This is a genomic window from Sphingomonas sp., from assembly GCF_045810705.1.
Taxonomy (GTDB): domain Bacteria; phylum Pseudomonadota; class Alphaproteobacteria; order Sphingomonadales; family Sphingomonadaceae; genus Sphingomicrobium.
The window spans coordinates 53,048-165,421 of the sequence record NZ_JBJMVI010000020.1 but is presented as its reverse complement, the minus strand read 5'-3'; the positions used below and the strand labels follow the sequence as shown (position 1 = coordinate 165,421).

Annotated in this window: 107 protein-coding genes and 3 tRNA genes (2 of these 110 only partly in view); 61 read left to right on the top strand and 49 right to left on the bottom strand. The window is 65.6% G+C overall.

The genetic code is table 11. The features are described 5' to 3' along the window. The 4 genes from ACJ8FR_RS12725 to ACJ8FR_RS12710 form a co-directional block, all read right to left on the bottom strand. Positions 1-290 carry the 5' portion of a hypothetical protein gene (locus ACJ8FR_RS12725; RefSeq protein WP_407829007.1) on the bottom strand. It extends 37 nt beyond the left edge of the window, so only the first 290 of its 327 coding nucleotides appear in the window; the start codon lies at positions 288-290; its stop codon lies off the left edge, out of view. 386 nt (positions 291-676) lie between these two features. After that, positions 677-1,654 (bottom strand): hypothetical protein, encoded by a 978-nt coding sequence (locus ACJ8FR_RS12720; RefSeq protein ID WP_407829006.1) that lies wholly within the window; start codon positions 1,652-1,654, stop codon positions 677-679. Continuing rightward, positions 1,655-2,233, bottom strand: a complete 579-nt coding sequence (locus tag ACJ8FR_RS12715; protein WP_407829005.1) for a DUF6932 family protein — start codon at positions 2,231-2,233, stop codon at positions 1,655-1,657. 182 nt (positions 2,234-2,415) lie between these two features. Continuing rightward, on the bottom strand, positions 2,416-2,907 hold the full coding sequence (locus ACJ8FR_RS12710) for a hypothetical protein (protein WP_407829004.1): 492 nt from the start codon (positions 2,905-2,907) through the stop codon (positions 2,416-2,418). A 150-nt stretch (positions 2,908-3,057) separates the two neighbouring features. On the opposite strand from ACJ8FR_RS12710, the gene ACJ8FR_RS12705 reads away from it, so the two are divergent. Further along, complete coding sequence (locus tag ACJ8FR_RS12705; protein ID WP_407829003.1) at positions 3,058-3,729, top strand: CPBP family intramembrane glutamic endopeptidase; 672 nt, start codon at positions 3,058-3,060, stop codon at positions 3,727-3,729. Positions 3,730-3,874: 145 nt separating this feature from the next. Here the strand turns inward: ACJ8FR_RS12705 and parE are convergent, their stop codons facing one another. Beyond that, the gene (parE, locus tag ACJ8FR_RS12700) at positions 3,875-5,869 is read right to left on the bottom strand and encodes a DNA topoisomerase IV subunit B (RefSeq protein ID WP_407829002.1); all 1,995 of its coding nucleotides are present in this window, start codon (positions 5,867-5,869) and stop codon (positions 3,875-3,877) included. A 312-nt stretch (positions 5,870-6,181) separates the two neighbouring features. On the opposite strand from parE, the gene ACJ8FR_RS12695 reads away from it, so the two are divergent. Both ACJ8FR_RS12695 and ACJ8FR_RS12690 read left to right on the top strand, forming a co-directional pair. Beyond that, positions 6,182-6,565 carry a type II toxin-antitoxin system death-on-curing family toxin gene (locus ACJ8FR_RS12695; protein WP_407829001.1) on the top strand — a complete coding sequence of 128 codons (384 nt, stop codon included), beginning with the start codon at positions 6,182-6,184 and terminating at the stop codon, positions 6,563-6,565. 109 nt (positions 6,566-6,674) lie between these two features. Beyond that, complete coding sequence (locus tag ACJ8FR_RS12690) at positions 6,675-7,196, top strand: Hsp20 family protein (RefSeq protein ID WP_407829000.1); 522 nt, start codon at positions 6,675-6,677, stop codon at positions 7,194-7,196. Between the two features lie 63 nt (positions 7,197-7,259). Here the strand turns inward: ACJ8FR_RS12690 and ACJ8FR_RS12685 are convergent, their stop codons facing one another. Then, entirely contained in the window at positions 7,260-8,165 is a 906-nt protein-coding gene (locus ACJ8FR_RS12685; RefSeq protein WP_407828999.1) for a diiron oxygenase, read from the bottom strand. 199 nt (positions 8,166-8,364) lie between these two features. Between ACJ8FR_RS12685 and ACJ8FR_RS12680 the strand changes: the two genes are divergently transcribed. Next, positions 8,365-9,321: an AraC family transcriptional regulator gene (locus tag ACJ8FR_RS12680; protein WP_407828998.1), complete on the top strand. Its 957-nt coding sequence runs from the start codon at positions 8,365-8,367 to the stop codon at positions 9,319-9,321. 6 nt (positions 9,322-9,327) lie between these two features. On the opposite strand, the gene ACJ8FR_RS12675 is transcribed toward ACJ8FR_RS12680, so the two are convergent. Continuing rightward, entirely contained in the window at positions 9,328-10,359 is a 1,032-nt protein-coding gene (locus ACJ8FR_RS12675) for a phytanoyl-CoA dioxygenase family protein (protein WP_407828997.1), read from the bottom strand. Between the two features lie 15 nt (positions 10,360-10,374). Further along, a complete protein-coding gene (locus ACJ8FR_RS12670) occupies positions 10,375-11,010 on the bottom strand; it encodes a GcrA family cell cycle regulator (RefSeq protein ID WP_407828996.1) in 636 nt (211 codons plus the stop codon). Positions 11,011-11,069: 59 nt separating this feature from the next. Here ACJ8FR_RS12670 and ACJ8FR_RS12665 point away from each other — a divergent pair, with 59 nt between their 5' ends. From ACJ8FR_RS12665 to ACJ8FR_RS12655, 3 genes are all read left to right on the top strand, one after another. Beyond that, positions 11,070-11,912, top strand: a complete 843-nt coding sequence (locus tag ACJ8FR_RS12665) for an ABC transporter permease (protein WP_407828995.1) — start codon at positions 11,070-11,072, stop codon at positions 11,910-11,912. 120 nt (positions 11,913-12,032) lie between these two features. Then, entirely contained in the window at positions 12,033-12,494 is a 462-nt protein-coding gene (locus tag ACJ8FR_RS12660) for a hypothetical protein (protein ID WP_407828994.1), read from the top strand. Between the two features lie 136 nt (positions 12,495-12,630). Beyond that, positions 12,631-13,821, top strand: coding sequence for an aspartate aminotransferase family protein (locus tag ACJ8FR_RS12655; RefSeq protein ID WP_407828993.1), 1,191 nt, complete (start codon positions 12,631-12,633; stop codon positions 13,819-13,821). 27 nt (positions 13,822-13,848) lie between these two features. Here ACJ8FR_RS12655 and ACJ8FR_RS12650 read toward each other — a convergent pair whose 3' ends face one another. Then, positions 13,849-14,373 (bottom strand): lysostaphin resistance A-like protein, encoded by a 525-nt coding sequence (locus tag ACJ8FR_RS12650; protein ID WP_407828992.1) that lies wholly within the window; start codon positions 14,371-14,373, stop codon positions 13,849-13,851. A gap of 119 nt (positions 14,374-14,492) precedes the next feature. On the opposite strand from ACJ8FR_RS12650, the gene ACJ8FR_RS12645 reads away from it, so the two are divergent. From ACJ8FR_RS12645 to queE, 6 genes are all read left to right on the top strand, one after another. Continuing rightward, entirely contained in the window at positions 14,493-14,783 is a 291-nt protein-coding gene (locus ACJ8FR_RS12645) for a hypothetical protein (RefSeq protein WP_407828991.1), read from the top strand. Between the two features lie 69 nt (positions 14,784-14,852). After that, entirely contained in the window at positions 14,853-15,755 is a 903-nt protein-coding gene (locus ACJ8FR_RS12640) for an Hsp33 family molecular chaperone HslO (protein WP_407828990.1), read from the top strand. Positions 15,756-15,815: 60 nt separating this feature from the next. Beyond that, positions 15,816-16,220: a DUF3617 domain-containing protein gene (locus tag ACJ8FR_RS12635; RefSeq protein ID WP_407828989.1), complete on the top strand. Its 405-nt coding sequence runs from the start codon at positions 15,816-15,818 to the stop codon at positions 16,218-16,220. Positions 16,221-16,371: 151 nt separating this feature from the next. Then, positions 16,372-16,722 (top strand): DUF3147 family protein, encoded by a 351-nt coding sequence (locus tag ACJ8FR_RS12630; RefSeq protein WP_407828988.1) that lies wholly within the window; start codon positions 16,372-16,374, stop codon positions 16,720-16,722. Then, entirely contained in the window at positions 16,719-17,396 is a 678-nt protein-coding gene (gene queC, locus ACJ8FR_RS12625) for a 7-cyano-7-deazaguanine synthase QueC (RefSeq protein WP_407828987.1), read from the top strand. Before ACJ8FR_RS12630 ends, queC begins: the two co-directional genes overlap by 4 nt. After that, a complete protein-coding gene (queE, locus tag ACJ8FR_RS12620; protein WP_407828986.1) occupies positions 17,393-18,025 on the top strand; it encodes a 7-carboxy-7-deazaguanine synthase in 633 nt (210 codons plus the stop codon). Before queC ends, queE begins: the two co-directional genes overlap by 4 nt. 3 nt (positions 18,026-18,028) lie before the next feature. Here queE and ACJ8FR_RS12615 read toward each other — a convergent pair whose 3' ends face one another. The 3 genes from ACJ8FR_RS12615 to lipB all read right to left on the bottom strand — a co-directional run bounded on the left by ACJ8FR_RS12615 (position 18,029) and on the right by lipB (position 19,444). After that, a complete protein-coding gene (locus ACJ8FR_RS12615; RefSeq protein WP_407828985.1) occupies positions 18,029-18,364 on the bottom strand; it encodes a hypothetical protein in 336 nt (111 codons plus the stop codon). 94 nt (positions 18,365-18,458) lie between these two features. Further along, the gene (locus ACJ8FR_RS12610; RefSeq protein ID WP_407828984.1) at positions 18,459-18,695 is read right to left on the bottom strand and encodes a hypothetical protein; all 237 of its coding nucleotides are present in this window, start codon (positions 18,693-18,695) and stop codon (positions 18,459-18,461) included. Positions 18,696-18,778: 83 nt separating this feature from the next. After that, positions 18,779-19,444, bottom strand: coding sequence for a lipoyl(octanoyl) transferase LipB (gene lipB / locus ACJ8FR_RS12605; RefSeq protein ID WP_407828983.1), 666 nt, complete (start codon positions 19,442-19,444; stop codon positions 18,779-18,781). Between the two features lie 93 nt (positions 19,445-19,537). Here lipB and ACJ8FR_RS12600 point away from each other — a divergent pair, with 93 nt between their 5' ends. Then, positions 19,538-20,347 (top strand): hypothetical protein, encoded by an 810-nt coding sequence (locus ACJ8FR_RS12600; RefSeq protein ID WP_407828982.1) that lies wholly within the window; start codon positions 19,538-19,540, stop codon positions 20,345-20,347. Here the strand turns inward: ACJ8FR_RS12600 and ACJ8FR_RS12595 are convergent. Beyond that, positions 20,317-20,907: a GNAT family N-acetyltransferase gene (locus tag ACJ8FR_RS12595; protein WP_407828981.1), complete on the bottom strand. Its 591-nt coding sequence runs from the start codon at positions 20,905-20,907 to the stop codon at positions 20,317-20,319. The genes ACJ8FR_RS12600 and ACJ8FR_RS12595 overlap by 31 nt on opposite strands. Continuing rightward, positions 20,904-21,746, bottom strand: a complete 843-nt coding sequence (hemF, locus tag ACJ8FR_RS12590; protein ID WP_407828980.1) for an oxygen-dependent coproporphyrinogen oxidase — start codon at positions 21,744-21,746, stop codon at positions 20,904-20,906. The genes ACJ8FR_RS12595 and hemF overlap by 4 nt, the downstream gene beginning before the upstream one ends. A 135-nt stretch (positions 21,747-21,881) precedes the next feature. Between hemF and ACJ8FR_RS12585 the strand changes: the two genes are divergently transcribed. Continuing rightward, positions 21,882-22,310 carry a hypothetical protein gene (locus tag ACJ8FR_RS12585; protein ID WP_407828979.1) on the top strand — a complete coding sequence of 143 codons (429 nt, stop codon included), beginning with the start codon at positions 21,882-21,884 and terminating at the stop codon, positions 22,308-22,310. Here the strand turns inward: ACJ8FR_RS12585 and ACJ8FR_RS12580 are convergent. The 7 genes from ACJ8FR_RS12580 to map all read right to left on the bottom strand — a co-directional run bounded on the left by ACJ8FR_RS12580 (position 22,304) and on the right by map (position 30,475). Continuing rightward, entirely contained in the window at positions 22,304-22,531 is a 228-nt protein-coding gene (locus ACJ8FR_RS12580) for a helix-turn-helix domain-containing protein (RefSeq protein ID WP_407828978.1), read from the bottom strand. The genes ACJ8FR_RS12585 and ACJ8FR_RS12580 overlap by 7 nt on opposite strands. 12 nt (positions 22,532-22,543) lie before the next feature. After that, the gene (locus ACJ8FR_RS12575) at positions 22,544-22,882 is read right to left on the bottom strand and encodes a P-II family nitrogen regulator (protein ID WP_407828977.1); all 339 of its coding nucleotides are present in this window, start codon (positions 22,880-22,882) and stop codon (positions 22,544-22,546) included. Positions 22,883-22,965: 83 nt separating this feature from the next. After that, positions 22,966-23,376, bottom strand: a complete 411-nt coding sequence (locus ACJ8FR_RS12570; RefSeq protein ID WP_407828976.1) for an acyl-CoA thioesterase — start codon at positions 23,374-23,376, stop codon at positions 22,966-22,968. A gap of 75 nt (positions 23,377-23,451) precedes the next feature. Then, complete coding sequence (locus tag ACJ8FR_RS12565) at positions 23,452-27,048, bottom strand: M1 family aminopeptidase (protein ID WP_407828975.1); 3,597 nt, start codon at positions 27,046-27,048, stop codon at positions 23,452-23,454. Positions 27,049-27,059: 11 nt separating this feature from the next. Continuing rightward, positions 27,060-27,935, bottom strand: coding sequence for an ABC transporter ATP-binding protein (locus tag ACJ8FR_RS12560; RefSeq protein WP_407828974.1), 876 nt, complete (start codon positions 27,933-27,935; stop codon positions 27,060-27,062). 126 nt (positions 27,936-28,061) lie between these two features. Then, on the bottom strand, positions 28,062-29,570 hold the full coding sequence (locus tag ACJ8FR_RS12555) for an aspartyl protease family protein (protein WP_407828973.1): 1,509 nt from the start codon (positions 29,568-29,570) through the stop codon (positions 28,062-28,064). Between the two features lie 77 nt (positions 29,571-29,647). Further along, positions 29,648-30,475 (bottom strand): type I methionyl aminopeptidase, encoded by an 828-nt coding sequence (gene map / locus ACJ8FR_RS12550; RefSeq protein ID WP_407828972.1) that lies wholly within the window; start codon positions 30,473-30,475, stop codon positions 29,648-29,650. Positions 30,476-30,524: 49 nt separating this feature from the next. On the opposite strand from map, the gene ACJ8FR_RS12545 reads away from it, so the two are divergent. Continuing rightward, positions 30,525-31,289 carry a competence/damage-inducible protein A gene (locus ACJ8FR_RS12545; protein ID WP_407828971.1) on the top strand — a complete coding sequence of 255 codons (765 nt, stop codon included), beginning with the start codon at positions 30,525-30,527 and terminating at the stop codon, positions 31,287-31,289. Here the strand turns inward: ACJ8FR_RS12545 and ACJ8FR_RS12540 are convergent. Next, complete coding sequence (locus ACJ8FR_RS12540) at positions 31,286-33,253, bottom strand: TIR domain-containing protein (RefSeq protein WP_407828970.1); 1,968 nt, start codon at positions 33,251-33,253, stop codon at positions 31,286-31,288. The two genes, ACJ8FR_RS12545 and ACJ8FR_RS12540, sit on opposite strands and share 4 nt — an antisense overlap. Before the next feature lie 123 nt (positions 33,254-33,376). Here ACJ8FR_RS12540 and moaA point away from each other — a divergent pair, with 123 nt between their 5' ends. The 5 genes from moaA (at position 33,377) to ACJ8FR_RS12515 (ending at position 38,920) form a co-directional block, all read left to right on the top strand. After that, a complete protein-coding gene (gene moaA / locus ACJ8FR_RS12535) occupies positions 33,377-34,366 on the top strand; it encodes a GTP 3',8-cyclase MoaA (protein WP_407828969.1) in 990 nt (329 codons plus the stop codon). A gap of 113 nt (positions 34,367-34,479) precedes the next feature. After that, positions 34,480-36,555, top strand: coding sequence for a M13-type metalloendopeptidase (locus ACJ8FR_RS12530; RefSeq protein ID WP_407828968.1), 2,076 nt, complete (start codon positions 34,480-34,482; stop codon positions 36,553-36,555). Positions 36,556-36,633: 78 nt separating this feature from the next. Then, positions 36,634-36,707, top strand: a tRNA-Gly gene (locus ACJ8FR_RS12525). A gap of 13 nt (positions 36,708-36,720) precedes the next feature. Beyond that, entirely contained in the window at positions 36,721-37,713 is a 993-nt protein-coding gene (locus ACJ8FR_RS12520) for a class I SAM-dependent methyltransferase (RefSeq protein ID WP_407828967.1), read from the top strand. Between the two features lie 130 nt (positions 37,714-37,843). Continuing rightward, positions 37,844-38,920 carry an EpsG family protein gene (locus ACJ8FR_RS12515; protein WP_407828966.1) on the top strand — a complete coding sequence of 359 codons (1,077 nt, stop codon included), beginning with the start codon at positions 37,844-37,846 and terminating at the stop codon, positions 38,918-38,920. A 54-nt stretch (positions 38,921-38,974) separates the two neighbouring features. Here the strand turns inward: ACJ8FR_RS12515 and ACJ8FR_RS12510 are convergent, their stop codons facing one another. After that, the gene (locus ACJ8FR_RS12510) at positions 38,975-40,102 is read right to left on the bottom strand and encodes a glycosyltransferase family 4 protein (protein ID WP_407828965.1); all 1,128 of its coding nucleotides are present in this window, start codon (positions 40,100-40,102) and stop codon (positions 38,975-38,977) included. Between the two features lie 63 nt (positions 40,103-40,165). Between ACJ8FR_RS12510 and ACJ8FR_RS12505 the strand changes: the two genes are divergently transcribed. Both ACJ8FR_RS12505 and ACJ8FR_RS12500 read left to right on the top strand, forming a co-directional pair. Further along, positions 40,166-41,572 carry a hypothetical protein gene (locus ACJ8FR_RS12505; RefSeq protein ID WP_407828964.1) on the top strand — a complete coding sequence of 469 codons (1,407 nt, stop codon included), beginning with the start codon at positions 40,166-40,168 and terminating at the stop codon, positions 41,570-41,572. Positions 41,573-41,665: 93 nt separating this feature from the next. Next, positions 41,666-43,033 (top strand): oligosaccharide flippase family protein, encoded by a 1,368-nt coding sequence (locus ACJ8FR_RS12500; protein WP_407828963.1) that lies wholly within the window; start codon positions 41,666-41,668, stop codon positions 43,031-43,033. Positions 43,034-43,101: 68 nt separating this feature from the next. Here ACJ8FR_RS12500 and ACJ8FR_RS12495 read toward each other — a convergent pair whose 3' ends face one another. Continuing rightward, positions 43,102-43,974, bottom strand: coding sequence for a hypothetical protein (locus ACJ8FR_RS12495; protein WP_407828962.1), 873 nt, complete (start codon positions 43,972-43,974; stop codon positions 43,102-43,104). Positions 43,975-44,056: 82 nt separating this feature from the next. Continuing rightward, positions 44,057-44,875 carry a class I SAM-dependent methyltransferase gene (locus ACJ8FR_RS12490; RefSeq protein ID WP_407828961.1) on the bottom strand — a complete coding sequence of 273 codons (819 nt, stop codon included), beginning with the start codon at positions 44,873-44,875 and terminating at the stop codon, positions 44,057-44,059. A 218-nt stretch (positions 44,876-45,093) separates the two neighbouring features. Between ACJ8FR_RS12490 and asnB the strand changes: the two genes are divergently transcribed. From asnB to ACJ8FR_RS12475, 3 genes are all read left to right on the top strand, one after another. Then, complete coding sequence (asnB, locus tag ACJ8FR_RS12485) at positions 45,094-47,121, top strand: asparagine synthase (glutamine-hydrolyzing) (protein ID WP_407828960.1); 2,028 nt, start codon at positions 45,094-45,096, stop codon at positions 47,119-47,121. A 172-nt stretch (positions 47,122-47,293) separates the two neighbouring features. Beyond that, positions 47,294-47,671, top strand: coding sequence for a hypothetical protein (locus tag ACJ8FR_RS12480; protein ID WP_407828959.1), 378 nt, complete (start codon positions 47,294-47,296; stop codon positions 47,669-47,671). Between the two features lie 45 nt (positions 47,672-47,716). Further along, on the top strand, positions 47,717-48,121 hold the full coding sequence (locus ACJ8FR_RS12475; protein ID WP_407828958.1) for a hypothetical protein: 405 nt from the start codon (positions 47,717-47,719) through the stop codon (positions 48,119-48,121). 21 nt (positions 48,122-48,142) lie between these two features. Here ACJ8FR_RS12475 and surE read toward each other — a convergent pair whose 3' ends face one another. Beyond that, positions 48,143-48,934, bottom strand: coding sequence for a 5'/3'-nucleotidase SurE (gene surE / locus ACJ8FR_RS12470; protein WP_407828957.1), 792 nt, complete (start codon positions 48,932-48,934; stop codon positions 48,143-48,145). A gap of 395 nt (positions 48,935-49,329) precedes the next feature. Here surE and dksA point away from each other — a divergent pair, with 395 nt between their 5' ends. Next, positions 49,330-49,695, top strand: coding sequence for an RNA polymerase-binding protein DksA (gene dksA, locus ACJ8FR_RS12465; RefSeq protein ID WP_407829119.1), 366 nt, complete (start codon positions 49,330-49,332; stop codon positions 49,693-49,695). Positions 49,696-49,765: 70 nt separating this feature from the next. Here the strand turns inward: dksA and ACJ8FR_RS12460 are convergent, their stop codons facing one another. Beyond that, positions 49,766-49,930 carry a YdcH family protein gene (locus ACJ8FR_RS12460; protein ID WP_407828956.1) on the bottom strand — a complete coding sequence of 55 codons (165 nt, stop codon included), beginning with the start codon at positions 49,928-49,930 and terminating at the stop codon, positions 49,766-49,768. A 160-nt stretch (positions 49,931-50,090) separates the two neighbouring features. Between ACJ8FR_RS12460 and ACJ8FR_RS12455 the strand changes: the two genes are divergently transcribed. The 4 genes from ACJ8FR_RS12455 (at position 50,091) to ACJ8FR_RS12440 (ending at position 52,459) form a co-directional block, all read left to right on the top strand. Beyond that, the gene (locus tag ACJ8FR_RS12455; protein WP_407828955.1) at positions 50,091-50,288 is read left to right on the top strand and encodes a YdcH family protein; all 198 of its coding nucleotides are present in this window, start codon (positions 50,091-50,093) and stop codon (positions 50,286-50,288) included. A 79-nt stretch (positions 50,289-50,367) separates the two neighbouring features. After that, positions 50,368-50,877: a DUF1465 family protein gene (locus ACJ8FR_RS12450; RefSeq protein ID WP_407828954.1), complete on the top strand. Its 510-nt coding sequence runs from the start codon at positions 50,368-50,370 to the stop codon at positions 50,875-50,877. Positions 50,878-50,888: 11 nt separating this feature from the next. After that, entirely contained in the window at positions 50,889-52,031 is a 1,143-nt protein-coding gene (locus ACJ8FR_RS12445) for an iron-containing alcohol dehydrogenase (protein WP_407828953.1), read from the top strand. Continuing rightward, positions 52,028-52,459: an acyl-CoA thioesterase gene (locus ACJ8FR_RS12440; protein ID WP_407828952.1), complete on the top strand. Its 432-nt coding sequence runs from the start codon at positions 52,028-52,030 to the stop codon at positions 52,457-52,459. Before ACJ8FR_RS12445 ends, ACJ8FR_RS12440 begins: the two co-directional genes overlap by 4 nt. Here the strand turns inward: ACJ8FR_RS12440 and ACJ8FR_RS12435 are convergent. Together ACJ8FR_RS12435 and ACJ8FR_RS12430 are read right to left on the bottom strand one after the other, a co-directional pair. After that, entirely contained in the window at positions 52,452-53,414 is a 963-nt protein-coding gene (locus ACJ8FR_RS12435) for an NAD(P)H-dependent flavin oxidoreductase (RefSeq protein WP_407828951.1), read from the bottom strand. The genes ACJ8FR_RS12440 and ACJ8FR_RS12435 overlap by 8 nt on opposite strands. Then, a complete protein-coding gene (locus tag ACJ8FR_RS12430) occupies positions 53,411-54,412 on the bottom strand; it encodes an SDR family NAD(P)-dependent oxidoreductase (RefSeq protein ID WP_407828950.1) in 1,002 nt (333 codons plus the stop codon). The genes ACJ8FR_RS12435 and ACJ8FR_RS12430 overlap by 4 nt, the downstream gene beginning before the upstream one ends. Before the next feature lie 53 nt (positions 54,413-54,465). Between ACJ8FR_RS12430 and ACJ8FR_RS12425 the strand changes: the two genes are divergently transcribed. The 4 genes from ACJ8FR_RS12425 to ACJ8FR_RS12410 are packed head-to-tail and all read left to right on the top strand — an operon-like array spanning position 54,466 to position 60,696. Continuing rightward, positions 54,466-58,002 carry a hydantoinase B/oxoprolinase family protein gene (locus ACJ8FR_RS12425; RefSeq protein WP_407828949.1) on the top strand — a complete coding sequence of 1,179 codons (3,537 nt, stop codon included), beginning with the start codon at positions 54,466-54,468 and terminating at the stop codon, positions 58,000-58,002. Then, a complete protein-coding gene (locus ACJ8FR_RS12420; RefSeq protein WP_407828948.1) occupies positions 57,999-58,751 on the top strand; it encodes a DUF969 domain-containing protein in 753 nt (250 codons plus the stop codon). Before ACJ8FR_RS12425 ends, ACJ8FR_RS12420 begins: the two co-directional genes overlap by 4 nt. Continuing rightward, positions 58,748-59,704 (top strand): DUF979 domain-containing protein, encoded by a 957-nt coding sequence (locus tag ACJ8FR_RS12415; RefSeq protein ID WP_407828947.1) that lies wholly within the window; start codon positions 58,748-58,750, stop codon positions 59,702-59,704. Before ACJ8FR_RS12420 ends, ACJ8FR_RS12415 begins: the two co-directional genes overlap by 4 nt. Then, positions 59,701-60,696 (top strand): DUF2891 domain-containing protein, encoded by a 996-nt coding sequence (locus tag ACJ8FR_RS12410; protein ID WP_407828946.1) that lies wholly within the window; start codon positions 59,701-59,703, stop codon positions 60,694-60,696. Before ACJ8FR_RS12415 ends, ACJ8FR_RS12410 begins: the two co-directional genes overlap by 4 nt. Here the strand turns inward: ACJ8FR_RS12410 and ACJ8FR_RS12405 are convergent. From ACJ8FR_RS12405 to ACJ8FR_RS12390, 4 genes are all read right to left on the bottom strand, one after another. Then, positions 60,693-62,159, bottom strand: coding sequence for an efflux transporter outer membrane subunit (locus ACJ8FR_RS12405; protein ID WP_407828945.1), 1,467 nt, complete (start codon positions 62,157-62,159; stop codon positions 60,693-60,695). The genes ACJ8FR_RS12410 and ACJ8FR_RS12405 overlap by 4 nt on opposite strands. Further along, positions 62,156-65,344 (bottom strand): multidrug efflux RND transporter permease subunit, encoded by a 3,189-nt coding sequence (locus tag ACJ8FR_RS12400; protein ID WP_407828944.1) that lies wholly within the window; start codon positions 65,342-65,344, stop codon positions 62,156-62,158. The genes ACJ8FR_RS12405 and ACJ8FR_RS12400 overlap by 4 nt, the downstream gene beginning before the upstream one ends. A gap of 3 nt (positions 65,345-65,347) precedes the next feature. Further along, positions 65,348-66,553, bottom strand: coding sequence for an efflux RND transporter periplasmic adaptor subunit (locus tag ACJ8FR_RS12395; RefSeq protein WP_407829118.1), 1,206 nt, complete (start codon positions 66,551-66,553; stop codon positions 65,348-65,350). 198 nt (positions 66,554-66,751) lie between these two features. Then, a tRNA-Lys gene (locus tag ACJ8FR_RS12390) sits at positions 66,752-66,827 on the bottom strand. A 148-nt stretch (positions 66,828-66,975) separates the two neighbouring features. Between ACJ8FR_RS12390 and ACJ8FR_RS12385 the strand changes: the two genes are divergently transcribed. Beyond that, positions 66,976-70,038, top strand: coding sequence for a VPS10 domain-containing protein (locus tag ACJ8FR_RS12385; protein WP_407828943.1), 3,063 nt, complete (start codon positions 66,976-66,978; stop codon positions 70,036-70,038). Here ACJ8FR_RS12385 and rodA read toward each other — a convergent pair. Genes rodA through ACJ8FR_RS12360 form a run of 5 tightly spaced genes read right to left on the bottom strand, consistent with a single transcriptional unit; the run spans position 70,028 to position 75,519 of the window. After that, on the bottom strand, positions 70,028-71,155 hold the full coding sequence (rodA, locus tag ACJ8FR_RS12380) for a rod shape-determining protein RodA (protein WP_407828942.1): 1,128 nt from the start codon (positions 71,153-71,155) through the stop codon (positions 70,028-70,030). The genes ACJ8FR_RS12385 and rodA overlap by 11 nt on opposite strands. Continuing rightward, a complete protein-coding gene (gene mrdA / locus ACJ8FR_RS12375) occupies positions 71,152-73,065 on the bottom strand; it encodes a penicillin-binding protein 2 (protein WP_407828941.1) in 1,914 nt (637 codons plus the stop codon). The genes rodA and mrdA overlap by 4 nt, the downstream gene beginning before the upstream one ends. Continuing rightward, on the bottom strand, positions 73,062-73,580 hold the full coding sequence (gene mreD / locus ACJ8FR_RS12370) for a rod shape-determining protein MreD (protein ID WP_407828940.1): 519 nt from the start codon (positions 73,578-73,580) through the stop codon (positions 73,062-73,064). The genes mrdA and mreD overlap by 4 nt, the downstream gene beginning before the upstream one ends. A gap of 2 nt (positions 73,581-73,582) precedes the next feature. Continuing rightward, positions 73,583-74,461 (bottom strand): rod shape-determining protein MreC, encoded by an 879-nt coding sequence (mreC, locus tag ACJ8FR_RS12365; protein WP_407828939.1) that lies wholly within the window; start codon positions 74,459-74,461, stop codon positions 73,583-73,585. A gap of 14 nt (positions 74,462-74,475) precedes the next feature. After that, entirely contained in the window at positions 74,476-75,519 is a 1,044-nt protein-coding gene (locus ACJ8FR_RS12360; protein ID WP_407828938.1) for a rod shape-determining protein, read from the bottom strand. A gap of 150 nt (positions 75,520-75,669) precedes the next feature. Between ACJ8FR_RS12360 and mutL the strand changes: the two genes are divergently transcribed. The 4 genes from mutL to ACJ8FR_RS12340 are packed head-to-tail and all read left to right on the top strand — an operon-like array spanning position 75,670 to position 78,576. After that, complete coding sequence (gene mutL, locus ACJ8FR_RS12355; protein ID WP_407828937.1) at positions 75,670-77,409, top strand: DNA mismatch repair endonuclease MutL; 1,740 nt, start codon at positions 75,670-75,672, stop codon at positions 77,407-77,409. Between the two features lie 11 nt (positions 77,410-77,420). Beyond that, positions 77,421-77,804, top strand: coding sequence for a fluoride efflux transporter CrcB (gene crcB / locus ACJ8FR_RS12350; protein ID WP_407828936.1), 384 nt, complete (start codon positions 77,421-77,423; stop codon positions 77,802-77,804). Then, entirely contained in the window at positions 77,801-78,346 is a 546-nt protein-coding gene (gene ppa / locus ACJ8FR_RS12345) for an inorganic diphosphatase (RefSeq protein WP_407828935.1), read from the top strand. The genes crcB and ppa overlap by 4 nt, the downstream gene beginning before the upstream one ends. Positions 78,347-78,405: 59 nt before the next feature. After that, entirely contained in the window at positions 78,406-78,576 is a 171-nt protein-coding gene (locus ACJ8FR_RS12340) for a hypothetical protein (protein WP_407828934.1), read from the top strand. Here ACJ8FR_RS12340 and ilvC read toward each other — a convergent pair whose 3' ends face one another. Together ilvC and miaA are read right to left on the bottom strand one after the other, a co-directional pair. Next, positions 78,577-79,551 (bottom strand): ketol-acid reductoisomerase, encoded by a 975-nt coding sequence (ilvC, locus tag ACJ8FR_RS12335; protein WP_407828933.1) that lies wholly within the window; start codon positions 79,549-79,551, stop codon positions 78,577-78,579. It lies immediately after the preceding gene. 9 nt (positions 79,552-79,560) lie between these two features. Beyond that, positions 79,561-80,490, bottom strand: a complete 930-nt coding sequence (gene miaA / locus ACJ8FR_RS12330) for a tRNA (adenosine(37)-N6)-dimethylallyltransferase MiaA (RefSeq protein WP_407828932.1) — start codon at positions 80,488-80,490, stop codon at positions 79,561-79,563. Here miaA and serB point away from each other — a divergent pair. Then, positions 80,459-81,367, top strand: coding sequence for a phosphoserine phosphatase SerB (serB, locus tag ACJ8FR_RS12325; RefSeq protein ID WP_407828931.1), 909 nt, complete (start codon positions 80,459-80,461; stop codon positions 81,365-81,367). The genes miaA and serB overlap by 32 nt on opposite strands. Here serB and ACJ8FR_RS12320 read toward each other — a convergent pair whose 3' ends face one another. Further along, on the bottom strand, positions 81,368-82,249 hold the full coding sequence (locus tag ACJ8FR_RS12320; RefSeq protein ID WP_407828930.1) for an SPOR domain-containing protein: 882 nt from the start codon (positions 82,247-82,249) through the stop codon (positions 81,368-81,370). 180 nt (positions 82,250-82,429) lie between these two features. Here ACJ8FR_RS12320 and ACJ8FR_RS12315 point away from each other — a divergent pair, with 180 nt between their 5' ends. The 3 genes from ACJ8FR_RS12315 to ACJ8FR_RS12305 are packed head-to-tail and all read left to right on the top strand — an operon-like array spanning position 82,430 to position 85,173. Beyond that, the gene (locus ACJ8FR_RS12315) at positions 82,430-83,152 is read left to right on the top strand and encodes an AAA family ATPase (RefSeq protein WP_407828929.1); all 723 of its coding nucleotides are present in this window, start codon (positions 82,430-82,432) and stop codon (positions 83,150-83,152) included. A 6-nt stretch (positions 83,153-83,158) separates the two neighbouring features. Further along, entirely contained in the window at positions 83,159-83,830 is a 672-nt protein-coding gene (locus ACJ8FR_RS12310; protein ID WP_407828928.1) for a hypothetical protein, read from the top strand. 5 nt (positions 83,831-83,835) lie between these two features. Then, positions 83,836-85,173 carry a tetratricopeptide repeat protein gene (locus tag ACJ8FR_RS12305; protein WP_407828927.1) on the top strand — a complete coding sequence of 446 codons (1,338 nt, stop codon included), beginning with the start codon at positions 83,836-83,838 and terminating at the stop codon, positions 85,171-85,173. Here ACJ8FR_RS12305 and ACJ8FR_RS12300 read toward each other — a convergent pair. The 5 genes from ACJ8FR_RS12300 to ACJ8FR_RS12280 all read right to left on the bottom strand — a co-directional run bounded on the left by ACJ8FR_RS12300 (position 85,170) and on the right by ACJ8FR_RS12280 (position 88,872). Then, positions 85,170-86,063 (bottom strand): aspartate carbamoyltransferase catalytic subunit, encoded by an 894-nt coding sequence (locus tag ACJ8FR_RS12300; RefSeq protein ID WP_407828926.1) that lies wholly within the window; start codon positions 86,061-86,063, stop codon positions 85,170-85,172. The two genes, ACJ8FR_RS12305 and ACJ8FR_RS12300, sit on opposite strands and share 4 nt — an antisense overlap. Positions 86,064-86,074: 11 nt before the next feature. After that, entirely contained in the window at positions 86,075-86,548 is a 474-nt protein-coding gene (ruvX, locus tag ACJ8FR_RS12295; protein ID WP_407829117.1) for a Holliday junction resolvase RuvX, read from the bottom strand. Next, positions 86,545-87,651 carry a DUF3089 domain-containing protein gene (locus ACJ8FR_RS12290; protein ID WP_407828925.1) on the bottom strand — a complete coding sequence of 369 codons (1,107 nt, stop codon included), beginning with the start codon at positions 87,649-87,651 and terminating at the stop codon, positions 86,545-86,547. The genes ruvX and ACJ8FR_RS12290 overlap by 4 nt, the downstream gene beginning before the upstream one ends. A gap of 84 nt (positions 87,652-87,735) precedes the next feature. After that, positions 87,736-88,458, bottom strand: coding sequence for a Crp/Fnr family transcriptional regulator (locus tag ACJ8FR_RS12285; protein ID WP_407828924.1), 723 nt, complete (start codon positions 88,456-88,458; stop codon positions 87,736-87,738). Positions 88,459-88,632: 174 nt separating this feature from the next. Next, positions 88,633-88,872 (bottom strand): DUF6894 family protein, encoded by a 240-nt coding sequence (locus ACJ8FR_RS12280; RefSeq protein ID WP_407828923.1) that lies wholly within the window; start codon positions 88,870-88,872, stop codon positions 88,633-88,635. Positions 88,873-89,038: 166 nt separating this feature from the next. On the opposite strand from ACJ8FR_RS12280, the gene gatC reads away from it, so the two are divergent. The 14 genes from gatC to recA all read left to right on the top strand — a co-directional run bounded on the left by gatC (position 89,039) and on the right by recA (position 106,631). Next, positions 89,039-89,326 carry an Asp-tRNA(Asn)/Glu-tRNA(Gln) amidotransferase subunit GatC gene (gatC, locus tag ACJ8FR_RS12275; protein WP_407828922.1) on the top strand — a complete coding sequence of 96 codons (288 nt, stop codon included), beginning with the start codon at positions 89,039-89,041 and terminating at the stop codon, positions 89,324-89,326. A 127-nt stretch (positions 89,327-89,453) separates the two neighbouring features. After that, entirely contained in the window at positions 89,454-90,929 is a 1,476-nt protein-coding gene (gene gatA, locus ACJ8FR_RS12270; protein ID WP_407828921.1) for an Asp-tRNA(Asn)/Glu-tRNA(Gln) amidotransferase subunit GatA, read from the top strand. 2 nt (positions 90,930-90,931) lie between these two features. Continuing rightward, on the top strand, positions 90,932-92,413 hold the full coding sequence (gene gatB, locus ACJ8FR_RS12265; protein WP_407828920.1) for an Asp-tRNA(Asn)/Glu-tRNA(Gln) amidotransferase subunit GatB: 1,482 nt from the start codon (positions 90,932-90,934) through the stop codon (positions 92,411-92,413). Positions 92,414-92,520: 107 nt separating this feature from the next. After that, a complete protein-coding gene (locus ACJ8FR_RS12260) occupies positions 92,521-94,143 on the top strand; it encodes an alkaline phosphatase family protein (RefSeq protein WP_407828919.1) in 1,623 nt (540 codons plus the stop codon). A 102-nt stretch (positions 94,144-94,245) separates the two neighbouring features. Next, a complete protein-coding gene (locus ACJ8FR_RS12255; protein WP_407828918.1) occupies positions 94,246-95,022 on the top strand; it encodes a hypothetical protein in 777 nt (258 codons plus the stop codon). Beyond that, positions 95,022-96,245 (top strand): M48 family metallopeptidase, encoded by a 1,224-nt coding sequence (locus tag ACJ8FR_RS12250; protein ID WP_407828917.1) that lies wholly within the window; start codon positions 95,022-95,024, stop codon positions 96,243-96,245. Before ACJ8FR_RS12255 ends, ACJ8FR_RS12250 begins: the two co-directional genes overlap by 1 nt. Before the next feature lie 11 nt (positions 96,246-96,256). Then, positions 96,257-96,886, top strand: coding sequence for a hypothetical protein (locus ACJ8FR_RS12245; RefSeq protein WP_407828916.1), 630 nt, complete (start codon positions 96,257-96,259; stop codon positions 96,884-96,886). Between the two features lie 718 nt (positions 96,887-97,604). Continuing rightward, a tRNA-Leu gene (locus ACJ8FR_RS12240) sits at positions 97,605-97,687 on the top strand. Positions 97,688-97,731: 44 nt separating this feature from the next. Then, entirely contained in the window at positions 97,732-99,345 is a 1,614-nt protein-coding gene (gene tig, locus ACJ8FR_RS12235; protein WP_407829116.1) for a trigger factor, read from the top strand. After that, complete coding sequence (locus tag ACJ8FR_RS12230) at positions 99,342-100,274, top strand: cupin domain-containing protein (RefSeq protein ID WP_407828915.1); 933 nt, start codon at positions 99,342-99,344, stop codon at positions 100,272-100,274. Before tig ends, ACJ8FR_RS12230 begins: the two co-directional genes overlap by 4 nt. Beyond that, positions 100,274-101,245 carry a glycosyltransferase family 2 protein gene (locus tag ACJ8FR_RS12225; RefSeq protein ID WP_407828914.1) on the top strand — a complete coding sequence of 324 codons (972 nt, stop codon included), beginning with the start codon at positions 100,274-100,276 and terminating at the stop codon, positions 101,243-101,245. The genes ACJ8FR_RS12230 and ACJ8FR_RS12225 overlap by 1 nt, the downstream gene beginning before the upstream one ends. A 146-nt stretch (positions 101,246-101,391) precedes the next feature. Beyond that, positions 101,392-104,436, top strand: coding sequence for a TonB-dependent receptor domain-containing protein (locus ACJ8FR_RS12220; protein WP_407828913.1), 3,045 nt, complete (start codon positions 101,392-101,394; stop codon positions 104,434-104,436). Positions 104,437-104,564: 128 nt separating this feature from the next. Beyond that, positions 104,565-105,227 (top strand): ATP-dependent Clp protease proteolytic subunit, encoded by a 663-nt coding sequence (locus ACJ8FR_RS12215; RefSeq protein WP_407828912.1) that lies wholly within the window; start codon positions 104,565-104,567, stop codon positions 105,225-105,227. Positions 105,228-105,521: 294 nt separating this feature from the next. Then, a complete protein-coding gene (gene recA / locus ACJ8FR_RS12210; RefSeq protein ID WP_407828911.1) occupies positions 105,522-106,631 on the top strand; it encodes a recombinase RecA in 1,110 nt (369 codons plus the stop codon). 1 nt (position 106,632) lies between these two features. Here the strand turns inward: recA and ACJ8FR_RS12205 are convergent, their stop codons facing one another. Continuing rightward, positions 106,633-107,904: a multidrug effflux MFS transporter gene (locus ACJ8FR_RS12205; protein ID WP_407828910.1), complete on the bottom strand. Its 1,272-nt coding sequence runs from the start codon at positions 107,902-107,904 to the stop codon at positions 106,633-106,635. 62 nt (positions 107,905-107,966) lie between these two features. Between ACJ8FR_RS12205 and ACJ8FR_RS12200 the strand changes: the two genes are divergently transcribed. Further along, positions 107,967-109,223 carry a M24 family metallopeptidase gene (locus ACJ8FR_RS12200; protein WP_407828909.1) on the top strand — a complete coding sequence of 419 codons (1,257 nt, stop codon included), beginning with the start codon at positions 107,967-107,969 and terminating at the stop codon, positions 109,221-109,223. On the opposite strand, the gene ACJ8FR_RS12195 is transcribed toward ACJ8FR_RS12200, so the two are convergent. Both ACJ8FR_RS12195 and ACJ8FR_RS12190 read right to left on the bottom strand, forming a co-directional pair. Beyond that, the gene (locus ACJ8FR_RS12195; RefSeq protein WP_407828908.1) at positions 109,220-109,876 is read right to left on the bottom strand and encodes a LysE family translocator; all 657 of its coding nucleotides are present in this window, start codon (positions 109,874-109,876) and stop codon (positions 109,220-109,222) included. The two genes, ACJ8FR_RS12200 and ACJ8FR_RS12195, sit on opposite strands and share 4 nt — an antisense overlap. A 4-nt stretch (positions 109,877-109,880) precedes the next feature. Then, the gene (locus ACJ8FR_RS12190) at positions 109,881-111,188 is read right to left on the bottom strand and encodes a dicarboxylate/amino acid:cation symporter (RefSeq protein ID WP_407828907.1); all 1,308 of its coding nucleotides are present in this window, start codon (positions 111,186-111,188) and stop codon (positions 109,881-109,883) included. Positions 111,189-111,276: 88 nt separating this feature from the next. Here ACJ8FR_RS12190 and ACJ8FR_RS12185 point away from each other — a divergent pair, with 88 nt between their 5' ends. Next, a complete protein-coding gene (locus ACJ8FR_RS12185; RefSeq protein WP_407828906.1) occupies positions 111,277-112,254 on the top strand; it encodes an SIS domain-containing protein in 978 nt (325 codons plus the stop codon). Beyond that, a protein-coding gene (locus ACJ8FR_RS12180; RefSeq protein WP_407828905.1) for a 3-deoxy-manno-octulosonate cytidylyltransferase crosses the window boundary here: on the top strand, positions 112,251-112,374 show its start. 674 nt of this gene lie beyond the right edge of the window; only the first 124 of its 798 coding nucleotides appear in the window; the start codon lies at positions 112,251-112,253; the stop codon falls past the right edge of the window. Before ACJ8FR_RS12185 ends, ACJ8FR_RS12180 begins: the two co-directional genes overlap by 4 nt.

Sequence of the window (112,374 nt, the reverse complement as noted above, 5' to 3'; positions counted from 1 at the left end):
TGTTCGCGAATGTTCGTAGTGACGGCGCGGGTTTGCTGCGCACGAATGTTCACAATGTTCACGGTCCTACGCGTGCGCACGCGAGGGATCCGCCCGAAACGCAGCAAACGCAGCGATCCCACACGTGTGCGCGCGCGAGGCTGCTCGGCCAGCGCCTCGGTGAAGGCGTATTGCTTTTCGACCGTCCAGCCGTCGTTGGTGGCGGAGGGGCACGGGTTCGAAGGGGATGAGTGGCTGATTTCCTGCGTCTCAGTCCCCCGGACTGGCTTGCTCGTAAGTGGTTCGTCCATATGGTTCTCCTCGAACCATATTGGATCACAGATAAGGGGGTGTAGGAAAGGTTTTTGAACCAGGACAGCGCACGTAATAAAATGAGTGCGCTGCTACTGCTGAATTGCCACCCTCACACAGCTAAGAGCCGAAAGCGCCCAAACCCCCAGGATTACCAATGCAAGTCCCCAGCGCAGCCAAGGCGGGTAGTAGGCGTCCTCACATTCCTTCGAACAAAAGACGTTGCGGGAATGATAGACAGGGAAGTCAGTGAAAAATGGGCCTTTCCCGCAATTCACGCAGTAGTGTTTGTAGCGATGGCAGCCTGTGAATTTAGGCCGGGTATCTCTAACTCTGATATTCTTGGTTCGCTTCAGGCTGACCTCTCCAACTCCCTGTATTGGCCTTATGCCTTGGGAAGTCTCCGGCTCTCAGGCGAGAGAAGATCAGTTGGGGTGTCCAGTCCTGTGAGAGTGAAACTTTCGCGCTCTGAGCCGTCCGAGCGGACGGCAATCCTCCGCCGCATGAGAGCCGTATATGTCTGCCCTGGTGCAATCTGGTCCCCGTGGAGTCGCGCTAGGTATTGGCTGCTCAGCTGTTGGTCGACCTGACCGCTGATGATCCGACCGGTCGCCTCTTCACGGAAATCAAATCGTCTTTGCACGGGTGAGATACCTAGCAACTCGCCTTTTGTAGCGAAGTCCTCGTCATTGACCACCGTACCATGCAGTCTCTCGCGCGCTCGCGCGACCAGTGAATTGTCGAGCACGATGGATCGACTGCTCTCGATTATCTTTAGTGAAGCCGAGTCGTTGTAAAGATTTTCATAGAATGACTGAACTGTGATGAACATTCGACGATCGATGCTCGCGAGAGCATCATCAAAGGTCTCGGGATCAGGACTGGCTAGTGCCGCGAGCATATTGTCGACCTGGGTGATCGCTTCCTTCACCGGGCTGGGCACGAGAGAAGTTTGTCCAGAATCCTTCTCTTCCAACTGAAAACCAAACGATCCATGCACGACGTTTGTTATATTCAGTCGAGCTAAATCGCGTGAAGGCACAGGGCCCGTTCGTGAGAGACCTCCTGTCTCTCTTTCGCCAATCTGTTTTGCGATAAGCTCTTGATAATCATGGAGAGCGTCAGCGGCAAATTCCGCGTCAATGCCGCGGGATCCTTCAACGGGAAAGCCGTCAAAAGCGAGGATGACGACTCCCTGAGTCTCGAGTTCGTCTGTCATAGTCGCGAGTTCAGTACGCACGACCTCCAATCGCTTTGCAATCGAGGCCCGATTAACGATGTCGTTAGGATCAAGCTCATCGAGAAAGTTCTGAAGCGATTGCTCTTCGCTTTGAAGAGAATCCTTGGTGAGTTTCAGGGCCATCTAAGCGCCTCGCCTGCGAAGCTCAGCATCTGCGGCGGCGTCCAAGGCCGCCGGACCCAACGGTATTTGGACAATCCCTTTCCATCGATAGGTCGTCCGCTGGTGCGAAAAGAGACTGAACCAAAACGCGCTCAGCATAGCAACATTCTGACTGAGCCCTCCCAAGTCGATTGGGTACGCGTCACAATGAAAGTGAGCCTTACAGTAGTCCGCATCGAAAAGCGTTGGCAGAAGTGTCGTCGCGACGGGATTCCAATTTGCATCGTTTATCAGATGGGAAGGACGCTTGAAGAGTGTAACGACGTCCACATCTCCAGGAGCGAGTCCCTTGGTTTTTTCCTTGTCCTCAACGAAACTGCCGTCGATCCATTGAAAGCCCTCCTGCAGCCCGGCGCTTCGAAGCTGATCACGGTAGGTGAGTAGTCCCCTAAGAATTTCGTTGCGAGGCGGACTGCTCCCAAACCGAATGATCAAGTCCTCTGGAGTAGTTTTGTAGGGACTTTGGCTCGCAAATGTGCCCGGCTCCGTTCCAATGAATGGAGGCAAAACTCCCCCCAAATCAAACGCCGGAATAGTCATCGGGAAGTTCTAGATCAAACTGTTACATGAGCGCAATCTCTCAGTCGATCTCATCAGGCGCTCGAACAAAGCAGGATGTGAAGACGTCCAAGTCGCCGCTTAGGAAGTATTTGAGGCGCTTCATTCTCACCTACGCATCAATCGCATCCTCATCGACCGCTGCGGCGCTGTTCTGGATGAACTCAAACCTCAGCGCCGGGTCGCGGCCCATTAGACGCTCGACGATATCCCGCGCCGCCTGACGCTCCTCGTACGGCCCCGGCAGAGTCACCTTGAGCATGGACTGTGCGACGCTTCCTCAACAACAGCAGCACAGCCAACCCCGCCGCCGCGACGACATCGTAGGACCCGCAAAATCCCGGCCACCAGACCGGCACGCCGCTGCCCGGAAGCACTCCCAAGCGCAGGAAGTCGAACAGGCCGTGACCGGCGAGGCCGGCGACCACTACCCACAGGCTGGTGCGGAAGCCGATCACCGCCAGCGCCGCGAACACAGCGAAGAACAGGAGCTCGACAGTGAGGCCGGAGCCGCCGCCCATCACCGCGAACAGCACATAATAAGAGCCCACGATGACCAGGACGGTCGCGTAGAAGGCGCGGTCGCGGTCGAAGCCGACGAGGTGGGCGAACAGGCCGACGCCGAGGGCCAGGAACATTCCGATCAGCAGAGCCATGGCGCAGGTGTAGCCACGAAACAGCCGTGGAGCGAGGGTTGCGCTCGGCCTGGTCGATTTGACGAGCCGGGTTCCCGCGTCGGGAGAACTGGCCTAACCATTCGTTGCGGGGGCGGTCCTGTTGTCGCCTGCCGAGCCGGGGGAAAGATGATGAACCGAGCGTCTCCAGCCGGGCGGGCGTGGACCTATGTCGGGCTCGTCATCGCCTTCTTTGGAATCCCCGCGGTCAATCTGGTCTTCAAGCTGGCCGGCTACACCCGCAAGGACGATGGGGCGATCGTCGTGCGCGAGCTCGCCATCCTGGCGCTTGTCGCCGCCTTGCTGTGGATCGTCCGGTCCGGCGAGCGGCTGCCGTGGTCGTCGATCGGGCTTAGGCGGCAGCCGGTCGGATTCGCCATCCTGTGGACCCTGGCGGCGATCGCCGCGTTCGCGGCGGCCTTGTTCCTGTGCCTCGGGCTGCTGCTCCCGGCGCTCGGCCTCACCTACGGCGGGCAAGGGGGGCCGGCGGTCTCGCTCGGAGTGACGACGCTGGTCGTGATGCGCGCCGGCCTCGCCGAGGAAGTGTTCTACCGCGGCTATGCGATCGAACGGCTGGAGGCGCTGAGCGGCAGCCGCGCGGTCGCGGCGATCGTCCCGTTGGTGCTGTTCGCCGGCTTCCATTTCAGCCAGGGGATCGCCGGTGTGCTGATCGCTTTCTTCGTCGGCTCCGCCGCGACCGCGATCTATCTGTGGAAGCGCAATCTGGCGATCCTGATCGCGGCGCACTTCACGGTGGACTTCGTGCCCAACGTGCTGCTGCCGCTGATTGCCGGGAACAGCTGAGCCCGAGCGTGCGGCGAGGAGCCAATCAGGCGTCGACCATGCGATCTTTAGCTTAGTCCCCCGGACTAAGCGTCGACCATGCGATCTTTAGCTTAGTCCCCCGGACTAAGCGTCGATCATGCCATCTTTGGCTTAGTCCCCCGGACTAAGCGTCGATGGCATCCTCATCGACCGCCGCGGCGCTGTTCTGGATAAACTCGAAGCGCAGCGCGGGGTCGCGGCCCATTAGGCGCTCGACGATATCCCGCGCCGGCTGACGCTCCTCATAGGGCCCCGGAAGCGTGACCTTGAGCATGGACCGGCTCGCCGGGTCCATGGTGGTTTCCTTGAGCTGGTTGGGGTTCATCTCGCCGAGGCCCTTGAAGCGGCTGACCTCGACCTTTTTGCCCTTGAACTCGGCCGCTTCGATCTCAGCGCGGTGGGCGTCGTCTCGGGCATAGAGGGTCTTGGCGCCGCTGGTCAGGCGGTAGAGCGGGGGCTGGGCGAGGTAGAGGTGGCCGCGCCGCACCAGCTCGGGCATTTCCTGGAAGAAGAAGGTCATCAGCAGGGTCGCGATGTGCGCGCCGTCGACGTCGGCGTCGGTCATGATGATGATGCGCTCGTAGCGGAGCGCATCCTCGTTCCATTTGTCGCGGGTGCCGCAGCCAAGCGCGAGGTTAAGGTCGGCGATCTCGCTGTTGGCGCGGATCTTCTCTGCAGTGGCCGAGGCGACGTTGAGGATCTTGCCGCGCAAGGGGAGGATGGCCTGGGTCTTGCGGTTGCGCGCCTGCTTGGCCGAGCCGCCGGCGCTGTCGCCCTCGACGATGAACAGCTCGGTGCCTTCGGGGTCGTCGGAGGAGCAGTCGGTGAGCTTGCCGGGGAGGCGGAGCTTGCGGGCGCTCGTCGCGGTCTTGCGCTGGACTTCGCGCTCGGCGCGGCGGCGGAGGCGCTCGTCCATCCGCTCGACGATCGCGCCGAGGAGCGCGCGGCCGCGGTCCATATTGTCGGCGAGATAATGGTCGAAATGGTCGCGCATCGCGGCCTCGACGAAGCGCGCCGCCTCGAGGCTGGTCAGGCGGTCCTTGGTCTGGCTCTGGAAATGGGGGTTGCGGATGAAGATCGAGAGCATCAGCTCGACGCCGTTCATCACGTCGTCGGCGGTGATGTCCTTCGCCTTCTTGTTGCCGACCAGCTCGCCGAAGCCGCGGATGCCCTTGGTCAGCGCGGCGCGGAGGCCCGCTTCGTGGGTGCCGCCATCGGGCGTGGGGATGGTATTGCAGTAATAGCTTTCGCTGCCGTCGGAATAGAGCGGCCAGGCGACCGCCCATTCGGCGCTGCCCTGGGGCTCGCCGGAGGGATCGGGGGGGAAGGGCTGGCGGCCGACGAACGGCACATTGGTGACGGCGGGGCGGTCGCCGAGCTGCTCGGCGAGATGGTCGGCGAGGCCGTTCGCGAACTGGAACACCGCGGTTTCGGGCACGTCGGCGGAGGCGAGCGAGGGATCGCAGCGCCAGCGGATCTCGACCCCGGCGAAGAGATAGGCCTTGGAGCGGGCGAGCTTGTAGATGCGCAGCGGGTCGAACGCCGCGTCGGCGCCGAAAATCTCGGGATCGGGGGTGAAGGCGGTGGTCGTGCCGCGGCGGTTGGGGGCCGCGCCGACGGTCTCGAGCGGCGAGGTGGCGACGCCGCGCGAGAAGGCCTGGCGGTAGAGGGTGCGGTCGCGCGCGACCTCGACGATTGTCTCGGAGGACAAAGCGTTGACCACGCTGACGCCGACGCCGTGGAGGCCGCCCGAGGTCGAGTAGGCCTTGCCCTCGAATTTCCCGCCCGAGTGGAGCGTGGTCATGATGACCTCGAGCGCCGACTTGCCGGGGAAGCGCGGGTGCGGGTCCACGGGGATACCGCGGCCGTTGTCGCTGACGGTCAGGCGGTTGCCCGGTTCGAGCGTGACTTCGATGCGGGTGGCGTGGCCGGCGACCGCTTCATCCATGCTGTTGTCGATGACCTCGGCGGCGAGGTGATGGAGCGCGCGGGCGTCGGTCCCGCCGATATACATGCCGGGGCGGCGGCGGACCGGCTCGAGGCCTTCGAGCACCTCGATCGCGGACGCGTCATAGCTGTCGGGCGCGGATGATGCGGAAGAAGAAAACAGGTCGGCCATTTGCATGCGGTATAGGGCGCGGATTCGAGCCGTGCCAAGCGCGTGCGGCTTGGCAATCCACAGCTTCAATGTTATAACGGCTGTATGAACAAAACGACAAAACTGGTGCCTGTTGGAAATTCCACGGGCGTGATCATTCCGCGGGACATTCTTGCCGCTAGCGGTCTCGTTCAAGGCGAGGAGGTTATAATCACGGCGACGGCCGGCCGGCTCGAGATCGAGACAAGGACCGACGACTTCGATCGGCAAATGGAGATTGCGCGGGATGTGATGAAGCGTCGGTTCAAAGCGCTCCGCGAACTCGCGAAATAGATGAATTGGCGTTGGATCGACGCTTCGTTTGCCGTTGCCGTCCATGATCAACAGCTTGCTACGCACGGTGGCGGAACCGGCATTCGGGACCAAGGCATGCTCGATAGCGCGCTTGCGCGCCCGAAGAATTTGGCCGCTTATGGCGAGCCGGATGTCCCTGCACTTGCCGCCAGCTACGCCTTTGGCATCGCGCGTAATCATCCATTTGTCGACGGAAACAAGCGCACGGCGCTAGTCGTCTGCGAAACGTTCCTCGTTGACAACGGCTATTCGCTGCTCGCGTCCGACGCCGAACTGGCAGTTCTTTTTGAAGCCCTGGCAGGTGGCAAATTAGGCGAAGATGAACTCGCCCAATGGTTTCGAGAGCGCGCTCACCAGTCTTGAAATCGCGCGCGGCGGTTCCAAATTTTTGGCTGCCGGGCGCTCCATGAGGTCCGGTGACGGGGTCGCAGCCTCGGCTGGTCCCCGCCTTGCTCAACAAGAGGAGGAGCAAATGCGTAGTGCTTTCGATTTTGCGCCGTACCGGCGTTCCACCGTCGGCTTCGACCGGCTGTTCGACATGCTCGAAAACAACAGCGTCGGCCAGGCGCAAGAGAATTACCCGCCGTTCGACCTGATCAAGCTCGGCGACAACGATTACCGGATCGAGCTCGCGGTCGCCGGGTTCAAGCCCGACGAGCTCGACATCACCGCCCAGCAGAACGTCCTGGTCGTGACCGGCCGCAAGAAGGACGAGGACGAGCAGAAGGGCAATAATTACGTCTATCGCGGGATCGCGACGCGTTCGTTCGAGCGGCGCTTCGCGCTGGCCGACCATATCCAGGTCCGCGGCGCGGACATGAAGGACGGCCTGCTGTCGATCGAGCTCAAGCGCGAGATCCCCGAGGCGATGAAGCCCAAGAAGATCAACATCGGCGGATCTGAACGCGAGGAGCGCTCGGCGATCGGCGGCGGCAGCGACCAGCCTGCGTCCAGGCAGACGGTCGACGCCCAGGCCGAAGCCCACAACGCCTAAGCATCTGCGACCTCAATGACTGAAAGGCCCCGGAAGCGATTCCGGGGCCTTTCTTCAATGGATTCAGGCGAACAGCGGAGCCGCTTCGGCGATACGCTCGGCCGCGCGCGGCGAAATCGCTTCGAGTGTCGATCTGAACCGTTCGTGGACCATTCCGGAACCGATGTAGGTCCAGCGCGCGGCCTGATGCTGCTGCGCAAGAATTTCGTTCCGGTCCTCGAGCTTGCGCCCGATCGCCAGCTCCAGCGCATCGAGGTTGAAGCCGGCCTGCGCCTTGAGACCCTCGTCGAGAAAGCCGCCGATCTCGAAGAACTCGTCGATCGCTTTGTCGATCTGCTTTTCGGTCCGGCCGACCGCGAGGGAGTCGACGATCAACGTGTCGAGCTTGGCGTGCTGCGCTTCTTCGATCCAATGATTCTTCATCAGGCTTTTGAAGAGCGGATCGAGGTCGGTGTCGTCACGGATCGAGCCGAGATAGTGTTGCTGGGTCATCCACTCGATCATCAGGATGACAAGGCCGACGGCGAGCGGGTCGTGCTTGAGGATTTCGGCACCGATCGCTTCCGACGGACCAATGACCTGACATTCGACCGGGAAGCCGCGGACGAATGCCTGGTGGAAGCGCTTGAACAGCTGGATGTGCTTGGCTTCCTCGCTCGCGAAATTGAGGATCGCGCGAACCTCCCAATCGTCGCCGAGCAGGTGCGGACGTGCGTGATCGACCAGGAACGGCAGGATGAACTCCTCGACCACGCCGAAGATTGTCAGATATTGATGCGCGCTGATCTGGTTGAGGATGCGCTGCTCGAACGGGTTCAAGGTTTCGATCGCCGCGGTGCGGGCGAGGCTCTCGGGCATGAACCGCCTCGAGAAGTCGAGTTCCTGGTCGGTTCGCAGCACGTCGTCCAGCTGCCACTGCGCGCGGATCGACGATGCCAGCGTCGCCTCATAATTGAAGTCGTGATACATTGGTTTAGCTCCCGTGTTGGTTCAGAAATGGTGCAGCCGGACAGGCGGCCCCGTCGCGGCAAGCAGTGCTTCCCCAAGCCCGATTTCGGTTCGCGATTTGATTGGCGGCGTTTAGGTTGGTTGCGGGTTTGCCAAAATGACCGGCGTGCCGGATAAGTTGACCGAAACGCCGGACTGGGCATCCGGGCGGGGACTTCAAATGGACGTTCTCGACGATATCCTGGGTTCGCTCCGCTTAAGCGGCGGTGTGGTCATCGACGGCAAGTTCACCGGCGATTATTGCGTGCGGGCGCAGTTCACGCCGGACCATTGCGCACCCTGGTTCCCGATGCCGGGAACGCTCATCGCTTATCATTACGTCCGCTCCGGGCGGACGATCGCCCAGGTCGACGGGCTCGACCCGGTCTCGGTCGACGCGGGCAGCATCATCATCCTTCCGCGCAACGACCCTCATTTGCTGACCAGCCGCCTCGGCGTGCCGGCCGCCGACGTCGGCGAGATCGGCTGGGTGACGGCCGACGGCGTCCACCGCGTGTCGAGCGGCACTCCGGGCGAGAAGACCGAAGTCTGGTGCGGATTTCTTGGAACGCGCCTCGGCACGCGGCACCCGTTGATGGACGCGCTGCCGGCAATGCTGACGCTGAATGCCGCCAAGCACGAGGCGCAGTGGCTCGACAGCTCGCTGCGCTTCCTCGCGGCCGGCAATGCCTCGCCGGAGATGATTGCACGGCTGTCGGAGCTGTTCCTCGCCCAGGCGATCCGCGACTATGTCGAGAATCTGCCCGACAGCTCGTCAGGCTGGCTGAGGGGCCTCGCCGATCCGGCGACGTCGCGTGCGCTGTCGATCATCCACAACCGCTACGCCGAGGAGATAGACGTCGAGATGCTCGCGCGCGAGGCGGGGGTTTCGCGCACTGTCCTCGGCGAGCGCTTCGCCAGCCTGATCGGCGAGTCGCCGATGCGCTATTGCGCACGCTGGCGGATGCGTATGGCTTCGAACTTGCTGCGCGATGGCCGGCAGACGAGCGGCAGCATCGCTTATGCCGTTGGATTCAATAGCGAGGCCGCTTTCAACCGCGCCTTCAAGCGCGAATATGGCGCCCCCCCGGCGACGTGGCGGAAGCGCGCGGCGGTCGTCGAATTCCAGCCGGCCTGACCCGGTTCAGTTGTCCATCGGCCGCTTGCGGCCGGCCCGCAGCCAAACCTGCTTCTTGAAGCCGAGGCGGTCGAGCCAATCGACGATGTGCGGCAGCCATTGCGCGCGGCGAATCGCGATCGAAGGGATCGAGAGCGCGTCGAGGCCGGTCCACGGCACGAACGGCGTTCGCCGGGCATAGGCCCAAATCTCGGCCCGAGCGTGGGGGCCGGCGGAGCTGCCGCGCGCATGGAAGCCGCAGGTGTCGATAACCACCAGGGTATTGGCGGGCACGGCGAAGCGGTGCGGCGGCGGGAGGTTGAGGGCGGGCAGCTCGTCCGGCGCGACGCGCAGCGAGCCGCGCTGGGAGAGTCGGTCGCTTCCGGCGATGGTGATGCTGCGCGCTTGCTCCCACGCAAGCCGCTCGGGCGTCAGCCGGTGCGAGCCGGCCACGTAGGTCAGCGGGGCCTGATCGTCGGTCACGTCGGTGAGGAACAGCCAAGCCTTCAGCGACGGATGGAACGTATCCGTGTGAAGTTCGAGCTGCGGATCCGAGCCGACACCGGGGCAGTGGGTGAAGATCGCCTGGATGTAATAGAGCGGCTCGCTGCGCGTGCTCGCGACATAGGCAAGGAGCGGGCGCCAGCGCCGGTCGTCAAGCAGCGAGCGAAGCTCGGGCACCGCGCGGCGAAGCTCGGGGCCGATGGCGACGCGGCGGGTGAGCGTGTCGCCTTGCTGTTGCTCGCGCGTCGGGAAGGAGCCTGAGAGCAGCGACTGGCGCAAACGCTCGAACTGGTCCGGAGGAAGGAAATCGCGCAGTTCGACGAAGCCGTCGCGGTCGAACTGCTCACACCATTCACGCGGCACGGCCGCAGCCAGCCGGCGACGTCGCGCCCAGGCCAGCCGATGCGCAAGCTTGAGGCGCGCGACGTGAAGGCCGCGCCGGTTGAGCCGCTCGGAGCCGAGGATGGGATTGTCGGCGAAGCTCTTCGCGCCGGTCGCGAGCGCGATCAGCCACAATGGCGCACGCCACCAGCGGAGCAGCGCGCGGGGGCCCAAGACGCGGCCTCGGTTCTAGCGGACTCTCGGACCGCCGAACGGCATCGGCGGGGGCGGGCGGCGGTCGCGGCGCGGGAGCTGCGCCTGGTAGGCGACGCCGCAATGCTCGACGCAATAAGGAAAGCCCGGGTTCGCCTGCTGGCCGCAGAAGTGGAAGTCGGGCTCGCCGGGATGACCCATCGGCCATTTGCAGATGCGCTCATTGAGATCGAGCAGGCTGGTCTTGTCCGCGACCTCGGGGCTCGGCTTGGCCGGAACCAGCCGTCGCGGCGGGGCCGGCGGGATCGGCGGCTGCTGATCGCCGGGACCCTGGCGGATGAAGCCGCCGGGGCCGATCGAGCGGTACTGCATCTCGGGAGCCGAGCGGTTGACCGGCGCGGGGCGTGGGTCCGGTGAAATATCTTGAGCGGCCCTCGGCGCTTCCGCCTTGGGCAGGGGGCGCGGAGCGGCGGCGGCCGGAGCCGCTTTCTTCGCTTCCTTTTCCTCGCCCGCCTTAACCGGCGAGGGACGCTGCTCGAGCCCGAGGCGGTGGGCCTTGCCGATCACCGCGTTGCGGCTGACTCCGCTAAGCTCTTCGGCGATCTGGCTGGCGGTGGCGCCGTCGTGCCACATCTTCTTCAGGCGCTCGATGCGCTCTTCAGTCCATGACATGTTGTACTTCGCTCCAAAAACTTGCCCGGCCGGTCACCAGCCGATAGGCGCCTCACCCGATGGACAGCCCCGCGGCCCACGACCGAACCGACGATTGGGTGCGCTTCGCACCCGGTAAGCCGGTGTTGAAGGGCGTCAATTGGGGAGGCCTCAAGACCCTCTATATCAAGGAGGTGAGGCGGTTCTTCAAGGTCCAGATGCAGACCGTCTGGGCGCCGGCGATCACGCAGCTGCTGTACCTCGTCATCTTCACCGTGGCCCTCGGCCGTGGCGGACGGACGGTGCTGGGCGTGCCGTTCGCCGATTTCATCGCGCCCGGCCTGATCGTCATGGCGATGATGCAGAACGCGTTCGCCAATGCGAGCTTCTCGCTGCTGGTGGGCAAGATCCAGGGCAATATCATCGATTATCTGATGCCGCCATTGTCGACCGGCGAACTGATCGCCGGGCTGGTCGGAGCGGCCGTGACGCGCGCCTTCCTGGTCGGTTTGGCGCTGTGGCTGGTGATGCTGCTGTGGCCCGGCGTATCGGTCGCGGTGCGCCGGCCGGAGCTGGTGCTGTGGTTCGGACTGATGGGCGCGCTGATGCTGTCGTTCCTCGGGCTCCTGACCTCGATCTGGGCGGAGAAATTCGACCATGCCGCGGCGGTGACCAATTTCGTGGTGATGCCGCTGTCCCTGTTGTCGGGAACATTTTATTCGGTCCACCAGCTGGCGCCGGCATTCCAGAAGGTGAGCCACGCCAACCCGTTCTTCTACGTGATCTCGGGATTTCGCGCGGGGTTCCTCGGGACGAGCGATTCGCCGCTGATGGTCGGCGCGGTCGGGCTGTTCCTGCTCAACGTCGTGCTTTGGATCGTCTGCTACGCGCTGCTCAAGAGTGGGTGGAAGATCAAGAACTAGTTATTTCAATGACATGGGTCGTTTACCAAGTTGAACGCTGAATAACGGACGCGTTCAGACGCGCATCAACCGCGACGGCGCACAACTCACGCATCAACCGCTCAACCAAGGAGAGCCGTTATGCGTAAGATCGTATTTTCCATTGCCGCCGCAGGAGCGGCTTTCGTCGCCGCCAGCCCCGTCGCCGCGCAATATTATCCGCAGCAGCAGCCCGCGCCCTACGGCTACAACAACGGCTATGGCTACAACAACGGCTACGGCGCCAACAATGGCTTCCGGGGAAACTGGGGCCAGGTCCGCGCTCTTCAGGCGCGGATCGACCAGGTCGAGCGCCAGATCAGCCGGCTCGACCGGCGCGACGTTATCGGCGGCCGAAGCGCCGAGCGCCTGTTCAGAGAAGCCAACAAGATCGATCGCCGCTTGCGGGATCGTGCCCGTGGCGGCCTCGATCCGCGCGAGGCCGGCGACATTCAGTTCCGCATCCAGAGGCTCGAGCAGCAGGTGCAGTTCGCGCTCAACGATCGCCGTGGCGGCTATGGCGACCGCGACGACCGATGGGGCCACCGCGACCGCGACGACTAAGTCCGCGTTTAGTGCGCGTAAGGAAAGGCGCTCCGGGAGCAACCCCGGGGCGCCTTTTTTTGCCGGCTTTGCCCTTGCGCGGGCCGCTGGCTATAGGCGCGGCAAGCTGATCATCGCCGCTACAAGGGAGCCAACATTGGCCATCACGCCGCTCATGCCCGTTTACCCGCGTTCGCCGGTGCGCCCGGTGCGCGGCGAAGGAGTCTATCTTTTCGGCGAAGAGGGCGAGCGCTACCTCGATTTCGCGGCGGGCATCGCGGTCAACATCCTCGGCCACGGCCACCCGCACCTGACCAAGGCGATACAGGAGCAGGCGGCGACGCTGATGCACGTGTCGAACCTCTACGGCTCGCCGCAGGGCGAGGCATTTGCCAAGCGGCTGTGCGACCTGACCTTCGCCGACACGGTGTTCTTCACCAACTCGGGCGTCGAGGCGGTCGAATGCGCGATCAAGACCGCGCGCAAATATCATCACGCCAAGGGCAATCCGCACAAGCACGATTTGATCACTTTCTCGAACGCCTTCCACGGGCGGACGATGGCGGCGATCAGCGCGACCGACCAGGTCAAGATGATCGACGGCTTCGCGCCGCTGCTGCCGGGGTTCAAGGTGGTCGAGTTCAACGATCTGGACGCCGCGCTGGCCGCGGTCGACGAGAACACCGCCGGGTTCCTGGTCGAGCCGATCCAGGGCGAGGGCGGCATCCGGCCGGGGACCCACGAATTCCTCGCCGGACTGCGCGCCGCGTGCGACGAGCACGATCTGATGCTGGTGTACGACGAGGTGCAATGCGGGGTCGCGCGGACGGGTCAGCTCTATGCCTATCAGCATTATGGCGTGGTCCCCGACATCATGGCCTCGGCCAAGGGGATCGGCGGCGGCTTCCCGATGGGCGCGTGCCTGGCGAGCGACAAAGCCGCGGCGGGAATGGTGATCGGCACCCATGGGTCGACCTTCGGCGGCGGCCCGCTGGCGATGGCCGCGGGGCAGGCGGTATTCGACATTGTCGCCAACGAGGAGTTCCTCGCCGACGTTAGGCAGAAGGGCGAGCGGCTGCGCTCGGCGCTCGAGCAGATGATCCCCAACCATGACCATCTCTTCGAGAGCGTGCGCGGGGTCGGGCTGATGCTCGGCATCCGGATGAAAACCGACAGCCGGGCGTTCGTGAACTATCTGCGCACCAAAGGCCTGCTGACGGTCGCGGCGGGCGACAATGTCATGCGCGTGCTGCCCCCGCTGGTGATCGAGGAAAGCCACATCCGCGAGTTCGTCGAGACGCTGTCGGCGGCGGCGGGCGAATATGAGGTGCCGGCGGAAGCGGCTTAGCGCGAGCGGCCGTTTCGAATTCGCCAATCACCAGATCGCGTACAGATTGTAGAGCATATGCATGACCGCCGGCGCAAACACGGAGCCGGTGCGCCAGCGGGCGAGCCCAAGGATCAGACCGTCAACGAAAATGATCGCGATCACCCACCAGGAATAGCCGTAATGGAGGAGGCTCCAGCCCAGCGCCGTCACGCCTATCGTCAGCCCGACATTCAGCCGCTCGCGCAGCCACGAAAAAATGATGCCGCGGAAGAGCAGTTCTTCGACCAGCGGACCCAGCACGCATACCGCGAGCACGCGAAGTGCCGAGGCCAGCAGCGGCGCTTGCTGCCACGGGCGAAAGTCCCAAGGGCCCCGCCAGTGGGTCAGGGCGTCGCTCGCAAGCATCCATGCGAGATAGACAGCGATGAAACCGAGGGTCGGAACGAGCGGCGGGGCAGACACTCCGAACCAGCTCAAAGGCCGATTGCTGCGCTTCATGCGGATGCTCAAGATGACGACTCCGGCGGCGGCGAGGCCGGCCTTCATCGCAGCGGACGCGATCGCTTCCATGTAACTCCCCCTCGGTATTGCGGAGTGTCGATGTAACGCATAGGTTACATCAGGGGAGACAGATTCGACCAACCGACGAACGGTTATTTATTCGCCGATACACAAGAAGGAAGACGAGAATGGCCACGGCTGTCACTGCAATCATCGCCAAGGCGCAGCGAAGGATCATCGACCATTTCATGAGTGCCGACGCGGTGTCGCCCGAAAGCGCCGTCGCGTTCGTGCCGAAGCGCCTGGTGGCCGAGCGGCAGTTCGCGCGGTTTCAGCGGGCGGGGGTCGTCCGGACAACCGAGGACGGCCGCTACTGGATCGACATCCCGAGCTACCGCAAATGGGAGAATAGCCGCCGTTTGCGGGTCACGGCCGCCGTGATCATTGCCGTTGCGGCCGCTGCCGCACTGCTTGCCTGACTAGGCGCCCGCGGCGGTGCGGAGCGCAGGTCGGTTGCCGCTCCCTTGAAGCCTCCCTATCTTTCGGCGATGCCCCAGATCGACCTCAAAACGGACGCCGCGCTCGGCGTCGCGATCCCGTCGCGCGATGCGCGGGGGCGGATCGCGCGCCTTGGGCCGGTGGTCGATTCGGTCCTTGCCAATCACGGCTATCCGCCGATCATCGAGCAGCTGCTCGCCGAGGCGCTGACGCTGACCGCCTTGCTCGGCTCGCTGCTCAAGGAGGCCGAGGGGCAGTTGACTCTGCAGGCGCAGACCGAGGGCGGCGCGATCGACCTGATGGTTTGCGATTATCTCGGCGGGGAGCTGCGCGGCTACGTTCGCCACGACGCGGAAAAGCTCGCCGCGTTGCCCTCCGAGCCGACGCTCAAGCAGCTGTTCGGGGACGGCTATCTGGCGATCACGTTCGACCAGCCGGTGGCCAAGGAGCGCTACCAGGGCATCGTTCCGCTCGAGGGCAAGAATTTGGGCGAAGCGGCGCAAAGCTATTTCGCCCAGTCGGAGCAGATCCCGAGCCTGGTCCGGCTCGCGGCCGAGAAACGCGGCGAGCATTGGTTCGCCGGCGGCTTGCTGCTCCAGCATCTGCCCGAGGGCGAGGAGGGCCGGGACCGGCTGCACACCCGGCTAGACCATCCCGACTGGCCGCACGTCGCGATCCTCGGCGGGTCGGTGAAGCCCGACGAGCTGACCGACCCGGAGCTGCCGCTCGACGACCTCATCTGGCGCCTGTTCCACGAAGAGGAAGAAGTGAGGACGCTGCCGGCGACGGCGCTTCGGCGCGGCTGCCGGTGCGATCCCGACTATGTCCGCTCGGTGATCGCGCGCTTTCCGGCCGACGAGCGCGAGGCGATGGTCGGCGACGACGGGCTGATCCGGGTCGATTGCGCCTTCTGCTCGTCGAGCTTCGCGATCGAGCCCCAAGCCCTCAGCTGAGCGGACGCCGGTGCAATTGGATGTTCGGCTGTTAACGGCCGCGTGGTAAGGGCGCGTGAAATGACTCGCGGCCCAACTCTCTTGGTGGCGGCAAGCGCTGCCGCGCTTGCGCTGGCCGCGGCCGGGCAGCCCTCCGCGCTCGCCCAGGTCCAGTCCGGGCTGTGGGAGATCAGCGGCTCGGCCGGCGCGGCGGCGCCGACCCGCCAGTGCATCGCCGACGTGGCGGCGCTGGCACGGTTCGAGCATCGGGCGAAGGCGTGCAGCGCGAAGACGCTGAAGGACGCCGGCAATGCAGCCCAGATCGACTATAGCTGCGGCCCCGCCGGGTTCGGCCACAGCGACGTGACCGTGCTCACCCCACGCTCGCTGAGGATCAGCACGCAAGGAATCTCCGACGGGCTGCCGTTCAATTATGTGCTGCAGGCGCATCGGCTCGGCGATTGCCCATTATCGATGCGCCATTAAGGCGTCGTTTAGCCATGCTCAGCTATTGGGGGTTTGTGCCGGATTTGGCACGCTTTCCTCCCAATCGGGCCTGGGGCCCGATCAACTGGGCCGCTTGTCCTCGGATTGGCGGCCCTTCTTTTGTCGGCGGCTCCGCCTTAAGGGCGCGCGGATGCTTTACCTGGTCATCAAAGCCCTGCTGTCAGGGGCCATCGTCGCGGCCGTCTCCGAGATTGCCCGCCGCTATCCGGGCTGGGGCGGGCTCGTCGCGTCGCTTCCGCTGACCTCGCTGCTGGCGATGCTCTGGCTGTTCCGCGATACGCGGGATGCCGAGCGCGTCGCCGAGCTGTCGATGGGCGCATTCTGGTTCATCTTGCCAAGCTTGCCGATGTTCGCCGTGCTTCCCGCTTTGCTGCGGTCCGGCTTCGGCTTCTGGGCCAGCATGGCGATCGTGATTGTCGGAACCCTGGCGCTCTATGCCGTCTGGTTCTGGGCCGCGCCGCGGATCGGCATCAAGCTGTGAGACAAGCGGTCGTGCTCCTCTCGGGCGGGCTCGACTCGATGGTCTGCGCCGCAATCGCCCGCGAGCAGGGCTATTCCGTCGTGGCGCTGACGATCGATTACATCCAGCGGCACCGGGTCGAGATCGAGGCGGCGCGGCAGATCGCCGGCGCGCTGGCGGATCGGCATATCGTGCTGCCCCTCGACCTGCGTGCGTTCGGCGGGTCGGCGCTGACGGCCGATATCGCGGTTCCGAAGGATGGGGTCGGCGCCAATAATCAGGGGGGCATTCCGGTCACTTATGTGCCGGCGCGCAACACGATCTTCCTCAGCCTCGCGCTGGGCCTCGCCGAAGCAAGCGGCGCGCGCGACCTGTTCATCGGCGTCAATGCGCTCGACTATTCAGGCTATCCGGATTGCCGGCCCGAGTTCATCGCCGAGTTCGAGAAGCTCGCGAACCTCGCAACCAAGGCGGGAGTCGAGGGCGAGCGTTTCGCGATCCACGCCCCGCTGCTGCACATGACCAAGGCCGACATCACGCGCGAGGCACAGCGGCTGGGACTCGACGCATCGCTCAGCCACAGCTGCTACGATCCGCTGCCCGACGGTCGCCACTGCGGCGAATGCGACGCCTGCCGCCTGCGCTCGAAGGGCTTTGCCGAGGCGGGAATCGCGGATCCGACGGTCTACGCGTGAGCTACGCCGTCAAGGAATGCTTCCTGACTCTGCAGGGTGAGGGCGCGCAATCGGGAAGCCGGGCGGTGTTCCTGCGCTTTGCCGGCTGCAATCTGTGGTCGGGGCGCGAGCAGGACCGGGAGAGCGCGCAGTGCCGCTTCTGCGACACGGATTTCGTTGGCACGGACGGGGAAGGCGGGGGCAAGTTCGCCGGCGCCGAGGCGCTCGCGGCGCAGGTCGAGGCTCTGTGGGGCGCGGGCACGGCGCGGCGGCTGGTCGTGATCACCGGCGGTGAGCCGATGCTCCAGCTCGACGAGGCATTGGTCGAAGCGCTGCACCAGCGCGGGTTTTGGGTCGCGGTCGAGACCAACGGCACCTTGCCGGCGGTGGCCGGTCTCGACTGGATCTGCGTCAGCCCCAAGGCCGGGACCGACGTGGTTCAGCGGCACGGTAATGAGCTGAAGCTGGTGTGGCCGCAGGACGGCATCGACCCGTCCGAGCTCGAGCGCTGGAGCTTTGACCATTTCCTGGTGCAGCCGATGGACTGCGACGAGCGCGAGTCGGCCCTCAAGGCGGCGATCAGCCTCGCGATGGATCGGCCGAAGTGGCGCCTCTCGCTCCAGGCGCACAAGGTCGTGGGCCTGCCCTGACCCTTACTGGCTGTTCGCCGTCGTCGTCGAAGGCTCGGGCGCGGGGCTGAGCGTGCCTTCACGCGGCGCCTTCGGCTTGGGCTTGGTCGCGGGGGTCACGCCGTTCGAATCCATTGAGGCGGCAGCATTGCTGTCAGTGAGGTTGCCGAAGTTCATGTCGACGTCGGCGGCCATGTTGGCGGCGTCGCCGGTCACCGCGTCGATCGCGGTCACGTCGTTCGAGACGATGTTCTCGGCGCTGAGGTTCTCGTCGATATTCTGGGTGTTGTCGGACTGGTCGTTGTTGCCGCAGCCGCCGAGCGCGAGCGCGGCGCCGGCAATAAGGAGAATGGCACGCATCGAGGTCACTCCCGGTCAGGCAAAAAAAGAGGCTGCCGGCACGTACCGGCAGCCCCTTCAAAAGCCAACGCCTCCGCGAACGGAGGCGCCACGATTACATCGCGTTGTTGGTCGTTGTAGTCGTCGTGTTGGTCGTCGTCGTCGCGTTCATGCCCGTGGCGTTCATGTCCGTAGCGTTCATGTCCGTCGCGTTCATGTCCGTCGTCGTCGTCGCATTCATGTCCGTCGCCGTGAGATTCTCATCGACGTTCATGGTGTTGTTGGCGTTGTCGTTGCTGCTGCACGCGGCAACCGCCAGGGCCGCACCCGCGACCAGGATAAGAGCACGCATTCAAGACTCCCTATTTATTGCGATCTGCAACGGTTTCCCGTCCCGCAAATCGCGCGGACAATAGTCTGAAGCGCGACCATCCATCAAGACTCTTTACACGGCCGTTCCAACGCATTGAGAAACCGGCCGAAACTGCGCTTCAAGCAGGCATCAACCCCCGCCAGCGGGATTTGTTTCCCAAGCTCGGCGAGGCTTGTGACCCCATATTCGGCGATGCCGCAGGGGACGATACCGGCAAAATGAGAAAGGTCCGGCGCGACGTTGATGGCAAAGCCGTGGAGCGTCACCCAGCGCTTGATGCGGACACCGAGCGCGCCAATTTTCTTCTCGTCGGGACCTTCGCCGACCCAGATGCCAATGCGCCCATCGGCGCGGTGAGCGGAAACACCGATGTCCGCCAGCGTCGCGATCATCCAGCCTTCGAGCGCGTCGACGAAGCGGCGGATGTCGCGCCCGCGCCGTTCGAGGTCGAGCATCACGTAGCCGACGCGCTGTCCGGGCCCGTGATAGGTATAGCGGCCGCCGCGCCCGGCCTCATGGACGGGGAAGTGCAAGGGGTTGGTGAGCTCGGCCGGGTCGGCGCTGGTGCCGGCGGTGAACAAAGGCGGGTGCTCCAGCAGCCAGACGCATTCGGCCATGGTGCCATTGCGGATGGCGGCGGCGCGCTCCTCCATGAAGCGCAGCGCCTCATCATAGGCAACCGGCGCGTCGCTGATCCGCCACTCGATATCCGCGGGCACTTCGTCCACTGATGACAGATGGCGGCGACGCGGCTGCGGGGCAAGCGTTGCGCGATCGCCGCCTGCTCCGCATAACGGGCGTCAAAACGGGGAGGATTCGTGATGAGCAGCCTGTCGATCTCGGCGGCATGGGAGCAGGCGAAGGACATCGTCGCGCGCGAAGGGCGCCTGCTGGCGGCGGTCGCACTGGCGCTGATCGTATTCCCCCAGGTCGTTCTTGCGGTCGTCGGCGTGCCGATCGGCTCCGATGCGACGATGCTGTCCAGGCTGATCTATATCGCCGTCGTGATTCTGGGATTCGTCGCGCAAATCGCGCTCAATCGACTGGCGATCGGCCCCTCGGTGACGGTTGCCGACGCGATCATCGTGGGGTTCAGCCGGGTGGTCTCGCTGTTCGCCGCGATCATTGCGGTGTTCATCGGGTTGATGGTGGTCGCGGTTTTGCTGATGACCGTGATGGGCGCTGCAAAGCTGATCACAATACCGGCCGCGGGGCAGACGCCGCCGCCGCCGCTGATCGCCGTGCTGGTCCTGCTCACCGCGCTCGCGTTCGCGATCTTCCAATTGATTTTCCCGCTCGCGGCGGCGGAAACGGCGAACCCGCTTCGGCTGCTATCGAGGAGCTGGCAATTGGCCCGCGGGCATTATCTGAGGCTCCTCGCTTTCATCCTTATTGTGTTCATGGGGCTGGGCGCGGTGGTGCTGCTCATCCAGCTCGGGGTCGGGAGCGTGGTCCTCCTGCTGCTCGGCCCAGCGAACGCGGGCAGCCTATCGGCGCTGGTGATCGGACTCGTCGCCGGGACGATCCAGGCATGCTTCACCATCGTCACCGCGGTGATGCTGGCGCGGATCTACGTGCAGCTCGCCGGCCGCGGCGGGGCTCAGGCGGGCGTACCCAACAGCGGGATCTGAGGCGCGCAATCCTTCGGCAGGATGCCGAGCAGGCGCGGATCGGGGAAGCGTTCAACCGCACGCTTGAACGGGGTGAACCCGGCGCGGCGGTAGGCGGCGAGCGCCGCGGGGTGATCGAGCGAACAGGTGTGGACATGAACCCGCTCGACGCCCTCGCGCCAGGCGCGGCGCACGGCCTCGGCGAGGAGCCAGCGGCCGTGGCCCTTGCCGGAGAGCTCGGGAACCAGGCCGATGAAGGAGAGTTCGCATTCGTGTGGCTCGCGAAAGTCGAGCTCGAGCATGCCGACCTCGCGCCCGGATTCATCGATCACCGAATCGAGCTCGACCCGAGGGTGCTGGATGATCGCCGCAAGATGCGCATCGTCGATGGTCAAGCGCGAGAACCACAGCCAGGGCGCGCCAATCAGCCGGAACAGTTCGCGATAATGTTCCGGCTGGGGCACTTCGATCCGCTGCAAGGAAAGCGGTGAGGGTGGGACGGTGTGATCCGGCGGCGACCGCATTTCGAGATATGTGACGACCGCTGCAAGCTCGCCGTCGGGAAGCGCTTCGTAGCTCATGTCCACTTCGCGAGCGGCGGCAGGCTCATCAGGATCGCGTCGATGTTGCCGCCGGTCTTGAGGCCGAACAAGGTGCCGCGGTCATAGAGCAGGTTGAACTCGACGTAGCGGCCGCGGAAGGTGAGCAGGCGATCCATGTCCTCATCGCCGTAGGACGTGTCCATACGATTGCGGACGATCTGCGGGAAGATGTCGAGGAACGCCTCGCCGACATCCCGGGCGAAGGCGAAATGCTCGTCGAAATGACCTTCGAGATGGTCGTAGAAGATGCCGCCGGCGCCGCGCGCCACGCCGCGGTGCGGGAGCCAGAAATATTCGTCGGCCCATTTGGAAAAGCGCGGGTAGAAGGTCGGGTCGTGTGCCGCGCAGGCGGCGCGCAGCCGAGCGTGGAACGCCTCCGTGTCGTCCTCATAGGGAATCGCCGGGTTGAGGTCGGCGCCGCCGCCGAACCAGCGCCTGGTCGTGGTCAGGAAGCGCGTGTTCATGTGCACCGCGGGAACGTGCGGGTTGGCCATATGGGCAACGAGGCTGATGCCGGTGGCGAAGAATCGTGGGTCCTCCGCGGCGCCGGGAATGGATTTGGCGAACTCGGGGCTGAACTCCCCGCCGACGGTCGAGACGTTGACGCCGACCTTCTCAAACACCCGGCCGCCCATGTGGCCGCGAACGCCGCCGCCGCCGGACTCGCCGGTGGTGTCGGTACGTTCCCACGGCGTGTAGGTGAAGCTGGCGTCGGACCCGGCCTCGCGCTCGATCGCCTCGAACGTGGCGCAAATCCGGTCGCGCAGGGCTTCGAACCAGTCGCGCGCCGCCTGCTGCTGGTCGTCGAGCTCGATCATCGCGGTCTCTTCGCGGGAGCGGCGGGCGGACGCAAGGCCGCTTATGACAGCATTGTAATCTCTGCATAAATACGCCGTTCACGGCGCGCCGGGCAGTGGTTCACGCGCACAGGGGCAGACCGAAGGATTTCAGGCATGAAGAAGTTGATTGTCGCAATCGCGCTCGGCGCGGCTGTTATTGGCACGCCGGCTGTGGCGCAGGCGCCGGGTGGTGGCGGCTGGCAGCAGCGCGACCAGACCCGGGCCGAGGCGCAGCAGCGCGCCGACACGATGTTCCAGATGCTCGACGCGAACAAGGACGGCAACGTGACCAAGGCCGAGGCCGAGCAGCTTGCAGCATCGCGCGACGAGACTCGTGGCGCCGGCAGATTGCAGCGCATGATCGACCAAGCGTTCGGCACGGCGCAGTCGCTGACCCAGGCACAGTTCGAGGCGCTGGCGCTGACCCGGTTCGACGCGCAGGACCTCAACCATGACGGAACGGTCACCGCAGCCGAGCGCGGGCAAATGCGCGCGCAGCAGCAGGGCCAGATCGTTCCGAACAGCCAGCCGAAGGCTCAGTAAGCGCGCCTTTGCGCGTTCACGAGCATCCGTAGCAGCATGGCGACAGGGCGGGGCACTCCAACCTTGCCCTCGAGCCACAGGCTGACCGCCGAGCGCGACACGCCGATCGCCTGCGCAAGGTCGTTCTGCGTGCGGTAGCCGAGGCTGCGCATTGCCGCGCGCAGCTCGTCTGGCGACAGCGAGGCGAGCATTTCGCGAGACTGAGTCGTCTGGTCAGCCATCAGATGGCGCGCCTAAATCGCATCTGGCCCGCGGTCGCCGGTGCGGATTCGGATCGCCTGCTCGACGTCGAACACGAAGATCTTGCCGTCGCCGATGCGGCCGGTGCGCGCGGCGTTCTCGATCGCCTCGACCACGTTGTCGGCAAGGCTGTCCTCGACCACCACCTCGATCTTCACCTTGGGCAGGAAGTCGATCACATATTCGGCGCCGCGGTAGAGCTCGGTATGGCCTTTCTGGCGGCCGAAGCCCTTGACCTCGGTCACGGTGATTCCCGAAACGCCGACCTCGTGCAGCGCGTCCTTCACGTCGTCGAGCTTGAACGGCTTGATGATCGCTTCGATCTTTTTCACGCGGGGGGCCTCGAAAGATTCGAGGTTCCATAGCTTCGCGGGCGTCGCTTCACCATCCCGCAAGCGGGACGCCAAAGCCGCGTTCAGTCGGCCGGCGGGAGGAAGCGGCCAACGATGTCGCGGGCGAGGCGGGCGGGGCGGTGGCTGACCGCGTCGAGGCAGCACCAGCTGCTCTTGATTTCGCTCAGCACCACCTCGCCGCGCTTGAGCACGGTGTGGAAGAAGGCCCGGGCGCCCTCGACCTTTTCGGCGATGACCTCGGCGACGACATTGTCCTGGAGGAAGGTCGGCCGGAGATAGGTGATCTCATGCTTGAGCGCGACCCACAGGTGCCGGGCAACGGCGTCGGGCGGGGCGACGCTCCGCCAATAATCGATCACCGCTTCCTGGACCCATTGGAGATACACGGCATTGTTCACGTGACCCATGTGGTCGATGTCGGCGGGTTGGATCGCGATCGGATGCCGGAACATGGCTGAGGTGCCTCGCTTCATTTGCCCGCTGAGCTTCCACTAACTGACAAACGTGTCAATTAGACGCGAGCTCTCCGAACGGCGAATCGGCACGGCTCAGCCCGCGGTGATGTCCTTCACATTGTCGTCGCTGTTGCGGTCGATGTAGAAATTATAGGGGTCGACGCCGGCGAAGGCCGGTTTCTTCGCGCTATGCAGGACGATCCGCTGGTCGCCGTTGTGGAGCGGCCGGCGCTCCATCATCACCACGTCCTTCGAGGAGAAGGCGCCGAGGCCCGGCCGGGCGGTGAACAGGCCGACCTCGATCGGCTCGGCGAGCCTGGCCCTGGTTTCCGCGCCCTTCCCGCCGGCGTAGAACTTGTCCGCGGCGATGGTGAGCGTCGTCGTCCAGCCGGTCGCGTCCCGTTTCGTCGACGCGTTCTTGACCTTGAGGTCGTAGAGCGTGATCCGCTCGAACAGGTCGGTGATCAGCTGCCGCTGCTCGGGCGTCTTCGCCTCTTTCTTGAACTCGTCGATCAGGTCGAGCGAGCGGAGGTAAGGTGGGCCCTTGAAGCGGAAGCGGGCATCGAAGCGGGCGAGCGCGCGGTCGACCGCATCCTCACCGAGCCGCTCCTGCAGCAAATACATGACCAGCGCGCCCTTGCGGTAATGGATGTAGGCCTGGTTCTCGACGCGCTCGAGCGGCACTTCCTCGACGACCTCCCCTTGGCGGCTGCGGAGGTAGGCATCGAGCTCATATTTGAGGAAGCGGCGGATCTTGTCCGGCCCGTAGAGGTGCTTCATCACCATCAGCGCGGAATATTGGGCGAGCGTCTCGCTGGTCATCGTCCCGCCCTGCATGGTCGCGCCGATCACCTGGTGCGCCCAATATTGATGCGCCATTTCGTGCGCGACCACATAGGTCGTGAAGTCGATCTTCTCGGGGTCGTCGGTCTTGGCGTTGAAGCCGATCGATTCCGAATAAGGCATGGTCCCGGCGAACGCCTGGGCGAAACTCGAATAGCCGGGGAACTCGACGATGCGCGCATAGTCGAATTGGTACGGCCCGAAATGCGCCCGGTAGTAATCGAGCGCGGTCGCCATGGCGCGCAGCATCTTGGCCACGTTCCAGTCGTGGCCGTCATGGTAATAGACTGACAGGTTGAGACCGTTGTGCATGGTCGAGGTCACGCGATAATTCGCCGACTGCATCGAGAAGAAGTTGAGGATCGGCGCGGTGCTGACGAAATGCGCGGTCCGCCGTCCGTTGCGGGTCACGTCGGACACGCGGCTGCCCGGCGCGATCGGCGTCTGCCCGGCGTCGGTGGTCAGCGTGATGTCCGAGGTGACCCAATCGGCGTCGACATAATTGCGCGCGGTCGCGGACATGTCTTCGAGCCTGGCCGGGCGCAGCTCCGGCGGGAGGCCCTGGCGGCGGCGCTTGGAACGGTCGCTGAGCAGCCCCTGGCGGCTCATCCCGATGATCGGGGCGAAATCGGTGTTGTTCGTGAAGGTGCCGTTCTCGAGTACGTCGGTGGCTGGATTGAAGGCGCGGAAGCCCCGCCGCCATAGCCGCGAGCGGAAGGTGAGCGTGCTGGTGGCGCCCGGTGCGAGCGGGGTATCGAAACGGTAGATGCGGTAGCCGAACGGCTTGTCGTCGGAGACCAGCCGCGCGCCGGCGACATCGAGGTTCAGGAATTCGATGTCGCGGTCGCCAGAACGGATGTGGATTTCACGGATCGGCGCTTCGGTCTTGTTGACAAGGTCGTAGCGTCCATCGGTGAGGAGCATCCGTTGCCTGGGGAAGAGCTGCGCGTTGAACACCACGTTGGTGACCGCCGGCTGCGGCAGCTTCTCATATTTTAGATATTTCCGCTCGTAGGCCGCCTGGAATTTCTCGGCGTCGTCCGACGTCACGTAACGGTTGAGGACCTTGATGTTGTAGTAGGCATAGGCGCCGCTGACGCCCATTCCGAGCGTTGCAAGCCCGACGATCGCGAGCACCGGCACGCTGAACCGCTGGGTCATGCGGAGGAACCGGCCGCGAAGCGCGAGATCGGTGCCGCGCGGCCACAACAGGTGGGCAAGCACGGCAAGGATGATGGCGAAACAGAACCAGTAGAACTGGAAGATCGCCGCGCCCTTCCAGAAACTCCCTTCACCGACGAAATCGCTCAAGGGCACGTTGGGCGAACGCCCGTAATTGTAGAGCGGATTGCCATAGCCGAGGTTGCCCAGGAAAATGCCGAGGACGAACCAGACGAACAGGACGCCCCATCCGACATATTTGTTGGGGCTGAGGACCTGAATGAACACGGCGAGGATGGCGATGAGCAATCCATCGACGGCCGCGGGCAGAATGAACCAGGCGAAATAGTCCGGGATGCCGAGCGTACGGGCGCCTTCCACAACCTCATAGACCATGCCGGTCAGTGCCGCGGCGAGATTGACCATCAGCAGGATGAGGAAGATCGCGAGCACCTTCGGGACGGTCATGACCCAGCCCGGAACCGCGGTGGAGTCGATGAGCTCGTTCATCTTGCGGTCGCGTTCGCGCCACACCAGCTCGCCGCCGTAGAAGGCCGCGATCATCACCAGGAAAAGCCCCGAGCCGCCCATCACCCCGCTGATGGTTGCAGCGACGGTCGGATGGTCGGGGGTTCCATAGGCTGACCGCGAAACCCACAACACAACCGCGGTGAAGGTGACCGCCAGGAGCGCGAGAACGATCAGTCCCGGACTGGTGAGGACCTGCCGGACCTCAACCCGCAACCGGGTCATGAACTGCACGGCGCGAGACGGCCGGGCCTCGCGGGCGACGACCCTTCCGCCGCCGAGCTCGGCGGGCGCCGCGGCAAGCTGAGCTTCGCGCCCCTGCCGTTTCGCCAGCCTGCGCAGGCGGAAGCGGGACGGTGCCCGCTCGGTCAGCGAATAGCGCCACAGGGTCACGCCGAGGAACAGCAGGCCGAGCACGATCGCAAGCACGCGGTTGAACAGCATCGTCCCGGCGAGGTCGACAAGCCTGCCGTTCAACTCGCTTTGCGTCCAATAGCGGGTCGCTTCCGAAAGCGCGCCGGTACCGAGCGGTTCCCCGCGGGCGGCGGTCTCTCGATATTCGATCTTCTGGCCAAGGAGGCTGCTGGTGATGAGATAGCCCATCACCACCACGATCGCCCCGACATAGGCCGCCATCATCGAGCGCAGTAGGGTCGCAAGCGCGAACAGCACTGCGCAGATCAGGAAGATGTTCGGGATCGCGAAGACCAGGAACGGCCACGCGTAATAGGAAAAGACTTGCGGGCCGACCGTCTCCGGATCGACCCAGGGCATGATCGAGCCCGCCCACATACCGACCGGGAGCGCGAGATAGCCGAGCCAGGCGATGATCAGACCGCCGACGAATCGTCCGATGACGATCTGACGGGCGGTGACGGACGTTGCGCGGACGATCGGCGCGAATCCGCTGGCGTCGTCGCGGACGATCGCATTGGCGACGAAGGCAGTCACGACGAAGACGTAGAACAGCGAGAAGATCGCCGTTGCGATGGCAATCGCATTGGGCGCATTCTCGTGCACGCCGCCGGGCGTGCCGACACTGACATTCTCGCTCGCGGTGAGCCCGAAGCCCATCAGGAAGAAGATCGCGACGGCGACCCAGAAGACCGGGTTGCGCAGCTGGTAGCGAATTTCGAAACTGGTGATGCCGAAGAGCATGGACCTACTCCTCAGGCGGCGCGGCGGAGCGTGGAGAGCGTCGAGAAATAGACGTCCTCGAGCCCGCCTTCGACCGGGTCGAAACCTTTCGGCTGTATGTCAGACAAGACGTGGATCACCGAACGGCCGGCGAACAGGCGCGTCGAGATGATCTCGTGGCTCGCCTGGTAGCTATCGAGCTCGGACCGGTCGACGGTCCTGGTCCAGATCCTTCCGCGGGTCGCGGCGACCAGGTCCGCGGGCCTGCCTTCAAGCTGGACGCGCCCGTTCGCCAGCACCGCCATGCGCGGGCAGAGGTCGGCGACGTCGTCGACGATATGGGTCGAAAGGATCACGACGACATTGTCGCCGATCCCGGCGAGCAGGTTGAGGAAGCGGTTGCGCTCTTCCGGGTCGAGGCCGGCGGTCGGCTCGTCGACGATGATCAGCTCGGGATTGCCGATCAGCGCCTGGGCGATGCCGAAGCGCTGGAGCATGCCGCCGGAGAAACCGGCGATGGATTTGTTGCGAACCGCCCACAGGTTGGTCTGCTCGAGCAGGGTCTCGACCACCGACCGACGGTCGGCGGCACTAGTGATGCCCTTGAGGACCGCCAGTTGCTCGAGCATCGCGTAAGCCGAGACGCGGGGATAGACGCCGAAATCCTGAGGCAAATAGCCGAGCGTGCGGCGGAGCCGGTCGGGTTCGGCAAGGACGTCGATGTCGCCGAAGCGGATCGAGCCCGCGGTCGGCGCCTGCAGCGTCGCCACAGCGCGCATCAGCGTCGACTTGCCCGCGCCGTTGGGGCCGAGCAGGCCGTACATGCCTTTGGGGATCGACAGGCTCACGTCGTCGAGCGCGACGGTGCCATTGGCATAGGTGTGCGACAGATTGGCAATTTCGAGCATGCGCGATTCCCCCCGGTGCGGCCGTATTGGGTTAGTAATACGGCGCCGGGCGCGCAACATGACTTTTCGACGGGCCGACGAACGGCCGATTCATTGTGGAGCCGTCGCGGTTGCGAAGCTCGGCGCTCAGGCGCTCGGTTTCGGCGCGGCGGCGCATTGCGGGGTGTCGAGCTGAGGTTCGAGCCAGAGCTGGTGGTGACGATAGTCGAAGGTGATGCGGAAGCAGCGGATCACTCCCGCTCCAAGGTTGCCGGCGAGGTGGCGTGAGGCAAAAGCGCCGCGGCTGTTCTGGCTGAATTCCGCCGGCAGGTTGGGGAAATCGACGCCGGCTAGCGTGAAATGATCGACCCTGCCAGCCTTCGACTTGACCGCACCGCCGGCACCGCCGCCGTTGGTCCGGATCTCGCCGGTGCCCGCATCGATGCCTGACGCGGCGACATAGGCCGGAAACAGGCTGAGGTTGCCGCCATCGCCGGTGTCGAACCTGACCGAAACCGGCTTTCCGTTCACGCTGGCGGTGACCGCGATCGCATGGCCGTCCGAGACGAAGGGCAGCCGCACGCCTCGCTGGTCTGCCGCGACCGCGTCGCGGAACGTCATCGTCTCGGCGCGGTAATCGATGGTGGTCACGAAATGAGCGAGGAACTCATAGCCCAAGAGGCCTGCCGTGTCGGACGGCTTGCCGTTGGTCGGCGGGAAGGGCGAAGGAATGATGATGAAAGATTGGTCCTCGAGCGTCGCCGGGCCGATGCTGATCCGGTCGACCATTCCGAAACCGCCATTGTCCGTGCCTTCGCCGACGCCGCCGATGTTGATTCCTCCAGCCGAGGCGATGCCGAAACGCTTGGCTCCGTCGATCGTCAGGATGTTGGCCGCGCCGGTATCGAAGATGAACTCGGCCGGCGTCCCGTTGATGCTCGCGGAGACCAAAGTGTGATTCTTCAGCCGACCGACCGACTTGAACGGAACGGTTACGGCCCCTCCCAAAGGCGGCAGGATCGGTTCGGCCGGCCTGGCCAGCAATCGCGGATCGACGCGGTCGACCAACCGAACGGATTGGGCGACGTCGACCCCGGGGCCGTCGAGATCGCCAGTCCTCTCCTGGCGGAAGGGGAAGACATATTTGCCGACCGGGCGCCAGTCGCTGAACTTGACGATGACCGGGCCATAATCGCTTTGGATCGTCGCGGTGCTGACGCGATGCGTTGACGGATCGAACGTCAGGTCGACCGCGCTCGCTCCCGGCGGCGTGACGTGCCGAGTTGATTCGCCGGGGCGGCCGAACGTCGCCCAGGCGCGCTGGTTGATCCACCGTTCCGCCTGTCGGTCGGCGAACTCCGATGGCATGTCGATGATGTTGCGTGAGCCGTTGACGTAGTTCCAAAGCTGACCGTCGTAGCCGCGCTCATCAGACGATTGGCCGTGGATTTGAGTCGTGCGCTGGTGGCCGCTGGCGAGATCGATGACGGTCTCATAAGCATTAGTTCCGCCACCAGCGTCACTCGAACCGAACACGATCAGCCCTTCGGCAAGAGCGGGCACCGGCGGCGCGCACAGGAGCAGCGCGAACGGCGCCAAAGCGACCGCGAAACGGCGACCCGAAGCTTGCTTGCGCTCACACGTTTTTCGAAGCACGGCGACCCTCCCCTTTGAGCCACGGCAGAACGGGCATTCAATCGGAGCGGGACTGAACCACCGGTGAATCGGCAGCTTCAGTAGGGCGGCTTGTCCAAGCCCGCCGGGCTCTTGGTGAAGACTTCGCAGCCGCTATCGGTGATCCCGATCGAATGTTCGAACTGGGCCGAGAGCGAGCGGTCGCGGGTGACCGCCGTCCAGCCGTCGTCGAGTACTTTCACGTCGGCGCGCCCGAGGTTGATCATCGGCTCGACGGTGAAGATCATGCGGGGCTTGAGCTCGGGCCCGGTGCCGGGACGTCCGGCGTGGACGACTTCGGGGCTGTCGTGGAACACGCGTCCGACGCCGTGGCCGCAGAAATCGCGAACGACGCTGTAGCGCTTGCCTTCGGCATGGCGCTGGATGGCGTTGGCGATATCGCCGAGATGGTTGCCGGGCTTCGCCTGTTCGAGCCCGAGCATCAGGCATTCGTAGGTGACGTCGACGAGCTTGCGCGCGCGCAGCGGCACGTCGCCGACGAGGTACATGCGGCTCGAATCGCCGTGCCAGCCCTCGAGGATCGGCGTCACGTCGATATTGACGATGTCGCCGTCCTTGAGCGCCTTGTCACCGGGGATGCCATGACACACGACATGGTTGATCGAGATGCAGGAGCTCTTGGTGTAGCCGCGATAGCCGAGCGTCGCCGGGAAGCCGCCTGCGTCGAGCGTCATCTGGTGGACGATGTCGTCGAGCTGCTGGGTGGTGACGCCGGGCACGACGTGCGGAGCCAAAGCATCGAGAATCTCGGCGGCGAGGCGCCCGGCGCGGCGCATGCCGGCAAAGCCCTCGGGGCCGTGGAGCTTGATGATGCCGTTCTTGGCTTCCACGCGGTCGTCGGGCGCTACGGTGATGTATTGAGTCATGCGCCCAAGATAGGCACTGCGCCGGGCGAAGTCGATTGGGAGAGCGTGGTTGGAGGCTGAGTCGAGGCAGTGGACCGCCGCGCTGGTCGTGATCGGAGACGAGATCCTGTCGGGCCGAACGCAGGACCTGAATGTCGCTCAGGTCGCGGTCTGGCTCAACCAGCACGGGATCCGCCTCGCCGAGGTGCGGATCGTGCCGGACGACCTGAATCGCATCGCGGAGACGGTCAACGCTCTCCGCGCGGCGCACGATTATCTGTTCACGACCGGGGGGATCGGGCCGACCCACGACGATATCACCGTCGATGCGATGGCGGCGGCGTTCGGGGTTCCGGTCGTGGTGCATCCCGACGCGCGGAGGATCCTCGAGGATTATTATCGCGACCGACCGGGCGGGCTGACCGACGCGCGGCTGCGGATGGCGCGGGTGCCGCAAGGCGCCGAGCTGATCCCCAACCCGAGCTCGGGCGCGCCGGGCGTCAAGATGGGCAATGTCTATATCCTCGCCGGGGTGCCGTACATTGCGGCGAGCATGCTCGAAGCGCTGGCCGGCAAGCTCGAGGGCGGCCGGCCAGTGGTGTCGGTGACGGTCGGCGCACGAGCACCGGAGAGCGACGTCGCCGATCTGCTGCGTGAAACCGAGGCGGCGAACCCCGGTGTGGCCATCGGCAGCTATCCCTTCTTTCGCGAGGGCCGCTACGGCGCCAATTTCGTGATTCGCTCGGAAGACGGCGAGCTGGCCAAGCGCACCGGCGAGGAGCTCGCGCGGCGGCTGCGCGAGGAGGGATACGAACCGGTGGCCGGAGGAATCTAGCGCTGCGCGAGTTGCGCCGCAACGGCTGACTGACAGACGCGCAGTCGTGGTCCGCCGCAGAAGTCTGGCCAGCGGCCGGTCGATTGCCAGAACTGCGCGAGCCGATATCGCTTCGCCAAGGCGAAGAACCTTGGATCGCCGCGCATCGATTCGGTTTGTGGAATGAACAGGAAGTCGATGATCCCGGTCATCGGATATCCGGGCGATTGAGTTTCGGCGAAGCGAAAGGCCGTGTCGACATCACCCGCTGCCGCGCTCCATGGAATCACGAAGTGAGCCGCCGACGCATCGGTGGGCAGCTTCTCCCCGATTTGCCGGACCCTTTGGCGATCGGCCGGACTGCCCGAAGCCAGGGCCTTCTCAGCGGCCGCGCGGAGCTCGCCAAGGGCAAGACTCTCCGAAGGCCGGTCCATCGTCTGGGCTTCGCGGACCCTTCCCGCATCCAGAAGACACCATCGCAGTGCCCATTTGCTCTCCGCGTCGGCCGGCGCGTTGGACAGCCGCTGGCGAAGCTCCGTAATCGGACTATCGGTTTGCATGGCGTCGCAGGCCATCTTGGCGCCGAACGGCTTCCAGTCGATCTGGAGATCGGCTGCTGCTGCCCGCTGTCCGTAGATCGCCGATTCCCGCATGCGTCCGGTTTCAGTGAGAAACATTGCCAAGAAGCCGTTGCTGTGCGGCCATTTGGGATCGACCGAGACAGCCTTTCGAAGAAGCGCTTCGCGCTTGGCCCAATCGGTCGGGGCGAGCATCATCTCCTGCGCGACGTAGGCGTCGGCGGCATGGGGATCGAGTTCAAGCGCCCGCTTTGAGGCTCGCGCAGCTTCGGCGCGAATCCCCGAAGCTTGGTCGGGCGGCAGCAGAGGAGCGAGATAGGCTCCGAATTTCGCGAAATCCGAGAAGGCGGGAGCGAAGTTCGGCGCCTTCGACATGATGAGGCGAAGGTCGTCGAAGAGCTCGAACGTCGATTTGAAATCCTGAGCGTCCTGGTGATTGACGAAAAGATCGCATACTCGAAGATAGCGCGACAGGAGTTCCGTGTCGGTCAAGCCGCCGGGGCCGAGCGCCCGGTACGCGCAGCTGATCACTCCGGCCATGCTTCGAGCGATCGATGAGTTGAGCGTTGTCGGATCGTCGGTAGTGCCGCTCGCTTCGTAGCTCCACAGGCTTTCGTGCCGAACGCGGTCATCGAGGTGCAGCCGCGCATGGAGATTAGTGCCTGAGCGCTCGACCGTCCCGCTCACCGTGTAGCCGACGCCGAGCGATTTGAGCTTGCCTTCCGCATCGGCGCCAGTCAGCGCTTCGCTATCGGTTCGGCTGATCGTCGGGATATGCCCGTCATTTAGTGACGTCGTGATCTGGTCGGTGAGGCTGTCTGCGACCGCCAAATCGGCTCCGAGCGTCTTGATCGGCTGCACTGCAACGCGCGACGGCGATGCGGACGCCGCTGATTGCGTCCACCACCACCCGGCGAGCGCGATAGCCGCCAGCGCGGCCAAGGCCCCGCCGAGGATTCGACGGTGGACGCGCAGTCGTCTTCGAGGTCTCGATGCGAGTGGCTGATCGAGCGGTTGGCCGGCGACCGCAGCGGTGAGAGCCTGCTTGAGCCGTTCGATGCGCGGATCGCGCAACGATCCGCTCCAGTCGCTGAGATCGAGACCTTGGCGTTCACCAAAGAAGAGCGGGGGTTCGCATGGTTCGAGGAAGAGCTGGACGAGACGACCGCGGGCGCGAGCAACCCGCGCTTCGGACCGGACGTTTTCGCTGGCGACCGAGGCTGGCGACCAGCAGACGATCACGGCTTTGGCGTCAGCCAAAGCCCGCTCGATGCTTTGTTCCCAGCTTGCGCCGGCGGGTATGTCGTCGTCCCACCACGGCTCGAAGCCGAGCTTGCGCAGGACAGCGACGAGCTTCGTGGTTTGCCGCTTGTCGGAACGCGCATATGAGACGAAGACTTGCGGCAACCCCCGATCTCCGCATGTTTCAGCGAACCCCGCCATATCCGGAATGGCGGTCGTTCGGTAGCCAATCACCAACAATCGCAGACGTCTCGCGCCCTGGAGGCCCGGACGCTATACAAAGCGGGTATGTTAGATTTTCTAGTCGACGGATTCGGACGGCGGATCAGCTACGTCCGGCTGTCGGTCACCGACCGCTGCGACTTCCGCTGCCGTTATTGCATGGGCGAGGAAATGACCTTCCTGCCGAGCGAGCAGCTGCTGAGCTTTGGCGAGATCGAGACGCTGGTCGACCTGCTGGTCGGGCGCGGCGTCACCAAGCTCAGGCTGACGGGCGGCGAACCGTTGGTCCGTCGCGGAATCCTCGACCTCGTGGCGCGCCTCGGCCGGCGGATAGGGCGCGGGCTCGAAGAGTTGACGCTGACCACTAACGGGAGCCAGCTCGCCGGCGCGGCGGAACGGCTGTTCGCGAGCGGCGTGCGGCGGGTGAACGTCAGCCTCGACAGCCTCGATGCGGGAAAGTTCGCGCACATTACGCGGCGCGGACGGCTCGACCGGGTGCTCGCGGGGATCGCGGCGGCCAAGGCGGCGGGGCTGCGCGTCAAGATCAACATGGTCGCGCTCAAGGGGCTCAACGAGGACGCGATCGAGCCGATGCTGCGGTGGTGCGCGGGCGAGGGCTTCGATTTGACGCTGATCGAGACCATGCCGCTCGGTGAGGTGGAGGAGGAGCGGACCGCACATTATCTGCCGCTCGATCGGGTCAAGGAGGAGTTGGAAACGCGCTACAGGCTGGTGCCGTCGCTCGCGCGGAGCGGAGGGCCGGCGCGCTATTTCGACATTGCTGAGCTGGGCGTCAGGCTCGGGCTGATCACCCCGATCAGCGACAATTTCTGCGCCGGCTGCAACCGCATCCGGGTGACGGCGACGGGGACGGTTTACGGCTGCCTCGGCCACGACCAGAAGGTCGAGCTCAGGGGCTTGCTGCGAACAGGCGACGTCGGCGGTGCGGAAGCCGCGCTCGATATGCTGATCGCCGGCAAACCGCAGCGCCACCGCTTCGACATCGCGGCGGCGACGCCGGCGGTCGAGCGTCACATGTCCGTCACGGGCGGGTGAGGGCGGCGCAAGGCGACAAATTGGACACCCCCAGATGAGCGAAACTGGCTATTGAGCGAAAGCCACGATCGGATTTTACTTGGAGCCTCACATCCACCAGGGAACGAGGTCCGATGTTCCAGCGTAGCGCCGCGATCCTTAGCCTCCTTTTCGTCCTGAATTCCCCGGCCGTCGCGCAAGCGCCGGCGCCGCGCTCCGCCCCGATGCATGGCGCCTGGGGTATCGACCTATCGGACCAGGACCGGGCGGTTCGTCCGGGCGACGATTTCGCCATGTACCAGAACGGCGGCTGGTTCAGGCGCACTGAGCTCAAGCCGGGTCAGGCTGTTTCGGCCTACTGGCGTGACGTCAGGGTGGAAGGCACGACCCGGATCGACGACATGATGGCCACCCTCGACAACGGGAGCGCGGCCAATCAGGACCGCGTCGAGGCGCTGCTTGCGGCCTTTCATCGCTCGGCCGATGAGCAGGTCGTCAACGGCAAGGGGTTGGCGCCGCTCCGGCCGGCGCTGGATGCGATCCGCTCCGCCAAGGACAAAAGGCAGTTCGCCCGACTGATGGGCGCGATCGAAGGCCCCGGCACCCTGCGCTACGTCCAGTCGCGGCTGATTCCCGGACGCAGCTTCTATGGCGTGAATATCGTCCAGGATCAGATCGATCCTGCGCATTATGCGATCTACATCAATCAGGCCGGACTGATCCTGCCGGGGCGGGAATATTATCTCGATCCGGCCTTCAAGGATTTGAAGGCGACCTACCAGGCGGCGATGGCCAAGATGCTGCGCCACATCGGTTGGGCCGATCCGGACCGCAAGGCCGAGCAGGTCGTCGCGCTTGAAACCCGGATTGCGACTGCAAGCTCGACGCATGAAGAGCTGCGCAACAGCGCTAATACCTATCATCGTGTGACGCTGGCGCAGCTTCGCCGCCAGGCGCCGGGAGTCGATTGGCAAGCCTTCTTCAGGGGCGCCGAACTGCCAAGCGACGCGCGCATTGCGGTCGACGTTCCGCAGGCCATCGGCGGGATCGCGAAGATCTATGCCAAGGCGCCGCTCGACGTGCTCCAGGCCAAGGAAGCGTTCGGCGCGGCGATCGTCAATGCGGTCCGTCTCGATGCGCCGACCTACCAGATCTACAAGGACTTCGCGGATACGGTCCTGCCCGGAATCCTCGCCAGTCCGACCTACAAGCTCGAAATCACCAATTTGATCGAGGACAGCGTCGGCGACGCGATCAGCGCAGCATATGTGAAGCGCTATTTCTCGCCCGAGGTGAAGACCAAGGTGCTCGCCATGTCGCTGTTGATGAAGGACGCGCTCGACCGGCGCGTGCTCCACAGCTCATGGCTCAGCCCCGAAGGGAAGAGCCTCGCTCACGCCAAGGTCTCCGCGATGGAGATTTCCGTTGGCTACCCCGTTCGGCTCGACGATTACCGGGGACTGGTGATCAAGGACGACGACCTGTTTGGCAATGCGTCTCGGGCCGCCGCATACAGGTGGCGTAAGCAGGTCGCGTTGCTGAAGGGACCGGTCGATCGCTCAAAATGGTCGCTGGTGCCTTTCTATGCGCAGATCCCCGCTTATACTCCGACCACCAACTCGCTGATCATTCCCGCGGCGATGCTGGTGCCGCCATTCTTCGACATCAACGCCGATGACGCCGTCAATTACGGCGCGATCGGGACGATCATCGGCTCCCAGATTGCTGGCGCGGTGACGATGCCCGGCATCGACTATGATGGGTCGGGCCGCCTCGGACCGTGGCTGCCGGCCGCCGATCGCGCTCATTTCGACAGTGCTCGGAAGAAGATCAGCGCGCTCTATTCGCGCGAGGAACCGCTGCCTGGACTGCGTCTGAAGGGCGATGTGCTCATCAACGAATCGATGCCGGATATCCTGGGCACGCAGATTGCCCTCGACGCCTATCATGCGTCGTTGAACGGGGCCGACGCGCCGGTGCTTGATGGCTTGACTGGAGACCAGCGCTTCTTCCTCGGCCGCGCCCAATCGTGGCGCGCCAAATTCTCGCCGACCGTGCTACGCAATCAGATTGCCACCGGGTCCAATACGCCGCCCTATTTCCGCCTCAACGGTCCTCTGCCCAACGTCGATGAGTGGTATGGGGCGTTTGGGGTCCAGCCGAGCGACAAGCTCTACCTGCCGCCGGAGGAGCGCGTTCGGATCTGGTAATTCCGATTGTGCTCCGGCCAACGCCGGCGCTGGCCGTTGACTCGCGCCGATCGAAAATCCACATCGACGCCGCCCCGAGCGGGTATGATGTAATGGTAGCCTGTCAGCTTCCCAAGCTGAACGCGCGGGTTCGATTCCCGCTACCCGCTCCAGCCTGAGGCCGCATTGAGCGTTGCGATCATCAATCCTGCAACGGATAAGCCGCTGTCGCGCGACGGGGACTGGCTGTCCGACGAAGACGGCCAGCGCTTCCCGATTGTCGGCGGCGTCCCGCGCGTCTGCGAAGCGGACAATTACACCAGCAATTTCGGCAAACAGTGGAACATGTTCCGCGAGACACAGCTCGATCCGCCTGGCTCAGAGCCGGGGGTGAGCGAACGCCGCTTCTTCGCTGAAACGGCGTGGGACCCGTCGGCGCTCGCCGGGCTCGATGTGCTCGAAGTTGGTTCCGGCGCGGGGCGTTTCAGCCAGGTCGTGCTCCAGCGAACGCGGGCCAACCTCTATTCGGTCGACTATTCGTCCGCGGTCGAAGCCAATTTCGAAAACAACGGCGCGATCGCGCCCGGACGTTTCCATTTGTTCCAGGCCAGCGTCTACGACATGCCGTTCCCGGACAATTCGTTCGACAAGGTGTTCTGCCTCGGCGTGTTGCAGCACACGCCCGATTTCGACGACTCGGTCCGAAGTCTCGTCCAGAAGGCCAAGCCCGGCGGCGAAATCGTCGTCGACTTTTATTGCCTCCGCGGGTTCTGGACCAAGATCACGGGCAAATATCTGCTCCGGCCGTGGACTCGGCGAATGGACCAGCAGCGGCTCTATCGCCTGGTCGAGAAGAACGCGGGCTGGATGATGCATCTTTCGCAGGCCATGAACGGCGCCGGGCTCCACGCACTGACCCGCTTTCTCCCGATCCCCGACCTTGCGACGATGCCCAAGGGCCTGACGCCCGGACAGCTGCACGAATGGGTCGTGCTCGACACCTTCGACATGCTTTCGCCCGAATATGACAACCCGCAGCGGATCGGCACGGTTGCCCGGATGTTCGAGCGGAGCGGTGCGGACGTGAGCTTCGCCGGCTTTATCGACAACGGGACAGGCAGAGCGGCCGTCGTGCGCGCGACCAAGCGCGACCGATGCGTTCCGCATTCTGTGGGCTGACCTTCCATGTCTCGCCCAAGCCGCGATCTCGATGACGTTCAAGGCGCCGGGTCGACTTGCGGGCCAGCCGCCCCCATAGACCGCGCCTGCTACCCGGTTAGCGATAGCCTCGAGTAGGGCGAAATCAGTCGTGTTTCCTTATCTTGCGATGCTTGCCGTACCCGCATGCCTCACCCTGTCGGGCGTTCGCAGAGCCGGAATCGTGCTGCTGCTGGTCGCTGCGTTCTACTGGTTGATGGTCGGCTTCCGGTTCCACGTCGGCATGGACTGGAACAATTATATTTACATCTACGACGCGAGGAAGGCTGAGACCTTCGCGCAGGTACTGACTGCTCGAGAACCGGGCTACGGCTTTTTGAGCTGGGTGGCGGCGAGGTCCGGCTTGGGGGTCCTGTTCCTCAACGCCGCGTCAGCCCTGGTTTTTTGTTGGGGCCTCTTCGCGGTCGCCAGGCGCTGTCCGGACCCTTTGCTCGCAATTGTCGTTGCGACTCCCCTGCTTGTGGTCGCCTTCGCGATGAGCGGCACGCGCCAGGCGATCGCCACCGGCCTCATCTACTATTTATTCGCCACTTGGGAGAAGCGGCAAACTGCCTCGAGGGTGCTGATGGTCGCCCTAGCGTCGCTGTTTCATTTCAGCGCCATATTCATCGGCATCTTCGTCGCTTTGGGGGTCAAGGCGCCCGTGCCCGTCAGGGTCTTTGGGGTGGTTGTGGTTGGGCTGATCTTCCTTGTCGCGGTCAGGATGGCCCCTGTATCGATGGACGCCTATTCGCGGCTCTATGTCGGCGCTCAAAGCAAACTGAGCGCTCCGGGCGCCATCGCCCAGGTCGCACCGCTCGCCCTTGCCGGCGTCATTTATCTTGCCTTGCGGGAGCGCTGGACCGCGCTTTTCGGCGATGACCAACTCATGCGGAGCCTGGCGTGGGGAGCGCTCATCGATCTGCCGGTGATCTTGATCTCGTCTGTCGGCGCGTATCGCTTCGGTCTCTATTTCTGGCCGTTGGCGATGTACGTCTATTCCGGGCTGCCGTCGCTTAGTCCTTCGGCGACGGGGCGTGCCTTCCTCCGGCTCAGCTTCGTCGTCATCTCTTTCGCATTGCTGATCGGTTGGCTCATGTTTGCCAATAACAGCTGGCCCTGGCTGCCCTACGAGAATTGGCTTCTCCAGCCCGGGGGCGCCGGGCTTCTACGTCCCGCCACGCGCTAGATGGGATGCGCCGAAACGCGTGAATCAAGAGATCGAGGCGAAACCGCCCGCACTCTATCGCTCAGTGCCAGCGGCTATCTTGGCGCGATTACGCAAGACCGAGTGAACCGCGGTCGCAAACCGCGCAGCGGACAACTGAGCCGAGAACTTGTCTCCGATCGTTTGGCGAGCGGCTAGCCCGAGTTTTGCTCGGAGTTTCGCGGATGCCTGCAGGGCCAATAAGCGGTCGACCCAATCTTCGGTGGTCGCCGCGAGGAACCCATTCACGCCGTCCGACACGACCTCCACATTCGCGCCGACGGGAGAAACGATGACGGGCCGGCCCGTCGCCATATATTGCAGCGCCTTCATTGCGCACTTGCCGCGGCTGATCTCGTCGTCTGGCAACGGCATGATTCCGACATGACACGAACCGACTTCTTCGGCTTCTCCGTCGGCGGACCAGGGCACGAACCGGTTCTCCGCTCCGGCGATCGGCCGATCCGGGGGGCGGCTGCAAATCACTTTGACCACGAGGGGAACCAGCTTGGCGAGCCGTTCCAGCGCCCCCCGAGCAAGTTCAAAGTGAATCAGCGTGGTCGCCGAACCGGTCCAGCAAACGATGAACTTGCCGGTTTCGGAAGGTTCCGGGACAAGCGGGTAGTTCGACAGCTCGATGCTCGTCGGAACGATGAAAGTGTGGGGATTCCTCGCCATCGCATAGTCGGCCAGAAAGCTGTTGCCCGCCGTACACGCGTCGGCGATCCGGCAGATCGTCGACGTTTTTGCGAAGCAGTGGAGTCGAGAAAGTGACCCGTGGGGCATGGCCTGCGATGCCGACCAGATCGCATCATCGAAATCATAGATGAGAGGAATGCCCGTGCGGGCGAGCAACCGCTCATAGATGGCCGGTCCAACAAGTGCGGCTTCACGGTGAATCACGACGGCGTCATAGTGACGCGAGCGCTCGAGCACTGACGCACGCCGCAAATAATCGCGAAAAACGAACAATGCCTTCGTCGCGGTGCGCCCGGGCTGCGCCAGCAGGGAAGCAAACCTGGGAGATTCGAATGGCGCAAAGTCCAGCGTCAGGCCGTGATCGGCCTCAAGATATGGAGCCCATTGCTCAAGCCTGTAACGTTGGCTCGGAGACATCCCCATGGGCTTGCTCGCGAGCACCAACAATCGATACGCACCAGGCATCAATTCGCGCCAAAACGACTTCGCATTGCGGTTCGACTATACGAGGCTTACGAATTGGTGCCAGTGGACGCCGCCAGCTGGCAGGCCGTCTCCCGCAACTCGGAGGGGGTCATGCCAAAATTTATCCGTAGGGAAGCTATCGACCTGGTTCAGCGGATCTCGTCGGATCGGCGAATCTTGATTTTGGCGTGGCTGATTATCGCGGCGGAAGCCGCCTTTGCGATGTACCATTTCCGGCCTTGGGAGATTGGCGACAGCGAACATTATCTGCTGCTTGCACAGAACCTGGACCAAGGGCGATACGGCACGGTCACCGCTGCGGGATTCGAGCCGGACGCACTTAGACCGCCCGGCTACCCCATCATTTTATGGTTGCTGCTTCACCTCGTGGGTTTGCCGATTGTTGCTGTAGTAGCGCTTCAGCTGGTTGCTTTCTGTGCCGCGATATTTGCGATCCAAAGGGCCATGTTTCCTCGATCGGGCGGGGCGCTGTTCGTCTTGGTGACGGCGCTTTATCCGTTCCCGCTGCTCTATTCGGTTTACCTGCTGACCGAAGCCTGGGCGATCGCCGCAACGACGGCCGCGGCATTGCTGGTGGTTCGCCGTGATTGGCGACGATATGCGCTCGCGGGGATGGCCGCGGGCGCGGGCGCGCTGATCCGGACCGACCTTCTGCTGTTGCCGCTTCTGCTGGCCGCCATTCTATTCATCCGGGACAGGGGCGCAGGAGAAAGCTGGCTGTCCGCCGCAAAGCTCGCAATTCTTCCGCCGCTCGCGGCCGGGGCACTTCTGCTGCCTTATGCGATATGGAACGAGGTGAATTTCGGTCGATTGACACCGGTCCCCGTGGCGGGAGCGGTCGGCACCAGCCTGTATCTCTCGACATGGCAGGACCAGCTGGATTGGGACGATATCGATGCGCTCGAGCGCGGGCGCATCACCGGGCACATGGAAGAAATCGGCTTGGCGCCCGCGGTCCGCAAGCTCAACCACGAGATCGGCGCCCCGGAGAATATCCTCGCCTTCGATCCGCATGCCTACCCAACGGTGAAATTGCGGATTGCCGCGGGGCAAGCCTTCAAGCGAGCAGCAATTCAACGGATTTCCGCCGATCCGATGAACTATGCCGGTCATATCGTTCACAATCTCTGGGCGCTGTGGGTCACCAAGAGGTACAGCGGGCTTCCGACATCCGTTTCCGCGGGTCTGATGATTTCGTCATTCCTCGTGTTCTTGCTCGGGTTCGCCGGGATGGGCGTTTCCCTCGTGCGGCCGCGAACGGCGCCGCTTCCATGGCTGCTTGTGCCCGTCGCGCTCTATCCGTTCGCCATCCATCTTTGGCTGCATACCGAGGCGAGATATACCGCGGCCACCAGACCCCTCCTGATCATGTTTGCCGCAGGGTTCGTCATTTGGCTCGCGCGCCCCGCAAACCGGGAACATGGCGCACCCCAAGGATTCTCGCACTGACTCGGTCTTGCAGACTGTTCAACGTGCTGATCATGCTACGGCTGGAGCGCGCGATTCTAGTGCGGGTTGGCGAGGTTTGATCATGGCGCCGCGATGTTGAAACGTGCGCGATGGCCGGCGGACACTGCCCGGCTGGCCTTTGCCATTGCCTCCGAGCAGAGGGCTCTGCTCCGGTCTACCATATGGAGCCTCGTGCTTCGAATTCTTGGCATGCTGGCTACCTTCGCGTTCGGCGTGCAAGTTGCCAGGATCCTGGGGCCCGGGGGCTTCGGCACTTACGGGTTGGTGCTGGCTATTGCGCTTCTATTGAGCGTTGTTGCGCAATTTGGATTACATACCGTTGGAACAAGGGAGATATCGATCGCTCTCGCGAACCAGCGATGGCGTGAGCTCCGCGGGTATGTTTACGCGTTCTTCAATCTTGTCCTCTGTTTTTCTTTGGCCCTGGCTGCACTTTGGGGACTCATCTGCATTTCGTTTCCGGGGCTTTTAGGTCCAGTGAGTCCGAACCTGGCGGGGACTATGCTCGTCCCCCTGTTTGCATTGACAGTATTTGTCAGCGCGGCGCTCCGCGCGCTCGACCACATCGTCATTGGTCAGTCGCTTGAGACATTTGTCCGTCCGATATTGACCGTCGTGCTTCTCTGCGGCGTTCTTATCGCGGGAGTGGCCCTCACACCCGCATTCGCAGTTGCTATCATGGTGGTCGCGGCAGCGATCGCGCTGATCCTGGGAATTGTCGGCCTTCGCAACGCGATCCCATCGCCCGCTAGACGGGGGACGAAATCATCGCCGCGTGGGTGGATTCGTCCAGCGTTTAGACTCACTGTAGTCGATCTCTTGAAGCAGGTTGATGCGACGTCCGGTCTGTTGCTGCTCGGCGCATTAAGTATAGATGCGGAAGTCGGCTATTTTCGTGTTGCTCTTTCCACGGTGATCTTAGTCTCGACGCCGATTTCGATTCTCAACGTGGTGCTCGCTCCATCACTAGCGAGATTCTACAGCAACAGAGACTTTGAGAAGCTGCAGCAGATCATGTTGTTGGCTTCGGTTGCGATGTTCCTGCCGTCAATTGCCGCGTTCTTTTTGATTGCGGCAGTGGGCAAGCCATTGATCGTATATTTATTCGGGGCGCAATATGCGGCTTCGTGGATTCCACTATTGTTATTGACGGCCGCGCAAGTCGTGAATGGTTTTTTTGGGGTGGGCTGGGTATTCTTGTCCATGTCCGGGGGCGAGCGAGCGCTAACGCGCGCGTACGGGTTTTCAGTGGCCGTCAGCGTAATGATCGCTGCACCGCTGGCCATGATTGCGGGAGCGATTGGAGTTTCGATTGCGTCGGTCGTCGGCGCGCTGGTTCAGAATCTGATATTGTGGCGCGCCGTTCGCACGCACTCAAATCTCGATAGCTCTGCAGCCGCCCTGTTTTGGCGCCCGCGATTTTCCAGCTCGCGCTCGTAGAGCGGTTGGCTTGCGTCCGGGTGCCTAGCAATGGAGAGCCGGCAGAGATGCGCGGGGCTTCATTGCGGCTATCCCGTTCCAAGGCGCCGGCAATAGTCTTCCTGCGTTTCCACCCTGAGCTCGCCGCGCTGCTGCATTTCCGCGACTTCTGAGAGGACCTTTTCCAGCACGTCGCTGGTGTCTGGGGCGGTGATGAGATTGTGCGGATGCATCCATAAATGCGCCACTCCGCCATCGCGAGCGGTCGTTCGCAAGAGGTTCGACCAGCGCGCCAAGGTCATGTCCTTGGGAATTCTGCGTCTCGCGCCAAACCGCCAGTTAAAGAAATAACCCGCCGGAATTGGGATCAGCGTCGTGTCCCCGCGATCTTCCGCCTGGGGCCTCGGGCGAGTGTTGAGCTCGGCCGCCAGCGACAGGGCTTTGCCGATCATGCCGGACGGCCTGCGCAAGCGCTCGCGATAGCCGAGATAGCGATACTCTTTGAGCGCCGCGAGGCTGCCGACCTCGTTCCGCGGGAAAACGAATGTCGACAGGTTGACCCGTTTCAGCTTGGCCGCCTGGTCGGCGGCGCCAAGCTCCGCTGCCGCTTCAGCAGGGGGAGTCATCGGACCGAGCGGACGATGACAAAAGCTGTGGCAGGCGATCTCCTGACCTTCCGATTTCCGGACCAAATCGAACGCGGTTGGCGAGTGCCAGCCTTCGGAACGCCGGCTCTCCATCGCTGCCCAATAGGGCTCGAGCCACGGATCGGCGTGGCCCTTGCGAGGCTTCAGGATTGAGTCGAACTGGCGGCGTTCGTCGGCCGACAAGGTGAAGGCCATGACAAATGCGAACGTTGCCCGAAGCCGATAGGAACCGAGCAGCTTGAGCAGCTGGTCGTAGGCATTCGCGATCGCATCGTCAGACAAAGCGTCGTGATAGGGCTGGAGGTGGTCCGCCATTCCCCACTTCCCCTCGCAGTCGAGCGACATGATGAATGTTGCGGTTTTCTCCAACACTGGGGTCCTTGCGCTTCGTGAGCCGCTACGAAGGCTTGGCGGAAGTCGGCGGGACTTGTCCGATGACGACGAGATGACCCGCGAACCGGCGGACTGTGCGGGATCGATGGACCCGGTCGTCCAGGGGTTCCAACGTGGATGCCGCCGCGGCGCCGACTCTGGTGCCCAGCTTATAGGCCATTCGGAGCGTGGCGAGCATGCGGCCTTCGGACCGAACTTGGGTGAAGCCGACGTCGCGGAACAGCTGTTCGGCCTGGCCGGGCGTGAAGAACAGGCAATAGGGGTTCGTCTCATTGAATTCCGAGCCCTTGAACAGCTGTCGCGCGCGGTGGAACAGGTAGAATCCATCGAGCGCCCAGCGGTTGACGAGGGTCGCGAGGATGAAACCGCCAGGACGCAGGACGCGATACGCCTCGCGCAAGGCGATCTCGACGTCGCTGCGGTGGAGGTAGCGCAGGACCTCGATCATGATGACGGCGTCGAATTGCCCGTCATCGAACGGCAATTCCGTCGCGACGCCTTTGATGAGGATCGCCTCGGGAACGTTTTCGCGCGCTGCTTCGAGCATGCCTGGCGCTGGTTCAACGCCGGTAGGTTTCAATCCAAGGCGGGCCGCGCGCTTCAGATGTTCGCCGGTGCCGCAGCCAACGTCGAGGATCGAGGCGTCTTTTGGCAGAGAGCGGAACAGATCATCCACCATCTGGTCGAGCTTGGAGCGGCCGTAGGTGAAGGCGGAGGCGAACCGGCTCTTCTCCAGGTCCGAATACCAGGACTGGAAATCGCGTGCCAACTGATGGTGGTGGCCAATGGCCACCTGCCTGATCTCCTTGTCACGAACCGACATCAATTGTCTCTCCATTCGACGATCCCAGAGAAGCCTTTTTGCGGCCTCGTTGAACAGAACCGGCCCTCAGATCATGATTATCGAAGCCGCCATCGTGGATTAAACCATGACCGCAGGGGCTTAGACAAAGCCCGCGGCGCGAACAAGAACGCCGGAGAGCCGGCGCCGCGGGCTTGAGCCCCTCCATTTCGGCGTCACATCCGCTATGGGCATGTCGCATGTGCGGAATCGCCGGGATCATCAGCAGGAACGGGCTCGACCGGGGTGTCCTCGAGGCGATGACCGTCGCCGTCGCCCATCGCGGCCCTGACGACGCTGGCCTGTGGGTCGACCCGGAAGCGGGTGTCGGCCTTGGCCACCGGCGGCTCGCGATCGTCGACCTCACCCCGGCCGGGCATCAGCCGATGCACTCGGCCAACGGACGGTTTGTGCTGACCTTCAACGGCGAGATTTATAACCATGCCGACCTCAGGGCCGAGCTGGAGGGCAGCGGGGCTGTGCCTGAGGGCGGCTGGCGCGGTCATTCGGACACCGAGGTGCTGCTGCAAGGGATCGTCACCTGGGGTCTCGCCGAGACGCTCCGGCGCAGCGCGGGGATGTATGCCTTCGCCTTTTGGGACCGCCGCGAACGGACGCTCAGCCTGGTCCGCGACCGGTTCGGCGAGAAACCGCTCTACTACGGCTGGGCGGGCCGCGACTTCGTCTTCGGCTCCGAGCTCAAGGCGTTGCGCGCCCATCCGAGGTTCGAAGGTGCGATCGATCGTCGGGCGCTGCGCCTGCTTGCTTCCCGGACGTACATCCCCGCGCCGCTGTCCATCTATGAAGGGGTGTTCAAGCTGGCGCCGGCGAGCATCCTGACGATCGACGCCGCGGCGGCGGCAGCACCGCTTCAGGCTCCGCCGGAGCCCGGGCGGGCCGGGGGTGTCAGCCTCGAATGTTACTGGTCGTACCGGGACGTGGTGCGCAGGGGCCTCGATCAGCCGATCGACAACGAAGATGAGACGCTGGAGGAGCTGGAGCGGACGCTCGCCACCGCCATCCAAGGCCAGTCTATGGCCGACGTGCCGGTCGGCGCCTTTCTGTCCGGCGGCATCGACAGCTCGACGATCTGTGCGCTGTATCAAAAATATTCGAGCGTGCCGGTCCGCACCTTCTCGATTGGCTTCGAGGAGGCAGGCTACAACGAAGCGCAGGACGCCAAGCGGGTGGCGGCACATCTCGGCACCGTCCACCACGAGCGCTACGTCACCGTGCGCGAGGCGCGCGAGGTCATCCCGCTGCTGCCCCAGATGTACGACGAGCCTTTCGCCGATTCATCGCAGATCCCGACGCACCTGGTCAGCCGCTTCGCGCGCGAGGAGGTGACGGTCGCCCTCACGGGAGACGGCGGGGACGAGCTCTTCGCCGGCTACAACCGTCATTTCGCCGCCCCGAGGCGATGGCGGCAGCTGCAGCGCGTCCCGCAAGCGTTGCGCGCGGTCACGGGCGCACCGCTCAGCCGCGTACCCTCACGCCTGTGGAGTAATGTCGCCCGTTTCGTGCCTGGCCGGCACCAGCCGCATATCGGCGGGAAGGTCCAGAAGGCATTGCGCGTGGCGGCTTCGGCCGGGAGCTTCGACGAGGTCTATGGCAGCTTCCTCGACGAATGGAGCCACGAGCGCTCGCCGGTCATCGGCGGCGACGGTGCCGATGCCGGGTTTGACCTGGAGTTGGGGCCGGACGCGCCGGATGCCGTGCGGATGATGTATTGCGATGCCGTGACCTACCTTCCCGACGACATCCTGGCGAAGGTGGATCGAGCGTCGATGGCCGTCGCGCTCGAAACGCGCGTCCCCTTCCTCGACCACCGGGTCGCCGAGCTGGCCGCGCGCATTTCGCTCGGGCTCAAGGTGCGTGATGGCGGCGGCAAGCACATCCTGCGCAAATTGCTTTACCGGCTCGTCCCGCGCGAGCTCGTCGAGCGGCCGAAAGCGGGCTTCGCGGTGCCCGTGGGCGAGTGGATCAAGGGCCCGCTTCGGCCCTGGGCCGAGGATTTGCTCGACCCCAATCTCATCCGTTCGCAGGGCTGGTTCGACGCGGACCTGGTGCAGGCTCGCTGGCGCCAGCATCTTTGCGGCCAGCGCGATTCAACGCCCGCGCTATGGGCGATTCTCATGTTCCAGAGCTGGCTCGCGGCGCAGTGTGGGGACGTGGCGGCCGATGCTGGCCCACCAGGAACCCGGGGCGCACGAGCGCTAAGCGCTTGAACCTGAACGTCTCTGTGGCGATCGGCTGGAGTGCTGCTGCAAGCTTGCAACACAGAGCAGGATTTTATTATCAAAATGGTGGCATGAAACTTTGCTATGGACTAAGTGTTTCGCAGTCGTGCGGGGTGTCACTTCCTCGCGGTGCCGGAGGAAAAAAATGGGCAGCCATAGGTTGAAGGGTATTCTGGGCGTTGTCGCCGCAGGTTCGTTGATGCTGAGCTCGACGGCCGCGATGGCATCGGCGCCGGCCCCCGTTCAGCAGGTCGATCCGTGGGCCGTACTGACCGCGATGAGTGGTGGTGCGCCGGCCGCCGCGATGTGCGGGGCGGCTGCAGCCGCCGCAGCCGCGCAGGCGCCGACCGGCTGCGTGCTTCCGGTTCTCGATGCCGCGCCGCCGCCTCCGCCGCAAACGGTTGAAGTGGTGCCGCCGCCGGCGGTTGTCGGGGGCGGGGGCATCAATCCGCTGTTCATCGCCTTGCTCGCGATCGCCGCGGGTGTCGGGATTTTCCTTGCCGTGAATGGCAGCGGGAGTGCGAATAGCCCGGCCTGACCGTTCGCGATCCAGGTTTCGGTCCGAAAAGAAGGAAGACGCGCCATGAAGAGTCGGTTTGTCGCACGGACACTGGTCGGGTTGACCGTTCTCGCCGCGCTTCCGGGTACGGCGTTCGCGCAGGCTTGGACGCCCGGCTCGGAAATTGTCGGACAGCCGATCCAGGTGACCACCAACGGCGTTACCAACACCGTGACTCTTGTCCCAGGCGGGCAGGCGACGATTACCACTGCGGGCGGGCGGGTCGTCAACGGCACCTGGACCGCAGCCAATGGACAGCTGTGCCTCGGCAATGGCGTAGCGCAGGAATGCGTGCCTTATGCCGGGCCGTTCCAGGCTGGAACACCAATGGCCGTGACCAGCTCATGCGGTGCGAGCGAGACCTGGCTCGCCTCGTCGACAAACGTTCCGCCGCCCACTCAAGGCCAAAGGGGCGAGCGCGGCCGCTGACCTGATCTCAGTTTCGGACAATCATTTCGCGGCCGTGCTCTCGGGCATGGCCGCGAATTGTTCATGGAGGGCGGCGAGCGAATGCTCGTGCGTCAGGTCGAGGTGGAGCGGGCTGACGGAAACATAGCCGTCCGCGACGGCCTCGAGGTCGGTCGAATGGCCGGGGGTTTCGACCATCGGACCCAACCCGAACCAATAATAATCATAACCCCGCGGGTCGGTGCGCTGGACGATGCGCAGGCGCCCATAGTCGCGCAGGCCCTGCCGGCAGACGCGGACGCCCTTCACCTCTTCGGGCCGCATCGCCGGGAAGTTGACGTTGATCAGCGTTCGCGGCTCGGTCTCGAAATCCAGGAGCGGCCCGAGCACCCGCGCCGCCCATGCCTCGGCCGCCGCGAAGGGCACCGTGTCGCCCATGCCCTCGCGTGAATAGGCCTGGCTGAGCGCGATCGAGCGCACGCCGGCGAGCGCGCCTTCCATAGCCGCCGACACGGTACCGGAATAAGTGACGTCCTCGGCAAGGTTGGCGCCGCGGTTGATGCCGGACAGGATCACGTCCGGCGGCGAATCCTTCATGACGTGCGCCAGCGCCAGCATGACGGCGTCGGTCGGGGTGCCCGTCACGGAGAATCGCCGCTCGTCGTGGCGCCTGAGGCGGACCGGCTTGGTCAGCGTCAGCGAATGGCCGGCGCCCGACTGTTCCTCGGCCGGCGCGACGACCCAGATGTCATCGCTGAACTGACGCGTAACCGATTCCAGCAGGCGCAGGCCGCGCGCGTTCACGCCGTCGTCGTTCGTAATCAGGATGCGCATGGCGAGGGCTATGGGCGAGGCGCCGTTCTGCTGCAACCGCGAACCTCCGCCAAAGGAATTGCGCCATATTCGCAACAGCTTGGCGATTTGTTCACTTGAACTGTGTCAGTTCTTGTTAAGGGTCAGGCGCCTAACTATAGCGCCAGGTGGGGATGGCAGGCTTTCCTGGGGTAAGTCCCGGTAGAGTCAGTCCAAATCGCCTCCGGCTGCACCGGTGGCCCGGCCGCAGCAGGTGGCGGCGTATGGGACGTCCGCGATCGGGAAATCGCGGGCATGTGCGGGGAGGGATATTGATGGCGACCGCTCTAGTCGACCTTTATGGCGGCGAAGACTTCGAACCGTTCGACAGGATCATCATTCCGGAGGCCTATCGGCCGTCGGAAAAGGAAGAATTCATGTGCGGGCGTCACCGCGCCTATTTCCTTCGCAAGCTGAAAGCGTGGAAGGAAGCGATCATCGAGGAATCGCGCGCAACCATGGCCCAGCTCCAGGTTGATTCGATGCGCGAGCCCGATCTTGCCGACCGCGCGTCGACTGAAACTGATTGGTCGATCGAGCTTCGCACCCGCGACCGGCAGCGCAAGCTCATCGCCAAGATCGATTGCGCGATCCGCCGGCTCTACGAGGGCGAATATGGCTATTGCGAAGTGACCGGCGAGCCGATCTCGCTCGGCCGTCTCGAGGCCCGTCCGATCGCGACCATGACGCTGGAGGCCCAGGAGTGCCACGAGCGCATCGAGAAGGTCTCGCGGGACGACTAAAGCGCGGGCGCCCTAGGCAACCCCGGCCCCGCGGCGACTTGCAAAGCCGCCGCGCCCGGATTTTCGATGGTCAGTGCGTCAGGTGGCCAGCCATCGCGTCCTTAAGTCGGAGTTTCTCTTTTTTGAGACGGTGGAGAAGGTCTTCGTCGGGGTGGGTTCGATGCTCTTCCTCGTCGATCAGGGCATGAAGAGCCGCATGCTTTGATTCGAGTTCCTCGACCGTTGCCTTGTCCATTGGCGGCGTTCCTTTCAGTCAGCGTGTCACCACCGCATAATAAATCACGAATCGGGCGCATTGTCTTGACCCTTCTCACGCTTCGGCGGCGCGCGGGTGCTGCTCGCCGTGAACAGCCGGCGGTTCCTGCGCATGGCCCGATGCGGTAGACTGGCGGCAGATGAACGATGACGATCCGGTGCAGCTGCTCGAAACGCTCAGGGCCGAGCACCGCAGGTTGGATGAGCAAATCCGCCTGCTCTCCTCCGAGCCGGTCGGCGATCAACTCGAGATTGCGCGGCTCAAGCGGCAGAAGCTGATGCTCAAGGACGAGATCCAGCGGCTGATGGATTCGAGCGTTCCGGACATCATCGCCTGACGCTTCGCGCGGCGTCCCGAACGGGGACACGGCGACGCGCTGGCCGGACCAACAGCCGGCTTGGGCGTTTCCAGAAACGATGAACGGTGGCAATCTGACGCTGATGGACGAATCGGACATGCTGCGCCCGCAGGTGCGGATCACCTCCCGCCTGATCGACTCGCTCTATACCGAGGCGATGCTGCTCGCCGACGAGGCCCGATCCTATTTCGACGACGCGGGCCGCGACCAGCGCTCGACCCTGGAGCCTTTTGCCCGCGTCGGCTTCGCCTGCGAATCGCTCAAGGTGACGACGCGGATCATGCATATCGTCGCATGGCTGCTGACCCAGCGGGCGATCGAGTCGGGCGAGATAGCTGGCCACGGCGGACGCCGGCCCGACCGCCGGCTCGGCAACGCGCAGGACAGCGACCCCGTGGTCATCGCGACCCTGCCGCCGTCCGCGCAGCGGCTGATCAACGCGAGCGCGGACCTTTATGCGCGTGTCCGCAGGCTCGACGAAGGTGGCCTCGAAGCGAACGTGCCGCAGAGCCCGGCGCGGGCGCTGATGGGCCGGCTCGAGCGTGGACTCGGCGGGCAGAGCGGCTAACAAGACGGCCGATGCGGCCGTTTACCTTCCATCCCGGACCGCGGCTGCTCGCCGGCCCTGATCAGGCGGAGGCGCTGGCCGAGAAGCTGCCACCAGGCCCATGCCTGCTGGTCACCGACGCGGACCTTGTCCAGCTGGGGATCACGGACGCTTACCGCGACGCAATTGGCAAGGATCGAGAGATCGTCGTCTTCGATGCGGTCGAGGCCGACCCGTCGAAGGAGACGCTGCTCGCCGCGACCGAGGCGGGGCGCTCGGCGCAAGTGGCCTCGGTCGTCGGGCTCGGCGGCGGAAGCCCGATGGATGTCGCCAAGCTCGCAGCCTATCTGCTCGGCTCGGGCGACGAGCTCGACGAGATATGGGGCGTGAATATCGCTCGGGGACGGCGGTTGCCGCTGGCTCTGGTCCCGACCACGGCGGGCACTGGCTCCGAAGCGACTCCGATTTCGGTCATCACCTGCGAGGGGGGGGTCAAGCTCGCGGTCAATTCGCCGCCGCTGATCGCCGATTGGGCGGTGCTCGATGCAAGCCTCACGCTGGGGCTGCCGAAGCACGTCACCGCGGCGACGGGCATCGACGCGATCGTCCATGCGGTCGAAGCCTACACCTCGGCGCGGCTCAAGAACCCGCTTTCGGACGCGCTCGCACGGGAGGCGCTGCGGCTGCTCGCTTCCAACCTGCAGACAGCCATCGAGGAGCCGCGGAACCTGGAAGCGCGCTCGGCGATGCTGCTCGGCGCCCACCTCGCGGGTCTCGCTTTCGCCAACGCGCCCGTGGCCGGAGTCCACGCACTCGCCTATCCGCTGGGCGGGTTGCATCACCTGCCGCACGGGCTGACCAATGCGCTGATGCTGCGCCACGTGCTCGCCCATAATGTCGAGGCCGCGCGGGACCATTATGCCGAGCTTGCCGAGATCATCGAGCCGGACTGCGCGGGGCAGGGGAGCCAGGCGCGCGCCGCGCTGCTGATCGAACGGCTCGACGAGCTTGCGCGGAACAGCGGACTTGCGCTTCGCCTGCGCGATCATGGGATTGCGTTTGAGGAGGCGCCGCGCCTCGCCGAGGAAGCGATGAAGCAGGGCCGCCTGCTGGTGAACAATCCGTGCGAGATCAGCCAGAGCGACGCCCAGCGCCTTTATGAGGCGGCATGGTGAGCCGCGAGGCGCCGGCGGCAAGGTCCGAATTCAAAGCCTGGCGGCGGTTCACGACCCGGTGGGGCGACAATGACGCCTACGGCCACGTCAACAACATCATCTTCTATCAATGGTTCGATAGCGCGGTGAACGGCTGGCTGGTCGACCAGGGGCTACTCGACATCCAGGCCGGCGACCCGATCGCGGTCGTCGCCGAAACGCGGTGCGCCTATCATGCGCCGCTCGAATTTCCGCAGGACGTCGAGGTCGGCCTCGCTGTCGCGCAGCTCGGACGCTCGAGCGTCCGCTACCGCATCGGGGTGTTCGCGGTCGGCATGGAGCAGGCCGCCGCGCAGGGCGAGTTCGTCCACGTTCTGGTCGACCGCGCGACCCGGCGGCCGGTCGATGTGCCGAACAATTGGCGCAGCGCGCTGGAGGCGATCAGCTAGCGCAGAGCCTCTTCCTGGCCGCCGCATATTGCTCGGCGAGCAGGTCGACATAGGCCGCGACCGGCCGCACTTGGTCGACCACGCCGATACCCTGGCCCGAGCCCCAGATGTCCTTCCACGCCTTGGACTTGGACGATCCTCCGGAACCGAACTTCATGGTGTCGAGGCTGCCGGCGGCGAGAGCGTCGGGATCGAGTCCAGCACTGACGATCGACGAGCGCAGATAATTGCCGTGAACCCCGGTGAAGAGGTCGGAATAGACGATGTCGGCAGCGCCGCCGTCGACGATCGCCTGCTTGTAGCCGTCGGGCGCGTTGGCTTCCTCGGTGGCGATGAACGATGAGCCGACGTAGGCAAGGTCGGCCCCTGCGGCCTGCGCCGCCAGCACGGCGCCGCCGTTGGCGATCGCGCCCGAGAGGACCAACGGCCCGTCAAACCACATGCGGATTTCCTGGATCAGCGCGAAGGGCGACCAGCGTCCGGCATGCCCGCCGGCGCCGGCGGCGACGGCGATGACCCCGTCGGCGCCTTTCTCGACCGCCTTGCGGGCGAAGCGGTCGTCGATCACGTCGTGGAGCGTGATCCCGCCCCACGAATGGACGGCGTCGTTGAGCTCCACTCGGGCACCGAGCGAGGTGATGACGATCGGCACCTTCCACTTGGCGCAGACCTGCATGTCATGTTCGAATCGGTCGTTCGAGCGGTGGACGATCTGGTTGACTGCGAACGGCGCGGCCGGGCGTTCAGGGTGGTCGCGGTCCCACGCCGCCAGTGCCTCGGTGATCTCATGCAGCCATTCGTCGAGCAGCTCAGCCGGACGCGCGTTCAGCGATGGGAAGCTGCCGACGATCCCGCTGGTGCACTGGGCGATGACCAGCTTGGGGTTCGACACGATGAACATCGGCGAGCCGATGACCGGGATCCGCAGCCCGTCGAGGATGGGCGGCAGGCTCACCGGATGCTGTGATAGTCGCGATACCAGGCGACGAACCGCGGAACGCCCTCGTCGATGCTGGTCGCCGGCTTGAAGCCGTGGTCGCGCTCGATGGCGCTGATGTCGGCGAAGGTTTCGCGAACGTCGCCGATTTGCATCGGCTTGGGGTCGAGCAGCGCCTTGCGCCCGGTCTCCTGCTCCAAAAGCTCGACCACACGCATCAGGTCCTCGCTGCGGCTGTTGCCGATATTGTAGATGGCGTGGGGGCTGGTGCTGCCGCCGGCCTTGACCTCGCCATCGTCGCGCGGCGGTCCATCGAGGCACGCGACCACGCCACTGACGATATCGTCGATATAGGTGAAGTCGCGCCGCATCTCGCCGCCGTTGAACAAGGGCAAAGGCTCGCCGGCGTAGAGCGCCTTGACGAAGATCCACATCGCCATGTCCGGTCGTCCCCACGGCCCATAGACGGTGAAGAAGCGTAGCCCTGTGAGCGGCAGGCGATAGAGGCTCGCATAGCTCTCGCTCAGCAATTCATCCGCTTTCTTGGTCGCCGCATAGAGCGACAGCGGATGGTCGACCCGGTCCTCGACCCGAAACGGCAGGCTCTTGTTGCCGCCATAGACCGACGATGAGGAGGCGTAGACCATGTGCCGCGCCCGCCGGTGCCGGGCGAGCTCGAGCATGTTGCAATGGCCGACGAGGTTCGACTGGACGTAGGCTTGCGGGTTTTCGAGGCTGTAACGGACGCCCGCCTGCGCGCCGAGATGGACGATTCCGTCGATCTCGATCGTGTCGGTGAAGGACTTGAGCGCATCGGCATCGGCGAAGTCGAGCCGCTCGAAGCGGAAGCGGTTGCCGAACTGCTGCTGCAGCTGCGTCAGCCGTGCCTGTTTGAGCCGGGGGTCGTAATAGTCGTTCAGGCTATCGATCCCGACGACCTCGCCGCCGCGCTCGAGCAGCGCGCGCGATGTCGCCGCGCCGATGAACCCCGCAGCCCCCGTGACCAGAACAGCCATGGCCGCCCCATAGGGGGTGCAGTCAGGAGCGCAAAGGCCCTAGAGCGGCCCGCGTGAATCATTCATGGAGCTTCGCCATCGATCGCGGCGGCACCTTTACCGACGTGGTTGCGCGCGCGTCGGACGGCCGGGTGCGGGTCGAAAAACTGCTGTCCGAGAACCCTCGTCAGTATGAGGATGCCGCGCTGGAGGCCATCCGGCGGGTTCTGACCGAGGAAGGCGGCACCGTCGCGGAGGTTCGGATGGGCACCACAGTCGCGACCAACGCCTTGCTCGAACGCAAGGGCGAGCGCGTGGCGCTGGCGACCACCCGCGGCTTCGGCGATGCCTTGCGGATCGGCTATCAGGCCCGACCCGACATCTTCGCGCGGCACATCGTGTTGCCGTCGATGCTTTACGAGAGGGTGGTGGAGGTCGACGCGCGGGTCACTGTCGACGGCGGCGTGCTCGTCCCGCTGGACCAAGCGCGGGCGCGGGAGGCGCTCCAGTCAGTTCGGGAGAGCGGCATCGACGCGCTCGCGATCATCCTGATGCACGGCTGGCGCTATCCGGATCATGAGGCGCGGCTGGCGGCAATCGCGAGTGACCTCGGTTTTTCGCAGGTCTCGGTCAGCCACGAGGTCGCGCCGCTGATCAAGCTTGTCGGTCGCGGCGACACGACAGTCGTCGACGCCTACCTCTCCCCGGTGCTGCGCCGCTACGTCGACCGTGTCGCCGCGGGGCTGCCGAAGGGCACCGATCTTCACTTCATGCAGTCGAACGGCGGGCTTGCCGAGGCGACCGCTTTCCGCGGCAAGGACGCAATCCTGTCCGGTCCGGCCGGCGGCGTCGTCGGCATGGTTGCGGCAAGCGCCCCGCACGAGGCGCGGCAGCTGATCGGCTTCGACATGGGCGGCACCTCGACCGATGTGTCGCATTACGCCGGCCAGTTCGAACTTGCCGAGGAGAGCGTAGTCGCGGGCGTCCGGATCCGTGCGCCGATGATGCAGATCCACACGGTCGCTGCAGGGGGCGGGTCGATCTGCCGGTTCGACGGGATGCGCTTCCGCGTCGGCCCGGAGAGCGCCGGGGCGAACCCCGGCCCAGCCTGCTACCGCAACGCCGGACCGCTGACCGTCACCGACTGCAACCTGTTCCTCGGTCGCATCGACCCGGCACAGTTTCCCGCCGTGTTCGGACCCGGCGGCAACCAGCCGCTCGACAAGGATGCATCCACTATGCGCCTGCAGGAGGTCGCGGATCAGCTCCGCGGCGCGAAGAGCCTCGAGGAGATCGCCGAGGGATTCCTCGACATTGCGGTCGACAATATGGCCGCCGCGATCCGAAAGATCTCGATCGCGCGCGGGCACGACGTGACCCGCTATACGCTCGCCTGCTTCGGCGGTGCCGGTGGTCAGCACGCGTGCCGGGTCGCCGACGCGCTCGGCATGGAGCGGATCCTGATCCACCCGCTCGCCGGCGTGCTCTCGGCCTATGGCATCGGCATCGCCGACGTGAAGGCGATCCGCGAGACGAGCTGGCTGAGGCCGCTCGGGGAGGATTTCTCCGGAGCGCTGAGCGAGCTCGAACAGCGGGCAAGCGTCGCGCTGATCGAGCAGGGGCTGCACGGCGAGCGGATCGAGCTGTTGCGCCGAGCGCGCCTGCGCACGGCTGGCAGCGACACCACGCTCGAGATCGGCATTGCAGCGCCCGCAGACATGCGAGCGACCTTCGCCGAACTTCACCGCCGCCGCTTCGGTTATTGGGAAGAGGACGCGGAGGTCGTCGTCGACGCGCTGGTGGTTGAGGCGGTCGGCAAATCCTCCCCGGAACGGGGAGGTGGCAGCTCCGAAGGAACTGACGGAGGGGGCCCCCTCCACCAAGCTGCGCATGGTCCCCCTCCCCGTTCCGGGGAGGAATTCATCGGGCCGGCCCTCATCTTCGACCCGACCTCGACCATCGTCGTTGAGCCGGGCTGGCGGGCTCAACGCGCCGGTGACGGCACGCTCGTCCTCACCCGCGCTGTTCCGCTGGACCGCGCCAAGGCAATCGGGACCGACGTCGACCCGGTGCGGCTCGAGATTTTCAACAATTTGTTCATGGCCATCGCCGAGGAGATGGGGGTCGCGCTGCAATCCACCGCGACCAGCGTCAACATCAAGGAACGGCTCGACTTCTCCTGCGCGATTTTCGACGCGGATGGCGCGCTGATCGCCAACGCGCCGCACATCCCCGTGCACCTCGGCTCGATGGGCGAGAGCATCCGCACGATCATCGACACCCGCGCCCAGGGGCGGGACGGTCGCGGCATCCGCAGCGGCGATGCCTATGTCCTCAACGACCCCTATCGCGGCGGCACGCATCTGCCGGACATCACGGTGATCGTGCCGGTCTTCTATGGTGACGAGGCCGAGCCTTCCGCATTCGTGGCGGCGCGCGGCCACCATGCCGACATCGGGGGGATTGCGCCGGGGTCGATGCCGCCGGACAGCCGCAGCATCGACCAGGAAGGCGTGCTGATCGACAATGTCCTGCTGGTCGACGAGGGCCATTTTTGCGAGGCGGAGATGCGCGCGCTGCTCGGCTCGGGTGAGTGGCCGGCGCGCAGCCCCGACCGCAACATCTCCGACCTGAAAGCCCAGCTTGCCGCCTGCGTCCGCGGCGCGGAAGTGCTCGCCGCGACGGCGCGCGATTACGGGCCGGAGGTCGTATCCGCCTACATGCGCCACGTGCTGGCCAATGCCGAGGAATCGGTGCGCCGGCTGCTCGGCCGGTTGGACGACGGCGAGTTCGACTATGAGATGGACAATGGAGCGCATGTCCGGGTGAAGATCAGCATCGACAAGGCGGCGCGCGCGGCGACCTTCGATTTCACCGGCACGAGCGAACAGCTCGACGACAATTTCAACGCGCCGCGTTCGATCGCCCGGGCCGCCTCGCTCTATGTCGTCCGCACGCTGATCGACGACGCGATCCCGATGAACGAGGGCTGCCTGCGGCCGATCGAGCTGATCGTTCCCGAAGGCTCGATGCTCAACCCGCGCTTTCCCGCCGCGGTCGTCGCGGGCAATGTCGAGACTAGCCAGGTCGTCACCGATGCATTGTTTGCGGCAACGGGCCGCCTCGCGCCGAGCCAGGGGACGATGAACAACTTCACCTTCGGCAACGCGCAGCACCAATATTATGAAACGATCGCGGGAGGATCCGGAGCGGGGCCGGACCATGACGGGACGAGCGCGGTCCAGACCCACATGACCAACAGCCGCCTGACCGATCCCGAAATCCTCGAGACGCGGTTGCCGGTGAGGCTCGATCAATTCGCGATCCGGCGCGGTTCGGGCGGGGAGGGCGCACACCGCGGAGGCGACGGAGTCGTCCGCGCCGTGACCTTCCTCGAGCCGATGCGCGCCAATATCCTCGCCAACCGCCGCCGCGTGCCGCCCCGGGGGATCAATGGCGGGGCGGACGCTCAAGCCGGCCGCAACTGGGTCGAACGCACCGACGGCGCCGTCGAAATGCTGAGCGCGACCGCTTATGCCGAAGTGCAGGCGGGCGACCGGTTCGTGATCGAGACGCCGGGCGGCGGCGGGTTTGGGAGCAAAAGCGAATGATCGATTATTGGCCGCTGCTTGGCATCGCGCTGGTTGTCATCGGTTTCGCGCTGCGCTTCAATCCGCTGCTGGTGGTCGCGGTCGCGGCGATCGTCACCGGCTTGCTTGGCCATATGCCGTTCCTGAAAGTGCTCGGCACGCTCGGCCACGGCTTTAACGAGAACCGCTACGTCTCGATCATCTGGATCGTCCTGCCGGTCATCGGCTTGCTCGAACGCTATGGGCTGCAGGAGCGGGCGCGCACGTTGATCGCCAATATGCGCGGTGCGACCACGGGACGGCTGCTGCTGCTCTACCTCGGGCTCCGCCAGATCCTCGCTGCGTTGGGCCTGACCTCGGTCATGGGCCAGGCGCAGACCGTGCGGCCGTTGCTTGCGCCGATGACGCTTGCCGCTGCCGAGAAGCAGCACGGCGAACTCGACGATCGGACCGACCAGCGGATCAAGGCCATGTCTGCGGCGACCGACAATGTCGGGCTGTTCTTCGGCGAGGATATCTTCCTGGCGATTGCATCGATCCTGCTCATTCAGGGCGCGCTCGCCGGCTTCGGTATTCAGCTTACGCCGTTCCAGCTGTCGGTCTGGGCGATCCCGAGCGCGATCTGCGCCTTCCTGATCCACGGCACGCGCCTGCTGCTGCTCGATCGATCTTTAAGTCGTCACCCCCGCGAAAGCGGGGGCCCCGCTTCCTTCAGCGGAAGTGAACAAGAAGAGCGGGGTTCCCGCTTTCGCGGGAATGACGAAGGATGATCAACCTCCACTGGCTCTACGTGCTCGCCGCAGCGGTGTTTGCCGGTTTCGCGATTGGCAGCGCGCGCGACGAGACCAATGCGAAGCGTTGGGGCAATGCTACCTTCTGGAGCCTGCTGACGGTCAGCTTCTGGTTCGGCGATTTCCTCGGCGATCTCGGCAATGGCGTGCTGGTGCTCGCGCTCGTCGGCATTGCCGGCGCACATTTGATCGGCCGCGGGTCCAAGGAATCGACCAGCGCGGAAGAACGCCGGCATTTCTCCGAACGCTACGGCAACAAGCTGTTCCTTCCCGCGCTGCTGATCCCGTTCACGGCGTTCGTCGGCACATTGCTGTTCAATTACACGCCGCTCAAGGACACGGGCCTGCTCGATCCCAAGGCGGTCACTTTGGTGCTGCTGGGTACGGGCGTGATCTTCGCTCTCTTCACCTGTCTAGTGTGGCTGAAACCGCCGCCGATCGCGCCCGTCGAGGAAGGCAGCCGTCTGATGAATGCTGTCGGATGGGCAGCAGTCTTGCCGCAGATGCTGGCGGCGCTCGGCGCGATCTTCGCCGCGGCGGGCGTCGGCACGACCATCGGCGCGCTCGTCGGGGCGGTCATCCCCCAGGGCAGCGTGTTCCTCGCGGTGCTGGTTTACGCACTCGGCATGGTCGTGTTCACGATGATCATGGGCAACGCCTTCGCCGCATTCCCGGTGATGGCGGCGGCCATCGGAGTCCCGATCCTGATCCACGCGGACGGCGGCAACCCTGCGGTGATCGGCGCGGTCGGGATGCTCGCCGGCTTTTGCGGGACGTTGATGACGCCCATGGCGGCCAACTTCAACATCGTCCCCGCCGCACTGCTGGAGCTCAAGGATCAATATGGCGTGATCCACGCGCAGGTGCCGACCGCGCTGGCGCTGCTCGCGGCAAACATCCTCATCCTCTACGTCGCCGGGTTCCATCTGTGAGCAAGCTCGACGCTAGGCTTGCCTCGCAAATGGCGGGGATCGCGCTCGGGCACGTGACCCGCGAATATCCGAACAAGCTCGATCATCTGCTGACGAGCGACGCCGACCTGGCTTCGCCGCGGACGCTTCATCCGATCTTCTTCGGCAGCTTCGACTGGCACAGCTGCGTCCATGGCTGGTGGACGTTGCTGACTCTGGGACGGCTGTTTCCGCGCATCGACGAGGCTCAGGCCATCACCAGGCTCGCGGACAGCAGCTTCACGGCGGAGAAGGTTGCCGCCGAGCTCGCCTATTTGGACCGCCCGTCGAGCCGCGGCTTTGAACGGCCTTATGGCTGGGCGTGGCTGTTGTACCTGCACCTCGAAGCGGCTCGGCACGCGGCGGGGTGGGGCGACGCGCTGGAGCCTCTTGCTCGCGCCTTCGCCGAACGGCTGAGCGCGTACCTGGAGGTGATGACCTATCCGATCCGCGTCGGGACGCATTTCAACACTGCGTTCGCGCTGATCCTGTCGCTCGAATGGGCGGACGCGTTCGATCCGGCGCTTGCGGCGGCGATCCGCGGCCGCGCGCTGCACTGGTTCGGCGCCGACCGCGACTGCCAGGCGTGGGAGCCCGGCGGCGACGAATTCCTCTCGCCGGCGTTGATCGAGGCCTTGTGCATGGCGCGCGCGCATCCGGCTTTGTTCCCGGCATGGTTTGGCGAGTTTCTACCGCGCGTTGCGAGCCGGGAGCCCGCCACCCTGTTCGCAGCCGCGGTCGTCAGCGACCGCAGCGACGGCAAGATCGCCCATCTCGACGGCCTGAACCTCAGCCGCGCGTGGTGCTGGCGCGGGATCGCGCCGCTGCTTCCGCCGGCCGGGCGCGCGGCCGCCGGGAGCGCCGCCGACACGCACCTTGCCGCGGCGCTGCCGCACATCGCCGGCGATTATATGGGCGAGCATTGGCTGGCGAGCTTCGCATTGCTCGCGCTGCTCGTTTCGGACGCGAGCTAAGGCCGGGGGGCCAATGTTGGCGTGCACAGCGCCGATGTCGCGGCTGCCGACCGGTCGCCGGGAAGCGGCTGGCACACCGGCGTCGCCTGGAGGAACGCATCGCCCCCGATCGACTGGTAAGTGGTGACGAGATTCTGCGCCGCGGTGAGCTTGGTCAGCACCATCTGCTGCTGCGCAGAATAATAAGACCGCTGGGCGACGAGCACGGTCAGGAACGGATCGATGCCGGCGCGGTAGCGCGCTTCGGTCAGTGTATAGTTGTCGGCCGCCGCGGCTTGGTTGCGCTGAACCGCTGCGATTTCATCGTTGATCGTGCCCCGCCGAGCCAGCGCGTCGGCGACGTCGCGGAACGCGGATTGGATCGCGCGCTGATAAATGGCGACCGCGGCGTTGCGCTGCGCTTCGCTCAGCCGCACGTTGGCGTGACCGGCGCCCGACTGGAAGATCGTGTAGCTCGCATCGGCGCCCGCGCTCCAGCCGAAGGCGCCGCCGGTGAACAGCTTGAGCAGCGCGCTGCTGGCAAAGCCGAGCAGGCCGGTGAGCGTGATTCGCGGGAACAGGGCCGCGCGCGCGGCACCGATCTGGGCGTTGGCGGCGCGCAGCTGATATTCCGCCTGGAGGACGTCGGGCCGCCGCAGCAGCACATAGGAGTCGAGGCCGGAGGGAACGGGGGCGATCTTGCCGAACGCTTCGTCAATCGAGCCCGCGAGCAGCCTGGCGTCGATCGGCGCACCGACCAGCAGCTGCAAGGCGTTGACATCCTGGGCGACCGCGGTGCGTTGGCGCGCGAAGTCCGCTTGCGCGCTGGCCAAAATCTGCTCGGCCTGGTCGAGGTCGGTGCGCGGCGCGATTCCGCCTTCGAGCCGCATCCGCGTCAGCTGCACGCTCTTCTGAGCGCTCGCCGCCGTCTGCTCGGCGATCAGGCGCAGGCTCGAATCCGCCGCATAGTCGAGCCAGGCCGCGGCAACATTGGCGACCAGCACAAGCCGGGTCGCGCGGGCGCCCGCCTCGGTCGCGAGATAGCGCTCGAGCTGCACATGGGTGAGAGAACGCACGCGGCCGAACAGGTCGAGCTCGAAGCTCGGAACCTGGACTCCGGCATTGTAGTTCGCGTTCACGCCGTTTGACCGGTCACCGCTGACGGTGACCCCGGCGCCGGCATTGACGGTCGGCAACAGCTGCGCCCGCTGGATATGATATTGCTCGCGCGCGGCGGCGATGTTCGCGGCGGCGATCATCAGGTCGCGGTTGTTGGCGAGCGCCTCGGTGATCAGCGTCTGGAGGCGAGGGTCTTGAAAGACCTGGCTGTAGGTGACGACCGGAAGTCCGATCTCCGCCTGGGCAAGATAGGGATCCCCGACCGGCCACGATGCAGGAATGGCGGGATCGGGCCGCGCGTATTTGGGCTCCATCGTCGAGCAGGCGCTCGCGGCCAGCGCGAGGATCGCGGCCGCGCGCCTCATGTCTGGGCCTCGCGCCGCTGGCGCAGGCGTTCGCGAAGGGCCTTCATGCCGTCGCGGACGCTTCGCCGGACCAGCACGAAGAAGAACGGAATGTAGAAGATCGCGAGCATTGTCGCGGTCAGCATGCCGCCGATGACCGCGGTGCCGATCGCGATCCGGCTGTTCGCGCCCGCGCCGGTCGAAATCGCCAGCGGCAACATGCCGAAAATGAAGGCGAAGCTCGTCATCAGGATCGGCCGCAGGCGGATCCGCGCGGCCTCGATCGCCGCGTCGATCACGCGCTGACCCTGGCGTTCGGCCCGCTCGGCGAACTCGACCATCAGGATCGCGTTCTTGGCCGACAAGCCCATCGTGGTGATCAGCCCGACCTGCAGATAGACATCGTTCTGCAGGCCGCGCAGCGTGACGAAAAAGATCGAACCCAACAGGCCAAGGGGAATGACGAGCAGCACCGCGACCGGGATCGACCAGCTCTCGTAGAGCGCGGCGAGACACAGGAAGACGACGACGATCGCGACTGCGTAGAGTATCGGCGCCTGGCCCGACGACAGGCGCTCCTGGTACGATTGGCCGGCCCAGGCAACGCTGATGCCTGGGACGCTGCTGGCAAGGGCCTCGATGATGTTCATCGCCTGACCCGAGCTCACCCCCGGGGCGCCCTGGCCGTTCAGCTCGAAGGAGGGATAACCGAGGAAGCGCGACGAGCTGGTCGGGGTCGTGATCCACGAAGTCTGAGCGAACGACGAGAAGGGCACCATGCCGCCCTGGCCGTTGCGCACGAACCATTGGTCGATATCGTTGGGCTGCGAGCGGAAGGGCGCGTCGCCCTGGACGTAGACCCGCTTGACTCGGCCGCGGTCGATGAAGTCGTTGACGTAGCGTCCGCCCCAGGCCGTGGAGAGGGTGCTGTTGACGTCCGCGGCGTTGACCCCGAGCGTGGCGACGCGCTGCTCGTCGATGTTGACCTTGAGGCTGGCGACATCGGGAAGCTCGCTGAGACGGACGGACGCCAGGCGCGGATTGCCCGAGGCTGCGCCGAGCAGGCGGTCGCGCGCCGCTGCAAAATCCTCCGCGCTCATGCCGCCGGTGTTCATCATCTCCATCGTGAAGCCGCTGGACTGGCCGAGGCCGCGGATCGCACCGGGCACGAGCGCGAACACCTGCGCGTCGCGAAGGCCGCGGAAGGCGCCGGAGGCGCGCTGCACGATGGCATCCGCGTTGTTTTTGGAACCTTTTCGCTGGGCGTAGTCGGCGAGGTTGATGAACGCCTGACCGGTGTTTTGCCCGGCCGCTCCCTGGCCGCCGCCCGCGACTGTGAAATAGGTCTTCACGTTCCGCTTCTCGGGACCGTGGAGGAAATAATCCTCGACCGAACGCTGGACTTGCAGCGTCCGGGTCATCGTCGCTCCGGACGGAAGTCGGAACTGGACCAGCGCCGCGCCCTGGTCCTCGCTCGGCAGGAACCCGGTCGGCAGGCGGAAGAAGAGCAGGACGAGCAGCGCGAAAACCCCGGCGTAGATTCCGAGGAACAGCCATTTGCGGTCGACGACACGCTGCACCGAGGCAACGAACCAGTCCCGGAACCGATCGAACGAGTCATTGAACTTGACCCGCGCCCGCTCGAGCGAATGGGCGAGAGCAGGCGCGCGCCGGCCAAGCCAGGTCTGTTCGACCGTGGCGTGCTGACGCCGCAGCAGGTTGGCCGCGATCGCCGGGCTGAGCGTCAGGGCAATGAATACCGAGAGCGCCATCGCCGAGACGATCGTCGCCGAGAACTGACGGTAGATGACGCCGGTCGACCCGCCGAAGAACATCATCGGCAGGAACACCGCGGAGAGCACTAGGGCGATCGCGATCAGCGCCATCTGGATCTGCTCCATCGACGCGATGGTCGCGTCGCGCGGAGTCATTTCGGGATTCTCTTCCATCAGCCGCTCGACGTTCTCGACCACGACGATGGCGTCGTCGACCAGCAGGCCGGTCGCGAGCACGAGCCCGAACAGGGTCATGGTGTTGATCGAGAATCCGAGTGCGTCGAGGATCCCGAACGTGCCGAGGAGCACGACAGGGACGGCGATGAACGGGATCAGGGTCGCCCGCCAACTCTGCAGGAACACGAACATGACGAGGACGACGAGCAGGATCGCCTCGAACAGGGTCTTCACGACTTCGCGGATCGACAGCTTGATGAAGTTGGTCGTGTCGTTGGCGAACGCATAGTCGTAGCCGGCCGGCATGCGGGGGGCGATCTCGGTGACCTTTTGCTTGACCAGGTCGGCGGTCCGCAGCGCATTGGCGCCGGGCTCGAGCGAGATTCCGATGCCGGCGCCAGGATGGCCGTTGGCGCGGATTCGTGCCGAGTAATTGTCGGCGCCGAGCTCGACCCGCCCGACGTCGCCGATCAGCACGCGCGCGCCGGAGGGATCGGATTTGAGCACGATGTTGCGGAACTGCTCCGGGGTCTGCAGGCGCGACTGGGCGGTGACCGTCGCATCGAGCATCTGGCCTTCGGGCTGCGGGAGGCCGCCGATCTCGCCCGCCGCGACTTCGGTATTCTGATTCTGTACCGCCGTGACGACATCGCTTGGAACCAGGCCGAAGCTCGCCAGCTTGTGGGGATCGAGCCAGATGCGCATCGCATAGGACGAGCCGAAGACGTTGACGTCGCCGACTCCGGGCACGCGCGAAAGCTCGTCCTGCATGTTGGTCGTCAGCCAGTCGGACACGTCGAAGTTCGTGCTGCGGTCAGTCCGGTCGTAGATTGCGACGATCAGCAGCAGGTCCGGCGCGCCCTTGGTCACGGTCACGCCCTGCTGCTGCACCTGAGCCGGCAGGCGGGCGATCGCCTGCTGAATCTTGTTCTGGACCTGGACCTGCGCGATGTCCGGATTGACGCCTTTCTGAAACACCGCGCTGATGCTGACCTGCCCGCGCGCGGTCGACGACGACTGAAAATATAGCAGCCCGTCGATGCCGGTGAGCTGGCGCTCGAGCACCTGGGTCACGCTGCTTTCGAGAGTCGCCGCCGACGCGCCTGGATAAGTCGCGCGGACGTTGATCTGGGTCGGCGCGACGTCCGGATACTGAGCGACCGGCAAGGAGGCGATCGCGCCGATGCCCATCAGCATGATGATGATCGCGATCACCCAGGCGAAGATCGGGCGATCGATGAAGATCTTCGACATCCGCTAGCCGCTCTGACGCGAGTTCTTCATCGCCCCTGGCGGCGGCGCCTTCACCCGTTGCGGCGCGCTCGCCGGCACAGGCTTCACCGGCGCGCCGTCCTTGAGGTTCGCGGTGCCCTGCGTGATCACTTTCTCGCCAGGCGCAAGCCCGCCGGTGACCACCCAGTTGGTGCCGATCGTGCGATCGGCCTGGACCGTGCGCTGGACTGCACGGTTGCCCGGCCCGACGACGAACAGGGTCGCATTGCCTTGCGGATCGCGAGCGATCGCCTGCTGCGGCACGAGGATTGCCGAGGTCTGGACCGCCTGCGCGAATCGCGCGGTCACATACATCCCCGGCAGGAGAATCGACTGCGGGTTGGGGAAGCGCGCGCGGATCGTGACCGAGCCGGTGCCCTGGTCGACGATGACCTGGCTGAATTCCACGGTCCCGGTGAAGCCGTAATCGGATCCGTCAGGGAGCGTTAAACGAACCTGCGCGGAGGTCGGAACCGCGCCGCCCTGCGCCAGCGCCTGCCGCAGCTTGAGCAGGTCGGCGGCGGATTGCTGGATGTCGACAAACACCGGGTCGAGCCGCGTGATCGTGGCCAGCGCGCCGACCTGGTTGGCGGTGACCAGGGCGCCTTCGGTGACGTTCGACAGCCCGATGCGGCCGGTGATCGGCGCCGGCACGCGGGTGAAGTGCATGTTGACTTGGGCCGCCCTCAGCGCGGCGCTGTTCTGCGCGACCGCGGCGTCGGCCTGCCGCGCCTGGGCGACCGCATCGGTATAATCCTGCTTGGCGATCGCCTCCATTTTCGCCAGCGGCGCATAGCGCGAGGCGCGGGTCCTGGCGGCAACGGCGCTGGCACGCGCGCTCTGGAGGTTCGCGGCGGCCTGGGCCTGCTGCGCGGCATAGATGCTGGGGTCGATCTGGTAGAGCGTCTGGCCCTGCCGGACGATCGCGCCCTCCTGGAACAGCCGCCGCTGCACGACGCCGGAGACCTGCGGGCGGACATCGGATACCTGGAAGGCGGACACGCGGCCGGGCAGCACCTGCTGCAGCGGCGCACTGCCCTGCTGGACGACGACGTAGCCGACGGTGGCCGGTCCGCCCGGACCGCCGCGCCCGCCGCGTCCGCCGGCTTGCTGGTTACCCCCGCCGCCGCCGCCGCCGCACGCGGCGAGCAGCAAGGTCAGTGACAGAGTTGCGCCGAGGCGCTGGCGCATCGCGCGGGAATGATTCACAGAGGCGGCCAATTCCGGTTGTCGCTACGGATTGCAAGTCCTGACCGCCAGTGACGCCGGGACATGAACATCGGCGGGCCGCTAGGTTAACTTTCGTAAGTGTTGTGAGTTCCTTCGACGAACGGGCCGGCGCAGCCGACCAAGGGATATGCGGCTGGTCGTCGGGAATCCTCGGGGAAGTGGTGGACGCACTAGGGCTCGAACCTAGGACCCGCTGATTAAGAGTCAGCTGCTCTACCAACTGAGCTATGCGTCCACACGGGGGCAGATGCCGGGCGCGTTGTCGCCGGGCAAGGCGCGGGCCGGTAGCATGGGCGTATCTGGTGCGCAACCGGCTGACCTTCAAGCCGGCTCCGACCTGTTCTAAGGCTCGCTGATTCGCTTCGTTCCAAGGTGATTGCCGAGTGAAAGTTCCAACCAGGCTGCTTGTCGCCATTTGCGTGCTGGGAGCCCCGGCTGCCGCGTCGGCCGCAACCGTCGATCCCGCGCTTTTCCAGGACCTGCACTGGCGAATGGTCGGCCCATTCAGGGGCGGGCGCGTGCTTGCGGTCGCCGCAGCCCCCGACGACCCGCGCCGATTCTATTTTGGAGCCGTCAACGGCGGGGTGTGGCGCAGCGACGATGCCGGGCGAACCTGGATCCCGATCTTCGACCAGGTGAACGTCGGGTCGATCGGCGCGATCGCCATCGCTCCGTCGGCGCCCAAGGTCATCTATGTCGGGACTGGCGAGGCCGACATGCGATCCGACATCGCGCAGGGGATCGGCATGTTCCGCTCGGCCGACGGTGGCGCCAGCTGGCAGGCGATCGGCCTGACCGATACCCAGCAGATCAGCCAGATCCTGGTCGACCCCCGCAACCCAGAGGTCGTGCTCGTCGCGGCGCTCGGCCATCCCTACGGCCCAAACGAGCAACGCGGCGTGTTCCGCTCGACCGACGGCGGCAGAAGCTGGACCAAGACGCTCTTCAAGGATGCCGACACCGGTGCGATCGACCTGACCTTCGAACCGGGCAATCCGAGCGTGGTCTACGCCGCGCTGTGGCAGACGAGGCGGCCGCCGTGGAACACCTATCCGCCTTCGAACGGCCCGGGCACCGGGCTGTACAAATCGACCGACGGCGGCCGCACCTGGCGGCACCTGACCGGGCACGGCCTTCCCGCTTCCCCGGCGCGGATCGGGCTTGCGGCCAGCCCGGCGAAACCGCACCGGATCTATGCGCTGATCGACAGCAGCGAGGCGACGCAAGGCGGCCTCTATCGATCGGACAACAGCGGAGCGGCGTGGACGAAAGTCACCGGGGACAAACGCATCTGGAACCGCGGCTGGTATTTCGGGCAGCTCGCGGCGAACCCCAGAAATGCCGACCAGCTGTGGGTCCAGAACACGATCCAGCTCCGTTCGGACGACGGCGGCGCGCATTTCATTCCGATCAAGGGCGATCCGACAGGCGACGATTTCCACACATTGTGGATCGACCCGAAAAATCCCGATCGGCGAATTCTCGGCGTCGACCAGGGGACGCTGGTCACCGTCAACGGCGGGAAGACGTGGAGCAGCTGGTTCAACCAGCCGACCGCGCAGTTTTATCACGTGTCGACCGACAACCGCTTCCCCTACCGGATTTACGGGTCGCAGCAGGATTCGGGCGCGGCAGCCGTGCCGAGCCGCAGCGACAGCAAATATGACGGGATCAACATCACCGAGTTCCACGAGATCACCGCGGGCGGCGAAAGCGACGAAATCGCGCCCGATCCGGACGATCCGGACACGGTCTATGGCGGGCGGGTCGAGCGCCTCGACCTCAAGTCCGGGCAGACGCGGAATGTCGATCCGACGCTGGCGTTTCCGGGCGATTATCGCGGCGAGTGGACGCTGCCGCTGACCTGGGGCAAGCGCGACCACGCGCTTTATTTCGGCAACCAGCGGCTGTTCCGCACCGCGAACGGCGGCCAGACCTGGGTTCCGATCAGCCCCGACCTGACCCGCGAGAATCCCGGAGTGCCGCCGACGCTCGATCCGCCGACGGCAAAGGACACGGCGACCAAGGGCCCACGGCGCGGCGTCATCTACGACATCGGCACATCGCCGATCCGCGACGGCCTGATCTGGATCGGTACCGATGACGGCCTGATCTGGCGCACCGACGACGCCGGCGCTCACTGGACCAACGTCACTCCCGCATCGCTGCCGCCGTGGTCGAAAGTGGGCATCATCGAGCCGTCGCACTTCGACCTCAATGTCGCATACGCCGCGATCGACCGGCACCGCGTCGACGACCAGCAGCCGATCATCCTGAGGACCCGGGATGGCGGCCGGACCTGGGCCGAAATCACCAACGGCTTGCCCAAAGAGGGCGGGCCCAATTCGGTCAACGTCGTGCGCGAAGACCCGGTTCGGGCCGGATTGCTGTTCGCGGGCACCGAGCGCAGCCTCTTTGTCTCGTTCGACGATGGCGACAGCTGGCAGCCGCTGAAACGCGGACTTCCGGCGACATCGGTGCGCGACATCAATATTCACGGCGATGATTTGGTGATCGCGACCCACGGCCGCGGTTTCTACGTGCTCGACGACATCGTCCCGCTCCGTGCCCTGGCCGGGAATGCCGCGGCGGGCATCCATCTCTATCCGGCCGCAACCGCGGTTCGGGTCAACGAGCCGTCGTTCACCGGAACGCCGATGCCCAAGGACGAGCCGCTCGCGGCCAATCCGCCGCTGGGCGCGATGATCGATTATGCGCTTCCGGCAAACGTCACGGGGCCGGTGCAGATCGCGGTCTACGACCGGGGCGGGGCATTGGTGAATCGCTTCAGCAGCACCGACCCGGTCAAACCGGTCGACCTGTCGAAGCTTCCGGTCGCGCCGGAATGGGTGGTCGCGCCGCAGCCGCCCGCGGCGTCACCCGGGCACCACCGGTTCGTTTGGGATCTTCATTACGCCAAGCCCATGGGCTCCAAGGACGACGATTCATTGAGTGGCGTCTGGGCTCCTCCGGGTCCCTACACGGTGGAGCTGACCACTGCCGGGCAAGTGCTTCGGCAGCCGCTGACCGTTGTCGCCGACCCCCGAGTGAAGGTCAGCCAGGCCGACTTCGAGGCGCAGTTCCGCCTGGCGAGGCAGATCGAACAGGCGAGGGTTCGCATGCGCTCGATGACCGAGCAGGCGACCGAACTCAAGAACGGCCTCGGCAAGCTCAAGGGACAGCCGGCGGCCGACGCGTTGAACGCGGAGCTCGATCGGCTGGTCGGGGAGGCGAAGCCGATCGGCGGCGCGACCGCGCCGACGACCTTGACCAGCGTCTCCGAATGGCTCGACAATCTCGCGCAGGCCGTCGACGGTGCGGATGGCGCGCCGACGCCGGACAATCTTCGCGGCTTCGCAATTGTGTCGTCGGCGATGGACAGTCTCGAACCACGGTGGAGGGCCTTTGCGGTCAGGGCCCGCGCCAGCGTCGCGGTTAGCCGCTAATCTCGAATGAGCTGCGAGACCCCGTGCGCTGCTGGCGCTCGAGGGCCATCAACAGGCCGAGGCACAGCATCACGGTCATGACGGCCGAGCCGCCGAAGCTCACCAGCGGCAGCGGGACGCCGACCACGGGTGCGAGCCCCATGACCATCATGAGGTTGATCGCGACGTAGAAAAAGATCGTCGCCGACAGACCGGCCGCGGCGAGCTGGGCGAAACGCGTGCGCGCGGTCTGCGAGACGCGCATGCCCCAGCGGATCACGGCGGCGAAGGCGAAGATCAACAGGACTCCGCCGACCAGGCCCCATTCCTCCGACATGGTCGCGAAGACGAAGTCGGTATGGCCCTCAGGCAAATATTGGAGGTGGCTTTGGCTGCCGTGGAGGAAACCCTTGCCCCAGATGCCGCCCGAACCGATCGCGATCTTCGACTGGGCGATGTGATAGCCGGCGCCGAGTGGGTCGCTCTCCGGATCGAGGAATGTTGCGATGCGCTTCTTCTGATAGCCGTGCATCATCCCGTAGATGACCGGTGCGGCTACCCCGACCGCGACTGGCGGCGCGGCGAACAGCCACCAGGGCAGCCCGGCAAGGAACATGACCGTGACTCCGCACAGCAAGACCATGATGCAGGTGCCGAGATCGGGCTGGACGAGGATCAGGGCGGCCGGCACGCCGAGCAGGAGGAGCGCGGGCCACACCGCGCGCCACTTGCGGATCTCGGCGGCGGGAACCAGCTCGTAGAAACGCGCGAGGCTAAGCACGATCGCGGGCTTCATGAACTCCGACGGCTGAAGGCGGATCGGGCCGATGTCGAGCCAGCGTTGTGCGCCCTTGCTCACAAATCCAAGTGCCTCGACCCCGATCAGCATGATCAGCGTCGCGCCGTAGAGCGGGAAGGCGATCGCCTTGATGGTCGATTCGGACAGCCACGACATGGAGATCGCAATGCCGAGGAACGCGACAAAGATGATCGCCTGCTTCATCGCCCAGGGGCGCATCGACCCGCCGGCCGCCGAGTAGAGCACGATCAGCCCGAACGCCGCGATCCCGGCGACGAGGAAGATCAGGCGCCACGGCAGTTTGGCCAGCGGCCGCGGAATGATCGCGGAGGTGATCATGCCTTTTCGGCAGCGAGCGGCAACAGGCCGTTGGCCGAGCGCCAGCTGGCGGTCTTGCGCGCCAGCCGCTCATCGGTCGTACCGCCGATGCTTTGTTCGAAGGCCTGCAGGGCTGCGATCGCCTTTTGGCGGTCGTAGAGGAACAGCAAAGTGTCGCGGACCAGCGGGGCCGCAACCGCTGCGCCAAAGCCACCATGCTCGACAATCGCTGCCGCTGCGTAGCGCGGATTGTTGAACGGAACGAAGGCCATGAACAGCGAGTGGTCGCGAAGCTTCCATTGTGACGCGGTATAGTCGCCGCGTTCGCCGGCGCTAAGATTGTGCGTCTGCGCGGTCCCGGTCTTCCCCGCCATCTGGATGCCGTCGAGCGGCAGCTTGGCGCCGGCGGCCGTGCCGTGATCGACTACTCCGGCCATGGCGAGCCGGATGAAGTCGAGGTGATCCTGATCGACTGCGAGCTGCGTCTGCGGCACGATCGGCTTGTTCATGAGCAGGCGCGGGACCACGCGCTTCCCGGTCGCCAGGCGGCTCGCCATGACCGCGAGCTGCATCGGGTTGATCAGCACCATGCCCTGGCCGATCGACATGTTGACGGTGTCGTATCCCTGCCACTTCCGATGATATTTACGCGTCATCCAGTCAGGGTCGGGGATGGTCCCGTAGCGCTGGTTGTCGAACGGCAGGTCGAACCTCTCGCCAAAGCCCATCGAGCGCACCATCGGCGAGAGCTTTTCCGCCCCGACCCGAAGGCACATGGTGTAGAAATAGACGTCGCAGCTATGGACGACCGCCGCGTCCATATCGACTGGACCATGGCGCTTGTCGCAGTGGAAAGTGTGATTCCCGAGTTGAAAGGCTCCGGTGCAATTGACCTTTTGCTTGCGGTCGATCCCGGCGTTGAGAAGGGCCATCGCCATCGACGGTTTGATCGTCGACCCGGACGGGTAAAGGCTCTCCAACGCCTTGTCGACGAGTGGCAGATGGTCGTCGCCCGATAGCATCTTCCACTCGTTCTGACTGATGCCATCCGAGAAATTGTTCGGGTTGAACGACGGCATGGACGGCATTGCGAGGATGTCACCGGTGGCCACATCAATGACCACGATAGCCGCGGACTGGTCACCGATCCGCCGTGCCGCATATTGATGAAGGTCGGAATCGATCGTCAGCTGGACGGTACCACCGCTGCGGTCGGGCTTGGGATCGAGCTCCTGGACCAGCTTGCCGCGGGCGGTAACTTCGACCCGCTGGCCGCCGGGCTCGCCGCGGAGCACCGGCTCCAATGTCTTCTCAAGGCCTTCCTTGCCGATCTTCACACCAGGGATGAGGAGCAGCGGGTTCTTGTTCTCTTTTTCATATTCGGTCACCGAGGCAGCGCCTACGTAGCCGATGAGCTGACCGACGCTTGACCCGCCCGGGTAGAATCGGGTGAACCCGCGCGATGCGGCGACGCCAGGCAGGTCGGGCAGGCGCACCGTGATCGCGGCATATTGCTCGTAAGGCACGTTGTCCGCGACGGAGACCGGCTGAAAGCCGCGCGACTGCGACAATTCGCGGGTGATCCGGTCGACCTCGTCGGGCGGCAGGCTCATCAGGCGCTGGAGCTCGGCGATGATCTTCGGTCCGTCGACGATCTGTTGCGGGATGAGGTCGACGCGGAAGCTCGCCTTGTTGATGGCGATCGGCTTGCCGTCCCGGTCGATGATCCAGCCACGCCGCGGCGGGACCGGAATCAGCTGGACCCGGTTGCTCTCGCTCAGCAGCTGGTATTTCTGGTTCTGCGCGATCGCCAGCCAGCCCATCCGTCCGATCAGCAGGCCGCCCACGGCCGCCTCGGCGCCGCCCAGCACCATCATCCGCCGCGAGAAGGTGATCGACTGATGGGCCATCGTGATCCGCATGTGCTTCATCGCCCGAGCCTCCAGGCGTCGACGCGCGATACGACCCAGGCAAACAGGGGGAAGACGCAGATCGAAATGATCGTCGGCGCAGCCATCTGGCTTAGCGGCGGGGCCGCCTCGACCAGCTTGGCGATGCGCCACTGAAACCATTGGTCAATCGTGATCAGCACCCCGGCAAGCACCCATTCCGTCCGATAGTCGCGCCACATGGTTCGGCGGTCGATCAAGTCGAGCGCCAGCATTGTCGCGCTCCACAAAGCTATTGAAAAGCCTATCGGATAACCGGTGAACAGGTCGTTGACGAAACCGAGCGGCGCGGCCCACCAAGCGGGCCAGGGGTCGGCCCGGAGCAGCCGCCAGCTGATAAACACGAGATAGGCAAAATCCGGGTACCAGCCGCTGGTCGAAATGATCGGCAAAGCGGCGAGCAGCGCGGCGGCAACGACGGTCGCGGCCGGAATGTAGGCGGCCATCGGCCACGGCGCCTGCCCGATTCGGCGCGTCGGCGTCAGTGCGGTACGCACCATTAGCGATTGTCCGCCGCGGCCGGCGCATTTTCGGCGGCCATCGCAGCCGGTTCGAATGGCGGTTCGACCATGCCGAAGCTGGTGGTCGCCGGATCGGCCAGCGGAAGAGCGACGGCCCCGTCGTCGTCCAGCTTCACCACCCGCGCGATCGGGACCAGCGGCGGGTACAAGCCGCCGGTGCCCGACGTGATGATGATGTCGCCGCGCTTGAACGGGTTGCGCCCGACCTCGAGCGGGCGGACGTCGATCGTGCCGTCGCCGCGGCCCTGGGCGATGACCGGGATGCCGTTTCGGAGCAGCCGCGCCGGCACGATGCTCGCGCGGTCCGAGACCAGCAGCACGCGCGAGGCGAGAGATCCGGCGTCGATGATCCGGCCGACGAGCCCGTCGGGCGAGCGGACCGGCATACCGATCCTGACGCCGTCGCTCGTGCCCACAGACAGGATGGCGAAGCGCCGCGGGCTGTTGAAGGACGAGCCGACGATCCGGCCGACGGCGATCGTCGCGCGCTCTTGCTCACGCAGCTGGAGCACGGCCTTAAGCTGGCGGTTCTCCTGGAAGATCGCCTTGGCTTCGACCATCCGCCGGAGCATCGCCTGGCGCTCGCGTTTCAGCTCGGCATTCTGGTTCGCCGCGTCCCAATAATTGCCGGCGCCGGTGAAGACGCCTTCGGTGGTTGCGGCGACCTCATGCAGCGCGCCGGCGATTGGCCCGGTGACGTCGAGCGCGGCACCTCGCACCCGTTCGAATTGCTGCGGGGCGACGAGCGAAAGCGTGAGCAGGATCAGGCCGACGATGATCCCGGCAATCACAGCGATTAAGCTGAAGAACAGCCCGTATTGGGCTCGACGCGACCAGCCCGGGCGCGCGGTCGCCACCGCTTACGTCCCCGCTAGGCGGTTTGGAGGACGCCGCGGAACTGCTCTTCCTCCAGCGCGCGGCCGGTGCCGAGCGCGACGCAGGTGAGCGGATCGTCGGCGACGGTGACAGGGAGGCCGGTCTCGTCGCGCAGCACTTCGTCGAGGCCCTGGAGCAGGGCCCCGCCGCCGGTGAGCACGATACCCTGGTCGCAGATATCCGCGGCCAGTTCGGGAGCAGTGTTCTCGAGCGCGATGCGGACGCCCTCGACGATCGTCCCGACGGGCTCTGACAGCGCTTCGGCGATCTGGCCCTGGTTGATCGAAATCTCCTTGGGCACGCCGTTGACGAGGTCGCGGCCCTTGATGTGGACGGTCTTGCCGATGCCGTCGAGCGGCGGTTTGGCGATTCCGACTTCCTTCTTGATCCGCTCGGCCGTGGCCTCGCCGATCAGCAGATTGTGGTTGCGGCGGACGTAGGAGCTGATCGCCTCGTCCATCTTGTCGCCGCCGACGCGCACCGACGTGGTGTAGGCGAGGCCGCGGAGCGAAAGCACCGCGACCTCGGTCGTCCCGCCGCCGATGTCGACGACCATCGATCCGATCGGCTGAGTCACCGGCATGTCGGCGCCGATCGCCGCGGCCATCGGCTCCTCGATCAGATAGACCGCGCTGGCGCCGGCGTTGGACGCGGCGTCGCGGATCGCGCGCCGCTCAACCGAGGTCGATCCCGAGGGCACGCAGATCACGATCTCGGGAAAGCGCCAGGCGCGCATCTTGCCGCCGTGGACCTTGTGAATGAAGTGCTTGATCATCTGCTCGGCGACGTCGATGTCGGCGATGACTCCGTCGCGCAGGGGCCGGATCGCCTCGATCTGGTCCGGGGTCTTGCCCATCATCAGCTTGGCGTCGTCGCCGACGGCCTTGACCTTCTTGACCCCGTTGATGGTCTCGATGGCGACGACCGACGGCTCATTGAGCACGATTCCGCGGCCACGGACGTAGACGAGCGTATTGGCGGTTCCAAGATCGATCGCCATGTCGTGCGACATCCATTTGAACCAGCGATTCCAGAACATTCGATCCCGCCCTCTAGATTGATTTGGCCCGCCGCCCGGGCTTCACGCAAACTTTAATTCTGATTGTTCTCAGGCCATTGAATGCAATCTGAATTTTCCAGAAAAATCAGTGCTTCGCCGGCCCATCCGGATTGGGTTAAGACCCTTAACATGTCAATAAGAAGGCTGCCGCCCGAGCTCATCAATCGCATCGCCGCGGGCGAGGTCGTCGAGCGGCCTGCAAGCGCGCTCAAGGAGCTGGTCGAAAATTCACTCGACGCCGGGGCGACGCAGGTTGCCGTTCGGCTTCACGCCGGCGGGCTCGAGCTCGTCGAGGTCGCCGACGACGGCGGCGGAATGGCGCCCGACGAGATGCGCCTCGCGCTGGAGCGGCACGCCACGTCCAAATTGCCGGGCGACGCCATCGATCGGGTCACGAGCTTCGGCTTCCGCGGCGAGGCCCTGCCGTCGATCGCCAGCGTCTCGCGGCTGACGCTCGAGAGCCGGGTGCGGGACGGGGACGGCTGGCGAATCGAGATCGACCATGGCGAAGTGGCTGGCGATGGGCCGGCCGCGCTGCCCCCGGGCACGAGGATCCGGGTCGAGGGCCTGTTCGACAAGGTGCCCGCCCGGCGCAAGTTCCTGCGCACGCCGCGGGCCGAATATGCCGCTTGCCTCGACGCCGTGAAGCGGCTGGCGATGGCGCAAAGCGATGTCGGCTTCACGCTCGACCATGACGGACGGCGGATCCTGACCCTTCAGCCGGCCGATCCGCCGGCGCGCGTCGCCGAGATCCTGAGCCACGAGCTCGACCGCCACGGGGTCGGCATCGACTGCACGCGCGATGGCCTGAGGCTGACCGGAGTCATCAGTCTTCCGACCTTCAACCGCGGCGTGGCCGACCAGCAATATCTGTTCGTCAACTCGCGGCCGGTGAAGGACCGGCTGCTGGTCGGCGCGCTGCGCGCCGCTTACCGCGACCTGATCGCCCGCGATCGCCACCCGATTGCGGCATTGTTCCTCGAAGTCCCGCTCGAGGAGGTCGACGTCAACGTTCATCCGGCCAAGACCGAGGTGCGGTTCCGCGACTCCGCGGCCGTGCGCGGCCTGATCGTCGGCGGTCTCCGCCGTGCGCTGGATGAGGAAAGCGGGCGCAGCGCCGCGCATGAGCAGGCCGCGGCTCCGGTGATGTGGACGAGCAGCGCGAGCTACGCGCGCGACCTCAACCGGGAGCGCACGGACTCCGCGGTGCGCGAGGTACAGCAATCCTTCACGCCGGTGGGCTTCGTGCCCCAGGGCCGGGCTGAGCCCGCGGCCGAGCCGGTCCCGGCTTTTCCGCTTGGCGTCGCCCGCGGCCAGGTCGCCGCGACCTATATCGTCGCCGAAGCCGAGGACGGCCTGGTGATCGTCGACCAGCACGCCGCGCACGAGCGATTGGTGCTCGAACGGATGCGCGCGGCGCGGGAGGGTGGGATGGTCGACCGCCAGGCGTTGTTGATCCCTTTGGTTGTCGAACTCGACGAACCCGACTGCGATCGGCTCGAAGGCGCCGCCGCCGATCTTTCGGAAATGGGTCTCGACGTTGAGCGGTTCGGGACGGCGGCAATGTTGGTCCGCGCAGTGCCGGCAGCGCTCGGCAAGACCGACGCCGCGAGGCTGCTCGGCGACCTTGCCGCCGAGATCGCGGAGCTCGGCGGGCCGATGAGCCTGCGCGACAAGCTCGACCATGTCGCGGCGACCATCGCCTGCCACGGCTCGGTCCGAGCTGGGCGGGTGCTGAGCGTCGCCGAGATGAACGCGCTGCTGCGCGAGATGGAGGTCACGCCGCGCTCGGGCCAGTGCAACCACGGCCGCCCGACCTGGGTGAAGCTCGGGCACGGCGAGATCGAAAAATTGTTCGGTCGAAGGTAAGCGCCGGCGCGATGCTCTACCTGATCGTCTTCCTCGGCGCCGGGATCGGCGGCGCGCTCCGCCACGGAGCCAATGTCGGCGCGACGCGCCTGTTCGGCTACGGCTTTCCATTCGGGACTCTGATCGTGAACGTCGCCGGCTCGTTCCTGATGGGACTGCTCGCCGGCTATTTCGCTTTTCGCCCCGGGATCGGCCAGCATGCGCGGCTGTTCCTGACCACCGGCATCCTCGGGGGATTCACCACCTTCTCCGCTTTTTCGCTCGATACCGCTTTGCTGGTCGAGCGCCACGCTTATGGCCTCGCCGCCGGCTATGCCGTCGGTTCCGTCGCCGCGAGCGTCTCCGCATTGTTCTTCGGCCTGGCGATGTTTAGGGGCGGGGCGCATCTGCCATGAACATCGATCTCATCCCGACCGGGGACAATCCCCCGGAGAATCTCAACGTCGTCATCGAAGTCCCCGCCGGCGGCGAACCGGTGAAATACGAATTCGACAAGAAATCCGGCGCCCTGTTCGTCGACCGCATCCTCCACACGCCGATGCGCTATCCGGCGAACTACGGCTTCGTGCCCCACACGCTCTCGCCCGACGGCGACCCGCTGGACGCGATGGTCATCGCGCGTTCGCCCTTCGTGCCCGGTTGCGTGGTCCGCGCCCGACCGATCGGAGTGCTCAACCTCGAGGACGAGCATGGCGGCGACGAGAAGCTGATCTGCGTACCGATCGACTCCACTTTCCCTTATTATTCCGACGTCGGCGAGCGCCAGGACCTGCCGTCGATCGTGCTTCAGCAGATCGAGCATTTCTTCACCCACTATAAGGACCTGGAGCCGGAAAAGTGGGTGCGCGTCGGCCATTGGGGCGATGCCGCCGATGCCCGGCGGATCGTCATCGAAGCGATCGAGCGGGCCAAGGAAACAGCTGCCGCGGTCATCTGAGAGCGGTGACTTTCGTCGACGATTCTGCTACCATCGCCGGAAGGCAAGGAGGGCGGGCCATGGCGGACCAGGACCGGATTTACTTCGCGCGCCGCGCCGCCGAGGAGCAGGAGCGCGCGGCGGCTGCGTCCAGCGCCGACGCTGCCGAGGCGCACCGCAAGCTGCAGCGCGTCTATCTCGAGCGGGCGAGCGTCGGCGACCGGCCGGATTGCCGCGAGACGATCGGCTGATCAGCCCTCGGCGTCGCTGAGCCGGCGATATGTTTCTTCGAGCAGCGTTTCGCGATTTTTTAGCCGGGCCTTCTCGAGCCGCGGGTAGCCGCCCGATTCTTCCTGCCTGAGCTCGGCAGCGAACTTGCCGGCGCGAACTTCCTCGAGGACTTGCGCCATGCGCTGCCGTACGCCCTCGTCGATGATCCGCCGCCCGCCGAGCAAAGCACCAAGCTCTGCGGTGTTGGAAATCACCTCGCGCATGCCCGCGATCCCGCGCGCTTCGATGAGGTCGGCGATCAGCTTTAGTTCTCCGACGCATTCGAGATAGGCAAGCTCCGGTGACACGCCCCCCGCGACCAGAGTTTCGAAGCCGGCGATCAGCAGCTCGGGCACGGCGCCCCACACCACGGCCTGCTCGTTGAACAAATCGGCCTCGGCTTCTTCCGCGAAGCTCGACGCGATCAGGCCGGCGCGGCCGCAGCCGATCGCGCGGCCGTAGGCGAGGGCGAGGTCGCGCGCGCCGCCGGTCGCGTCCTGCGCCACCGCCCAGACCGCGATCATGCCTTTCCCCTCGGTGAAGAGCGAGCGAAGCGCGGTGCCCGGTCCCTTGGGCGCGACCATGAACACGTCGAGGTCGGCGCGCGGCTCGACGAAGCCGAAGCGCACTGAGAGGCCGTGACTGAACCCGAGCGCCGCTCCGTTGCGGACGTGCGGCTCGATCTCGCGGTACAGAGCGGCATGGATCTCGTCCGGCGCGAGCACCATGACCACGTCGGCCGACGCGACGGCCGGTTCGAGCAGTGCCGTGGTCAGGCCCACCGCCTCCGCCTCGTTCGCGCTGCCTGAGCCGCCGCGCAGGCCGACCACGACGTCGATGCCGCTATCGTGAAGGTTGAGCGCCTGGGCGCGGCCCTGGTTGCCGTAGCCAAGGATCGCGACCCGCTTGCCGGCGAGTGGCGCGGGGTCGATGTCGGCGTCGCGGAGCAGGTTCATGCGCGGCGCCTAGTCCTTCCCCTTGAGCAGGGCCAGCGCTTGCCCGAGCCGCTCGATGTCGAGCGCTTCCTGGAATCGTAGCCAATCGGCAGGCGGTTGGTGCGCGAACCAGGTGTATTGCCGCTTGGCGTAGCGCCGTGTCGCCTGCTGGCCCGCCGCGACCGCCTCATCCAGCGAGCATTGGCCGAGCAGGTATTGCGACAGTTCGCGAACCCCGATCGCCCGCATGACGGGCAGGTTGGGGTTGAGCTGTCGCGCAAGCAGGGCTTCGACCTCGGCGACCGCGCCTTCGTCGATCATATGGGCGAATCGCTCGTCGCAGCGTGCGTACAGCCACTTGCGCGGCGGCAACAGAAGCAGCGGGCGAAGCTCGACCTCGCCGGCGATGCCGCCTTCGCGCTGCCGCTGCCATTCGGCGAGAGTCCGGCCGGTCGAGAGGATGACCTCGAGTGCCCGGTTGATTCGCGCGGTGTCCGCGCGATTGAGCCGTGCCGCGGCGCCGGGATCGAGAGCCTGCAGCTTGGTTCGGTTCTCGTCGGCGGACGCGTGGCGGACGCGCGTGCGCACGCCGGGATCGATCGCCGGCACGGGTGCGATCCCGTCGAGCAGGGTGCGGATATAAAGGCCGGTGCCGCCGACGAGGATGGGCACCTGGCCGTTTGCGTGGATGGCGGCGATCTCGGTCCGAGCCATCGCCGCCCATTCGGCGGCCGAACAGGGAAGCGCCCCGTCGCGCGCGCCGTACAGGCGATGTTCCGCCCTTTTCAGCGCGTCGGCGCTCGGAGCAGCGCTCAAAATCTTCAGGTCTTGGTAGATTTGCGCGCTGTCGGCGTTGACGATCACGCCTCCAATTTGCTCAGCAAGCGCGAGCGCCAGCGCGGACTTGCCGCTGGCGGTCGGCCCGGCGATGAGGGTCAACGGAGGTTTGGGCGAAGGCATGGCAATCGCGACGCTGATAGCAGCGGGGCAGCTTGATGACAGGCTGATCGACCGGGTGCTGGGCCTGCTTCGGGAGCTCGACCCCGCCGCGATCTTCCTGCGCTGGATCGACGAGGGCGACGCGGCCGACCTGCGCTTTGCCGGCAAGGGGAGGGACGCGCGCTGGACCCTCGAGGGACTGGAGGGCGTCGACATTGTCGTCCAGGCCGACGAGCCGCGGTGGAAGCGACTCCTGGTCGCCGACATGGATTCGACGATCATCGGCCAGGAATGCATCGACGAACTCGCCGATTATGCCGGCCTCAAGGATAAGGTCGCGCGAATCACCGAGCGCGCGATGCAGGGCGAGCTCGACTTTCCGGGCGCGCTTCGGGAACGCGTGCGGCTGCTCGCCGGGCTCGATGAGCGCGCGCTCAAGCGCTGCCTCGACGAGCGCGTCCACCTGACCTCAGGCGCGGAAACGCTGGTTCAGACCATGCGCGCCGGAGGCGCCAGCTGCCTCCTCGTTTCGGGCGGATTCCTGTCCTTTGCCGAGCCGGTCGCCAAGACGGTGGGGTTCGACCGTGTCCGGGCCAACCGCCTCGTTTTTGCTGGTGGCAAGCTTTCGGGGGAGGTCGGCGACCCGATCGTCGACGCCGTGGCCAAGCGCGAAGCGCTGGTCGAGGCCCGAGCCCAGCTCGGACTGAGGAAAGAAGACGTGCTCGCGATCGGCGATGGTGCCAACGACAAGCTGATGGTCGAGGAGGCCGGCCTCGGGATCGCGTTCCGCGCCAAGCCTGCGCTGGTCGAAGTCGCGGATGCGGAGCTTCGCCATCACGGCCTCGACGCTTTGCTGTGGGTGCAAGGCGTTCGGCGCCGCGACTGGTTCCGGCGCTAGCTACTTCCCCGGGACGGGGAAGCACGCGCCGCCGACAGCGACACAGGCGCTGGCCGCGGCGGCCTTGCTCGCGAACGGGCCGACCTGCAGGCGAGTGATCGAGCCGGCCGCGACATAATAAGGACCGCGGCCCGCCAGCACGGGCTTGCCCGACAGGCGCTGGTAAAGCGCCTCGGCCGTGGCGCGCTGGGAGAAAGCGCCGAGCTGGATGCGCCAGCCGCCGCTTGCGTCCGCGATCGGCGCGGGCCTTGCCGCAGCCGGAGGGGCCGGTTTCGTTACCGACGGCTTGGCCGTGGCTGGTTTGGAAATATTTGGTTTGGCCTGAGCCGTCCGCACTCGCTTTGCCGTCGCTGCGACGGGCGAGCCGCTCGGGATCGAACGGGCGAGCGCGATGCCCTTCTGCCGGTCCGCGAGAGGCATCAGTTGATCGAGCTGGGCAAGCGTGTCCTGCGCCGGCGCGAGGCCCTGCGCGGCGGAGCGGCTGACATAGGCGTAGCCGAGCACGCGATCCTGCGCCACGCCGTCGCCATTGAACAAAGCGGTGCCGATGACCAGCAGGGCGCGCGGCTCGCCCTGGTCGGCGGCCTGCTTCAGCCATTTTAGCCCCTCCGCGCGGTCGCCGTTCTGGAAGACCAGCAGGCCTAGCGTCGTCTCGGCGTCGAGATGGCCGCTGCGGGCCGCACGCTCGAACCAAATCTTGGCCGCGGCCAAGTCCAGCGGCACACCGCGGCCGAGGCGGTAGGCCTGGCCGAGATTGAACTGGGCATCGGCATCCCCGCCTTCGGCGAGCGGCCGCCAGATGGCGATCGCGGCGGGATAATCGGCGCGCTGCCACGCATCGATGCCCGCCTTGACCGATTGCGCGCACAGCGGCGCAGCCATCGCCGCGGCCAACAGTGCAGCAACTAAGTGTTTGGGAGTCATGCCTTAACCCACCCTGTGTCTTCCTTAGCCCAGAGCGGGCCAAGCGCAAACAACGTCGTATCGCCGTTAACCAGATTTTAGAGGCTCCAGTGCCACTCCCACAGCTGAACTGACGTCAATTCACGCGAGGGGAAGTACATGCGCGTCCTGGCAATGGCATCGCAGAAGGGCGGATCGGGCAAGACGACCCTGTCCGGCCATCTCGCGGTGCAGGCGCATCTCTCGGGGGCGGGCCCGGTGGTCCTGATCGACATCGACCCGCAGGGCAGCCTCGCCGACTGGTGGAACGAACGCGAGGCCGATATGCCCGCCTTCGCTCAAACCACGGTTGCGCGGCTTGCATCCGACCTCGAAGTGCTTCGTCAGCAGGGTTTCCGCCTTGCGGTCATCGATACGCCGCCGGCGATCACGATGGCGATCCAGAGCGTTATCGCGGTTGGCGAGCTGATCGTCATCCCGACCCGGCCGAGCCCGCACGACCTTCGCGCCGTTGGCGCCACGGTCGATCTGTGCGACCGCGCCGGCAAGCCTTTGATCTTCGTCGTCAACGCGGCGACGCCCAAGGCCAAGATCACCTACGAAGCCGCGGTCGCGCTGTCGCAGCACGGCACCGTCGCTCCAGTCACGCTCCATCACCGCACCGATTACGCGGCCTCGATGATCGATGGCCGCACCGTCATGGAAATCGATCCGAACGGCCGCTCGGCCAAGGAAGTGACCGAGCTGTGGGAATATATTTCCGACCGCCTCGAAAAGAATTTCCGCCGCACGGTGTTCGCGGCTCCGGGAGCTTCGCCCGGCGCGCCCGCCGCTGCGCCTCGGCCGGTCGGCGGCTTCGGTCGCCGCGTCGTCGGTCAGTAAGGGGGCATGCAGGTGCCCACCGAAGCCAAGCCTATCGCTTCTCTCTCTTCCGGTCTCCTTGCCCGCAAGGGCGCCGCCCGTCCGGCCATGCGTCCGCAGGGCTTTGCCCAGGGTGCGCCTGGTCTCGAGGACCTTGGCTGGAACGACATGGGGTTCGAGCCTCCCAAGGCCGCCGATGCGCCGCGCGATGCGACCCACGATGCCTTCGGCGACGATGTCGTCGAGCATCCGCGCGCGCATCCGACGGGCCTGACACCGGTCCATTCTCCGGTCCACGACCAGCAGGCCGAGATCGAGGAACGCTTCGCGGCTGCAGATGCCACTGCCGACGAGGAGGTGGACGACTCCGCCGAAGTTGACGAGCCCGAGCCCGAAGAGGCGTCGGCGCCCGAGCACGAAGAGGCGGCGGCGCCGGAACCGGCCGTGTTCGCGCCGGTCCGCAAAGTTACCGCTCTGGTTCCGCAGCGCCGCGCTCCGCGCGCGCGTTCGGCGCCGGGGACCAAAGCCAAGGCGGCGTTCACGCTCCGTCTCGATCCCAACCGTCATCTCAAGCTGAGGCTCGCGTGCGCTGTGGACGGGCGCTCCGCGCAACAGCTTGTGACCGACGCGCTCGACCATTTGCTCGAGCGCATGCCCGATCTCGACGGGCTGGCCGAAAAGGCAAAATCTAGGGGGTAAGACCAATGAACCAGCAGTTCCGCACCAGTTCCGCTGCGACGATCGCGGTTCTCGCATCACTGCTCGCCGGATGCGCGGCGCCTCAATCCACGAGTGGCGGGGCGACCAGCTTCGGGGGCAAGGTCGGCGATCTCGGTCTTGCCACCCGCGCGCTCGCCGCGCTCAACGCGAACAATGTGCCGCAGGCGATCGCGCTGGCCGAGCAGGCGGTGGCTAAGGCGCCGACCGACGCCGGTTTCCGCGCGCTGCTTGGCAATGCCTACTTCGCCGGCGGCCGCTTCCGCTCGGCGGAGGCGGCCTACAAGGACTCGCTCACGCTTTATCCGAACCAGGCTCAGGCCGTGCTCAAGCTCGCGCTGGTCCAGATCGCGCTCGGCAAGAAGGACCAGGCGGTCGCGTCGCTGAACGACGCGCGGCCGGCACTCGGCGATTCGAATTACGGGCTGGCGCTGGCGCTTGCCGGTCATACCGCCGACGCGATCCGCGCGCTCGAGCCCGCGGCGCGCGGGGCGAACGCCGATCCGACCGTTCGTCAGAACCTCGCTTTGGCCTATGCCTTCGCCGGCAATTGGGACAATGCGCGGGCGATTGCCGCGCAGGACGTCCCGGCCGGTCAGCTCGACGGGCGAATCCATGACTGGATGCAGCTCGTCAGTCCAAAGTCCGCCTCCGCGCAGGTCGCGGCGCTGGTCGGGGTGACCCCGGCTGCGGTCGACGAGGGCCAGCCGGTCAGGCTCGCGCTCGCCCGGTCCGATACGCAGCTTGCCCAGGCACCGGCCGTTTCGGTTCCGCGGCCCGCGGCTCCGGCCTCGAAGCCCCAGACAATCGCAGCGGCCGCGCCGGTCGTTATCGCAGCTGCGCCGATCGCCGCTTCGGCTCCGGTCGTTATCGCCGTTGCTCCGGCTCCGCCGCCGTCGCGTTCGGCCCTCGCTGCGCTGGCCGCTACGGCCGCTACGGCCGTCTCCGAAGCCAAAGCGGTGTTTGCGTCGGTTCTGCCGCATAGCCCGGCTCCCGTCGCGAAGCCGGTCAAGCCGCGCGTCATTGCCGCCGCGGTCCGCCGCGGCAACTCGCCCGCGGTGGTCCAGCTCGGCGCCTACGGTTCGCCCCGCCGCGTGCTCGCGGCGTGGAACGGCACCGCGGCCAAATATGGCGCGCTCAAGGCCTATCTGCCGATGAGCGCCAGGTTCGCGAGCCCCAAGGGCATCTTCTACCGCCTGTCGGTCCGCGGCTTTGGCAGCGACGCCGAAGCGCGGAACCTGTGCATGTCGTTGCATCGCAAGGGCGCAAGCTGCTTCGTCCGCAACGTAGCGGGCGACCAGCCGGTCCAGTACGCGTCGCGCTAGGGCGCGTCGCCGCTGAGCACGAGTTCCAGGCAGGCCATCCGCACGGCCACGCCCATTTCGACCTGAAGCGCGATCAGCGAGCGCTCGGGGTCGTCGGCGACCGCAGGCTCGATCTCGACCCCGCGGTTCATCGGGCCGGGGTGCATGACGACCGCTTGAGGTGACGCACTCGCGAGGCGTGCGCTCGTAAGGCCGTAGCGGGCGAGATATTCGCCGGGGGCATCCCCGAGATCGTCCTCGAGCCGCTCGCGCTGGACGCGCAGCATCATCACCACGTCGGCGCCGGCGATCGCCTCATCCACCGATAGCCGCGGAAGGCCGTCGGGCAGCAGCTCGGGCGGGCCGGCGAGGCGGACCTCGGCACCGAGCCGCGGCAGCAGCTTGGCGTTCGAGCGCGCGACCCGGCTATGGCGGATGTCGCCGCAGATCGCGACCTTGAGCCCCTCGATGCGGCCGAGCCGATGGCGGATGGTCGCGGCGTCGAGCAGCGCCTGGGTGGGGTGCTCGTTGGTGCCGTCGCCGGCGTTGAGCACGGGTGCGTCCATGATCAGCGCAACCGCGGCCGGGGCGCCATTTTCGCGGTGGCGGATGACCAGCGCGTCGGGCCGCATCGCGTTCAAGGTCCGCGCCGTATCCTCGAGCGTCTCGCCCTTCTGGACCGAGCTGCGTTCGACCGACAAGGTGATCGCCGAGGCGCCGAGCCGGTGCGCGGCGGTCGCGAACGACATCGCTGTGCGGGTCGAGTTCTCGTAGAACAGGTTGAAGACGATCCTGCCCTGGAGCCGCTCGGTCGAGCGGCGCCCGCGGTTGCCGGCGAAGAACAGGCCGGCGCGGTCGAGGATCGCGGCGATCTCACCGTCGCTCAGCGCATCGATCGAGAGAATGTCCACGATCGCCCCGCTTATTGCGAACCTGCGAGGTTGGCCAGCGCGTCGATCGCGCCCTGGAGGATGTGCGCGGCGGCGAGCGCATCGACCTTCGCGGCGCGCTTGGCGCGGCTGACGTCGGCGTCGATCATCGCCCGCTCGACCGCCTGCGTCGACCAGCGCTCGTCCCACAGCAGCAGCGGCAGGTCGAGCGGCGCGAGGTTGCGCGCGAAGGCGCGGACCGACTGGGTGCGCGGGCTTTCGCTCCCGTCCATGTTCAGGGGCAGGCCGACGACCAGCCCCACGACATGCTCGCGCCCGGCGAAGGCGCGGAGCTGTTCGAGGTCCCTGGTGAACTTGGTCCTGCGGATGGTGTCGGACGGCCCGGCGAAATGCCACCCGGCGTCGCAGATGGCGAGGCCGATCGTCTTCGTGCCGACGTCCAGCCCGGCGAGCTTGCCGCCGTCGGCAAGCGCGGCGGCGAACTCCTCCGTCTGGGTCATGATCAGCGATGCCATGCCGCAAGCCTCCGCCCGGCGTCGCCCCGGATCGCGCCCCAGAAGAGCGCATAATCATAGACGTGGTAATTGTTGCCCGGCAGCACAAACGTACCGAGCTGCGGCGGCAGGTCGTCGAGGATCAGCAGGCCCTTGTCGCAGTGCGCGCCCACGGCACCCGGCTGGAGGCTCGCGTCGCGCATGTCGGCGGTCGGGATCAGCGTGCCGGGATTGTCTTGCGGCGGTGCCGCGCCGTTCTGTGTGCCGGTGATCGGATTGACGCACAAAGTGTCCTTCTGCCGCCGCTCGCCGCCGGTGAACCCGCGAGTCTTCTCCCATTGGTCGAAGATGAAATTCGGATTGGGCGGGTCGCCGAAGGTCATCCACGAAAGGATGCAGCCGGTTTCGCTCGGCGCCGCGCAGGCGGGCAGCCCGAGCGCGGCGAGGTCGGCCGTCGTGCTGATCGGCCAGCCGACGACATAGGCCGCGACGATTCGTTTCGCGATCGGCTTGCCCGCGACCTTCTCGCGCACCAGGCGCTCGAGGTGGAGAGCGCCCTGGCTGTGGCCGGCGAGGATGATGGGGCGGTCTCCGGCTTGCTTGACGAACCGGTCGAACGCGTCAGCGACATCGCCGTAGGCGAGATCGAGCGCCTTTTGCGCATCGTCGCTCTTGAGCAGGAAGGCGCCATAGGCCGCCTGGCGGTAGCGCGGCGCCCAGATCTCGCCCACGCCGTTGAACGCGCTTGCCTGGCTCTGGACGAACAGCTGCGTGCGGAACTCGGTCTCGCCGCCGGCATCCAGCGGCGCGTTCCAGCGGTCGGTCTCGAGATAGGTGGTCGGGTGGATGAAGAAGACCGCGGCATTGCCTGGGCCATCGGCGGCGACCCCTGCCGGACGCCACTCGGCCGGGTTGCCAGGGAGGCCGCGCCGGGCGAGCCAGCTGGAATCAAGCGCATAATCGGGTCCGCTGCCCGCCGGGGCTGCGGCGAAATGGCCCTTGGGCACCGCCTGCTCGACCAGCACTCGCCCGCCCCACTGATAGACGGCGAAGGCGCCGGCGACGACGAGAAGCGTCATCACGACGACGATCATCAGGAAGCGGCGGGCGCACATTGAGCGCGCGGTTAGGGGAGGGCCGCAAGCCGGGCAAGCGGCACAACGGCCGTTGCGGCGGCCGAGAGGTCTGCGTGCGGAGCCTTAATGAACGAGCGCCGGCTCGGCCTCGTGCAGATGCAGATAGCTGCTGTCGAAATCGCCCGCCTCGGCGAGCTTGCGCCAGTCGCCGATGACGATCCGGCGAGGATTGCTGCGTTCGATGAGACCGGCCGCACCCAGGCTCATGAGGGTGCGGTTGACGTGCACGGCGGTGAGACCCGTCGCGTCGGCGAGTTGCTCCTGCGTCATCGGCAACTCGTAATTGGTCTGCTCGCCCAGTCCCGCGACCTTCAGCCGCAAGGCAAATTCGCAAAGCAGATGCGCAATGCGTGTCTGGGCATCGCGCCGGCCGACGTTGGCGACCCATTCCCGGAAAATGGAGGCATCGACCAGCGTGTCGATCCACATTGCACGGCCGACGGCTGGGCGCTCGAATGCGATGCGCGCGATCTCGTCGCGCGGGATCGCCGCCACCCTGCCCGAAGTCAGCATCTGCACGCTGTGGTCGGCCCGTCCCAGCAGCGAGTTCTGCAGATCGACCAGCTCGCCTCTCATGTGGATGGCGACGATCTGGCGATGGCCCTCGGCAACGATCTTGCTCCGGATGGCGAAGCCGGACAGCAGCACACACGATTGGGTGGCGCAGTCGCCCTCGCGGACCACATAGTGGTTCTGGGCAAATGTTTTCACCGTGAAAGGAAGCGCGAGCACAGCCGCGCGATCCGCACGATCGAGCTTGTGCCAATAATCGAGCTTGCGGAGCATGGGCTCCAGCGTGGAGGAGCCCGGCGGCCCCGTATTTTGATCCGGCATTATCGTCTCCCGCTTATCTGGGCGGGAGCGCGGAACATCTCTCAGTCGCCGGGAACCCACATAGAGACGGGGCGATATCCGGCTATAACACAGATTGGGCCGACCGTCCGCATTGCAGGCCGGTGCTCAATCCTCGACCGTGATGACATCGCCGAAGATCACCGAATCCAGCACGCGCCCGTCCTCGTCCTCGATATCGACGCGGTGGTGGAGCACGATGCGTCCTTCGGTCTTGGTCATTTCGCCGATCATTCCACGAGCTTGCTCAATGGCTTGCGCGCGCGCCGCGTGGATATCGGGCAACTCGACACCCTCCAGGTCCGGCACGTCAATGTCGTTGATCAGGTGGAAATAGAACCTCGGCACAGGCCCACAGCGTTCGCAATCCCGGCTCGTTCCCAACTCTAATCTGTATCAGGTGCGTAATGTCTGCTTTTCCACGGAACATACATTTCCGCTTCACGGGGCGAGGGATCAACGCCGCATGCTGATTGCTTGCCGCTCGGGAACCCCGCCGCTATCCGCCGCTCCCATGTCCGTCAGTTCCGAACAGGTCCGCCATATCGCCAAGCTCGCACGGATCGCGATGAGCGAGGAAGAGCTCGAGCGGCTCGTGCCCGAACTCAACGCGATCATTGGCTGGGTCGAGCAGCTGGACGAGGTCAATACCGACGGCGTCGAGCCGCTGACCGCCGTGATCGAACAGAAACTGAGGCTGCGCGACGATGTGGTCGATGACGGGAACATTCGCGACGCGGTGCTCGCGAATGCACCGGCAGCGCAGCACGGCTTTTTCGCCGTGCCCAAGGTGATCGAGTGAAGACGGTTCAAAAGATCCTCCCCGGGACGGGGAGGTGGCAGGCCCGCGAAGCGGGACTGACGGAGGGGGCCCCCTCCACCACGCCGCTGCGCGTCGCGGTCCCCCTCCCCGTTCCGGGGAGGAGCTTGTGAGCGAACTCACCGCGAAAACCATCGCCGAGCTGCGCGACGGGTTCCGGTCGGGCGCGTTCAGCGCGCGCGAGATTGCGGAAGCGTACAACGCCGCGGTTTCGGCAGCGCGGACGCTCAATGCTTTCACCGTCGAGACCCCGGACGACGCGCTTGCGGCGGCCGAGGCGGCCGACCAGCGCCGTGGGAACGGCGAGCTGCCCTCGCTCGTCGGCATCCCGCTCGGCATCAAGGATCTGTTCGCCACCAAAAACGTCGATACGACCGCGGGAAGCAACATCCTCAAAGGGTTCAGGCCACCCTACGACAGCCATGTCACCGCAAACCTGCGCAAGGCGGGGGCGGGGATGCTCGGCAAGCTCAATATGGACGAGTTCGCGATGGGCTCGTCGAACGAGACCAGCGCTTACGGGCCAGTGATCAGCCCGTGGCGGCGCAAGGGCAGCAATGTCGGGCTGACGCCCGGCGGCTCGTCGGGCGGGTCGGCCGCGGCGGTGTCCGCGGGCATCGCGCCCGGCGCGACCGGGACCGACACCGGCGGGTCGATCCGCCAGCCCGCCGCATTCGCGGGCATTTGCGGGATCAAGCCGACCTATGGACGTTGCTCGCGCTGGGGGATCGTCGCCTTTGCAAGCTCGCTCGACCAGGCCGGGCCGATGGCGCGGACGGTCCGCGACTGCGCGATCCTGCTCGAAGCGATGGCCGGGTTCGACCCGAGGGATTCGACCTCGCTCGACCTCCCGGTGCCGCGGTGGGAAGCGAATTTGTCCAGCGATCTCAGCGGTAAGCGCGTCGGTATTCCCAGGGAATATCGGATCGACGGAGTGCCGGCCGAGATCGGCGCTTTATGGGACCAGGGGATCGAATGGCTCAAGGATGCGGGCGCGACGCCGGTCGAGATCAGCCTGCCGCACACAAAATACGCGCTCCCGACCTATTACATCATCGCCCCGGCCGAGGCCTCGTCCAACCTCGCGCGCTACGATGGCGTCCGCTACGGGCTGCGCGTGGAGGGCGTGAAGACGCTCGACGATATGTATTCGGCGACGCGCGAGGCGGGCTTCGGGGCCGAGGTCAAGCGCCGGATCATGATCGGCACCTATGTGCTGTCGGCCGGATTCTACGACGCTTACTTCAACAAGGCGCAGAAGGTGCGGGCGCTGATCAAGGAGGATTTCCGCAAGGCGTTCGAGCAGTGCGACGTGATCCTGACCCCGACCGCGCCGTCGGCGGCGTTTGGCCTGGGCGAGAAGATGAGCGATCCGCTTGCGATGTACCTCAACGACGTCTTCGCGGTTCCGGCGAGCCTTGCGGGCCTTCCGGCGATGAGCGTCCCCGGCGGGCTCGACGCGCAGGGCCTGCCGCTTGGGCTCCACCTCATCGGCAACGAGCTCGACGAGCAGATCGTCCTCAACGCTGGCCTTGCCATCGAGGAACGCGCCGGCTTCACCGCGCGGCCAGAGAAGTGGTGGTAATCATGGCTGACACTGCAACACCTTTCCGCATCAAAGGCGATACCGGCGAGTGGGAGGTCGTGGTCGGTCTCGAAGTCCACGCACAGATCACCGCGACCGCCTCCAAGCTGTTCTCCGGCGCGGCGACGGCGTTCGGCGCGGAGCCGAACACGCAGGTCAGCCTGGTCGACGCGGCGATGCCGGGGATGCTTCCGGTCCCCAACCGCGAGTGCATCCGCCAGGCGGTGCGCACCGGCATGGCGCTCGATGCGAAGATCAATGTCTGGAGCCGCTTCGACCGGAAGAATTATTTCTACGCGGACCTGCCGCAGGGCTATCAGATCAGCCAGCTCTATCATCCGTTGGTCGGCGAGGGTGAGGTCGAGGTGCTGCTCGACGAGAAGGACGACGCCAGCGCCAAGCGCATCGGCATCGAGCGCATCCATGTCGAGCAGGACGCTGGCAAGCTGATGCACGACCAGCACCCGACCATGAGCTACGTCGACCTCAACCGCTCGGGCGTCGCGCTGATGGAGATCGTCTCGCGGCCGGACATGCGTTCGCCCGCCGAAGCAGGGGCTTATTTGCGGAAGCTCAGATCCATTCTCCGCTACGTCGGCTCGTGCGACGGCAATATGGAAGAGGGCTCGATGCGCGCCGACGTCAACGTCAGCGTGCGCAAAGTCGGCGACGACCTCGGCACCCGGACCGAGACCAAGAACGTCAACAGCGTCCGCTTCGTCATGGCGGTGGTCGAGCATGAGGCGAAGCGCCAGGTCGAGCTGATCGAAAGCGGCGGAACGGTCGCCCAGGAGACGCGGCTGTTCGATCCCGACAAGGGCATGACGCGGTCGCTTCGGTCGAAGGAGGATGCGCACGACTACCGTTATTTCCCCGACCCGGACCTGCTTCCGCTGGAGCTCGATGACGCGTTCCTCGAGGAATGCCGCAAGTCGATTCCCGAACTGCCCGACGCCAAGCGCAAGCGCTACGAGCTGATGGGGATTTCGCCCTATAATGCGAGCGTGCTGACCGCCGAGGTCGAGACCGCCGGCTGGTTCGACGCGCTTGTCGACAACGACGTCGACCCGAAACAGGCCGCCAACTGGACGGTCGCCGAATTGTTCGGCGCGCTCAATCGTCTCGGCAAGACGATGGCCGAGAGTCCGGTATCGCCAGCCCACGCGGCCGAGCTTTTGAAGCTCGTCGCGGACGGCACGATTTCGGGCACCATCGCCAAGCAGGTGTTCGAGATCATGCTCGAAACCGGCGAACCGCCTTCAAGGATCGTCGACGAACGCGGCCTCAGGCAGACCAGCGACACCGGTGCGATCGACGCCGAGATCGACAAGGTGCTTGCAGCCAACGCCGACAAGGTCGCGGAGTACAAGGGCGGCAAGCAGGCGCTGTTCGGCTTCTTCGTCGGTCAGACGATGAAGGCGATGGCCGGCAAGGCCAATCCGCAGCTGGTCAACGAGCGGCTCCGGGCGAAATTGGGCTCATGACCGTCATCCCGGACTTGATCCGGGATCCGCCTTTTCACTTTCCTCTGTAACAAAGAGAAGGCAGACCCCGGATCGAAGTCCGGCGTGACGATGGAGCTGATCGCGATATGCAATTGAAGTTCTTGGCTGCTTTGGCGGCACTGTTCGCGACCCAATCCGCAGCGCAGGCGCCGACGCCGCCCAAGCTCCTCGTGGTGATCGCGGTCGACCAGTTCTCCGCCAATTTGTTCGACGAATACCGGCCGCAGTTTACCGGAGGGCTCGCTCGCCTGGCGACCGGCAACGTGTTCCGCAACGGCTATCAAAGCCACGCGATGACCGAGACTTGCCCCGGCCATTCGACACTGCTGACCGGCGACCATCCGGCGCGCACCGGGATCATCAACAATTTCTGGGTCGACCAGTCGATCGGCCGGTCCGACAAGAGCGTCTATTGCGCCGAGGACGAGACCCAGCCCGGCACCAGCTCGATCGCCTACAAGGTCTCGCCCAGGCATTTGCTGGTGCCGACGCTGGGCGAGCTGATGAAGGCGCGCTGGCCCGGCAGCCGCAGCGTCGCGGTCGCCGGCAAGGACCGCGCCGCGGTGATGATGACCGGCCAGCGCCCCGACCAGCGCTGGTACTGGAACGGCAAGACCTTCGACACGGATCTTGGCGGAGTCGCGGTCCCGCGGACCGTGCCCAAGTTCCAGTCGGCGCTTGCCGCGGCGCTAGCCCAGCCCCGGCCGCCCCTGGAGGCGCCGCCATATTGCCAGGCCAAGGCACGCGTGGTTCCGCTCGAGGGAGGCGGCAAGCCGGTCGGCTCCGGCCAGCTGGCGCGCGCCGCCGGCGACCTGAACGCCTTCCGCGCGTCGCCGGAACTGGATGGCGACACGCTGGCATTGGCTGCCGGGCTGGTCGACGAAATGCAGCTCGGCCGCCGCGCCGACCCCGATCTTCTCGCCATCAGCCTGTCGGCGACCGACTATGTCGGGCACGCCTACGGCACCGAGGGCGAGGAGATGTGCCTTCAACTGCTCGAGCTCGACCGCGAGGTCGGCGATTTCCTCAAGCTGCTCGACAGCCGCGGGTTCAATTATGCGGTCGTGCTCACGGCCGATCACGGCGGAAAGGACATTCCGGAACGCGAGCGGCTTGCCGGCGTCACATCGGCTGCTCGGGTCGACCCGGCGCTGGGCGCGGCGGCCATGGGCAAGAAGCTGGTCACCCAGCTCGGCCTTCCCGGCCGCCCCGGCCTGCTCGGCGACAGCAACTTCGGCGACATGTACGTCGATCGCGGCCTCAAAGCCGGCGATCGGGCACGGCTGCTCAGCGCTGCGGTCGCCGCCTATCGCGCGCACCCGCAGGTCGAAGCGGTGTTCACCGCGGCCCAGCTTGCGCGCACCCCGGTTCCCACCGCGCCGCCCGAGACATGGAGCCTGATCCAGCGCGTGCGGGCGAGCTATTATGCCGGCCGCTCGGGCGATTTCCTCGTCGTTCTCAAGAAAGACGTGACGCCGATCGCGGATACGACGCGCTTTATCGCGACCCATGGCTCCCTGTGGGACTATGACCGGCGGGTTCCGATCCTGTTCTGGCGGCCGGGAACGGCCAGCTCGACGATCGAGCGTTCGGCCGATACCGTCGACATCATGCCGACGATCGCCTCGATGATCGGCTTGCCGGTCGCTCCGGGCTCGATTGACGGGCACTGCCTGCCCGAGCCGGCGGGCGCTGCGTGTCAGCGCTAAGCACCTAAAAAGACAGACTTTTCTTTCATCAGCGATTCAGGCATGATCGTCCACTAAGATGGTGGGAAAGGGCGCTCGCGCGCCCTTTGAGAGAGGGTCGGGATGCGGAAATCGAGTCTCGCCGCGGCGGTCGCCGCAAGCGCCGCGCTCAGCGCCTGCGTGCAGACGCGGCAGTTCTCCGACGTGCAGTTCACGCCGCCCAGCGGCGATTACAAATTGCTGGTGCTTCGGCCCGACGTGACCGTGGGGTCGCTGACGACCGGCGGGATGGTTCAGCCGCGCGCCGACTGGACCGAGCAGGCGCGCACCTACATCGTCCAGGCGCTCCGCGCGCAGCAGGCGACCCGCGGCGGCAACGTCACGCTCATCGAGCACCGCAACCAGCTTCCAGGCGTCGGCGAGCAGGAGCTGGCCGATGTCGAGCGGCTGAACTCCGCGGTCGACCAGGCGATCGTCCAGCACAAATATCTCGGCGATTATTTGCCGACCAAGCGCGGCAAGGGCCTCGACTGGACGCTCGGTGCGGACGCGGTGAAGCTCGGCCAGAAAACCGGCTATGATTATGCTTTGTTTCTCCACGCCGAGGACGAGGTGGCGTCCGGTGGCCGCGTGGCGCTCGGACTGCTCGGCCTCGCCGGCTGCTTCATCGGATTTTGCGCACCCAACGTCGGCGGTCAGCAGCAGCTCGATTATGCGTCGCTGGTCGACCTCAAGACCGGCGAAGTCGTGTGGTTCAACGTCGTCTCGGCCGGCAGCGAGCTGCCGGGAATCAAGTTCGGCGACCTCCGCACTCCGCAGGGCGCGGCGCAGATGGTCGATCGGCTGCTCGGGCGGATGAAGCCCGGCCGCGCGGTCCAGCGCCAGGCGGAGCGCCGCTGATGTGCGCCCGCTGCCTTGAAGTCACGCGCCGCTCGCTGCTGGCCGGCGGAGGCGCCGCCGCCGCCGCTCTGCATGCCGGCGTCGCGACGGCACGCATTCGGCCGCAGGACATGGTCCCGCTGGTCGGGCCCGGCTATCACCCGGCCGAGCGCGACGAGATCGGCCTGTGGAAGGAGATGGAGCGCGTCGAGGAGGAGGTCGCGGGCTCCAACCTGCTGATCACCGACCCCAGGATCACTGGATATCTGCAGAACCTCATCGGCACCGTCGGCGGGCCGGCGGCGAAGGACTTCCGCATCTATCTGGCGCGGATCCCCGAGTTCAACGCGATGATGTTCCCGACCGGTTTCGCGGTCGTCTTCTCCGGGCTGTTGCTGAGGATGCGCGACGAGGCGCAGCTCGCGGGCGTGATCGCGCACGAGGCCGGCCACTTCCTGCGCCGGCACATGATCCGTTCGTGGCGCGACCAGAAGCGCAAGACCGACCTTTTCTCGATCGGCGCGATGCTCGCCGGAATCGGCGGCGCGGGCGCCGGCGTCTATCTCGGCGACTACGTCCAGCTGGCCGAGCTCGGCACCATCCTGTCGCTGTTCCGCTACAGCCGCGAGATGGAGGCGGAGGCGGACGCCATCGGCATCCGCAACCTCGCCGCGGCGGGTTACGAACCGATGGCCATGTCGACCATCTGGCAGCAGCTGATCGGCGAGGAGGAAGCGAGCGCGCGCTATCGCGGCAAGCACCGGCACAAGGGCGGGCTGTTCGACACCCACCCGTCGGAGGGGTCGCGCCTGGTCGACCTCAAGGCCGACGCGCTCGAGCTGACCGTGCCGGGCAAGGTCTATGACCGGCATCGCGACCGCTATCTGGCGACGATCGGCCCGATCCGCCCGATGTTGCTCGACGACCAGGTCAAGCTCAACGACCCCGGCGCGAGCCAGTATCTGATCGAGACGCTGGCGCAGGACGGCTGGGACGGGCTGCTGCGGTTCAACGAGGGCGAGGTCTGGCGCCTGCGCAACCGGCCGGGCGACGCGACGCGCGCCGCGCAGAGCTATGCCGCCGCGGTCGCCTATCCCGACGCGCCGGCCGACGCGTGGCGGTGGCACGGCATATCGCTGATGAAACAGGGCCGCGGAGCGGAGGCCAAGGCGGCCTTCGCGCGCTACCTGACGATGAAGCCCGACGCGCCCGACGCCGCCTGGGTGCGGCAGATGGCTGGGTGAGGAGAGGGCAATTGAAATCGGCTTCGAAACTGACGCTCGCCGCCATGAGTCTGGCGCTTGCCGCCTGCTCGTCCGTCGGCGGCGGCGAATATGGGTTCAGCGATTATTCGGCGGTTCCGGTGCGCCGCGTATCGGTTGGCGACAAAACCATGGTCGTGTCCGCCCCGCGCCCGTGGAACCGCCACCGGCCGATCCTGTTCGAGGATATCCGCCAGGTCGAGGACTGGACGCTCAACGGCCCGCTGCTCGACGGGATCAGCTTCGTCACCGGCCTCAAGAACGGCAAGTCGCTGATCCGCCAGCGCCGCTCGGCGAGCCAGCAGGTGCCGATGTTCCGCTCCGACATGACTCCGCCCGAGGTCGCGGCGATGATCGAGAGCCTGTACCGCGTTCGCGGCGGCTCGGTCGATTTCCGCACGCTGTCGCTGCAGCCGCGGCCGTTCCTCGGCGCCAATGGGTTCCAGCTCGACTATGAGCATCTCGACGACGACGAGCTGTGGCGCCGCGGCCGCGCGGTCGGCGCGGTGATCGACGGGAGGCTCTATCTCATCCTGATCGACGCCGCGCGGTCGCATTATTGGGACGCGGCGCTGCCCGATTTCGAGGCGCTGGTCGCGTCGGCCCGGCTGCAGCGCGTCTAACCGATCCGTTGGACAATGTCCGCAATGGGTGGAAAGCTGACATTGTGAGGCAACTAGTCTCCCCAGCCTTTTTTGCGCGCCTCGCGCTTAGTGCGAGCGACGTAAGCATACCAGCGAAGCACCAGTACGCTGAGTGCAATTAGGTAGAATCCAGCGAGACAAGTGAGATTCCATATCAGCGAAAGCGGCGGACGACTTCCCGTCATGGCGGCAATAAAGAGCACGAAGCCTAACAAGGCCGTCAGAACTGCTGCGTCGCCGTACGAATTGCGAACCGCAAATCGGAGGAGCGACCAGCTTGTCTGCGGTTCGTAGGCCACGACAGACGGTGTCACGAATGCCTAATGTCTGCAACGGGTTGAAAGCTGCCACTGCCACTGCGCTAATGGCAGGAATGGGTCGAAAGCAGACATTCGAGGTGGTTCAGCGCGGGCGTCGCTTCATCCGACCGGCGAGATTGGCGTGGTCGGCTGAGTTCCCGGCGAAGGCGGCGAGGGGACATCGATGTTCGGGTTTTCTCCCGGCTCCTCCGGCGGAGCGTGGGTGGGTTGGCCCGGCTGCGTGGGCTGTGCCGGCGGCGGTACTGGGCGCTCGGGAGGGTTCTGCTGCATCGCTGGTTCTCCTGTAGGAGTCCAACGATCGCGGTCCGCGGCGGGTTGCCGTGGGTTGCCCACGGGGCCATGCCTGTTATAGGCCCGCATCCTTTCAAGCGTCCGGCGCGGGCGTGGCGAAATTGGTAGACGCGCTTGGTTTAGGTCCAAGTGGGAGACCGTGGGGGTTCGAGTCCCTCCGCCCGCACCAACCAGCACGAACGCCAGAATCATCAGGACCTTAGGAACGTGACCATCAAAACCGTCGAGACCGAGAACGAGGGCCTGAAGCGCGCCTTCATGCTGACCATCCCCGCCGAGGACATCGAGGCGCGGGTCGACCAGGAAGTGAAGCGCATCGCGCCGCAGATCCGCATGCCGGGGTTCCGGCCGGGCAAGGTGCCGGCCAATCTCATCCGCAAGATGCATGGCGAGAGCCTGCGCGGCGACGCGCTCCAGGGCGCGGTCCAGGACGGGGTCCAGCAGCTTCTCACCGAGCAGAAGATTCGACCCGCGTTGCAGCCGCAGGTCGAGCTCGACGACGGCTACCAGCCGGGCAAGGACGCCGAGGTTCGAGTCAGCCTCGAGGCGCTGCCGGACATGGCGGCGCCGTCGATCGAGGGGCTCAAGCTCGAGCGGCTGACGGTCGAGCCCGACGAAGCCGCGGTCGACGAGCAGGTTCGCCAGCTCGCGAGCCAGAACAAAAGCTGGGACGACGCACCCAGGAAACATGCGGCCGCGCCGGGCGACCTCGTCGTCATGGATTTCGCCGGCACGGTCGACGGCACGCCCTTCGAAGGTGGCAAGGGCGACGATATGTCGGTCGAGCTTGGCTCGGGGCGGTTGATCCCGGGGTTCGAGGACCAGCTCATCGGCGTCAAGGCCGGCGACAAGCCGGAGGTCAATGTCACCTTCCCCGACGATTATCCGGTCGACAATCTGAAGGGCAAGGAAGCGACCTTCGCAGTCACCGTCAAGTCGGTGAAGACGGCTGCCGATACCAAGGTCGACGACGCATTCGCCAAGACGCTCGGCCTCAATGACCTCGAGCATCTGAAGGGCCTGATCCGCGGCCAGTTGGAGCAGGAGCTCAACGGGCTGACCCGTACCCATATGAAGCGGCAGCTGCTCGACCAGCTCGCCGCCCGCCACGATTTCGCGGTTCCGCCGTCGATGGTCGAGGCGGAATTTCAAAACATTGTCGCGCAACTGAAGCACGAGGCGAGCCACGAGGAGGATCCCGCGGCGGCGCTCAAAGAAATCGACGCCGAAGCCGGCGATTACCGGCATATCGCCGAACGCCGCGTGCGGCTGGGGCTGCTGCTGTCGGAGATCGGCGGCGCCAATGGGGTCGAGATCAGCGAGCAGGAAATGCGTAACCTGGTCGTTCAGGCGGCCTCGCAATATCAGGGCGAGGAGCAGAAGCGCTTCCTCGATCTCGTCCAGCGCGAACCGATGTTCGCCGCGCAGCTCCGCGCCCCGCTGTACGAGGACAAGGTCGTCGACTTCCTGTTCGCGCACGCCGAAATCAGCGACCGCACGGGAACTCGGGCGCAGCTCGAGGCGGACCTTGAGTCCGAGGAGGGCCATGTGCACGGGCCGGGCTGCGGCCACGACCATGCGCCCGCGCCCAAGGCGAAGAAGTCGGCCGCCAAGGGCAAGGCTGGAACCAAGAGCAAGGATGCGCCCGTCCCCGAGGAACCGGCCAAGGGTCCGGTCGAAAAAGCGTCGGCCAAGCCCAAGCCCGCCAAGCCGCTGAAGGATGAGCCGGGCCGCAAGGCGCCGCAGCCGAAGGCCGCAGCCAAACCGGCACCGGCCAAGGCCCCCGCGAGGAAGGCGCCAGCGAAGAAGCCGGCCAGGAAGGCTTGAACGAGCGCGAGATCGTCTGCGAGGACCTGAGCCTCGCGATCGACGATCTGCGGCGCGAGGGCTTCCGCATCGACGTCATCTATCCGGCCGACGATCCGGCGACCGCCGTGCTGAGCAAGGACGGCGAGGCGGTGCGCGTGTCCCTGCCCGCCGCGCCGCCAATGCCCGAGACCCTGCCCCCGTTCGTGCCCGAGTTCGTCGTGACCCGCGCCGGCGCGGCGGCCGGGCAGGGCCGCGCGGGTATGCTTTACCGCGACCTGATCCCTGGGCGGCTCGGTGGGCGCACGATCGCCTCGCATATCACGATCCAGCAGGCCGGGCCGGTCGCCGACTGGGTCCATTACCACCGCGTGCTGGTGCAGCTGATCTACGTCCGGCGCGGCTGGGTGCGCGTCGTCTATGAGGATCAGGGCGAGCCCTTCGTCATGGAGCCGGGAGACCTGGTGCTCCAGCCCCCGCTCATCCGCCATCGCGTGCTGGAAAGCTCCGCCGGCCTCGAAGTCGTCGAGATCAGCGCCCCGGCGCTGCACGAGACCTTCGCCGACCATGAGCTCGAATTGCCGAACGCCGAGCAGCCGCAGCGGATGTTCGGCGCGCAGCGCTTCCTCCGGCACGTCGCCGCTGAGACCGCCTGGACGCCGTTCAACGGCGGGGAAGCGCAGGAAACGATCATCGCACAAGCGACCGGACAGCTCGCGGAAGCCCGGACTATCCGGCCGGCTGGCGCTTCTGAAATGAGCTTCGAGGCCCATGACGGCGAACTAGTGTTCGGTTTCGTGCTCGAGGGCCGAGCCGCGCTCGATCATCACCAGCTCGGTCCCGCCGACGCGTTCGTCATCCCGCCCGATCATCAGTGGAGGCTCACCGGCATGACCAGCGACTTCCGGCTGCTCCATGTCACCACCGCATGTCTCGACGCCGCGGCTTGATGCCTTCTATAGCTGGCGCGTCAGTCCCGGGGGTCCAGTTGAACAAAGTCCAGTCGCCCACAGTCGCGGTGCTGCTGCCGTGCTACAACGAGGAAGCGGCGATCGCGGCGACGATCGCCGGCTTCCGCGCCGCGCTGCCGGGCTCGACCATCTACGTCTATGACAACAACAGCAGCGATCGCACGCGCGAAGTCGCCGCAAAGGCCGGCGCAATTGTCCGCAGCGAGCGCCAGCAGGGCAAGGGCCATGTTGTGCGGCGGATGTTCGCGGACGTCGACGCCGACGTTTACGTCATGGCGGACGGCGACCTCACCTACGATCCGAAGTCGGCCCCGGCGATGGTCGATTTGTTGCTGGCCGAGCAGCTCGACATGGTGGTCGGCACGCGGCGGCATGAGGAGAAGGACGCGTACCGGCGCGGCCATGCGATGGGCAACCAGCTGTTCACGGGCCTTCTCGCGGGCCTCTTCGGCCGCAGCTTCAGCGACATTTTCTCCGGTTACCGGGTGTTCTCGCGCCGGTTCGTGAAGAGCTTCCCGGTGCTGAGCTCGGGGTTCGAGATTGAGACCGAGATCAGCGTCCACGCGCTCGAATTGCGGATGCCGGTCGGCGAAGTTGAGACCGCCTACGCCGCACGGCCCGAAGGCTCGCAGTCGAAGCTGTCGACCTGGTCGGACGGCTGGCGGATCTTGAAGACGATCGTCACCTTGTACCGGATCGAGCGGCCGGTGCTCTTTTACGGCGGGATCGGCGCAATCTTGCTGGCGCTGGCCGTCGTGCTCGCGGTTCCATTGGTCGCGACTTACCTGCAGACCGGGCTGGTGCCGCGCTTTCCGACGGCGATCCTCGTCACCGGGATCATCATCGTCGCCGTGCTGTGCTTCTTCAGCGGGCTCATCCTCGACACCGTGACCCGCGGCCGGCGCGAGGTCAGGCGCCTCTATTATCTTTCGTTAGCGGCTCCGCAGTAACTGTCGTTGTTTTGCATCAGCAGCTGACAATTGTGTCGCATGCGTGACAGTTTCCGTTCCCCCGATTCCTCATCTCGGTTAGGAATCCCCCATTACTGACTAGGGTTTTCCACATCCTGGATCGGCGTCGACACAAGGGGGATTGCATGAAACGGTCTGAGATTCTTCGCGCCGGTGTGGCGCTTTCCGCAGTAGCGACTGCAACGGGTGCGGTCGCGGCGCAGCCGGTCGTCCCATCCCAGACGACGCCGGTCACTGCGGTTAGCAGCCAGGAAATCGTCATCACCGGATCGCGCATCCGCCGCGACCCGCTCAGCCAGAACGCCCCGGTGGTGTTCGTCGACAAGGCTGCGATCGACAAGACGGGCCTGTCGGCGGTGGCCGACGTGCTTCAACGCGTCCCGAGCGCTGCCGGCGGCCTCAACACCAAGGTCAACGCCAGCGGCAACCTCGGCAACCCGCCGGACGGCGGCGGCGTCGGCGCGGGCTCGGCGACGATCGACCTTCGCTATCTCGGCTCGAACCGTACCCTGGTGCTGGTCGACGGCCTGCGCTTCGTCAACGGCACCAGCGCCAGCGGCATTCCCGGCTCGGTCGACCTCAACACGATTCCGATCAACATGATCGAACGGATCGAAGTGCTCCAGGCGGGCGCCTCGCCGCTCTACGGCTCGGACGCCATCGCCGGCGTCGTCAACGTCATCACCGTGCAGCAGCAGAGGGGCCTGCGCGCCTCGGCGCAATACGGTCAGTTCCGTCAAGGCGACGGCAAGACCCAGGATTACCAGGCGAGCTACGGAATCCAGGCGAACCGGACCAGCATCGTGTTCGGCGCCAACTACGCCAAGCAGGAGCCGGTGTTCTCGCGCGACCGCTCGATCTCGCAATTCCCGAATCCCGGACAGACGACCTGCAACATTGGGGGAGGCGGCTGCAGCAGCGCTTCGGCCGGCGGTCGTTTCGAAACACGGACGGATGCGGGGCCGATCGCCGGCACGCCGTTCGGCAATTTCACGCCGACGAACCCGCCAGACAGCACTCCGACTCTGGCAGAGCTGCGGACTTTCACCAACGCCGATAAGTTCAACTTCGCGCCCTACCAGTACATCCTGACGCCGTCGAAGCGCTACGGCGTCTGGGTCAGCACCAAGAGCGCGCTGAGCGATTCGGTGAACTTGCGCATCAAGGCGCTCTACGGTCACCGCGAATCCGAGAACAAGGCGGCGTTCGAGCCGCTCTTCATCGGCCCCGATGCCGGCAACGGCGCTGGCAGCCTGTTCGATACGCTGTCGATCGACGTCACCAATCCGTTCAACCCATTCGGCGTGACGCTGCAATCGGGAAAAAATCCCAATGGCACCTCGAACGGTCTGACCCCCAACTATGTGTTCATTGCCCGCCGCCTGATCGAAGCCGGCCAGCGCGACTTCCACCAGCATGTCGACACCTATTCCGCGACCGGAACCCTCGACGGCTCGTTTCATGCCGGCGAGCGCCAATGGTATTGGGACGTCAACACGACGTTGGGAATCAACCAGGCGCGCCAGGCCTTCACCGGCAACGTCCGCGCCGACCGGGTTGCTCAGGCAATTGGTCCGGTGGCCAATTGCACCGCGCCCTGCGTGCCGCTGAACCTGTTCGGCGGCGCCGGGTCGATCACCCAGCCGATGCTCGACTGGATTCAGTTCACCGAGCACGACAAGAGCGACCAGCATCTTTGGGACAACAGCGTCAACCTCAGCGGTGACCTGTTCGACCTGCCGGCCGGCCCGCTCGCGGTCGCGATCGGCTATGAGCATCGCTACCAGAGCGCGAGCTTCACGCCGGACCCGATCGTCTCGGCCGGCCTCGGCGCCGACATTCCCGCCTTGCCGGCACGCGGCCATTACAACGTCAACGAAGTCTATGGTGAGGTCAGAATCCCGATCGCCAAGGAAATTCCGGGCATCTATTCGCTCGAGGCCAACGGCGCTGCTCGCTACTCGCATTATTCAACCAGCGGCGGGTCCACGACCTACACCATCAACGGTCTGTGGAAGCCGGTCCACGATCTGCTCTTCCGCGCCGCTTACTCGACCGGGTTCCGGGCTCCGACGCTGGGTGAGTTGTTCGGTGCCCGGTCGCGCTACGACCTTCCGGTTGCTGACCCCTGCTCGAACCAGGCCGGCAACCCGTGGCAGACCAGCGCCACCGCCAGGGCCAACTGCATCTTCAACGGCGTCCCCGCGAGCGGCAGCTATGCGGAGGATCCGGGCCAGCTGCCGGTGATCACCCAGGGCAACCGCAACTTGAGGCCGGAGACTTCGAAGAGCCTCAATCTCGGCGCCGTCTACTCCACCGCATTCGGCGGCCACGCGTTCAGCGTCGAGGGCGACTATCACGACATCAAGATCAAGAACGCAATCGCCGGGCTCGATCCCGGCCTGACACTCCAGAACTGCGCGTTGGTGAGGGTCAATTGCAATCTCGTGATCCGCACCCCCAACGGCTTCGTCAATGAGATTGACGGGACGCTGCAGAACCTGGCCAGCATCCACACCCGCTCGATCGACGCGAACCTGACCTACCGCACGCCTCTGACCGGCATCGGCCGGTTCGGCCTGACGGCGAACGGCTCGTGGCTGCTCAAATATGTCGTCACCCAAACCAACGGTGGGCTCGGCGTGTTCGTGATCAACCGCAGGGGGACGGAGCGCGGCAGCCCCGACCAAGCCTATCCGAGGTTCAAAGGCAATGCGACACTCGATTGGACTCTGGGCGGGTTCAATGCCTCGGTCACCGGCCGCTATATCGCCAAGGTGACGGAATTCAGCCTGACGCCCCTCTTCGGTTCCGGTGCGCTGAGCAACGTCCTCGGCAGCCGCTTCTACGTCGATGCTCAGCTCAACTGGACTCCGCCGATCATGGACCACCAGATCACGCTGACCGTCGGCGGGAACAACCTCACCGACAAGGATCCGCCGGGCTGCTTCACCTGCAGCATCAACAATTACGACCCGACGACCTACGATGTGCCCGGCCAATTCTATTACGGACGCATCTCCTACAAGATGGGTCCCAGGCACGAGGCGCCGCCGGCCTATGTGCCGCTACCGCCACCGCCGCCGCCGGCGGTCGAGCCACTGCCGGCACCGCCACCACCGCCACCGCCCCCGGCACCTCCGGCGCAGCGGGGCGAGCGCGGCAATTAAGGCAGCGCCAGAACAGGGAGGGCGGTCCGGGAGATCGGGCCGCCCTTTCTTGTAGATCGGCCGCTTGAACCTTGCGCCGATCCGCCCGATGTAGTCCCGAGCCACAACCGCCCAGGAACCAGCCACAAGTGACCGACCATCAAGACATCCTCTCGCAGCTCGTCCCCATCGTCATCGAGCAGTCCAGCCGGGGCGAGCGCAGCTTCGACATCTTTTCGCGGCTGCTGCGCGAGCGGATCATCTTCGTCACCGGCGCGATCGAGGACCATATGGCCTCGCTGATCACCGCCCAGCTTTTGTTCCTCGAGGCCGAGAATCCGAAGAAGGACATCTCGATGTACATCAACTCGCCGGGCGGGGTGGTGACGGCGGGCCTCGCAATCCACGACACCATGCAATACATCCGCCCCAAGGTCGGCACGGTGTGCATCGGCCAGGCCGCATCGATGGGCAGCTTTCTGCTCGCCGCGGGCGAGCCCGGGATGCGCGTCGCGCTCGCCAACAGCCGGATCATGATCCACCAGCCCTCGGGCGGCGCCCAGGGCATGGCCGCGGACATCGAGATCCAGGCGCGCGAGATCCTGCGCATGCGCGCCCGCCTCAACGAGCTTTACGCCAAATACACCGGCCAGAAGCTCGAGGAGATCGAGAAAGCGATGGACCGCGACAAGTTCCTCGAGACGGACGAGGCCAAGGCCTTCGGCATCATCGACGAGGTGTTCGACAAGCGCCCGGACGCGGGCGAGGACGGCGGGACCGGGGCAGGGGACGTGACGCTAACGCCGCCGTAATCGCCGTCACCCGGCCTTGAGCCGGGACCTACCTTGATCTCAAGCGCAAGCGGATCGAAACCGAAATCTTCGGCGAGATCGCGCCAGGTCGCCTAATGATGGACCTGAAGCGAACAATTCCCCGACGACGGTCGCGAAGCGAGCCCGATCGACGTCACGAATTTACTTCGTGACGGCCATGACCACGTTGCCGATGTTCCCCACTTGTTCTCATCGAACAAACGCGGTACACGAAGCTTCTCACCAGGCGGGGCTCGGCCGCTTTTGATTGACGCTTGAACGGAGACAGGGGACATGGCAGCGCAGCTCAAAGTCATCGGCAGCACATTGGAATCGCGTAACTTGGAAAGTTCCGGCACGGATCGTCAGAAAGCGCTCGAGGCCGCGCTTGCGCAGATCGACCGCGCGTTCGGCAAGGGCTCGGCGATGAGGCTCGGCAGCCGCGAGAAGATGGAGGTCGAGACGATCTCCTCGGGCAGCCTCGGGCTCGACATCGCGCTTGGTGTCGGCGGCCTGCCGCGCGGCCGGGTGATCGAGATTTACGGGCCCGAGAGCTCGGGCAAGACGACTTTGGCGCTGCATGTGATCGCCGAAGCGCAGAAGAACGGCGGCACCGCGGCGTTCGTCGATGCCGAGCATGCGCTCGATCCGGGCTACGCCAAGAAACTGGGCGTCAACATCGACGAGCTGATCGTGTCGCAGCCCGATACCGGCGAGCAGGCGCTCGAGATCGTCGATACTTTGGTGCGCTCGAACGCGATCGACGTGCTGGTGGTGGATTCGGTCGCGGCGCTGGTTCCGCGCGCCGAGATCGAGGGCGAGATGGGCGATAGCCATGTCGGCCTCCAGGCGCGGCTGATGAGCCAGTCGCTGCGCAAGCTCACCGGCTCGATCAGCCGCTCGCGCTGCATGGTCATTTTCATCAACCAGCTGCGGATGAAGATCGGCGTGATGTACGGCAATCCCGAAACCACGACCGGTGGCAACGCGCTCAAATTCTACGCCAGCGTGCGGCTCGACATCCGCCGCACCGGCCAGATCAAGGACCGCGACGATATCGTCGGCAACACGACGCGGGTCAAAGTGGTCAAGAACAAGGTCGCGCCGCCGTTCAAGCAGGTCGAGTTCGACATCATGTACGGCGAAGGCGTCTCCAAGGTCGGCGAGATCCTCGACCTCGGGGTCAAGGCCGGGTTGGTCGAGAAGTCGGGCTCGTGGTTCAGCTACGACAGCGTGCGCATCGGCCAGGGCCGCGAGAACGCCAAGGTCTATCTCAAGGAAAATCCCGACGTCGCCCAGCGCATCGAAAACGCGATCCGCGGCCGCACCGAGGAAGTCGGCGAGGCCTTGATGGTCGGCGGCGGTCCGGACGACGGCGACGGCGACGAGGTCGCGGCCGAATAGTTCAGCCGAAATCCTCGGCGATGCACGGCGGCTCCTCGTCCACTCCCGCGGGGAGCCGCTCGAACAACCGCTTGGGCTCGGTGAGGACGATAATGACGAAACCGAGCGCGGCGCATGCCGCCGTTCCGACGGCGAACGGAGTAACGGTGCCGTCAAACGACTGTCCGATCAGGAAGCCGAGGACGGCGGCTCCCAAGGTGCTGACCACGCCCTGCACGGACGAAGCGGTCCCCGCGATTGGCGCCATATGCTCCATCGCCAGCGTTCCAAGGTTCGAGGAGGCGAGGGCGAAGCAGCACATCGTCAGCCCCTGCAGGATGACGAAGCCCGGCAGTGTTTCGCCGCCCGCCATGGCGAGCGCCGCATGGACTGCGGTGACCAGCATCAGCGCTGCGGCCGCGCTATGCCCGACCCGGCGCAACCCGTAGCGTTCGACGATCCGGCTGTTGGTCCAGGAAGCAAGAGCCATCGGCGCCGCAATTGCCGCAAACACCAGCCCGATGTATCGGCCCTCGCCAAACACGTCGAACACGATCTGCTGGATGGACGAAATGTATGCGACAAGCGCCGCGAACATGATCGTGGTGGCGATGGTGTAGCCGCGCGACAGCGGGTCGCGCACCGTCAGTCGCACCGCGCTTGTCATCTCGCTCCAGCGAAGCGAGCGGCGGAACGCCGGGTGCAGCGTCTCCGGCAGCCGCCACGACGACCAGGCGAGCATCGCCAGCGCGTAACCGGCGAGCACGACGAAGATCGCCCGCCACGACGCCACATAGAGGATCGCCTGGCCGATGTTCGGCGCGAGCACCGGCACCAGCATGAAGGTCATGAACACCAGGCTCATCACCCGCGCCATCGCCTCGGCCTCGAACAGGTCGCGGACCATCGCCACGACCAGCACGCGGGTCACCGCCGCCGACGCGCCCATCGCCACCCGCCCGGCGATCAGCAGCGGGAAGCTCCCCGCGAATGCGCACAGCAGCGCGAACAGGATGTACAGCGCGATTCCTACCCCGAGGATCGGCTTGCGGCCGAAGCGGTCGGCGAGCGGCCCCCAGAAGAGCTGGGTTGATGCGAAGCCGACGAAATAAGCGACCACGACGAGCTGGCGGTGGTTCTCCTGCGCCACTCCGAGCGAGCGGCCGATCGCCGGAAGCGCCGGCACCATCGCGTCGATCGCGAACGCGTTGAGCGCCATCAGCCCGGCGAGCATCACCGTCATCTCGCGCGCGCCAGGGCGCTTCACGCCGTCGTGGGAAAGCGAATCGAACATGGGAGCGGGCCTGCTGGCCGATTGCATCCCGCCGTGCAACAGTGCGCCGCAGGAGGGGAAGCATGATCCATTCAACCATCCGCCGGCGCGGATTCCTCAAGGGCACGGGCGCGTTCGTGGCGACGATGGCACTGCCGTTAGACCGTGCGTTCGCGCAGGCCGCCGCCGAGCTTCCGTCGATCCCGATTCCGCCGCCGATCGGCCCGGCGGAGCGGCTGCAGCGCCTCGCCAAAGCGCGCGCGCTCATGGCGCGGAACGGGATCGGCGCGATCATCGTCGAGCCGGGCGCAAGCCTCGATTATTTTACCGGCGTGCAATGGTGGCGCTCCGAGCGGCTGACCGCCGCGGTGATTCCGGCCGTGGGCGACCCGATCATCGTCACGCCGTTCTTCGAGCGGCCGTCGGTCGCGGAAAGCCTGTCGATTCCGGCCGAAATCCGGACGTGGAACGAGGACGAGGAGCCGCTGAAGCTGGTTGCCGGCTTCCTCCGCGACAAGAAAATCACCCGCATCGGCTTCGAGGAGACCGACCGCTATTTCATTCTCGATCGGTTGAGGCAGCAGCTCCCGGCCATCCGCGTCGTCAGCGCCAATCCCGTCGTGCGCGGCTGCCGGATGATCAAGTCGCCGGCCGAGCTCGCGCTGATGCAGACGGCGAACGAGATCATGCTCGCCTCACTCCGCTACGCCGGCGAGCGCACCCGCGAAGGCATGACCCAGGCCGACATCGACGCGATGATCGCCGCCGCGCATAAGAAATACGGCTCGGCGTACGATGGCGGGCTCGTGCTGATCGGGGAATCCTCGGCCTACCCCCACGGCAGCCACAAGCCGCAAGTCGTCCGGCGCGGCAAGGTCGTGCTGATGGATTGCACAAGCGCGATCCACGGGTACCAGGCCGACATCACCCGGACGTTCGTGTTCGGCGCCGACCCGACGGCGGAGCAACGCAAGCTGTGGGACCAGGTCCATCGCGGACAGCAGATCGCGATCGCCGCGGCCAAGCCGGGCGTTCCCGCCGGCAGTGTCGATGACGCGGTGCGCCGCACCTACGAAAGCTGGGGCTTCGGACCGGGCTACCGCCTGCCCGGACTGCCGCACCGGACCGGCCACGGCATCGGCATGGAGGTTCACGAGCCGGTCTATCTCGTCCACGGCGAGACCACGCCGCTCGCGCCCGGCATGTGCTTTTCGGACGAGCCGGGCCTCTATATCCCGGGCAAATTCGGGGTTCGCATCGAGGATTGCTGGCACATGACCGCGGGCGGGCCGAAGTTCTTCACCCAACCGCCGCCAAGCATCGACCGGCCGTTCGGCTAACGGCGCTCGGCGAGCGCCAGCCGCAGCGCGAGGCCGCCCATTGCCGTGGCGGCAACATATCGCGCCGCCCGACCGATCCACGACACGTTGCGCAGACGCTCGGCAGTGCTCGCGGCGACGAGCGCGACTGCGATGTTCACGATCGTGCCGACCACATCGAACCACAGGCCGAGGCACAGGATTTGGAGCCCGGGAACGGTCGCGTTGGGATCAATGAACTGCGGCAGAAAGGCCAGGAAGAACAAAGCGACTTTGGGATTGAGCAGGTTGACGAGCGCCGCAGCGCGGAACAGCCGCCAGCCGGTCTGGCCATGCCGATCGAGCTTTCCCCGGGATTGCCCATCGGCCAAGAGCAGCGATACCGCGAGGTACATCAAATAGGCCGCGCCGATCCATTTGATGATCGTGAACGCGGTCTGCGAGGCCGCCAGCAGCGCGGATAGGCCAAGGACCGCGGCGAGGATGTGAACCAGAGTGCCGCCGCCGATTCCCAGCGCGGCAATGATGCCGGCGCGGCGCCCGCCCTGCGCCGCGCTGGCAATGACGAAGGTCATGTCGGCGCCCGGAACGAAGTTGAGCGCAAGTCCGGCGAGCGCGAAGGCAAGGAACAGCGGCGCCGGCGGCAGAAGCTCGATTCCAGTGATCGCCAGCATCAGGTCAGCCCGCTTTGCGGGGCTCTGCGCGACGTGAGGCGGCGTGCGCGGCTTCGATATCGGGCGATAACGCCGGACCGAGATCGCCCTCCCATCGCGCAACGACGCTCGCAGCGACGGCATTGCCGACGACGTTGGTCGCCGACCGGCCCATGTCGAGGAAATGGTCGACCGCAAGGATCAACAGCAGCCCCGCTTCCGGAATCCTGAACATCGACAGAGTCGCTGCAATCACCACCAGGCTCGCTCGCGGTACCCCGGCCATGCCCTTCGAGGTGATCATCAGCACCAGCAGCATGGTGATTTCCTGGCCGAGGCTGAGGTGGATGCCATAGGCCTGCGCGATGAAGATCGACGCGAAGGTCATGTACATCATCGAGCCGTCGAGGTTGAACGAATAGCCCAGAGGCAGGACGAAGCTGGCAATGCGCGGCGGAACGCCGAACCGCTCAAGCTCCTCGAGGGTACGCGGGTAAGCCGCCTCGCTCGAGGCGGTCGAGAAAGCGAGCACGACGGGATCGCGAATGTATCGCACCAGGTGGCGCGTGCGCGGTCCGACGATGACGAAGCAGGCGCCGATCAGCACCGCCCACAGGATCAGCAAGCCAAGGTAGAAGCTGCCGACGAACTTGCCCAGGGTCATGATGATCTGCGGCCCGCGCTCGGCCAGCGCGCTGGCGACCGCGGTGAATACCGCGAAGGGCGCGAAGCGCATCACATAATTGGTCACCTGGAGCATAACCCGGACGAGCGATTCGACGCCGCGGACCAACGGCTTTCCCTTCTCGCCGATCGCCGTCAGCGCGACTCCGAAGAAGACTGAGAACACCACGATCGGCAGGATCTCGTTCGCGCTCATCGCCTCAAAAATCGACTGCGGCACGACGTGGCTGATGAAATCCTTGAGGTTGAACGCAGCGGTCTCGACCCCGCTCGCCGCCGTCGCCGGAGGCAGAGGAAGGTTGAGGCCGACTCCCGGGTGAAGGGCCGTGACCAAAATTAGTCCGAGCGTCAGCGAGACGAAGGTCGCCAGCACGAACCATAGGATCGAACGCAGGCCGACGCGGCCCAGCGCCGCGATGTCGCCCATGTGGGCGATGCCGGCAACCAGGGTCGAGAAGACGAGCGGCGCGATGATCATCTTGATCAGGCGCAGGAACAGCGCTGTCACGATGCTCAAATAGTCGGCGATCGACTTGAGGCGGGCGGCGCTTTCGGCCGTGCCGTCGTCTATCGCGGCATTGATGACCCAGCCGGTAATGACGCCGAGCACCAGCGCGATCAGGATGTAGCGGGTCAGTCGCTTGGCCATTGGGTTCCCCTTGAACGCACGACCCAAGCCTGCGGCGCCGCGGTCGTCAAGCTTCACAGGCGCGCGGCGCGTGGCTAGGTGTCGGCCCATGGCAGCAGACCGCAGTTCACCGATCGGCGTCCTCGAGTTCGGGCAGGCGATCCTCCACGACGAAGCGCGCGCGCTCGATGCGCTGGCCGACCAGCTCGGCGCGCCGTTCGAGAAAGCCGTCGAGCTCATCTGCGCGTGCAAGGGCAAGCTGATCGTCAGCGGGCTCGGCAAGTCGGGGCACGTGGCGCGCAAGATCGCCGCGACCTTCGCCTCGACCGGGACGACCGCCGTATTCCTCCATCTTGCCGAAGCGATCCACGGCGACATCGGCATGGCGGCCGAGGGCGATGTCGCAATTCTCATCTCGCAAAGCGGCGAGACCGCCGAGCTCGAGCCGGTGATCGATCATTTCCAGTGTGGGCACATTCCGATCATCGCGATCACTGGTCATGCCGGCACGATGCTCGCCGCTGCGGGTACGGCGTCGCTGGTGCTGCCGCATTGGCCCGAAGTGGGGCCGGAATCGGTCGCGCCGACGACCTCGTCGACCATGGCGCTGGCGCTCGGCGACGCGCTGGCGATGACGGTGATGCGGCAGAAAGGCGTGACCCGCACCGACTTCGGCCGGCTTCACCCCGGCGGCTCGCTCGGCGCCAGGCTCAAGCCAGTGCGGCGGCTGATGCACGGCGGCAAATCGCTGCCGCTGACCCGCGAAGACAGCTCGATGCACGACACGGTCGTCGAAATGTCGGTCAAGCGGCTCGGCGTGATCGGGGTGACCGACGCTTCAGGCTATCTGATCGGCGTCATCACCGACGGCGACCTTCGCCGCAACATTGAACGCGGGCTCGACCATAATGCAGGCGAGTTCATGACCCGCGACCCAAAGACGCTGCGCCCGGACGACCTCATCGACGACGCGCTGGTGCTGTTCGACGAGCACAAGATCACGGCCCTGTTCGTGGTCAAGGAGGACGGCCGCGGCAAGAAGCCCGTCGGCGTCCTGCACATCCACGATTGCCCCGCCGCTCGATGAACGTCGCGATCCTGATCCCGGCGCGCTACCAATCGTCGCGCTACCCGGGAAAGCCGTTGGTCGAACTGAAAGGCGCGGGCGGTGCGGCCAAGCCGCTGATCCAGCGAAGCGTCGAGGCGG

What these genes read in the sequence shown, in the direction of transcription:
- ACJ8FR_RS12720 (WP_407829006.1), bottom strand. Translation starts at nt 1,654, where the DNA reads ATGGCCCTGAAACTCACCAAGGATTCTCTTCAAAGCGAAGAGCAATCG.
- ACJ8FR_RS12715 (WP_407829005.1), bottom strand. Translation starts at nt 2,233, where the DNA reads ATGACTATTCCGGCGTTTGATTTGGGGGGAGTTTTGCCTCCATTCATT.
- ACJ8FR_RS12710 (WP_407829004.1), bottom strand. Translation starts at nt 2,907, where the DNA reads ATGGCTCTGCTGATCGGAATGTTCCTGGCCCTCGGCGTCGGCCTGTTC.
- ACJ8FR_RS12705 (WP_407829003.1), top strand. Translation starts at nt 3,058, where the DNA reads ATGAACCGAGCGTCTCCAGCCGGGCGGGCGTGGACCTATGTCGGGCTC.
- parE (WP_407829002.1), bottom strand. Translation starts at nt 5,869, where the DNA reads ATGGCCGACCTGTTTTCTTCTTCCGCATCATCCGCGCCCGACAGCTAT.
- ACJ8FR_RS12695 (WP_407829001.1), top strand. Translation starts at nt 6,182, where the DNA reads ATGAATTGGCGTTGGATCGACGCTTCGTTTGCCGTTGCCGTCCATGAT.
- ACJ8FR_RS12690 (WP_407829000.1), top strand. Translation starts at nt 6,675, where the DNA reads ATGCGTAGTGCTTTCGATTTTGCGCCGTACCGGCGTTCCACCGTCGGC.
- ACJ8FR_RS12685 (WP_407828999.1), bottom strand. Translation starts at nt 8,165, where the DNA reads ATGTATCACGACTTCAATTATGAGGCGACGCTGGCATCGTCGATCCGC.
- ACJ8FR_RS12680 (WP_407828998.1), top strand. Translation starts at nt 8,365, where the DNA reads ATGGACGTTCTCGACGATATCCTGGGTTCGCTCCGCTTAAGCGGCGGT.
- ACJ8FR_RS12670 (WP_407828996.1), bottom strand. Translation starts at nt 11,010, where the DNA reads ATGTCATGGACTGAAGAGCGCATCGAGCGCCTGAAGAAGATGTGGCAC.
- ACJ8FR_RS12665 (WP_407828995.1), top strand. Translation starts at nt 11,070, where the DNA reads ATGGACAGCCCCGCGGCCCACGACCGAACCGACGATTGGGTGCGCTTC.
- ACJ8FR_RS12660 (WP_407828994.1), top strand. Translation starts at nt 12,033, where the DNA reads ATGCGTAAGATCGTATTTTCCATTGCCGCCGCAGGAGCGGCTTTCGTC.
- ACJ8FR_RS12650 (WP_407828992.1), bottom strand. Translation starts at nt 14,373, where the DNA reads ATGGAAGCGATCGCGTCCGCTGCGATGAAGGCCGGCCTCGCCGCCGCC.
- ACJ8FR_RS12645 (WP_407828991.1), top strand. Translation starts at nt 14,493, where the DNA reads ATGGCCACGGCTGTCACTGCAATCATCGCCAAGGCGCAGCGAAGGATC.
- ACJ8FR_RS12640 (WP_407828990.1), top strand. Translation starts at nt 14,853, where the DNA reads ATGCCCCAGATCGACCTCAAAACGGACGCCGCGCTCGGCGTCGCGATC.
- ACJ8FR_RS12635 (WP_407828989.1), top strand. Translation starts at nt 15,816, where the DNA reads ATGACTCGCGGCCCAACTCTCTTGGTGGCGGCAAGCGCTGCCGCGCTT.
- ACJ8FR_RS12630 (WP_407828988.1), top strand. Translation starts at nt 16,372, where the DNA reads ATGCTTTACCTGGTCATCAAAGCCCTGCTGTCAGGGGCCATCGTCGCG.
- ACJ8FR_RS12615 (WP_407828985.1), bottom strand. Translation starts at nt 18,364, where the DNA reads ATGCGTGCCATTCTCCTTATTGCCGGCGCCGCGCTCGCGCTCGGCGGC.
- ACJ8FR_RS12610 (WP_407828984.1), bottom strand. Translation starts at nt 18,695, where the DNA reads ATGCGTGCTCTTATCCTGGTCGCGGGTGCGGCCCTGGCGGTTGCCGCG.
- ACJ8FR_RS12600 (WP_407828982.1), top strand. Translation starts at nt 19,538, where the DNA reads ATGAGCAGCCTGTCGATCTCGGCGGCATGGGAGCAGGCGAAGGACATC.
- ACJ8FR_RS12595 (WP_407828981.1), bottom strand. Translation starts at nt 20,907, where the DNA reads ATGAGCTACGAAGCGCTTCCCGACGGCGAGCTTGCAGCGGTCGTCACA.
- hemF (WP_407828980.1), bottom strand. Translation starts at nt 21,746, where the DNA reads ATGATCGAGCTCGACGACCAGCAGCAGGCGGCGCGCGACTGGTTCGAA.
- ACJ8FR_RS12585 (WP_407828979.1), top strand. Translation starts at nt 21,882, where the DNA reads ATGAAGAAGTTGATTGTCGCAATCGCGCTCGGCGCGGCTGTTATTGGC.
- ACJ8FR_RS12580 (WP_407828978.1), bottom strand. Translation starts at nt 22,531, where the DNA reads ATGGCTGACCAGACGACTCAGTCTCGCGAAATGCTCGCCTCGCTGTCG.
- ACJ8FR_RS12570 (WP_407828976.1), bottom strand. Translation starts at nt 23,376, where the DNA reads ATGAAGCGAGGCACCTCAGCCATGTTCCGGCATCCGATCGCGATCCAA.
- ACJ8FR_RS12565 (WP_407828975.1), bottom strand. Translation starts at nt 27,048, where the DNA reads ATGCTCTTCGGCATCACCAGTTTCGAAATTCGCTACCAGCTGCGCAAC.
- ACJ8FR_RS12560 (WP_407828974.1), bottom strand. Translation starts at nt 27,935, where the DNA reads ATGCTCGAAATTGCCAATCTGTCGCACACCTATGCCAATGGCACCGTC.
- map (WP_407828972.1), bottom strand. Translation starts at nt 30,475, where the DNA reads ATGACTCAATACATCACCGTAGCGCCCGACGACCGCGTGGAAGCCAAG.
- moaA (WP_407828969.1), top strand. Translation starts at nt 33,377, where the DNA reads ATGTTAGATTTTCTAGTCGACGGATTCGGACGGCGGATCAGCTACGTC.
- ACJ8FR_RS12530 (WP_407828968.1), top strand. Translation starts at nt 34,480, where the DNA reads ATGTTCCAGCGTAGCGCCGCGATCCTTAGCCTCCTTTTCGTCCTGAAT.
- ACJ8FR_RS12510 (WP_407828965.1), bottom strand. Translation starts at nt 40,102, where the DNA reads ATGCCTGGTGCGTATCGATTGTTGGTGCTCGCGAGCAAGCCCATGGGG.
- ACJ8FR_RS12500 (WP_407828963.1), top strand. Translation starts at nt 41,666, where the DNA reads ATGTTGAAACGTGCGCGATGGCCGGCGGACACTGCCCGGCTGGCCTTT.
- ACJ8FR_RS12495 (WP_407828962.1), bottom strand. Translation starts at nt 43,974, where the DNA reads ATGGCGGACCACCTCCAGCCCTATCACGACGCTTTGTCTGACGATGCG.
- ACJ8FR_RS12490 (WP_407828961.1), bottom strand. Translation starts at nt 44,875, where the DNA reads ATGTCGGTTCGTGACAAGGAGATCAGGCAGGTGGCCATTGGCCACCAC.
- asnB (WP_407828960.1), top strand. Translation starts at nt 45,094, where the DNA reads ATGTGCGGAATCGCCGGGATCATCAGCAGGAACGGGCTCGACCGGGGT.
- ACJ8FR_RS12475 (WP_407828958.1), top strand. Translation starts at nt 47,717, where the DNA reads ATGAAGAGTCGGTTTGTCGCACGGACACTGGTCGGGTTGACCGTTCTC.
- surE (WP_407828957.1), bottom strand. Translation starts at nt 48,934, where the DNA reads ATGCGCATCCTGATTACGAACGACGACGGCGTGAACGCGCGCGGCCTG.
- dksA (WP_407829119.1), top strand. Translation starts at nt 49,330, where the DNA reads ATGTGCGGGCGTCACCGCGCCTATTTCCTTCGCAAGCTGAAAGCGTGG.
- ACJ8FR_RS12460 (WP_407828956.1), bottom strand. Translation starts at nt 49,930, where the DNA reads ATGGACAAGGCAACGGTCGAGGAACTCGAATCAAAGCATGCGGCTCTT.
- ACJ8FR_RS12455 (WP_407828955.1), top strand. Translation starts at nt 50,091, where the DNA reads ATGAACGATGACGATCCGGTGCAGCTGCTCGAAACGCTCAGGGCCGAG.
- ACJ8FR_RS12450 (WP_407828954.1), top strand. Translation starts at nt 50,368, where the DNA reads ATGAACGGTGGCAATCTGACGCTGATGGACGAATCGGACATGCTGCGC.
- ACJ8FR_RS12445 (WP_407828953.1), top strand. Translation starts at nt 50,889, where the DNA reads ATGCGGCCGTTTACCTTCCATCCCGGACCGCGGCTGCTCGCCGGCCCT.
- ACJ8FR_RS12430 (WP_407828950.1), bottom strand. Translation starts at nt 54,412, where the DNA reads ATGGCTGTTCTGGTCACGGGGGCTGCGGGGTTCATCGGCGCGGCGACA.
- ACJ8FR_RS12420 (WP_407828948.1), top strand. Translation starts at nt 57,999, where the DNA reads ATGATCGATTATTGGCCGCTGCTTGGCATCGCGCTGGTTGTCATCGGT.
- ACJ8FR_RS12415 (WP_407828947.1), top strand. Translation starts at nt 58,748, where the DNA reads ATGATCAACCTCCACTGGCTCTACGTGCTCGCCGCAGCGGTGTTTGCC.
- ACJ8FR_RS12405 (WP_407828945.1), bottom strand. Translation starts at nt 62,159, where the DNA reads ATGAGGCGCGCGGCCGCGATCCTCGCGCTGGCCGCGAGCGCCTGCTCG.
- ACJ8FR_RS12400 (WP_407828944.1), bottom strand. Translation starts at nt 65,344, where the DNA reads ATGTCGAAGATCTTCATCGATCGCCCGATCTTCGCCTGGGTGATCGCG.
- ACJ8FR_RS12395 (WP_407829118.1), bottom strand. Translation starts at nt 66,553, where the DNA reads ATGCGCCAGCGCCTCGGCGCAACTCTGTCACTGACCTTGCTGCTCGCC.
- rodA (WP_407828942.1), bottom strand. Translation starts at nt 71,155, where the DNA reads ATGATCACCTCCGCGATCATTCCGCGGCCGCTGGCCAAACTGCCGTGG.
- mrdA (WP_407828941.1), bottom strand. Translation starts at nt 73,065, where the DNA reads ATGAAGCACATGCGGATCACGATGGCCCATCAGTCGATCACCTTCTCG.
- ACJ8FR_RS12360 (WP_407828938.1), bottom strand. Translation starts at nt 75,519, where the DNA reads ATGTTCTGGAATCGCTGGTTCAAATGGATGTCGCACGACATGGCGATC.
- mutL (WP_407828937.1), top strand. Translation starts at nt 75,670, where the DNA reads ATGTCAATAAGAAGGCTGCCGCCCGAGCTCATCAATCGCATCGCCGCG.
- crcB (WP_407828936.1), top strand. Translation starts at nt 77,421, where the DNA reads ATGCTCTACCTGATCGTCTTCCTCGGCGCCGGGATCGGCGGCGCGCTC.
- ppa (WP_407828935.1), top strand. Translation starts at nt 77,801, where the DNA reads ATGAACATCGATCTCATCCCGACCGGGGACAATCCCCCGGAGAATCTC.
- ACJ8FR_RS12340 (WP_407828934.1), top strand. Translation starts at nt 78,406, where the DNA reads ATGGCGGACCAGGACCGGATTTACTTCGCGCGCCGCGCCGCCGAGGAG.
- ilvC (WP_407828933.1), bottom strand. Translation starts at nt 79,551, where the DNA reads ATGAACCTGCTCCGCGACGCCGACATCGACCCCGCGCCACTCGCCGGC.
- serB (WP_407828931.1), top strand. Translation starts at nt 80,459, where the DNA reads ATGAGGGTCAACGGAGGTTTGGGCGAAGGCATGGCAATCGCGACGCTG.
- miaA (WP_407828932.1), bottom strand. Translation starts at nt 80,490, where the DNA reads ATGCCTTCGCCCAAACCTCCGTTGACCCTCATCGCCGGGCCGACCGCC.
- ACJ8FR_RS12320 (WP_407828930.1), bottom strand. Translation starts at nt 82,249, where the DNA reads ATGGCTGCGCCGCTGTGCGCGCAATCGGTCAAGGCGGGCATCGATGCG.
- ACJ8FR_RS12315 (WP_407828929.1), top strand. Translation starts at nt 82,430, where the DNA reads ATGCGCGTCCTGGCAATGGCATCGCAGAAGGGCGGATCGGGCAAGACG.
- ACJ8FR_RS12310 (WP_407828928.1), top strand. Translation starts at nt 83,159, where the DNA reads ATGCAGGTGCCCACCGAAGCCAAGCCTATCGCTTCTCTCTCTTCCGGT.
- ACJ8FR_RS12305 (WP_407828927.1), top strand. Translation starts at nt 83,836, where the DNA reads ATGAACCAGCAGTTCCGCACCAGTTCCGCTGCGACGATCGCGGTTCTC.
- ACJ8FR_RS12290 (WP_407828925.1), bottom strand. Translation starts at nt 87,651, where the DNA reads ATGTGCGCCCGCCGCTTCCTGATGATCGTCGTCGTGATGACGCTTCTC.
- ACJ8FR_RS12285 (WP_407828924.1), bottom strand. Translation starts at nt 88,458, where the DNA reads ATGCTCCGCAAGCTCGATTATTGGCACAAGCTCGATCGTGCGGATCGC.
- gatC (WP_407828922.1), top strand. Translation starts at nt 89,039, where the DNA reads ATGTCCGTCAGTTCCGAACAGGTCCGCCATATCGCCAAGCTCGCACGG.
- gatB (WP_407828920.1), top strand. Translation starts at nt 90,932, where the DNA reads ATGGCTGACACTGCAACACCTTTCCGCATCAAAGGCGATACCGGCGAG.
- ACJ8FR_RS12260 (WP_407828919.1), top strand. Translation starts at nt 92,521, where the DNA reads ATGCAATTGAAGTTCTTGGCTGCTTTGGCGGCACTGTTCGCGACCCAA.
- ACJ8FR_RS12255 (WP_407828918.1), top strand. Translation starts at nt 94,246, where the DNA reads ATGCGGAAATCGAGTCTCGCCGCGGCGGTCGCCGCAAGCGCCGCGCTC.
- ACJ8FR_RS12250 (WP_407828917.1), top strand. Translation starts at nt 95,022, where the DNA reads ATGTGCGCCCGCTGCCTTGAAGTCACGCGCCGCTCGCTGCTGGCCGGC.
- ACJ8FR_RS12225 (WP_407828914.1), top strand. Translation starts at nt 100,274, where the DNA reads ATGCCTTCTATAGCTGGCGCGTCAGTCCCGGGGGTCCAGTTGAACAAA.
- ACJ8FR_RS12220 (WP_407828913.1), top strand. Translation starts at nt 101,392, where the DNA reads ATGAAACGGTCTGAGATTCTTCGCGCCGGTGTGGCGCTTTCCGCAGTA.
- recA (WP_407828911.1), top strand. Translation starts at nt 105,522, where the DNA reads ATGGCAGCGCAGCTCAAAGTCATCGGCAGCACATTGGAATCGCGTAAC.
- ACJ8FR_RS12205 (WP_407828910.1), bottom strand. Translation starts at nt 107,904, where the DNA reads ATGTTCGATTCGCTTTCCCACGACGGCGTGAAGCGCCCTGGCGCGCGC.
- ACJ8FR_RS12200 (WP_407828909.1), top strand. Translation starts at nt 107,967, where the DNA reads ATGATCCATTCAACCATCCGCCGGCGCGGATTCCTCAAGGGCACGGGC.
- ACJ8FR_RS12195 (WP_407828908.1), bottom strand. Translation starts at nt 109,876, where the DNA reads ATGCTGGCGATCACTGGAATCGAGCTTCTGCCGCCGGCGCCGCTGTTC.
- ACJ8FR_RS12190 (WP_407828907.1), bottom strand. Translation starts at nt 111,188, where the DNA reads ATGGCCAAGCGACTGACCCGCTACATCCTGATCGCGCTGGTGCTCGGC.
- ACJ8FR_RS12185 (WP_407828906.1), top strand. Translation starts at nt 111,277, where the DNA reads ATGGCAGCAGACCGCAGTTCACCGATCGGCGTCCTCGAGTTCGGGCAG.